This window comes from Acidovorax sp. (genome assembly GCF_034519795.1).
Lineage (GTDB): Bacteria > Pseudomonadota > Gammaproteobacteria > Burkholderiales > Burkholderiaceae_C > Acidovorax.
Genome location: NZ_JAXHOB010000020.1, coordinates 1 through 113,540, shown reverse-complemented (window position 1 = coordinate 113,540; position 113,540 = coordinate 1). Strand labels below are relative to the sequence as shown.

Below are 113,540 nucleotides of genomic sequence, written 5' to 3'. Positions count from 1 at the left end.
GTGCCGTGGCCTTTATGGCGCGCTCGGTGGCGCAGCACTTTGCGGCGCAAGGGCAGGTGGCGGTACTGCCCTTGGCGGTGCCCATCGACCTGCCGCCGGTGGGTTTGATCACCCTGCGCGGCCAGAGGCCCACGCCCGTGACGGAGCAACTGATCGACTGCATACGCCAGGTGGCGGGCAGCCGCAAGAAGCCACGCGCCAAACCCTGAGCCATCAGCCCCAGGTGCGCGCGAGCACCGCAGCAGCAGCCTGCAGCCTTGGCAGCTTCTCCAGCGCCTGGGCCAGAGACATGCGGGCCACGGGCGCCTGCAGTGCCACCGCGCAGCGGATGCTTTTGCCATCGGCTCCGCGCACCGGCACGGCCACGCAGACCAGGCCTTCGACGAACTCCTCGGCATCCACCGCGTAGTCCTCCCGGCGGATGCGCTTGAACTCGGCATCGAGCGCGGCGCGCGTGGTCAGCGTGGTCGCGGTGTGGCGCGTGAGCGCAAGCCCATCCAGCAGCTTGTTGCGCTGGCCTGCGGCCATGTGCGCCAGCAACAGCTTGCCGCTGGCCGAGCAGTGCACGGGCACGCGCGTGCCGGGCCGCAGGTTCATCTGCAGCGGAAAGGCCGACTCGATGCGGTCCAGGTACACCACCTCGGCACCCGACAGGGCCGTGAAGTTGCAGCTCTCGCCCACCTCGGCCACCAGTTGGCGCAGCACCGCGTGGCGCACGCCCTGCTGGGTGCTGCCGGCCAGCGTGGCCTCGGCCAGGCGCAGCAGGCGCGGTGCGGGCGCGTAGCGGCGGCCGTCGGGTTCGCGCGCCAGCAGGCCGCCGGCCTCCAACTGCATGAGCAGGCGGTGCACGCTGGGCTTGGGCCAGCCGCTGGCGGCCACGGCCTCGGCCAGTGTGAGCGGGCGGGCCTCGCGCACCAGCACCTCCAACAGGTCGAACAGGCGCAGGCCGGGTGATACAGCAGTGTTTTCTGTCATGAATCTCTGATTTCGAGACGAATTAGGAAAATATTTCGGGATTTATAAGGCCTGCCCTAAAGTGGGTGCAACCCTTTTTTCTGAAAGCCCTTCTCGCCCATGGCTCCATCCCCTGCACCCTTTCGCAATGCCGTCGTGACCGGAGCCTGTGGCGGCCTTGGTCAGGCCGTGGTGCGCGAACTCCTCGCCCAGGGCACACAGGTGGCGCTGGTGGGCCTGCAGCGCCCGGTGCTCGATGCGCTGGCCGCCACCGCACCCGGCCGCTGCGCGGTGTACACGCCCGATGTGGCCGATGCCGCGGCCATGGCGCAGGTCGCTGCCGACTGGATGGCGCGTGCCGGTCTGCCCGACCTGGTGGTCGCCAACGCGGGCGTGGCGGGCGGCTTCGACACCCGTGAGGCCGGTGACCTGGCCGTGATGCGCCGCATGCTGGAAATCAACCTGCTCGGCCCGGCCACCACCTTCCAGCCCTTTGTGCAGGCGCTGCATGCGCATGCCGTGCAGGGGCCGCGCTGCGCCCTGGTCGGCGTGGCCAGCATCGCGGGCTGGCGCGGCATGCCCGGCAATGGCGCCTACTGCGCGAGCAAGGGCGGGCTGATCCGCTACCTCGAAAGCCTGCGCGCCGAGTGCCGGGGCACGCGCCTTTCCGTGCACACGGTGAGCCCGGGCTACCTGCGCACGGCACTCACCGCCGGCAACCGCTTTGCCATGCCGGGCCTGATGGAGCCCAATGCTGCGGCGCGCGCACTGCTGGCCGGGGTGGCGCGCGGGCGCGAGCACATCGTGCTGCCACGGCACATCGGCTGGCTCTCGCGCCTGCTGGCCTGCCTGCCCGCCACCACCTACGACCGCCTGCTGCGCGGCCAGCCGCGCAAGCCGCGCGTGGGCGAGGCGGGTGCCACCGCCATCCCGGGACTGCCGGGCGCTGCCGATGGCACAACGCCTGCCGAACCCCGTTGACCCCTCACTTTCAAGCCAGGCAACCATGCAAGACGACCTTCGCAACGCACCCGCCGACCTGCAGGCCTGCGTGGACACCACCAGCGCCACCACGCGCGGCTCGATTGCGCTGATCGGTGCCGGCCCTTCGGGCCTGGCCGGTGCGCGCAATCTGCAAAAGCTCGGCATCCCGTTCCAGGGTTTCGAGGCGTACACCGATGTGGGCGGGCTGTGGAACATCGCCAACCCGCGCTCCACGGTCTATGCCTCGGCGCACCTGATCTCGAGCAAGCGCACCACCGAGTTCAGCGAGTTCCCCATGGCCGACAGCGTGGCCGACTACCCCAGCCACCGCGAGCTGTGCCGCTATTTCAGCGATTTTGCCGAGCACTTCGACCTGCGCCGGCACTTTCGTTTCGGCGTGCGCGTGCTCAAGGTGGAGCCTGTCAGCGACAGCGAGGACACGCTGTGGCGCGTGACCATCGCCACGGCGGACGGGGGCACCGAAGCGGCCGAGTACAAGGGCGTGGTGATCGCCAACGGCACGCTGGCCGAGCCCAGCATGCCGCGTTTCGAGGGCCATTTCAGCGGTGAGCTGCTGCACACCTCGGCCTACAAGCACGCCGAGCAGTTCAAGGGCAAGCGCGTGCTCATCGTGGGCGCGGGCAACTCGGGCTGCGACATCGCGGTCGATGCGGTGCACTACGCCGAGAGCGTCGACATCTCGGTGCGGCGCGGCTACTACTTCGTGCCCAAGTACGTGTTCGGCAAGCCCGCCGACACCGTGGGCGGCAAGCGCCCGCTGCCGCCCTGGCTCAAGCAGAAGGTGGACAGCACGGTGCTCAAATGGTTCACGGGCGACCCCACGCGATTCGGCTTCCCCAAGCCCACGTACAAGATGTACGAGTCGCATCCCATCGTGAACTCGCTGATCCTGCACCACCTGGGCCATGGCGACATCCACGTCAAGGCCGACATCGCGCGCTTCGATGGTGCCACCGTGCACTTCAAGGACGGCACCCAGCAGGACTACGACATGGTGCTCGCCGCCACGGGCTACACGCTGCACTATCCCTTCATCGCGCGCGAGCTGCTCAACTGGCAGGGCATGGCACCGCGCCTGCACCTGAACATCTTCGCACCCGGCCGGCGCCGCCTGGCCGTGCTGGGCATGATCGAGGCCAGCGGCATCGGCTGGCAGGGCCGCTACGAGCAGGCCGAGCTGGTGGCACGCTACTTCAAGGCGCTCGATGCCGGCACGCCCGCCGCCAAGGCTTTCACGGCCGCAGTGCAGGGCCCGCCGCCGGACCTGTCGGGTGGCTTCAAGTACCTGCAGCTCGAACGCATGGCGTACTACGTGCACAAGGACACCTACCGCGCCGCCGTGCGCAACGCCGCAGCCGCCCTGGGCTGACCGCACCACAAGAAAAGGGCCACCGAGCCCACCGAGGAGACGAATACCATGCTGCCCGTCGACGAGATCCGCCTGAACTTCAACCCCGCATCGCTGATGCTGCTCAACGGCGTGCTGGCCTTTTTGATGTTCGGCATCGCGCTCGACACGCGGGCGGACGACTTCCGCCGCGTGGCCAAGATGCCCTGGGCCATGGCCGTGGGCATTGCCGCGCAGTTCATCGTGCTGCCGGCCGTGACCTATGTGCTCACGCTGGCGCTCGGCGTGGGGCCGAGCATTGCGCTGGGCATGATCCTCGTGGCCTGCTGCCCGCCGGGCAATGTGTCCAACATCCTCACGCACCGGGCGCGCGGCAACGTCGCGCTGTCGGTGTCCATGACGGCGATCTCCAACGCCATCGCCATCGTGCTCATGCCGCTGAACTTCGCGTTCTGGGGCGGCATGCACCCCACGGCCGCGCCGCTCTTGAAGACCATTGCGCTCGACCCGCTGGAGATGGTGGGCCACATCGTCGCCATCATCGGTGTGCCCTTCGTGCTCGGCCTCTTGTGCGCGCACCACCTGCCGCGCCTCACGCAGCGCGTGAAGAAGGCCGTGCGCATCGCCAGCTTCCTGGCGCTCATCGGCTTCATCCTGGGCGCCATCGCCGGCAACTGGCGCTTCTTCCTCGACTATGTGGGCATGGTGCTGCTGGCCGTGGCCCTGCACGATGCGCTGGCCTTCGGCACCGGCTACCTGTGCGCGCGCTTCACGGGCCTGCAGGACTATGACCGGCGCGCTGTCGCCATCGAGGTCGGCATCCGCAATGCGGGCCTGGGCCTGGTGGTGATCTTCAGCTTCTTTGGCGGCCTGGGTGGGATGGCCGTGGTGGCCGGCGTCTGGGGCTTCTGGGACATCATCGCCGGCCTGGCGCTGGCCAGTTGGTGGGGCCGCAAGGATCCCGTGGGCGCGCCTGCGGCCTTGCAAGGGGAGGGCGCATGAGCGCGCCGGCCCCGCGCGCCCGCAACATCCTCGTCACCGGGGCCGATGGCTTCCTGGGCCGGGGCGTGGTGGCGGCGCTGGCCCGGCGGCCGGGCACCGGCACCGTGGTGGCCCTGGACGTGCGCGAGGTGCCGCCCGAGCGCCGCCAGCCGGGCGTCACCTACCAGGCCCAGGATGTGCGCGACCCGGCCCTGGCCGCCACGCTGCAGCGCCATGCCATCGACACCGTGGTGCACCTGGCCTCCATCGTCACACCGGGCCGCGACTCGAACCGGGCCTTCGAATACGACGTGGACGTGAACGGCACACGCAACGTGCTTGAAGCCTGCGCGGCCCAGGGCGTGCGGCATGTGCTCGTGTCCTCCAGCGGCGCGGCCTATGGCTACCATGCCGACAACGCGCCCTGGCTCACCGAGTCGCACCCGCTGCGCGGCAACGAGAGCTTTGCCTATGCACACCACAAGCGCCTGGTCGAGGAGATGCTGGCCGCCTGGCGCCAGAGCCATCCGCAGCTGGCGCAGACGGTGCTGCGCATCGGCACCATCCTGGGCGAGCGGGTGGACAACCAGATCACCGCGCTGTTCGAAAAGCCGCGCCTGTTGGCCATTCGCGGCAGCGACAGCCCCTTCGTCTTCATCTGGGACGAAGACGTGACCGGCGCGCTGCTGCATGCGCTCGATGGCGCGGCGCCCGGCTGCTACAACCTGGCGGGCGATGGGGCGCTGACCATCCACCAGATCGCGGCGCGCCTGGGCAAGCGCACGCTCGACCTGCCGGCCTGGCTGCTGCAATCGGCCCTGTTCGTGGGCTCGCGCCTGGGTGTGAGCCGCTATGGCCCCGAGCAGCTCGACTTTCTGCGCTACCGGCCGGTGCTGCTCAACACCGCGCTCAAGGAGCAATTGGGCTATGTGCCGCGCAAGACCAGCGCGCAGGCCTTCGATGCCTTCGTGGCGGCGCGCCAGCAGCAGGGGCGGCCCGTGGCCGTGGCCAACGTGCTGGCAGGCGGCCGCGCATGAACACGGCGGCCACGCCGTCGGGGGTGGGTGCGGCACCGCCCCGCACATTGTCGCAAGGCGACCTGGCCTGTGCGCTGGCCGTCATCGTCATCTGGGGCCTGAACTTCGTGGTCATGAAGATGGGCCTGCAGACCCTGAGCCCCATGCTGCTGGGTGCCCTGCGCTTCACCGCGGCCTCGCTGCCCTTCCTGCTGTTCGTGCGCCGCCCGGCACTGCCCTGGCGCTTCGTCGCGGGCTATGGCCTGGCGCAGGGCCTGGGGCAATTCGGCCTGCTGTTCCTCGGCCTGCGCCTGGGCATGACGGCGGGCATGGCCTCGGTGGTCATGCAGACCCAGGCCTTCTTCACGCTGATCCTGGCGGTCACGCTGCTGCACGAGCGCGCGCGGCCTGCGCAGTGGCTGGGCCTGGCGGTGGCGTTCGGGGGGCTGCTGGTGATCGCCAGCGCCCACGGCGAGGGCGCGCTGCAGATGAGCCTGGCGGGCTTCGTGCTCACGCTGGGGGCCGCCTTCATGTGGGCCACCTCGAACCTGGTGGTGCGCTTTGCGGCGCGCGCGGGGGGCGACTACGCGCCGTTCCCGTTCATCGTCTGGAGCAGCACCGTGCCCATCGTGCCGTTCTTCGCGCTGGCGCTGTGGCTCGATGGCCCGGCTGCGGTGGCCGCGCAACTGGCAGGGCTCAACGGCCGCGCGCTGTTTGCCGTGCTCTACCTGGCGCTGCTGGCCACCCTGCTGGCCTACAGCCTGTGGACGCGGCTGCTGCAGCGCCACCCGGCCGGGCGCGTGTCGCCGTTCTCGCTGCTGATCCCGGTGGTGGGCCTGCTGGCCGCCATGCTGGTGCTGGGCGAGCAGCCGACCGCCGCGCAGTGGGCGGGTACGGTGGCAGTGCTGTTGGGCATGTTCATCAACCAGTTCGGCCATCGGGTGTGGAAGCGGGGCTGAAAGCCCCGCACGGCCTCATGCCGTGGCGATGCGCGCGGCGATCGCCTGGCCGAGCTCCGTGGTGCTGGCCTTGCCGCCCAGGTCGGGGGTGAGCGGGCCTTCCTTCAAGGCCGCCTCGATGGCCGCCACGATGGCGTCGTGCGCTGCACGGCCGGCGCCCTGGCCCTGGGTCAGAAAGTCCAGCATCAGCGCGCCCGACCAGACCATGGCGATGGGGTTGGCGATGTTCTTGCCGTAGATGTCCGGTGCCGAGCCGTGCACGGGCTCGAACAGCGAGGGGAAGGTGCGCTCGGGGTTCAGGTTGGCCGAAGGGGCCAGGCCGATGGTGCCGGTGGTCGCGGGGCCCAGGTCCGAGAGGATGTCGCCGAACAGGTTGGTGGCGGCCACCACGTCGAAGCGGCCGGGCTGCAGCACGAAGCGCGCGGTCAGGATGTCGATGTGCTGCTTGTCCAGCGTGATCTCCGGGTAGTCCTTGGCCACCGCGTCGGCACGCTTGTCCCACCAGGGCATGCTGATGGCGATGCCGTTGCTCTTGGTGGCCAGGGTCACGTGCTTGCGCGGGCGGCTCTGCGCCAGGTCGAAGGCGAAGCGCAGCAGGCGGTCCGTGCCCTTGCGCGAATAGACCGATTCCTGGATCACGATCTCGCGCTCCGTGCCCTCGTACATGATGCCGCCCAGCGACGTGTACTCACCCTCGGTGTTCTCGCGCACCACGAAGTAGTCGATGTCGCCGGGCTTCCTGCCGGCCAGCGGGCAGGGCACGCCCTCGAACAGGCGCACCGGGCGCAGGTTGATGTACTGGTCGAACTCGCGGCGGAACTTGAGCAGCGAACCCCACAGCGAGACATGGTCGGGCACCGTGGCGGGCCAGCCCACGGCGCCGAAGAAGATCGCGTCCACGTCCGCGAGCTGCGCCTTCCAGTCGTCGGGCATCATCTGGCCGTGCTCGGCGTAGTAGTCGCAGCTGGCCCAGTCGATGGTGCGGTAGGTGAGGGCGATGCCGAAACGCTCGGCGGCGGCTTTCACGGCGCGCAGGCCTTCGGGCATGACTTCCTTGCCGATGCCGTCGCCGGGGATCACGGCGATCGTGTACTGGGTGGTGTTGCTGCTCATCAGATGTCTTCCTTGGAGGATGGAGGGTGCGTGGCCTGCATTGTTGGACAGCACGGTACAAAATACAATCGGCCGCCTGTGCATCCATTCTTCACACATCGTGCATAAAAGCCCGTCGACCGAAGACCTGCGTGTCTTCACCGTGGTCGTGCGCAAATCGAGCTTTGCGGACGCAGCCACCGAGCTCGGCGCCTCGCCCGCCTACGTGAGCAAGCGCATCCGCCTGCTGGAAGAAGACCTGGCCGTGAAGCTGCTGCACCGCACCACGCGGCGCGTGGCCGTCACGGAGGAGGGCGAGCGCGTGTTCCACTGGGCGCAGCGCATCCTGGACGACGTGGACCAACTGCTGCAGGAGGTGGCGGTCACGCGCCGCGAGCCACGCGGCCTGCTGCGCGTGAGCAGCAGCTTCGGCTTTGGCCGGCGCATCGTGGCGCCTGCGCTGTCGCGCCTGGTGGAGCGGCACCCGGGCCTGCAGGTGCGGCTGGAGGTGTTCGACCGGCTGGTGGACGTGGCCGGTGAGGGCTTTGATCTCGATGTGCGCGTGGGCGATGAGATCGCGCCCCACCTGATCGCGCGGCGCCTGGCCGACAACCACCGCGTGCTGTGTGCCTCGCCGGCCTACCTGGCGCGCCACGGCACACCGCGCGCACTGGCTGAGTTGTCGAGCCACGACTGCCTGGTGATCAAGGAGCGCGACCACCCCTTTGGCGTGTGGCGCCTGCGCAGCGGCGCTGTGGAGGACATGGTCAAAGTGCGCGGCCCGCTGTCGGCCAACAACGGCGAGATGGTGGTGCAATGGGCCGTGGACGGGCGCGGCATTGCGCTGCGCTCGCTGTGGGACGTGCAGCCCCATCTGCAGGCCGGGCACCTGGTGCAGGTGCTGCCCGAATGGCGCCAGGACGCCAATGTCTGGGCCGTCTACCCCACGCGGCTGCACCTGTCGGCCAAGGTGCGCGTGTGCGTGGAGTTTCTGCAGGACCACTTCAAAAGGGAGTGGTCCGGGATCGGCTAGTCCACTGAAACCGAGAAATCGGCTGTGCGCCGGGGTGGCAGCGGGATGCAGCGCAAGGCGCGGGCTGCGGCCAAGGCTGGCCGCCTTGGCAAAGCCCGCAACGCCGCGATGCTCCCGCTGCTACCCCGGCCCGAAGGGTGAGGGTCTGGCAGGGCCGCACTCGTCGTTGCCGTGCTCGCCGGGCGTGCAACCCGGCTGCGCCCGGCGCCTAGATTGCGGCCCTGCCAGACCCTCACGCACAGTCGATTTCTCGGTTTCAGTGGACTAGAGGGGCTCAGCCGCCTGCCAGCGCGGTCTTCACTGCGGCGGAGACCTGGCCCATGTCGGCCTTGCCGGCCAGGCGCGTCTTGACCGCACCCATCACCTTGCCCATGTCGCCAGGGCCCGAGGCGCCCAGTTCGGCCACGATGGCCTTGACGGCGGCCAGGGTTTCCTCGGCCGACATGCGCTCGGGCAGGTAGGCCTGCAGTACCACCAGCTCGGACTTCTCCTTGTCGGCCAGATCCTGGCGCGCGGCCTGCTCGAAGGCGGCGATGGAGTCCTTGCGCTGCTTGATCAGCTTGTCCACGATGGCGATGACGGCCACATCGTCGAGTTCGATGCGCTCGTCAACTTCCTTTTGCTTCAGCGCGGCCAGCAGCAGGCGGATGGTGCCCAGGCGCTCGCTGTCCTTGGCGCGCATGGCGGTCTTCATGTCTTCGGTGATCTGGTCCTTGAGGGACATGGCATTTCTCCTGTGGTCTTGTCGTTGAATCTGCAAAAAGAGGGCGCAAAAAGCAAAAAACCCGCGCCTGGCGTCCCGAGCGCGGGTTGATGTGGCCGGTGAGGGCCAGCGATCAGTACAGCTTCTTGGGCAGCTGCATGCTGCGCACGCGCTTGTAGTGGCGCTTGACGGCGGCAGCCTTCTTGCGCTTGCGCTCGGCCGTTGGCTTTTCGTAGAACTCGCGGGCGCGCAGGTCGGTCAGCAGGCCGAGCTTTTCAATGGTGCGCTTGAAGCGGCGCAGTGCGACGTCAAAGGGTTCGTTTTCTTTTACGCGGATCGTAGTCATTAGCTAATGGTTTCCAAATTTTTTTGCCCGCAGAGGGTCTTGGGGAGATCGGGCCTCAAGACCTTGCGTGGCGGTTGTCCCCGTCTGTAACTAGTATTGGCCGACGGGGCATGCCAGCGAAGCCGGACATTATAGCAGGCAGATTGGAATAAAGGGCAAGGGCTTCGTGCGACCAGCGCAGACATTCTTCGGCGCCCCAAGCTGGTGCGTGTGGCGCGGAAATTGCATGTGTACTTACAGAGTGTTTCGTTCTGCCCGACCGGGGCAGTGCGGTGCACGATCTCACTGCCTGGCGCCGAACCGCCGGGCGCATCCTGCAGGAACGGGAAACTGGTCACCCATGGCAATCATGCACCGCGTATCAGGTTGGCTAGGCCGGCTCAGTGTGGGCCGCAAGCTCATGCTCATCTATCTGCTGGACCTCACGGCGGTGATCTACGTCTCCAGCATCCTGATCCATGAAAAGAACCAGGCCATCGACTTCACGCGCAAGGAGATCGTGGGCACCAGCTACGCCACCGTGGTGCGCGACGGGCTGCTGGGCCGCTTCCTGCAGCCTGGCCAGCCGGGCCTGTCGGTGGCCGACACGCTGGGGCGCCTGGACACCGTGCGTGCCGAGCACGATGAAGCCTTGCACACGCAGGAGGCCGGCCAGCGCTTCAAGGATGCGCTGCAGCGCCTGGGCACCGATGCCGCCGCGCAGGCCGACCCGCAGGCCCTCACGCGCCTGCGCAGCCAGTTGCTGCGCGATGGGCGCGAGCTGCTCACCACGGTGGGCAACCAGTCCAACCTGATCCTCGACCCTGACCTCGACAGCTACTACGAGATGTCGCTGTCGGTGCTGCGCTTTCCCGAGCTGCTGCAGGCCGTGCACGACACCGTGAGCTTCCTGAACTCCCCGCGCACCGCGCGCGGGCCGCAGTGGTCGTCCGAGCTGCTCACGCTGGTGGGGCGGCTCGAAGCCGTGACCCTGGGCGTCGAGTCCGACTACAACCAGGCCTTCATCGCCGGCTCGCCCGAGATGCGTGCGGCGCTGGTGCATGACCGCGAGGCACTCAACGCCACGCTGCTCGAATTCCAGTCGCACCTGCAGGCCATCGCCAGCGGCGAATCGCGCCTGACCATGGCGCAGCTGTCCGAGCAGGAGGCCAAGGTGCTGGGCTCCCTGCAGGCCGCCTGGGGCTCGGGCATCAACGACCTCGACCGCCTGCTGCACCAGCGCGTGGACAGCCTGTACTCGCGCATGTGGCTGCATCTGGGCACGGCGCTGGTGCTGCTGGGCTGCATCCTGTCTTTGGTGACGCTGGTGGCGCGCCAGATCGCCAAGCCGCTGCAGCAACTGGCCCGTGTGGCCGACGAGGTGAGAAAGAGCGGCGACCACACGCTGCGCGCCCACTGGAACAGCAGCGACGAGATCGGCCGCCTGGTCACCGCCTTCAACGGCATGCTGGCCCAGCTCGACCGCGAGCGCCTGCTGCAGCAGGAGCTGGCCGCCAGCGCGCGTGCGGCCGAGGCCCAGCGCGAACTGGTGGAGGCCTTCCCGATCCCCTTGATGGTGACCTCCATCCCCGAGCACGAGGTGCTGCACTCCAACGCGCCGGCCGGGCAGTGGCTCAATGGCCGCACCGTCGACCCCTGGGGGGCGGGGCTGGAGCCGGGCGTGCGCGCGCGCTTCTTCCAGCGCCTGGCCGACCAGGGCTCGGTGGACGAGTTCGAGGTGCGCTGGAAGGGCGGTCCCGAGCCGTCGTGGGCCGTGCTGTCGGCGCGGCGCCTGGTGTTCCAGGGGCGCGACGCGGTGCTCACGGCCTTCACGCCGATCAACGTGCTCAAGGTCATGGAGCAGCGCCTGGAGCTGTGGGCCAAGGTGTTCGAGGCCTCGTCCGAGGGCATCATCATCATGAACGCCGACCAGCAGATCATCAGCGTGAACAAGGCCTTCTGCCGCAGCACGCACTACGACTTCTACGAGGTGATCGGCGAGGGCCTGGGGTTCCTGCAGGAGGACACCGCCGGGCAGGAGCCCCTGTCGGCCCAGATCGCGCGCGCCATGCAGGACAAGGAGTCCTGGCAGGGCGAGGTGCGCTTTCGCCGCCGCTCGGGCGAGACCTACCCGGCCTGGCTCATGGTGTCGGCCGTGCGCGAGGGCAAGGCCGGTGAGGTGGTCAACCACATCGGCATCGCCATCGACATCACCGACCGCAAGCTCAACGAGGAGCGCATCCAGTTCCTGGCGCACCACGACGTGCTCACCGAGCTGCCCAACCGCTCGCTGTGCGTGCAGCGCCTGCAGCTGGCGCTGGCGCACGCCCAGGCCTGCAACGAGCGCGTGGCCGTGCTGTTCATCGACCTGGACCGCTTCAAGGCCATCAACGACACGCTGGGCCACCACATCGGCGATGGCCTGCTGCGCTCGGTGGCGCAGCGCCTGACGCAGGCGGTGCGCAGCCGCGACACCGTGAGCCGCCTGGGCGGCGACGAGTTCGTGGTCATCATGCGCGACGTGGCCGGGCCCGAAGACGTGCAGCAGCTGGTCGAGAACCGGCTGATCCCGCTGATCCGCCAGCCCCATCCGGTGGAAGGGCACGAGCTCAACGTGAGCTGCAGCGTCGGCATCGCGGTTTATCCCGAGGATGGCGCCGACATCGACGAGCTGATGCGCCGGGCCGACGCCGCCATGTACGAGGCCAAGACCACCGGCCGCGACATGGCCCTGTTCTATTCGGCCGAGACCGACCAGCGCGCGCTGGCCCGCCAGTCGATGGAGCAGCACCTGCGCCGGGCCCTGGGGCGCGGCGAGTTCAGCCTGCACTACCAGCCACGCCTGAGCGCCCGGGGAGGGCGCCTGCAGGGTGTGGAGGCGCTGCTGCGCTGGAACAACCCGGTGCTGGGCATGGTGCCGCCCAGCGAGTTCATCCCCATCGCAGAAGAGACCGGCATGATCCGCCCCATCGGCGCCTGGGTGCTGCAGCAGGCCAGCGCGCAGTGGCTGGCCTGGCAGGCGCTGGAGTACGAGGGCCCGCTGGGCCGGGCGCCGCATCCGCTGTCGCAGGTGTCGGTCTCGGTCAACCTCTCGGCGGCGCAACTGGCCGATCCGCAGCTCGTGCCCGACATCGAGGCGCTGCTGGCCAAGAACGGCATGCCGGCCCACCGGCTGGAGCTGGAGATCACCGAGTCGCAGCTCATGGACCATGCCAACGCGGCCGAGCGCCAGCTGGCCGCCCTCAAGGCGCTGGGCGTGCAGCTGTCCATCGACGACTTCGGCACCGGCTACTCAAGCCTGGCGTACCTCAAGCGCTTCGACATCGATCGTCTCAAGGTCGACAAATCCTTCATCCACGACATGCTCACCAACCCGGCGGACATGGCGATCACCCGCGCCATCATCGCGCTGGGGCACACGCTGGGCCTGAAGATCGTCGCCGAAGGGGTGGAGGACCTGGCCACCGCCCAGGTGCTCGATGCGCTCGACTGCGAGGAGCTGCAGGGCTTTCACTTCACCCGGCCGCTGCCCGTGGCGCAATTGCAGGAGTGGGTGCAGCAGCACGCCAGCCGCCCGGCGCTGGGCGATTCGCGCTTCGGCGAGCTGGTCAGCATTCCCTGAGCGATTCTCCGGGGCCTTCGGCAGGTGGACTCACTTCGTCGGCATGCGAAGTGTTCCCGACCTCACGCGGTGCACACTGTGGGCATGAACACCAACCAGATCGCCCACATCGCCGGCCTCGTGGGGGAGCCCGCGCGCACGGCCATGCTGGTGGCGCTGATGGACGGGCGCGCGCTCACCCCGCGCCAGCTGGCCCCCCACCCCACCACCCCACCGCCCCCCCCACCCCACCCCTCCCCCCCCGACTCCGCCCCCCCCCCCCGCCACCCCCACCACAGCCCCCCCCCCCACCCCCCCCCCTCCCCCCCCCCCCCGGCCCCCCTCTCCCGCAACCCCTCCTCCCGCCCCCCCCCCCACCACCCCCCCCCCCACCCCGGCGCCGGGGGGGCGCGCCCCCCCCCCCCCCCCCCCCCGCCCCCCCCCCCCCCCCCCCCCACCCCCCCCCCCCCCCGCGCCCCCACCCCCCCCCACCCCCTCCACGCGCGCGCCCCCCCCCCCCCCACCCCGACGCGCGCCCCCACACCGCGCGGGGCCGGCCCCGGCGCCGCACCGCCTGGGCATCGATGCGGCGGCGGACCCCGGCGCAGGCGGCAAGCGGCCCCATTGCCGCCCCTGCCTGGATTGGAGTGAACGGCGCATGCATGTGGCCGGCCGCCTGGGTGCCGTGATCTGCAGCCACTGCCTGGACCAGGGCTGGCTGCTGCGCCGCAGCGATACCCGGGCGCTGGAGATCACCCCCGGCGGTGCCGTGGCGCTGCGCAACTGGCTAGGCCATGCGCGCTGGGGCCAAGTGGCCGATCAGTGAGCTGTGCTGGCGGGCAGCGCTCCAGCACAGGCATGGGCACTGGCCCAGGCCCACTGGAAGTTGTAGCCGCCCAGCCAGCCCGTGACGTCCACCACCTCGCCGATGAAGTACAGGCCCGGCTGGGTCTTGCATTCCATGGTCTGCTGCGAGAGCACGCGCGTGTCCACGCCGCCCAGCGTCACTTCGGCCTTCTTGTAGCCCTCGGTGCCGGTGGGGGTGAGTTCCCAGCGCGCCAGTTGTTCGGCCAGGCGCGCCAGCGCCTTGTCGGACGCTTCGGCGATGGGGCGCTGCCAGTCTGCCTCGCGCTGGGCCCAGGCGTCGGCCAAACGGCTCGGCACCAGGGTGGCCAACTCATTGGCGATGAGCTTGCGCGAGCGCAGCTTGGCCTGCGCCAGTGCAGCGGGCAGGTCCACCGTGGGCGCGAGGTCGATGGCCAGGGGCGTGCCCTCCTGCCAGTAGCTCGATATCTGCAGCACCGCCGGGCCCGACAGGCCGCGGTGCGTGAACAGCAGGTCTTCGTCGAACACCATGCGCGCCTTCTTGGCACCGGTGCTGATCTGCACCGGCAGCGCCAGGCCCGAGAGCTGCGCATAGGGCGCCCAGGCGTCCCCGTCGAAGGTCATCGGCACCAGGCCCGGGCGCTGCTCGATGAGCGGAACGTCGAACTGCCGCGCCAGCCGGTAGCCAAAGTCGGTGGCGCCGATCTTGGGGATCGACAGCCCGCCGGTGGCCACCACCAGGCTGCGTGCCTGCACGGGGCCGCGGTCGGTGTCCACCAGGTAGCTGCCCTGGCCATCGGTGCCGCCGGCGTCAAAGGCGATCTTCTTGGCGCCGCAGGGCTGCCAGTGCGTGACGCCGCCCTCGGCGCACTCGGCCAGCAGCATGGCGATGAGGTCCTCGGCCGAGCGGTCGGCAAACAGCTGTCCCTTGTGCTTTTCGTGGTGGGGGATGCCGTGCTTGTCCACCAGCGCGATGAAATCCTGCGGCGTGTAGCGCGACAGGGCCGAGCGGCAGAACTGCGGGTTCTGCCCCACGAAATGCTTGTGCGGCGCGGCTGGATCGAGGTCGCGGTTGGTGAAGTTGCAGCGCCCACCGCCCGAGATGCGGATCTTTTCGGCCACCTTCTCGGCATGGTCGATCAGCAGGACCTTGAGGCCGCGCTGGCCCGCCTGGCCCGCGCAGAACAGGCCGGCTGCGCCGGCGCCGATGATGATGGCGTCGAAAGAATTGGAAGCTGTGGGGGAGCTGGGTTATGAGTTTGTGTCGTTATGTGAGTTGGTAGGGATACCCGTCCACTTCCATTTCCAAGAGAGGTTTTCCAGGTCCATTTCAGTCGTGGGATCAGCGAAATTCCTCTATCCCAAACCCCACGGTGGAAGGGCGAAATCCCTCGGGGTGGCGGGGGCCGCCATCGTCGCCGCATGCGATCATGGTCGCCGCTCATCGCCTAATGTGGGCTACGTCCTTGCCGGTACACCCGTTATCAGTATCAGCAAATCCTCAACTCGACTATTTTTACGGAATTATTCCGGGTATTGATCCTATGAAGATATGGTGTATTTTCTTTCGTAATTAAATTTAGGTCGTTTCCCTGTAAATTTTTGTGCCTTCCAGGCTATCGTTTGTGCAGATATTTCATTACGGCAAAGTTCTTTTATTATGATTGGCTAAGGGGCTTACTTTTTTATTCATCTCTTTTAAATTCCAAAAAATTCCGCCTCTTTCTAGGGTTCTCTTTGATTATCTGCCTTACTCTTGTTCATAGGTGACGAGGAACCCGATTGATTCAAATTCTCTAGTCTACATCACTCTCCCCTATTTCAGGGTAAAGCCAGGTCTTTCTTTTTCTCTTTGTATTTCACAACTTATATATTTAGTTTTTGAATGAATCTTTTATTTTTTTTAATCGACTTTCTCTACCATTTGAGGTTTGATTGGTATTAAGTCGTGCAGAAAAATCCCTTTGGATTTTATTGTATTATAATGAGACTAAATGCTGGGTTGAATAATTCCGGGAGCGTTTAAATAGTAGCCTTAGATGAATATTTATAGTCCCATCCTGAATTTCATTAAGTCTCGCTCTCGGATATTTGGTTTTTGATGGAGGGGTTATGTGATTCATTATTTCCCCCCCCCCCAGGGAGATGTTATTTAAAAAATTTTTTTTTATTTTTAGGGATATTTTTATTTTTTAATAATAGAAAATTTAAATTGAATGAAAATTTTTGAAATTTCAACCATTATCAATAGTGTGACTTATAACGCCCGAGCTTACCACGGCGATGTCCACAAAGTTGGAATCACGGTGGGCTTCCGTGCTGAACTTTTTTTTTTTTTATTAAAAACCCATCACCAAGATAACCCCCCCAACATTATGGTAGCGCACATAGGCCACCACGGGCGGCCCAGGACGGAAACCACCCGCAGCGCGGCCTGTGGCGTTTGTGCGGCCATGGCCTTGGCGCGCCTCGGCAGCGTTTTTTCATCCCGTATATCTCATTTTTAATCCTCCAATTTCGCGCCCTTGGGGCTCAGCGCAAACGCCCCCACCCAGGGCGTGCCTTCTTCCAGGAATCCCTCCCCTTTTATATCCGTCACCTTGTTTATATTTTCATACTGGCTTCAATCGCTTTCTCGACACAACGCAGCAGCAGCTTGCCGAATTGTCCTTGTGTCCCTCACCAGCCAAGGCAGTGCCCGAGGTTTGCACCGCCACCAGGTTGCGCGTGATCTTGGTTCATCTCACCTGCCTTTAAGGAACTGGTCACGTGGGTGAGCAAACAAGGGTGTTGCTGCAGCGCACAGCATGTCAGCGGCTGGCTATGCGGTGAAGCCGCTTCTCCATCAAACAAAGACTCTGTACGAAGACCCAAACTCCTGCTGGCGTCGGCCATCACGGCCCTAGGTGCGGCGATGGTAGGAGGGCTGAGGGCCGTGTCCGCAGGGGCGTTTGCCGGGGGCGCGTACCACCGGGCGACTGGCGATTGCCAGCGCTGCATCGACAGCGACCCCTTTTTTTAATTTTTTTTTTTTTTTACGCTACCAGCGCAGAGCCTGGTCCATCAGAACACAGGGCGAACACAACGCGTGCGCTGCCGCTGCTGCAGTTTTTTGGGCCTCGTTCATCTGGTGTTCACGTTTTGCTCACGTTCTGCTCATTCAGCATTCACAGCGCATCCATTCCAACTTGGTGAACTCAAGGTCTCGCAGGCAGCCATCCGGGCGTCAGCGAGATAAACCCATCTCAACCACCGAAAATCATGAAAACAAACACCTGCATTGCCATTGCCACGCTCCTGCTCGGCACGGCCGTTTTGCCGGCTGCGGCCAAGGGCCCGGTGGTCAACCACGCCATCCTCGAAAGCGAAGTGCTGTCTGCCCAGAAAGCCTGGTGCAAGGCCCTGGTCGACATCAGTGCCATCAACACCGCCAGCGGCCCGGTGGCGGCCAAGGCTCTGGCAGAGAAAGTGATCGACAGTGCCTACGGCTACCAGATGGGTGCGGTGCTGTTCAAGCCCACGCTGACCACAGCGCCCCAGACGTTCCGAGTCACGCGTGAAGGCGCGCTGTCGTACTTTGTGGGCGGCAACCCGGCCTTCCCCAAGGACACCGGCTTTGTACTCGAAGGGCTGGACCCAGTGCGAAGTAGCCAACAGCGCCGTTTTCATTGCAGGTGACTCTGCAAGCACCATGGGCAATGTGATGTTTACAGACAAGGCCGGCAAGGTCACATCGGTCGACAAGACCTGGACTTTTGTCAAGGATGACGCGGGCAAACTGCGCATCGTGGTGCACCACTCTTCGTTACCGTTTACCGGCAACTGACGCGTTGACCCACTGCGCGCTACTCTTGAGGGGCGCTTCGATCACGCGTCTGCGCCCCTTCATAATTCAGGCCTTCTTTCGGGGCCTACCGATGTACCGCGCACGACTTTCTCTGGCATTTGCTGCTCTGGTGGCCCTGGTCTGTATTCAGGCCGCGTTTGTGTACTGGGGCGCCAATCGCGTCAATGACTACGCCCAGCACAGCCGGCTGGCCAGCGACATCCAGTCCGAGCTGCTGGACCTGTCGGCCAACAAGCAGCGCCTGAGTGTGTGGGCCATGCAGCGCCTGATGAACACCGATGCCCAGCCCGAGCAGCGCGATCGCCTGGTGGCCGCCATGGTCGCCAGTGCCACCAACCTCGATGACCTGGTGCAACGCGACCTGGCGTTGTGGACCGAGATCGCGCGCCGCGACGGCGTGAGCATGCCAGCCGAGGTGCCTCAGCTGGTGGGTGTGACAGAGCTGCTGCACGACAACATCCAGGCGGTGCAGGCGCGGCTGGCGCAACTGGTGCCGTTGGAGGAGGGCGCTGATTTTCCTGCCCTGTGGGGCGAGCTGACCCAGGTTTTTGACATGGCGCGGGGGCGCGACCTGCGCGAGCTGATCAACGGCGCCATCGCACACCAGCGTGCTGCGGTGCCCGTGGCACGCGCCGCCACCGAGCGCGGCCTGGATGTGCTGCGCGGGCAGGCGATTGGAATGGCCCTCATCACCCTGGCGTTGGCCGCAGTGCTGGCGTTGCACCTGACGCGGCGCCTGCAGCGCCCGCTGGACCGCCTTCTGGAGGGGACGCAGGCCTTGCAGGCCGGTGCGTTGGACCACCGGGTGGCCACAGGCTCTCACGATGAATTCGATCGCGTAGCCCAGCACTTCAACGCCATGGCGGCCGAGCTGCAGCAACACCGCGCCCGGGCCGACGCTGCCCGCCGTGGGCTGGAAGACGCCGTACAGGCCCGCACGCAGGAGCTGAGCGCCGCGCACGACACCTTGCAGCGCCTGGACCAGCGTCGCCGCCAGTTGTTTGCGGACCTGGGGCACGAGTTGCGCACCCCCGCCACTTCCATCCGCGGCGAGGCCGAGATCAGGCCGCGCGGCGGCGACAAGCCGGTGGAGGAATACCGCCAGACATTACGGCGCGCATCGTGGGTGGGGTGGACCAGCTCACCCGCGTGATCCACGACCTGCTGCTGATCGCCAAGGCCGAGGCCGACCAGCTGGTGATGCACCTCGGCCCCGGTGGACCCTTCGCGCTCTCTTTTGGGCGACGCATCCGAGCAGGCTATGGCCCTGGGCGCGCCACAGGGTGTGCAGGTGCAATGGCTTGAGGATCAGCGAGGAGGCGATGGCGTGGAGGCACTGCCCACCGGTTGCGTGGCCGTTTATGCCGATGCTGACCGGCTGCGCCAGGCGCTGATGATCGTGCTGGAGCAGCGCGGTGCATTACTCGGCGCCGGGAACCACCGTGCGCGTGGGGCTGCGCGGCGCACCCGACGGTGTGCAAGTGGTGGTGCGTGACGAGGGCATTGGCATTGATGCGGATGAGCTGCCCCGCGTGTTCGAGCGGTTTGTGCGCGGGCGCCGGGCGCGTGCGCACCGGGCTGATGGAACGGGCATCGGCCTGTCCATCGCCCATGCCATCGTGCAGGCGCACCAAGGCGAAATCGATGTGGAGAGCGCGCCGCTGCAGGGCACGGTGGTGCGCATCACGCTGCGGCGGGTGCACGCATCGCTGCTGCTTGATTCGGGCGATGGCACTGGGCAAGGGCAAAAGGGCAACAAGGGCAACAAGGGCAACGAGGTAGACGGCATGAACAACATCATGGTGGTGGAAGACGATGGGCGTGTGGCCGACTTTCTGGTGCGCGGCCTCAAGGCCGAGGGCTATCGCGTGGAGCTGGCCCGCACCGGCCCCGAAGGCCTGGCCATGGCCCGCGAAGCGGAGCCGGGTGTCCTGTTGATACTGGACCTGATGCTGCCCGGCCTGAGCGGCCTGGAGCTGTGTCAAACCCTGCGCGCAGAAGGCCGCCAGATGCCCATGCTGATCCTGAGCGCGCTGAGCAACACCGAAGACAAGATCAACGGGCTGCGCCTGGGAGCCGACGACTACCTGACCAAGCCCTTTGCGTTTGAAGAGCTGCTGGCTCGCATCGAGGCCCTTCTTCGCCGCGGGCGTGAGCAGCGCGCGCGCGCCAGCACCCTGCAGGTGGCAGACCTGTCGCTGGACCTGGAGCGCATGCAGGCCAGCCGCGCCGGTCAGCCCATCGTGCTCACGGCGCGCGAACTGGCGTTTTTGGAGCTGCTCATGAGCGCGCCGGGCCGCGTGTACAGCCGCGAGCGCATTCTCTCCAACGTCTGGGGCACCAACGAGGACCCATTGACCAACGTGGTCGACGTGTATGTGCGCCGCCTGCGCGCCAAGATCGACGAAGGCCACGGGCTTGCGCTCATCAAGACGGTGCGAGGCTTTGGCTATCGGCTGGATGCCGCGACGGACTAGGCGGTTGGTGGCTGCTGGGCAGAAGTTCGCCCTTCCAACGTGCATCGAATGAAGAGTGCTTGTTAAACCTGTTCGGCGCGGACTCCTCCGCAGGAAAGGGCCCTCCGATGAGCGTCCGGCCCTTGCAGAAGGCATGAAGCAGAGTGCGCGCGGCGCGGTAGCATGCGGCATTCATCTGCCAAGGACTGTTCCATGAATCCCATCCGCTGTGCCGCTTGTAGCTTGTTGCTGGCTTTCGTGGCCCCAGCCTGGGCCATCAATAAATGCACCGACGCCAATGGCAAGGTGTCGTTTCAGGATGCGCCCTGCGTGGGCCAGGGTGAGAAGATCGACGTGCGGCCTGCGATGCAGGGTGCCACGCCCATACCGCCCAGCCCCTCTGCAGCGCAAGAGGGCGCTTTCGGCCCGTCGTGGCAGCGCAAGAATTTTCTGCAGAGCCAGGGCATACCGCAGGCGCGCGCTGCCGTCGAGCGCAATCAGCGGGAATGCGCGGCGGCGCCACAGCAGCAGGAAGGTGTGGCCCAGTCCGGGGCCGCTACGGCGCAGTCTGGGGGCAGGCTCTCAGTTTGCGAAGGAGCGCGCGGACGCTGCCGCCAAGGACAAAGCCGCTTGCGAAGCGCGTACGCAGGAACTGCGCGGGCAGTTGAAATCGCTGGAAGACGAGCTGTCCAATTTGTGACGCAACGACCGGGTCATGCTTGCGCACTTCGGAGCGGCGCAGGCTTTTACCCCTTCCAGGTGAACGGAAACTTGAACTGCTTGATGAACCCGTTGGGCACGTAGTCGCCCAGCACGCCGTAGTGTTCGGGCCAGAGCTTGGTGCTTTTGACGGCGGTGCCAAACAGATAGTCCAGAAACGCGAAGTGCGCGGCGTAGTTCTTGTCCAGCGCCTCATTGTCCTGGCTGTGGTGCCAGTGGTGAAAGTTGGGCGTGACCAGCACGTAGCGCAGCGGGCCCAGGCGCACGCTCACGTTGGCGTGGTTGAACACTGCCTGGAAGCCCACGATGACGATGTAAGCGTCGATCACTTCCTTGGAGAACCCGAACACATAGATGGGCGCCAGCACCAGCGTGCGGGTGATGATGAGCTCCAGAATGTGCTGGCGCGAGCCCGCCATCCAGTCCATGCTTTTGACGCTGTGGTGCACGGCGTGCAGGCGCCACAGCACAGGCACCTCGTGGTACGCGCGGTGTGTCCAGTACTGCACCAGGTCGGCCACCAGCACGATGAGGAACAGCGCCACCCAGAAGTTCAGGCCCTCCACCCAGCCTCGAATGCCGTCATTGGCAGCCCAGCCAAAAAACTTGTGCACCAGCAGGTTGGTGGCCAGCAGTACAAAGCCCACCACCATGTGGTTCACGATGAAGTGGTGAAAGTCGGTTTGCCATTCTTCGCGAAAGATGGGCTGGTCTTTGCGCAGCGCCCACAGCTTTTCGATGAAGATGAAAATCAGCGAGCTGCCCAGCAGGTCGAGGATGAACCAGTCAAGGCCGATGTACAGCGTGTCGTCCGGAAAGTTCGGGTCCACTTCCACCTTGTGGCCGCCCAGTATGGCCGCCAGTGCCACCATGGCAAACGCGAAGGTGGACAACCAGCGCGACCGGTTGAACAGAATGTTGACCAGCGATATGCCACCCGCGATGGCCATGGCCACCAGCATGATGTTGCGGATCACCGCCACGTCGTAGCTCTTGCGCAACTGCGGCGTGGTCAGGTACTCAGGGAAGTGGAATGCCAGCACGCCCAGAAAACACAGGATGGCGAGTGTGAGTGCAATCACCCCGGACACCAGCCCCCGCCCGCGGCGCAGCGCGCCATGGCTTTCCGTGAACTCATTGAGCTTGTCGATTTCGAGCATGTTTCCCTCCGGCATCCCGTGCCTGCGTGCTGTTGAAGCGATTGACCGCGATGGGTGTAATTGGTCTTCTACAAGCCTGAAACGGCTTGTGTGGCGCGAGTGTAGCGGGCCACAGCGCATATGCACTCACCCGCCACCTCGCCCCTAAAATCCGCGCATGAACATCCCTTCCCACCAACTCAGCATGACCGTGCTGATGTCCCCCGACATGGCCAACTTCTCGGGCAATGTCCACGGCGGGGCTATTTTGAAACTGCTGGACCAGGTGGCCTACTCGTGCGCCAGCCGCTATTCGGCCTGTTATGTGGTCACACTTAGCGTGGACCAGGTGATGTTTCTGCAGCCCATCCATGTGGGCGAGCTGGTGACGTTTCTGGCCAGCGTCAATTACACCGGCAGCTCGTCGATGGAAGTCGGCATCAAGGTGGTGGCCGAGGACATCCGCTCGCAGGTGGTGCGGCATGTGAACAGCTGCTTTTTCACGATGGTGGCCGTGGACGAGTCCCGTAAGCCTGTGCAGGTGCCGCCTCTGTCGCCATCCACCCCCGACGAACGCCGCCGCTGGGACGCTGCGCTGCTGCGCAAATCGTTACGCAAAGAGCTGGCAGAACGCTTTCAGCAAGTGCGCGAAACCACTACTACTTAACAACAACGGGGCCTGCGCGGCGAGGCGCGTTACGCTGCGTTGCGGCTTCGCCCCGCCAGCGACACCGCTTGCAGCGACAGGCCATCGATCTCGTTGGTGATGCCCGAGAGCACGTTGGCCACCACCGCAAACTCGCGCCCATGCTGCCCTGCGCGGGCGGCCATCACCTGGGCGTTGAAGCTGACCACCTTGGCCTCGCGCGCCACGGTCTGGATGGACGCCACGATGCCTGCCAGCTCTTTCATCAGTGTTTCGGATTTGGCCTTGGCCACCCGGTCAAACGCCGTGGTGGCCGTGTTCAGCGCGTCCAGCGCGCTGTCCGTAGATTCCACCAGCCGCGCCAGGGCGTCGTCCACCCGCGGGCTCTGGCGTTCAGCCAGGTCCAGCGCTGTGCCCACCTGCTGGGCAAATGCGTCGATGGTGGCACCCACGCCCGCAGAGCCGTGGTAGGCCTTGCGGATGATGTCTCCGCTGGCGCATCCAGATGGCGGGCGGTAACCACCAGCCGGGCCTGGCTGTCGGTGAACAGTGCCAGCGAGCTGCGCGCGGCCTTCATGTGCAGATCGCTGCCACGTGCGGCCAGCACCGTTTGCGGCACCATGCGCTGCGACAGCATGCGCTGGCGTGCTGCCAGGTTGACCAGCGACATGTCGTTGTCGCGACCTGCCACAGGCGCTGCCTTGGGCGGCAGGGAAAGTGCCGAGGAGGGCGTGGTAGGCGTGGAGGAAGTGGCCATGCCGTTGCGGGCGGAGAGGGGAAAGGCTGCCATGGTGTTTATACCTTGTGCTGGTTGCATCCAGATACAAACAGTCAAGCAATACCTGGGCCAGAGACCCCGCGTTGCGATGGTGGGTGGCGCGATGGGAGTGCCACACCATTGATAGCCGCACCACGCGGCGTCGGCATACGCCCTCAGGCGAAGGGTTCAGTACAGCGCCGCAAACCGCTCCACCATGCGCGTGGGGCCTGCCACGATGAGGTGGTCGCCCGGTTTGATTTCGGTTTCTGCCTTGGCGTAGATGAAGTCGAGGTGGCGGCGTTTGATGCCCACCACCGTAATGCCATGGCGTTTGCGCACGTCGGATTGGGACAGCGGTTTGTTGTGCGTCTCCATCGGTGCCCTGGTTTTGGCAATGGCAAAGCCGTCGTCAAACTCGATAAAGTCAATCATCTTGCCGGTGACCAGGTGCGCCACGCGCTCGCCTATCGTCGGCTTCGGGGTAGACCCGAGGTGGGCCCCACGCGCTCGGCAATGCGGCCGTGTTGCGGGTCGATGGCCTTGGCCCAGATGTCCTTGAGCCCCAGCTGGCTCAGCTTCAGGATGGTGAGCACGCTGGCCTCCAGGTTGCCGCCGATGCTCACCACTGCATGCGCAAAATCGGGCACCGGCCAGCTGGCGCAATGTTTCCGGGTCGGTGGCGTCGGCCTGCACCACAGGGGCAGCACGCTGGCCAGCGACTGCACCGTCTCGGCATCATCTCGATGGCCAGCACATCGTGGCCCAGCTCCACCAGCGATTTGGCAACGCCTTGCCAAACCGGCCCAGAGCCAATCACCACCACGCTGCCCGACAGGTTCTTTACGGCTTTATCCAACAATGGGTTTCTCCTCGGGGTAACGGTAGTTGCGGCGCATCTGGTTGGTGGCCAGGGCCACGGCCAGGGTGACCACGCCCACGCGCCCAATGAACATGAGCGCAATGATGATGGCCTGTGCGCCTGGCACCAGGTCAGCCGTGATAGTCGGTAGAACAGGCCGACAGTGCCAAATGCGGAAACCACTTCAAGAACAGCGCTTCCTCCAGCGGCAGCGGCGTCAGCGGCAGTATGAGCAACATGGCCAGGCCCACCACTGCCGAACTGAGCACCAAGATGGTGATGGCCTGGCGTTGCACCGAATCAGCGATGCGACGGCCGCCAAGCTCCACGTCGCGGTGGCCACGGATCTCGTTCCACACCACCAGCACCAGCACGAAGAACGTAGTCACCTTGACGCCCCCGGCCGTGCCCGCGCTGCCCCTGCCGATGAACATGAGGATGTAGTGCAGCGCCAGTGATTCGGTGCTCAGCGCACCGATGTCGAGCACATGAACCCTGCCGTGCGCGCCGACACCGAGGTGAACAGCGAAGCCAGCCCCTTGTGTGCCCAGCCCATAGTCCCAGGGTGCCCGGGTTGCTGGAACTCGGCCAGAAAGATCACCACCGTGCCCAGCACGATCAGCGCCAGCGAGCCCCCACACGATGATGGCGGTATGCATGGACCACAGTGGGCGCTTGCGTCTGCGTTCAGCCAGCAACTCGTGCAGTACCGGAAACCCCAGGCCGCCGATGATGATCGCCAGCATGAGGGGAACAAGCACCAGCGCATCGGACGAAAACCGCATCACGCTGTCGCCCCAGGTCGAAAAGCCCGCGTTGTTGAAGGCAGAGATGGCGTGAAAGACACCTTGCCACGCCGCCTCGCCCCAGGGCATGTCGAAGCCAGTGCAAACCGCAGACACAGGGCCAGCGCCATCAGCAGCTCCACCGCCACGGTCACCTTGAGTACGAGCTTGGCCACGCTTTTCAGTCCACCCAGCGCCAGTAAATGGGTCTCGCCTGCAGCAGCAGCCGGGTGCGGATACGCATTGCCCCACTGTCAGCAGGCCCATCAGCGTGGCCGACGTCATCATCCCGAACCCGCCGATCTGGAACAACCCCATGATCAGGACCTGCCCCGAGCCGCTCCAGAGGTGCCGGTGTCCACTCAACACCAGACCCGGTCACACACACGGCCGATGTGGCCGTGAAAAGTGCCGTGAGAAAAGGTGCGCCTGCCCTTGTGCATGTGCAAGCGGAAGCATGAGCAGCGCAGTGCCCAGTGCGATCACGGCTAAAAACGACAGCACCAGGACAACGGCTGGGTGCGCAAAACGAGTGTTCAAGAAAATTCCTGGGCGGATGGCGATGGCGCGCCTGCAGCGCGTCGATGGGGTAGGGCTGCCCAGAAGACGCGGCTTGTTGCAAGCGCGGCGATGCTATCAGCTTTGGTGTGCAGCCCTGGTGCTGGCTGACCGGGGTGTCGCGGCAAAGTGTTGCGTGCAGCGGCCGCGGCAGGGTCAAAAGGCCAGGCGTGTCCGGGGCGCTGGGGTGGCGTGGTGCCCGGCGTGTTGCTGTGCGGCATCCTGCGATGCCAGCGCTACACCCTGCACCACATCGCCGACGACGATCACCGAGGGGCTCGCCAGTCCCTCGCGGGCGATGGTGGCATGCAGCTCACCCAGGGTGGTCACGGCGTGGCGCTGCTGTGGCAGGCTGGCGTGCTGGATGATGGCCACGGGCGTGGCGGCGGGCAGCCCGGTGAGCAGCTCCTGCTCGATGGTGGCGGCACCGCTCACGCCCATGTAGATCACCAGCGTCAGCCTGGCGTCGCGTGCGGTGGCCGCCAATTGGCGCCAGTCGGTGCCGGCGTCGCCGGGCTTGGCATGGCCGGTGACGAAGACCACGCCGTGGGCATGTTCGCGGTGCGTGAGCGGCGCGCCCAGCGAGGTCAGGCCCGCCAGGCCGGCGGTGATGCCGTTGACCACCGTGACCGGCACGCCTGCAGCGCGCAGGTGCTCCACCTCTTCGCCGCCGCGGCCGAAGATGAAGGGGTCGCCCCCCTTGAGGCGCACCACGTTCTCGCCCTCGTTCACGGCCATCAGCATCAGCTTTTCGATGAAGGCCTGCGGCGTGCTCTTGCAGCCGCCGCGCTTGCCCACATGCACGATGCGCGCCGTAGGGGATGCATAGGCCACGATGGCATCGCTCACCAGATCGTCCACCAGCAGCACCGTGGCCGCCTGGATGGCCTTGAGCGCCTTGAGCGTGAGCAGCTCCGGATCACCGGGGCCCGCGCCCACCAGGGTGCAGGAACCACCGGTGCCCAGGTGTGGGCGCTCGTGCTGGTGCGAGGGTGCGGATGGATTCGTGGGGCGGTTCATGGCTGTGTCTCCGGCATGGCGGCGGTGGCTGTTTGACCGGTGATGTGCAAGATATGTTCCACCTGCCGTGTGAGGGCGGGCGGTGTCGGCAACTCGCCTGCGAGCACGCGGCGCGTGTAGTCGGCCGTGGTGGCCACGTCGATCTCGGTGGGCAGGCCGGGCACCTCGCTCGCGGTGCCGGGCTCCTGCTCCTGCAACACATGGTGCACCCCGCCGACGAAGGCGTCGTAACGGGGTGTGCGGCGCGGGTCGGCCGCCACTTCGCCCTCAAGCCCGCGCGAGAGCAAGGCGTTCATGCCCATGGTGCTGAAGGTGTTTTGCAGCATCTCGAAGTACTCGGGGTGCGTGTAGCTGGTGACCACCACCGCCGCACCGGCGCAGGGGTTCATGAGCTTGACGGCGCTGTGCCCCGCGTTGCGCAGGCCCACGGTCTGGCGCACGGCCAGCAGGCGTGCCAGCCCCGGGTGCAGCAGGCCGGTGGTGATGTGGGCCACCTCGCCATCGGCCACCTTGCGCGGCGCGGTGAGTGCCGGCACCCCCAGCGCTTCGAGCACGTCGGAGGCGAGGATGCGCCGCGCCTCGGTGCGCATGCCGTGCAGCAGCACGGGCAGGCCCTCGCGCGCCAGCAGCAGGGCCAGCAGCGGGGTGAGCACGGGCAGCTTGCGCGCGCCGTTGTAGCTGGGCAGCACCACCAGCGGGCGGTCGCTGGCCGGCAGCAGGGCCATGCGGGCGTGCGTGGCGTCGAGAAATCCGCTCATCTCGTCGGCCGTCTCGCCCTTGATGCGCATGGCCAGGCAGAACGCGCCGATCTCCAGGTCGGTCACCGTGCCGTCCAGCACCTGGCCGAACAGGTCCGTGGCCTGCTCGCGCGTGAGCGGCTTGGCACCGCGCGGGCCGCGGCCGATTTCCTTGATGTACTGGCTGATGCCCATGGTGGGTGAATGGCTCTTTGGAGTGGGGCTGGGTATTTTCTCGCAACCCAGCGAACTTTTGGTTATATGGCGGCGATTGCGATGGCCGCTTTGGCGAGCGGCCCGGTGGCGCGCACCATGCGCTTGAGCTCGGGCAGGCAGGAGCCGCAGTTGGTGCCGCAGCGCAACTGGCCCTGCAGCTGCGCCAGCCGGTCCTCGTCGGTGCCGTGGCACTGCGCCAGCGTGCCGGTGATCGCCACGTCGGTGACGTTGAAGCAGGTGCACACGGTCTTGCCGCGCGACTGCACCGCGACCGGGGCCTTGGCGCTGGGCACCAGCAGCAGGCGACCATAGGTCTGCGCAGGCAGTTCTTCCTGCAGCAGGGTCTTGATCCAGCCCTGGGCGCTGGTGTCGCCGGCGAGCACGATGGCTTCGAGCGTGCTGCTGCCGTCGTCCCGCCGGGCCAGGCGCGCGGCGCGGCGCTGGCCGCGCTTCCTGTCGGCGTAGCGCAGGGTGTCGGCCGTGCCCAGGCCGAGCAGGGCCTCGATGCGCTCGATCAGCGCGTCCGGTGGTGCCTCGTGCCCGGCGGCGCGCAGCAGCACGCCGGTGCGCTCGCGGCCCGGTTCCGACAGCGGGGTGTTGTTGCTGAAGGGCACGCAACTGGCAAACGGGAAGGCCTCCATCAAGGCCGACAGCGACTCGCGTGCCGCAAGTGCCTTGTCGCCCGGCAGCCAGGCCATGGCCAGCAGCGTCCAGGGCATTTCGGCCTTGAGGATCTTCACGGCCGCGTGCTTGAGTTCGGGCTGCTTGGAGGTCGGGCAGTAGGCCGAGGTGGTCAGCGCATTCACGCCCGACAACCGTTCGCCGGTGGACGACTGGCCGCTGAGGTACTCGCTGCCCCAGTGCATGGCCATGAAGGCCTGCGACAGGCCCAGGTTGGCATCGGCCAGCACGGGCACCACGATGGAGCCGCGCTTGCTGGTGACATGCACCAGGTCGCCGCTGTGCAGCTTGCGCTGCGCCATGTCGTCCGGGTGCATCTGCACCGAGGGCTCGGCCACATGGCCGAACAGCCGGCCCAGCGTGCCGGTGCGGCTCATGCCGTGCCACTGGTCGCGCAGGCGGCCGGTGGTCAGGCCGAAGGGGTAGCGCGACTCGCGCGGCTCGGCCACCGGTTGCCAGGCGTGGGCCGCAAAGCGCGCGCGGCCGTCGGGTGTGGGGTAGATGCCGTCTTCGTACAGGCGCACCTTGCCGCTGGCCGCGCCCTCGGGCAGCGGCCACTGCTGCGGGCCGTCGGCTTCGAGCAGGGGCCAGGACAGGCCGGTGATGTCCAGGTCGCGGCCGCGCGTGGTTTCGCGGTGCTCGTTCCACACGGCCTGGGCACCGGCATCGGCATCGTCGGTGGTGTAGGGGAACAGGCTGGGTGCGCCGGGGCGCAGCCGCGCCTCCAGTTGGTGCGCAAACTGCACTGCGATGGCCCAGTCGTGGCGCGTCTGTCCAGGCGCAGGCACCGCAGTGCGCACGCGCGAGATGCGGCGTTCGCTGTTGGTCACGGTGCCGGTCTTCTCGCCCCAGGTGGTGGCGGGCAGCAGCAGGTCGGCGTACTGCGCGGTGGCGGTGGTGGCAAAGGCCTCCTGCAGCACCACGAACTCGGCACGTTCGAGTGCGCGGCGCACCGTGGCCTGGTCGGGCATGCTCTGCGCGGGGTTGGTGCAGGCGATCCACAGCGCGCGGATCTCGCCGTCGGCGGCGGCCTGGAACATCTCCACCGCCGTCTTGCCGGGGCGCGACGGCACATCGGCCACGCCCCACAGCGCCGCCACCTCGGCGCGGTGCGCGGGGTTGGCCAGGTCGCGGTGCGCGCTCAGCAGGTTGGCCAGGCCGCCCACCTCGCGCCCGCCCATGGCATTGGGCTGGCCGGTCAGCGAGAACGGGCCTGCACCCGGCTTGCCGATCTGCGCCGTGGCCAGGTGCAGGTTGATCAGCGCGGCATTCTTGGCCGTGCCGCTGCTGCTCTGGTTCAGGCCCTGGCAGTACAGGCTGAGCGTGGCCTTGGAGGTGGCGAACCATTGCGCGGCCGTGGCCAGGTCGGCCTCTGGGATGCCGCACACCGCGCCCACGCGCTCGGGCGTGCAATCGGCCACCAGCGCCTTGAGCGTCTCGAAGCCGGTGGTGTGTGCGCCGATGTAGTTGGCATCCACCCAGCCCTCGCGCAGCATGAGGTGCAGCATGCCGTTGAACAGCATCACGTCGCTGCCCGGCTGTATCGGCAGAAACAGGTCGGCCATGCCCGCGGTGTCGGTGCGGCGCGGGTCGGCCACGATGACCTTCATGCCCGGGTTGGCCGCGCGCGCGTCCTCGATGCGCCGGAACAGGATGGGGTGCGCCCAGGCGGCGTTGCTGCCCACGAAGAACAGACATTGCGCGTGCTTCACGTCGTCGTAGCAGGCGGGCGGCGCATCGGCCCCCAGCGTGGCCTTGTAGCCGGCCACGGCGCTGCTCATGCACAGGCGCGAGTTGGTGTCGATGTTGTTGGTGCCGATGAGGCCCTTGGCGAGCTTGTTGAAGACGTAGTAGTCCTCGGTGAGCAACTGGCCGCTCACGTAGAAGCCGACGGCGTCGGGGCCGTGCTCTGCGATGGTGTCGGCGAATTTGCCGGCTGCCATGCCGAGTGCTGCATCCCACGTGACGGGCAGGGCCTGCTGGCCGCGCTGGGCGCGGTGCAGGGGGTGCAGCAGGCGGGTTTGCAGGGTGACGGGGCTCGTGGCCGTGAGGTGCAGCGTGGAGCCCTTGGTGCACAGGCGGCCGAAGTTGGCGGGGTGGGTAGGGTCGCCGCGCACGCCGGTGATCTGGGGGCCTTCGGATTCGATGATCACGCCGCAGCCTACGCCGCAGTAGGGGCAGGTGGATTTGGTTTCTGTCATGGGCGTGGTCTTTGTTGTTGTGGTTGCGGTGTGCTTGTATGGCGGGCGGAGGCCGGGGTATGCGCCCGGCGGCGCACCTACTTTCTTTTGCTTCGCCAAAAGAAAGTAGGCAAAGAAAAGGCGACCCTGCTGTCCGTGTCCCCTGCGCTGCGCTCCGGGGCAACCTGCGATGCTCGGCCCTGGGGTGCGCCGAAGAACTCGCTGCGCTGCCTCTGCGAGGCAGCTCCGCTCAAACAGCTTCGGCGAGCCAGACAACGAGGCGCGTGTGTCCTGCGGCACACGCGCTCACCCCAGGCCCTGCGCTTCTCGGCACGTCCAGAAGGGATAGGGGCCCCACACGGGCCATCGCTTCGCTCGGCCTCGTGTGCCTCGCTGCGCTTCGGCCTGTCGGCAGCGCGCAGCGCGTGACCGACTCCCGGCGCAGCTGCGAAAGCAGCAGCCGACCCTGACCCCGCTCCCCACCCCTGCTGGCTGCGCCGAGAAGCGCAGGAGCTGGGGTGGGCGTGTGTGCCGAAGGACACACACGCTTCGTCATCTGACTTGCCGCAGCTGTTTGAGCGGAGTTCGAAGAACGTAGCGAGTTCTGCGGCACCACCCCAGATCCGAGCATCGCAGGTTGCCCCCGTTCGCCCGACAGGGCGAACGGGGGACGCAGACTGGGGGTCGCCTTTTCTTTGCCTTCTTTCTTTTGGCGACGCAAAAGAAAGAAGGTGCGCCGCCGGGCGCACATCCCGGCCTCCGCCTTCAACACCACAAGAGGAGCAGCTACGAACCACCGTATCACCCAGCCAAAGCAGCATAAAGGCCCGTCACCCGATCCATGCTCGACAACAAATTCTCACTCGCCACAAACACCTCCGACACCTGCCGCGCCGTACTCCCCGCAACCCCACCCGCCTGCATCCGCTGCAAGGCCGCATCAAAGAACACCCACTGCCCATCCGCCAGCAGCAACTCCTGCCGGATACGATCGTTGGCTTCAGGCGCCTTGCGCAGCACCTCGGTCGCCGCGATGAACTCGGTGCGCGCCTTGGCAATCTCCGCCGCGGCAACGGCCGCATCCACCGGCAACTGCGCAGCCAGGTAGAACTTGGCCATGCGCTGGCTCAGCATGCGCTGGCGGCCGGCCACATTGACCAGGTGGCCCACGGGCTTGCCCGAGGCCGATTCGTACTGCACCGTGCCCTGGTGCGCCAGGGCCAGCACCCTGGCATCGGCCTGCAGCATCGCGGTGGCGCCGGCCAGTGCGGGCGTGCCGCCCAGCAGCGTGGCCTTGTGTGAAACCCAGGCCGCATCGAGCTGGCCGTAGGTGTCGCGGATGGTGGGATTCGGCGCGTAGGACTTGAGTTCGGCGAGCTGGCGCTCGAACAGCGCCACGGACTGCTCCAGCACCTGGCGCGCCGCAGGCTCCTGCACCTTGTGGGCCAGGGCCAGCCAGGCCTTGCCCATGCGCTGGCTGAGCATGCGCTGGCGCCCGGCCTTGTTGATGGCGTCGTTGAGGTTGGCGACCTGGGCCTGCACAGGCCGCGAGGCGAGGGCCAAGCCCAGGGCACCGGCCACGCTGGCGGCGCCTGCGGCAGCGCCCGCCTTCAAAAGGGCCCTGCGCTGCAGGGGGTGCCGTGCGGCGGTGTTGGTGGTGGTGGTGGTGGTGTGGTGGGTCATGGGTTCGATCACCTTGGTTGGCTTGTTCGTCGTGCAGCAGGGGAGGGCGGGCGCTCAGTCCGTGCTCGCCGGGCCGAACATCAGCTGGTCGCGGATCTCGTCCACCGTGCGGCCTTCGCGCAGCAGCTCGAAGTACCAGCTGCCGTCCACCGTGTCGCCATACAGGCAGGCGCCCACGAGCTTGTCGTCCTTGATCACGAGCTTCTTGTACGAGCCGGCCACGGGGTCGCTCATGACGATCTCCTCGGTGCCTTCGCCGCCCTGAAAGTCGCCGGCGCTGAACAGGTCGATGCCGGTCACCTTGAGCTTGGTGGAGGTGAGCGAGCCCTGGTAGCGGTCGATGCCCAGCTCCGCCAGGTGGTTGGCCAGCACCTTGCCCTGCTCGAACAGCGGCGCCACCAGCCCGTAGGCGATGCCGCGGTGTGCGGCGCACTCCCCCACGGCGTAGATGCGTGCATCGGTGATGGTCTGCAGCGTGTCGCTGACCACGATGCCCCGGTTCACATGCAGGCGCATCTTTTCGGCCAGCGCCGTGTTGGGGCGTATGCCCACGGCCATCACCACCAGGTCGGCGGGGACTTCGCTGCCGTCCTTGAACTTCACGGCCGTCACGCGGCCCTCGGGGCCACCCACCAGTTCAGCGGTCTGGGCATTGAGCAAAAACTGCATGCCGCGCTCCTGCAGCGACTGCTGCAGCATGCCGCCCGCCACCTCGTCGAGCTGGCGCTCCATGAGCGTGTTGCCCACATGCACCACGCTCACCTGCATGCCGCGCTTGACGAGGCCGTTGGCCACCTCCAGCCCCAGCAGGCCACCGCCGATGACCACCGCGTGCCGGTAGGTGGCAGCAGCAGCGATCATGGCCTCGGTGTCGGCGATGTCGCGGTAGGCGAGCACGCCTTGAAGGTCCTTGCCCGGGATGGGCAGGATGAAGGGGTTGGAGCCCGTGGCCAGGATCAGGCGGTCGTACTCGGCGCTGATGGCCTCGCCCGCCGCATTGGTGGCATGCACCACGCGGCGCACGCGGTCCACCTCGGTCACGGTGAAGCCGGTGTGCAGCGTGATCTGGTTCGCTTCGTACCAGGACCAGTCGTTGAGGATGATCTCGTCGATGGTCTGCTCACCCGCGAGCACGGGCGACAGCAGGATGCGGTTGTAGTTGGGGTGCGGCTCGGCACCGAACACCGTGATGTCGTAGAGGTCCGGGGCGATCTTGAGCAGCTCTTCCAGGGTGCGCACACCGGCCATGCCATTGCCCACCATCACCAGCCTGGATTTTTTCATCGCAGCCCCCACGCCCATCGACAACACGAAAACAAAAAAGGCGCCCACACCATGCTGCTTCGAGATCGCTCGAGACCGCATGTGGGGACGCCTTCGTCCTTGCAGGCCGGGGTGCGCCATTGCACCGGGGGCCCGCGGGGCCCTTGCGGGCCGTGCCTCCAACTAAGCAATGCGTGTGCCAAGGCAGCGCCCCGATCCGGGGCATCCCTCCTTTTCCGGATGTTCGGGGGGCGGGCCCTCATGCGGCCCCCTGCGCACCATGTTGCATCGCACCATGATGGGGATTTTGGCGCCCTGTCGCCTGGTCGGAGTGCGTTGATGGTGGTTGTTTGCACCAGCTTGGGCACGAAAGATGCTTGCCCATGGTGCATGAGCTTTGAACTGGATTTCGGCTGCGTCTCGCAGGCCGGCCGCAAGGACGGCAACGAGGACTTTGCCGCCCTGGTCGAGGGCCGGGGGCGCGACCATGCCCGCGGCGCCATTGCCGCTCTGGCCGACGGCGTGAGCGCGGGTGGCAATGGGCGCGAGGCGGCGCAGACCACCGTGCGAACGCTGCTGTCCGACTACTTCGCCACCCCCGAGACCTGGGACACCACGGTGGCCCTGGACCGCATCCTCTGTGCCCACAACGCCTGGCTGGCCGCCATGAACCGGCGGCGCCAGCCCGTCGTGGGGCTGACCACGCTCACGGCCCTCGTGCTGCGCGGCCAGTCCTTCACCGTGGCGCATGTGGGCGATACGCGCGCCTACCTGCTGCGCGGCGGGCGGCTGCAGCAGCTCACGGCCGACCATGTGATCGCCCAGCGCGAGTTCGCCCACCAGCTCACGCGTGCCCTGGGGCTCGACGACCATGTGGTGGTGGACTACAGCCAGGGCGAGCTGCAGACCGGCGACCTGTTCCTGCTGGTGTCCGATGGCGTGCACGGCAGCCTGCCCGAGCGCGAGCTGCGCGGCCTGATGCGCCAGGGCCTGGCGCCGCAGGCGCTTTGCGAGGAACTGGTGCGCACGGCCCTGCGCCGGGGCAGCAGCGACAACGTGACCGCCATGGCCGTGCAGGTGCGTGGCGTGCTCGAGGCCACCTTGCAGGACGAATCGCGGCGCGCGCAGGAACTGCCGGTGCTGCCCCTGCTCAAGGTGGGCGATGCGGTCGATGGCCTGGTGGTCACCGCGCTGGTGGCCGACAGCGGCATCCACCGCATCTACCAGGTGCGCGACCCCGCCACCCAGCGCCTGTATGCGCTCAAGACCCTGAACCCCCAGCGCGCGCACGACGGCGAAGAGCGCGCCACGCTGGCGCACGAGGCCTGGGTGGCGCGGCGCATGCAGTCGGGCAGCGCTGCGCCCCACCTGGCCTGCCTGAACGACTGGCCTGCTGCCGCATCAGGCGCCAGCAGCAGCTTCTTTTACCTGCTGTACGACTGGCACCGGGGCGAGACCCTGGGGCAGCAACTGCGCCGGCGCCAGCCCTTTGGCGTGGCGCGCACGGTGGGCGTGCTCACCCAGGCCGTGCGCGTGCTGGGCCTGCTGCACCGCCAGGGCGTGGTGCACCGGGACATCAAGCCCGACAACCTGCACCTGGGCGACGACGGCGTGCTGCGCGTGCTCGACCTGGGCGTGGCGCTGAGTGGCCGCGAGCCCGAGGCCACGCGCCTGCTGCATGCCGGCACGCCGAGCTACATGAACCCCGAGCAGTGGCCTGGCTACGAGCGCAGTGCCGATGGCGAGACCGGGCAGATGCCCGATGCCGGCAGCGACCTGTTCGCGCTGGGCGTGACCCTGTACCAGTTGCTCAGCCACGGGCGCCTGCCCTATGGCGAGGTGGTGCCCTACCAGATCGGGCGCTACCACCGCGACCCCGTGGCCCCGAGCCGCCACAACCCCGAGGTGCCCATCTGGCTGGACCAGATCGCCTTGAAGGCTGTGGCGCGCAACCGCGCCCAGCGCTTCGAGACCGCCGAGGAACTGCTGCTGGCGCTGGAGCGCGGCGCCTCGCGGCCCCTGAATGCGCATGCGCCGGCGGTGCCGCTGGTGCAGCGCGACGCCACGGCGATCTGGAAGATCGCGCTGGCGGTGAGCGTGCTGGTGAATCTGCTGCTGGTGTATTGGGTGTTGTTCTTGCCGAGATGAGCTTGCGCGCGCGATCACCCTTTTAGCGAAAGTGCTGGCAACGCTACGCGTCGGCTGGCTGGCGCCGGTCATGCGCTGCGCGCACGCCCCCCTTTCTCCGCCCAGGTCCGGGTCCAGCGGATCTGCATCACGCGCAGCAGCACCAGCATGGCGGCGGCGCACACGGCGATGGAGACGAAGCCCCACAGGTAGGTGCCGCTGTACTGGCGCGACAGCCCCATGGCGTTGGGGATCAAGCCGCCGCCCAGGGCGCCGATCTCGCCGATCATGGAGCCGGCCACGGCGGTGGACAGGGGCCAGCGCAGGGGCACCAGCTGGAACAGCGCGCCGTTGCCCGCGCCCAGTGCGGCAAAGCACACCAGGAACAGCAGCATCGTGACCGGCAGCGAGTTCTCGGCCAGCCCGCACAGCACCAGGCTCACCGTGGTGATGGCCAGCACGCCCGTCAGGGTGTTCACGCCGCCCCACAGGTCCGACAGCCAGCCGCCGAACACACGCAGTGCCGCGCCCAGAAAGGCGGCCATCATCGTCAACTGGCCGGCCTGTACCTTGCTCACGCCGAACTGGTCATAGAAGTAGGTGGGCATGAAGGCGATGAGGCCGATGAAGCCGCCGAACGTCACGGCGTAGATCAGGCTGAAGGCCCAGCCGTCCTTCTCGAACAGGCAGGCGATGTGCTCGCGAAAGGACGCGTGGGGCGCCCGGTCCGGCGGCTCCTTGGCATAGATGGCCATCACGAGGGCGGGGATGGCCACGCTCACGGCGGCAAAGCCGTAGACCGACTGCCAGCCGAACTTCTGCGCCAGCACGGGGGCCAGCAGCGCGGACACGGCGGTGCCCACGTTGCCGGCGCCCACGATGCCCATGGCCAGCCCCTTGTAGCGCGGTGGGAAGGACCCCGAGCCCAGCGACAGCGCCACGCCGAAGCTGGCCCCCGCCACGCCTAGCAGCACGCCCATGGCCAGCAGGTCGTTGTAGTCGTTGACGAACAGGTAGCCGTAGGCCATGGCGATGAAGATGCCGGCCATCTCCACCAGCGTGGCGTTCTTGCGCCCGATGTACTGGGCCAGGATGCCCAGCGGAAAGCGCATCAGCGCGCCCGCGAAGATCGGGATGGACAGCATGATCCCCATCTGCGTGGGGGTGAGCTTCAGGCTCTCGGTGATGAAGGGCGCCATCGCACCGTTGATGACCCACACCGCGCACGAAAAGGCGAAATAGAGAAACGCGGACCACAGCGTGGGGGAGTGGCCGGATTTGAAGAAGTCCCGAAATTGAAGCATGGATGTCTCGCGTGGAAAGGGCGTCTGCCTGCATGGCGGCAGGACCGCCTGCAGTGCTGCTCTGTGCCGTGGCTTGCAACGGAAAGGAAAATGGAAAAACAAAAAGGCGTCCGCACGGAGCACGCCGGCCAATGGCCAACGACTCTCCATGGGGACGCCTGCGTCCTGTGCCTGCCGGATGCGCCTTTGCACCGGGCAACACAAACGGCCAACTTTGGCCGTGCTGCATTCCAAGCAAGGCGTGTGCCAATGTTGGTGCGCTCGGTGGTACGGACCGAAACTGCCGGCAAAATGCCGTGCTCAAACAGTCGACTGCTATTGATTTTGATTGTTTCCCCAGCACCAGTGACCCGGCATGGTGCGCGGTGGAAGCCGGTGCGTGCCGGCGTGCACCATGTCCCGCACCAGGCTGGGGATGCCTGCCTTGCGCAAATGTTGTTTGCGCGATGGGCGCATTGCTTCTAGGATGTTTTTACCGCTGCAGGGTCGGATGGCCACAGACAGCGGGGACGGGATGCCATCCTTGGAGGGAATCCAATGCGCGTGAATCTGCCGGTCAGTGCCCAGGAGTACGTTTTTCCCAAAGGCGAAACCCTGGTCTCCACGACCGATCTCAAAGGCCGCATCCTCTACTGCAACCCGATGTTCATCGAGGTCAGTGGTTACGAGAAAGAGGAACTCCTGGGCCAGCCCCACAACATGATCCGCCACCCGGAGATGCCCGAGGAGGCCTTTCGCGACATGTGGGAGACCATCGGTAGCGGCCAGCCGTGGTCGGCAGCGGTCAAGAACCGCCGCAAGGACGGCAGCTTCTATTGGGTGATGGCCAATGTCACGCCGCTGATGCAGGGCGAGCACCCCACGGGCTACATGTCGGTGCGCACCGAGGCCACGCGCGAGCAGATCCAGGCGGCCGAGCAGCTTTACGCCACCATGCGCGCCGAGAAGGAGCGCGGCAGCCTGGTGCATGTGCTGCGCAACGGGCGCCTGGTCAAAAACACCGCCTGGGGCGCCTTGGCGGCCCGGCTCCGGTTCGGCCCCATGGGCAAGATGTGCCTGTGCCTGCTCGTTCTGGTGCTCGCTGCCTGGGGTGCGGCGGAGGTGGGTGGGCATGACTTCTCGTTCGGCTCGGGCCTGGCCTGGGTGGGCGTGCTGGCGCTGGCGCTCGCCATGGCCTGGTACCTGCACCAGGCCACGGTGGCGCCGTTGTCGCAGATGCTCGGCTGGGCCAACCGCATGGCGGCAGGCGACCTGACACAGAAGATCGAGGTCTCGCGCGACGACACCGTGGGCAGCCTGCAGAAGGCGCTGTCGCAGCTCAACGTGAACCTGCTGTCCATCGTGCGCGATGCGCGCCAGGAGAGCGAGCGCATGCAGGTCTCCACGCGCGAGATCGCCCAGGGCAACCAGGACCTGTCCTCGCGCACCGAAACCCAGGCCAGCAACCTGCAGCAGACGGCGGCGTCGATGGAGGAGATCACCGGCACCGTCAAGCACACGGCCGAGTCGGCGCGCCAGGCCACGGTGCTGGCCACGCAGGCGACCTCGGTGGCCGAGCGCAGCAACGAAGCGGTGGATGGCGTGGCCGAGACCATGAAGCAGATCCAGACCGCCTCGGGCCGCATCGGCGAGATCACCCAGCTCATCGACAGCATCGCTTTTCAGACCAACATCCTGGCGCTCAACGCCGCCGTGGAGGCCGCGCGCGCGGGCGACCAGGGGCGGGGCTTCGCGGTGGTGGCGTCCGAGGTGCGCAGCCTCTCGCACCGCACGCTGTCGGCCGCCAAGGAGATCCGCCAGCTCATCGACGATTCGGCCACCAAGGTGGAAGAGGGCCACCACAAGACCGACACCGCGCAAAAGACCATGGGCGAATCGCTGGAGCTGGTGCGCCGGGTACACACGCTGATCGGCGAGATCCACAACGCCTCCAACGAGCAGCTCACCGGCATCTCACAGGTCAACGCTGCGGTGGCCCAGCTCGACACCATCACCCAGCAGAATGCCGCGCTGGTGGAGGAGAACGCGGCCTCGGCCATGGAGCTGCAGGGCCAGGCCCAATCGGTCACCGAAACCGTGGCGGTGTTCCGCCTCGATGCCTCGGCGCCCGCCCAGGCCCAGGACGCGGTGGCCTTGCGCAAGGCCATGAAATCGTCGTCTTCGCAAAGGGCGCTCGCCTCGGCTTGAGCCGTTGGATGCGAATCGTTGCGGTGCTGGCTGCGAAACGGCGCAGCACGATGGCCTGGATTCGTGCTTCGGCTTTGCAAGCCGTCGGAACTCACGCGCATCCACCTGGTCAGAAAGTGAAGCCACCGGGCCCATCAGCGTATTTCGTGCTTTTGGCCTGCAGCGAGGCGGTGGCATCGAACGCACGTTGCAGCTGGCCCGGTGAATCGGAGGCCATGCGGGTATCCTGGCCCGCAGCCACCAGGACCATGTGGAGAATCATGCGCGAATCGTTCTGTGCAACGCCATGGCGAAAGGGCGCGCGGATAGTCGGTGCCAGCCTGCTGGCACTCGCTCTCGCCGGCTGCACCGTGGTGCGGCTGGCCTACAACCAGGCCCCGAACTGGACCACCTTGTGGATCGACAACTACGCCGACCTGGACGACGAGCAGGGCCCCCGCACCCGCGACGCCATCGGCGCCTGGTTCCGCTGGCACCGCAGCACGCAACTGCCGGAGTACGCAGGGATGTTGGCCCGCATGCAGACGCAGGTGATGGACAACACCACCGGCGCCGCGCTGTGCCGCTGGGAGCCCGAACTTCTCCTGCGCACCGAGGCCGCGCTGGCGCAAGCCGTGGTGCCCGCGACCGAGCTGGTGGTGTCGCTGAGGCCACGGCAACTGCGCCACATCGAGAAGCGCTACGAGCGCAGCAACAAGGAGTTCCGCGACGATTACCTGCAGCCCGACCTGGGGGAGCGCCGAGAGGAACGGCACAAGCGTACCGTCGAGCGGCTTGAAACGCTCTATGGCCGGCTGGACGATGCGCAACGAGAGCGCTTGTCCAAGGCGCTGGCCGCGTCGCCCTACGACGCTGAAGTGTGGCAGCAGGAGCGCCTGGCCCGCCAGCGTGACACGCTGCAAACGCTGCGTTCGCTCACCGGCGACGGTCGCGCCTTGGCGGCGCCGGTCGCCCAGGCGCAGGTCAAGGCCTTGATGGGCAACTGGCTGCGCTCGCCGCGTCCGGCGTATGCAGCCTATCAGCGCAAGGTGGTGGAGAACAACTGCGCCTGGCTGGCCGAGCTGCACAACAGCACCACACCCGAGCAGCGCCGCCATGCGCGCGACAAACTGCGCGGCTGGGAGGTCGACGCCAGAGCGCTGGGGGCTGCAACCAGCGTTGCCTCGGCAGGTCCTGAAACTTCGGCATCGCCTTCCACGGGTCGCTGAATGCCACCAGGCTTGTCGACGCAGTCGTCTCATCCATCCCGTGTGTAGAAACTCTGTCCAGGAGGCAGTCGCGCTTGGGGCGTGTCGGCTGCAAAACCGCCGCAGCGGTCCATTTTCACCGTCTTGGGGTCCTTCAGGTGCTCTCGCGCACCGTCAGCTCGAAGCCCAGGTTCACCGAGTTGTGCGCGGGTGCTTCGCCGCGCATCAGCGCCAGCAGCATGCGCGCGCTGGCCTCGCCGATCGACGAGCGTGGCGTGCGCACCGTGGTCAGCGTGGGCAGCATCTGGTCGCTGCCTGCCAGGTCGTTGAAACCCGCCACCGCCACCTGGCCCGGCACGGCAATGCCCAGGCGCTGCGCGGCCAGCAGGCCGCCCTGGGCCAGGTCGTCATTGCAAAAGAAGATGGCGTCCACATCGGGCTGGGTGCGCAGCATCTGCTCGAACAGCTCGGCCCCCAGGCGGATGGAGGAGGGCTGGGCACTGAGCAGTTCCAGGTGCGGGTCGTGCAGGCCGGCTTCCTTGAGGCAGCGGCGGTAGCCTTCGGCGCGCTGCATGGTGCGCGGGTCCAGCTGCGCGGCGACAAAGGCCACGCGCCGGCGGCCGCGTTCGAGCAGGTGGGCCGTGATGCGGTGGCCTGCGTCCTGCTGCGAAAAGCCCACGCAGTACACGCCGGGCGCCGTGGTCATCTCCATCAGGTGCACGCAGGGCACGCCGCTGGCGGCAATCATCTGGCGCGCGGATTCGGTGCGGTCGAAGCCCGTGACCAGCAGCCCTGCCGGGCGGTGCGCCAGGTAGGTGCGCAGCAACTGTTCCTCTTCATCGGGGTCGTAGTGGGTCACGCCGATCAGGGCCTGGTAGCCATGCGGGAACAGGGTGCGGTGCACGGCGTCGAGCACGTCCACGAACAGCGCGTTGGACAGCAGCGGCACCAGCACCGGCACCTGCACGCTGCGCTGCGAGGCCAGGGCGCGGGCCGCAGGGTCGGGCACATAGCCCAGCTGGGTGGCAGCCGCCTTCACGCGCTGCACCAATTCGTCGGCCACGCCGCGCTCGCCGCGCAGTGCGCGCGAGGCGGTGATGGGGCTCACGCCGGCTGTCTCGGCCACGTGGCTGAGCGTGACGCGGCCGCTGGAACGGCGCCTGGATTCGGGTCTGGACAAGGGTTTTCCCTCGGGTGGTTATGGCCTGATGGATTTAGGATAGCGCTGTCCAGAGGCAAGAGCAAGGCCGGCACGCGCAGTAGTGTGGCATTTTTCCTTATGGCACATGAATTTTCCCCTCGTCCCGCCGGGATGTTTTTTTGAAGTTTGTTGGATAGCGCTACCAATATGAGTTCTTTGCCGTCATCGGTGTCGTCGCCGGTCTTTCTGGTGGTCATGGGCGTGGCCGGCTGCGGCAAGTCCAGCCTGGGCGCCGCGGTGGCGCAGGCCCAGGCCTTGCCCCTGATCGAAGGGGACGACCACCACAGCGCCGCCAGCCGCGAGAAGATGCGCCAGGGCATTGCCCTGGCGGACGCCGACCGCGAAGGCTGGCTGGCCACCCTGGGCCAGTTGCTGCAGGGCCACCCAGCAGGCGCGGTGCTCACCTGCTCGGCCCTCAAGAAGGCCTACCGCGAGCGACTGCGCGCGGCCTGCCCCGGCGTGCGCTTTGCCTTCCTCGACATCGACCGGGCCCCTGCCGGCGAGCGCGTGGCAGCCCGGGTGAACACCCACTTCTTTTCCACCACGCTGGTCGACAGCCAGTTCGCCACGCTGGAGTCGCCCGTGGGCGAGCCCGGCGTGCTGCGCCTGGATGCGCTGCAAAGCATCGCCACGCTGCAGGCCCAGGTCATCGCCTGGCTTGCGCCCGCCCACCAGGAAACCACCCCATGAGCGCCAACACCTCCCTTCCCGATCCCGCGCCTGCCACCATTGGCCGCTTCCAGAAGGTGGCCCAGGTGCTGATGGCCAGCTGTCTGGGCGTGATGGCCGTGGCCGTCTTCGTCAACGTGGTGCTGCGCTATGGCTTTGGCAGCGGCATCGCCGCCAGCGAGGAACTGTCGCGCCTGCTGTTCGTCTGGATGGTGTTCATCGGCGCTGCAGCCGCCTACCCCGCGGGTGAGCACATGGCCTTCACCAGCCTGGCCGGGCTGCTGGCCAAGCGGCCGCTGGCCTTCGGCCTGCTCTCTGCCTTCATCCGCCTGCTGGTGATCACCGCCTGCGCCATGCTGGCCTGGGGTGCCTGGCAGCAGGTGGTGGTGGGCCTGGGCAGCCATTCGGTGGTGCTCGGCTACTCGGCCGCGCTGCTGCCGCTGCCGGCCCTGCTGTGTGCGGTGGCCATCGGCGTGATGGCGCTCATCGAATTGATTCAACGCAAGCCGCTGGACCTCGGTCACGGCGCGGAAGTGGAGTGATGGACATGGGTCCCGAAGCGCAGGCTTTTCTGATCTTCTCGCTGGGCATGCTGGTGTTTATTGGCACGGGCATGAACATGGGCCTGGCCCTGGTGCTCACCGGTGCCGGCATGGCCTGGGTGCTCGATTTCTGGGACACGCAATTGCTGGCCCAGAACCTGGTGGCCGGGGTCGACAGCTTTCCGCTGCTGGCCGTGCCCTTCTTCATCCTGGCCGGCGAGCTGATGAACTCCGGCGGCATCAGCCGGCGCATCATCGACATGGCGCAGGCCTGGGTCGGCCATATCCGCGGCGGGCTGGGCTACGTGGCCATCGGCGCAGCGGTGCTCATGGCCAGCATGAGCGGCTCGGCCCTGGCCGACACGGCGGCGCTGGCCACCATCCTGCTGCCCATGATGCGCCAGCAGGGCTACCCGATGAACACCTCGGCCGGGCTCCTCGCCTCGGGAGGCATCATCGCGCCCATCATTCCGCCCTCCATGCCCTTCGTGATCTACGGCGTGACGACCAACACCTCGATCTCGGCGCTGTTCGTCTCGGGCATCGTGCCCGGCCTGATGATGGGCGCGGGACTGATCTTCGCGTGGCGCTGGGTGCTGCGCGGCATCGACCTGCCGCCGAGCCGCGCGCCGCTGCCGCTGCGCGAGCGCCTGCGTGCCACGGCCAAGGCCTTCTGGGCGCTGCTGATGCCGCTGATCATCATCGGCGGCATGAAGTCCGGCGTGTTCACGCCCACCGAGGCGGCGGTGGTCGCGGCCTTCTATGCCCTGGCCGTGGCCCTGTTCGTGCACCGCGAGATGCGCGTGCCCGAGATCTATGGCGTGCTGGTGCGCGCTGCCAAGACCACGGCCATCGTGATGTTCCTGTGCGCCGGCGCCCAGGTGGCCAGCTACATGATCACCCTGGCCGACCTGCCCACGGTGCTGACCGGCTGGCTCGGCCCGCTGGTGGAGAACCCGCGCCTGCTGATGGCGGTGATGATGGTCGTGCTGGTGCTCATCGGCACCGCGCTGGACCTCACGCCCACCATCCTGATCTTCGCGCCCGTGATGCTGCCCATCGCCGTCAAGGCCGGGATCGACCCGGTGTACTTCGGCCTGATGTTCGTGCTCAACGGCGCCATCGGCCTGATCACCCCGCCCGTGGGCACCGTGCTCAACGTCGTGGCCGGCGTGGGCCGCATCTCGATGCACAGCGTCATCAAGGGCGTCAGCCCCTTCCTGTTCACCTATGTGCTGATCCTGGCGCTGCTGGTGGTGTTCCCGCAGATCGTGACGGCACCGGTCCTCTGGATGCGGTGACGGCGTTGCGCCTTTCCTTTTCCGTGCCTTTCTTTTCCTTGCCAATGGAGACAACCATGAAGACTTTCCGCCGTACCCTGCTGGCCGCCCTGTCGGTCGCCGCTGTCGCCGCCTCGTTCCAGGCCGCTGCCCAGGACTTCAAGCCGCGCATCATCCGTTTCGGCTACGGCCTGAACGAAGTGTCCAACCAGGGCCGCGCCACCAAGCTGTTTGCGCAAGAGGTCGAAAAGGCCTCGGGCGGCAAGATGAAGGTGCGCGCCATTGGCGCCGCCGCACTGGGCTCGGACGTGCAGATGCAGCAGGCGCTGATCGGCGGCGCGCAGGAGATGATGGTCGGCTCCACCGCCACGCTGGTGGGCATCACCAAGGAGATGGCGATCTGGGACACGCCCTTCCTGTTCAACAACGCCAAGGAGGCCGACGTGGTGCTCGACGGCCCCGTGGGCCAGAAGGTGATGGACAAGCTGCAGGAAAAAGGCCTCGTGGGCCTGGTGTACTGGGAGAACGGCTTTCGCAACCTGACCAACAGCAAGCGCCCGGTCACCAAGCTCGAAGACATGAACGGCATCAAGCTGCGCGTGATGCAGAACAACGTGTTCCTGGACAGCTTCAAGACCCTGGGCGCGAATGCCGTGCCCCTGCCGTTCTCGGAGCTGTTCACGGCCCTGGAGACCAACACCGTGGACGGCCAGGAGAACCCCTACAACACCATCCTGTCGAGCAAGTTCTACGAGGTGCAGAAGTACCTCACGGTCACCAACCACGTCTACAGCCCCTGGATCGTGTTGGTCAGCAAGAAGTACTGGGACGGTCTCTCCAAGGCCGAGCAAAAGGTGCTGCTCGACGCCGCCAAGAAGAGCCGCGACTTCGAGCGCCAGGACACCCGCGAGGAGGCCAACAAGGCGTTGGCCGACTTGAAGGGCAAGGGCATGCAGGTCAACGAACTGTCGTCCGCCGAAGCCAGCCGCATGCGCGAAAAGCTTGGCGCCGTGAATGCCAGCATCGCCACCAACGTGGGTGAAGACCTGTGGAAGGAGGTGCAGGGCGCCGTGGCGCAGGCGCGCAAGTAAGAGCGGCCAGGAGGCTGTCGGACTTGGAAATCGTCGGGTGCAAATCGGCCGCAGCGGTCCATTCAGCCTCCTAGCAAACCTCTTCTGGCGTCGTTGCCGCGTCTTGTCGTACTACTCGTACTGCCTGCGACGCAGCGCCTGGCCAGAACCGCTTCGCTGAGTTTTGTTGTCCGTTCCAAGCCAGTTCGGCCAACGCGGGAAAAAGCAGGCTGCGCCAATTGCAAAGGCCGGGACCCCTTGCGGGGCCCCGGCCTTTTGCTTGGGTGGCTGCAGTGCGGTCTGCTGCTGCCCTGCCTGGCGGATGGATTACATCGCGCCGATTTCGCCCGAAGGGATCTGGCCCAGGCGCACGGCTTCGGCAGCGGCGGCACGCACGGCAGCACGGTCAGCCGTCGATTGGTAGGTCACGACGCGCGAGCCTGCTGGCTCGATGCTGCGCGTCTTAGCCACGGTGGCGGCTTCGGCAGCCACTTCGGCGCGGGTGCGGTTCGTGTCGAACTTCAGGGCGAACTGCGAGTCATCGGCTTCATCGGCCTGGGCACCGAAAGAAGCGAAAGCGGCAACGGCGGCGATGGAAAGGAAACGTGCGGTGTTGTTCATGGTGATACTCCGGTCAAAAATCAAAAAATGGGGGGTGATTCGGTTCAGGGCTGGGGCGGCTTACAGGGCGCCGGTTTCGCCGAAAGAGATCTGGCCGGTGCGCACGGCATCGGCAGCCTGGGCACGAACCGCAGCGCGATCAGCGGTGGACTTGTAGGTCACCACGCGGGAGCCAGCAGGCTCGATGCTGCGGGTCTGGGCCACGGTAGCTGCTTCAGCGGCCACTTCGGCGCGGGTGCGGCTGGTTTCGAATTGGGTGGCGAATTGCGAAGCATCGGCTTCGTCGGCCTGGGCACCGAAAGAAGCGAAAGCGGCAACAGCGGCGATGGAGAGGAAACGTGCGGTCGTGTTCATGGTGATGTCCTTTGAATGAAAAAGCGTCTCAAAAAAACCGGAACGGCTGCGATACGAACAAGCTGCTGAACCGGGTTCGGTGAGTCGCCTTGCGGGTTCGGCTCATCGATGGGTTGAACTGTACGCCTGGAGCGTTCATTGAAAAACTACTCAGTCGCAAATTAACTATTCCGGTATCAGAAACAATCCACAGAGTTCCTGCGGTGTCCACCAGGCTTGTTCCCGAGAGAGTCAGCGCGTTGAACATGGGTGTATCGTGCCGGGTTAACCCCTAATCGGGGTCTCGAAGCGGTTTCGTTTCTTTTCGATTTGTTTCGGCCGCAGGCCAATGCAACAGCGCAGAAACATCAGCATGGGACGCTACCGGTTGCGCTCGGCAGGCAGATGGGCTGAAATGGTCCCGTGCCCCGAATTCACGTCTCTCAGAGGGAGGTTTCCATGACCGTCGTAGCCAAGATTCTCCAGTCCAAGCCTGACACCACCGTGCACACCATCCGGCCCACCGATTCCGTGCTGGCGGCCCTGCAACTCATGGCCGACAAGGGCATCGGTGCCCTGGTGGTCACCGAGGACGACGCCATCGTGGGCATCTTCACCGAGCGCGACTATGCGCGAAAGATCGCGCTCCTGGGCCGTACCTCGGCCGCCACGCTGGCGCGCGACGTGATGACCACGGCCGTGCGCTTTGTGCGGCCCGACCAGACCAGCGAGCAGTGCATGCAGATCATGAGCACCGGACGCCTGCGCCACCTGCCGGTGGTGGACGACGGCAAGCTCGTGGGCATGATCTCCATCGGTGACCTGGTCAAGGACATCATCTCCGAGCAGAAATTCATCATCGAGCAGCTGGAGCAATACATCACAGGGACGCACTGAGCATGAAAAAAGGCGCTGGCCTTTCGGCCAGCGCCTTCGCGCACCTCCCGCGCCGGCTGTCCGGCGCGGTCGCTCAGGCCGCCTTTTCCACGTGCCCCTGGCGCGTGTAGAGGAAGTCGATCACCGCCTTGCGGTAGTGCACGTACTGGGGGTCCTCGGCCAGCTCCACGCGCTTGCGCGGGCGGGCCAGGTCGACCCGCAGCACCTCGCCGATGGTGGCGGCCGGGCCGTTGGTCATCATCACGATCTTGTCGGACAGCAGCACGGCCTCGTCCACGTCGTGCGTGACCATGACCACGGTGCTGTGCGTGCGCGCCACGATCTCCAGCAGCTCGTCCTGCAGCTTGGCGCGGGTCAGGGCATCCAGAGCGCCGAAGGGCTCGTCCATCAACAGCACCTGGGGCTCCATCGACAGGGCGCGGGCAATGCCCACGCGCTGCTTCATGCCGCCCGATATCTCGCCGGGGCGCTTCTGGCCGGCGTGCGTCAGGCCCACCAGGGCCAGCGCCGCATCGGTGCGGGCCTTGAGCTCGGCCTTGCTTTCGCGGGCGCTGAACACGCGCTCCACCGCCAGGTAGACGTTGTCGAAGCAGGTCAGCCAGGGCAGCAGCGAGTGGTTCTGGAACACCACCGCGCGCTCGGGGCCGGGGCCCCTGATTTCCTTGTTGGCGCACAGCAGGGCGCCGGCCGTGGGCGTGGTCAGCCCGGCGATCAGGTTCAGCAGCGTGGACTTGCCGCAGCCCGAGTGGCCGATCAGGGCCACGAATTCGCCCTTGGCGATGGTGAGGTTGATGTCCCGCAGGGCAGGGAACAGGCCCTTGGCGGTCTTGAAGGTCTGCTCGACCCCCTGCACCTCGATGAACTTGGCGCCGTGGGATGCGTGTGCCGTGGTGGCGGTGTTCATGCTTTCACCTCTTCGAATGTGAATGCGGTGGCCAGTTTGATGAGCGCGAACTCCAGCGCCAGCCCCACGATGCCGATCACGAAGATCGCGATGATGATGTTCTTGACGTTCAGGTTGTTCCACTCGTCCCAGACCCAGAAGCCGATGCCCACGCCGCCGGTCAGCATCTCGGCGGCCACGATCACCAGCCAGGCCGTACCCACCGCCAGGCGCACGCCGGTCAACATGTAGGGCAGCACCGCGGGGAACAGGATCTTGGTGGCGATCTTCCACTCCGACAGGTTGAGCACACGGGCCACGTTCATGTAGTCCTGCGGCACGCGCTGCACGCCCACGGCGGTGTTGATGACCATGGGCCAGATGGAGCAGATGAAGATGGTCCAGATCGCAGCCGGGTTGGCGCCCTTGAACACCAGCAGGCCGATGGGCAACCAGGCCAGTGGCGACACCGGGCGCAGCAGGCTGATCAGCGGATTGAACATGCGCGACAGGAAGTTGAAGCGCCCGATCACGAAGCCCGCCGGGATGCCCACGAGCGCCGCCAGGCCGAAGCCCACGGCCACGCGCTCCAGCGACATCAGCACGTTCCAGCCCACGCCCTGGTCATTGGGGCCATTGCGGTAGAAAGGGTTGCTGAAGATCTCCAGCGCCTGTGCCCAGGTTTCCAGCGGCGTCGGGATGCTCTTGCCGGTGGCGGCAGACACCAGCGACCAGGTCCCGATCAGCAGGCCCAGGCCGCACAGCGGCGGCAGCACGGCCATCCAGAAGTTGCGCGACACCGCCGCCCAGTCGCGCGGCGGGCGCTTGGCGGCTGGTGGTTCGGCTGCGGCCTGCGTGCGCACTTCGGCAGGGGCAACGCCCCCCGCCGCATGGCGTGCAGGCGTGGCGCCGGGCTCGGCCGGCAGCGCGGCGGGAGGGGAGTGGAAAACGGCACTGACCATGGTGGATCTCCTGTGCGGGTGGGAACGTGGGACGAACGGGGGCCTGGTGCTGACGGCTCTCAGGCCTTGATCTTGAATCCGTCGGCGTACTTGGCGGGATCCTTGCCGTCCCAGACGACGCCATCCATGAGCTTGCTGGTCCGCATGGGGTCCTTGGGTACGTTGATCTTCATGGCGCTGGCCACCGACCTGTACAGATCCACCTGGTTGATCTGCTTGGCGACGGCCAGGTAGTCAGGGTGGCTCTTGATCAGGCCCCAGCGCTTGTGCTGGGTCAGGAACCACATGCCGTCCGACAGGTAGGGGAAGTTCACCGCACCATCGTTGAAGAACTTCATGTGGTTGGGGTCGTCCCAGGTCTTGCCCATGCCGTTCTGGTAGCGGCCCAGGATGCGCTGATTGATCGCGTCCACGCTGGTGTTGATGTAGGCTTTTTGCGCAACCGTCTCCGCCATCTTCATCTTGTTGGACAGGCTGGCGTCGATCCATTGGCTGGCTTCCAGAATCGCCATCATCACGGCGCGCGTGGTGTTGGGGTTCTTCTTCACGAACTCGGCAGTGGTGCCGAGCACCTTCTCGGGGTGGTCCTTCCAGAGGTCCTGCGTGGTGTTGGCCGTCACGCCGATGCCATCCATGATGGCCCGGTGGTTCCAGGGCTCGCCCACGCAGAACCCATCCATGTTGCCCACGCGCATGTTGGCCACCATCTGCGGTGGCGGCACGGTGATCAGCTTGGCGCCCGACAGCGGGTTGATGCCTGCGGCGGCCAGCCAGTAATGCATCCACATCGCGTGCGTGCCCGTGGGGAAGGTGCCGGCAAAGGTGTACTCGCGCTTTTCCTTTTCCATCAGCTTGGCCAGGGAGGGGCCGTCCACGGCGCCCTTGTCCGCGATCGCCTTGGACAGCGAGATGGCCTGCCCGTTGTTGTTCAGGCTCATCAGCACGGCCATGTCCTTCTTGGGGCCGGCGGTGCCCAGGTGCACGCCGTAGACCAGGCCATACAGCACGTGGGCGAAGTCGAGTTCGCCGTTGACCAGCTTGTCGCGCACGCCGGCCCAGCTCGCTTCCTTGGTGGGGATGATGGTCACGCCGTACTTCTTGTCGAAGCCCAGCACCGAGGCCATCACCACGCTGGCGCAATCGGTCAGCGGGATGAAACCGATCTTCACTTCCTTCTTCTCGGGCGCGTCGGAGCCCTGTGCGTGGACGAGGGCGCGCAGCGCCGGGCTCACACCCACGGCGCCCACGGTGGCGGCCTGCAGCACGGTGCGGCGGTTGAGACTGGTTTTGAGCAGATCGGTCATGGGGCTCCCCTGGTGGCGTGAAAAACAAAAAAGGCGTCCCCCCGGCGCCTGGGCTGCTGCAACTTCACAAAGAAAGTCACGCAGCGCCGAGCGCGGGTGGGACGCCTGTGTCCGGTGGCGAGTGGTACCTGCCCGCCATTGGGTGGGTACCGCTCATCGAAGACCTTCGTTGGTCTTGTCCAGGTAATGCAAGCCCTGTGCCAGGCCCTTGGCATTTCAGTTTGCTGCCGTTTTCATAGCGCTGCACCGATGTGCAATGCGCAATTCAGCCCTGCTCTCCGAAAAATGGCCCAGGCCATGCACCGTGTTCGACTGCACAGGTGTTGTGCGGTGCACCATCGCGGAACGTGGTGCCGGAGTGCCGAGGGTGAGTGTGGTGCAGTGCCTGCGCAGGCGGGCCGTCGACGGGCCACTCGCGGGTCAGAGCGCGCGCATGCAGCGCCGCCGCCTCGCCTGGTCAGCCCAGCAGATCGGCCACGTCGAGCATGCGCTGCGCGACGTCGACCAGCTTGAGGCCCTTGTCCATGGCCGTCTTGCGCAGCTTTTCATAGGCGGCCTGCTCGGTCAGGCCCTGGCGCTCCATCAGCAGGCCCTTGGCGCGGTCGATGGTCTTGCGGTCCTTGAGCTCGGTCTTGGCATCGGCCAGCTCGGCGCGCAGCGCCTGCTCGTGCTGAAAGCGCGCCATCGCCACATCCAGGATGGGGCGGATGCGCTGGGGCGCCAGGCCCGCCACGATGTAGGCCGACACGCCGGCGGCCACGGCCGCCTTCACGTGCGAGGTGTCCTCGTCGTTGGTGAACATGACGATGGGGCGGCGCTCGTCGCGCGTGGCCATCACCACATGCTCCAGGGCATCGCGTGCCTCGCTTTCGGCGTCCACGATGATGAGGTCCGGCTGCAGCTGGGCCAGGCGCTCGCTCAGGAACACATCGGCCGGCAGCGTGGCCACCAGGTTGAAGTTGTTTTCCAGCAGGCCGATGCGCAGCGCCCGCGAGCGCTCTGCCTGCAGCAGGGCATGCTCGTCGTCGGAGTCGGCAACCGCCAGATCGGGGGCGACCACCACAATGCGCAAGGCCTCATTCATGCCGTCAGCATAGCAAGATTTACGCCACAACTTGGTGCGCCGGACTGGTGCGGACAGGGGTCTACCCTGGTTTTTGGCGCCCGGCGGCTGTGGGGGCCTGAAACTTGCTAATAGAGTGTGTATTGGGAGGGCATACCCGATAGCGCCTCTTCGCGGCGTCGCATATACATCCGGTCACATTGACATACTGATATGGAGCTTCCTGCATGAACCTGCCCATCGACCGGCGCCGATTTTCGGCCAGCCTGGCCTTTACCGCTGTGGCCGCCACCGCCCTGTTGGCGGGGTGCGGCAAAGTGCCCGACACCATCAAGATCGGGGTGGCCCAGCCCCTGAGCGGCCCCCTGGCCGCCCTGGGGCAGGACCTGCTCAACGGGGTGAACCTGGCCGTGGCCGAACTCAACAAGGGCGGCTATACCGTGGACGGCAAGCGCGTGACCCTGGAGGTGGTCTCCGTCGACGACAAGGCCGACGCCGCCACTGGCAAGACCGTCGCCCAGCAACTGGTGGATGCCGGCGTGGTGGCGGTCATCGGCCACCTGAACTCGGGGGTGAGCATCGAGACCGCGCCCATCTACGCCGCCAAGGACATCCCGCAGATCGCCATCTCCACCAACCCCAAGTTCACGCAACTGGGCTTTTCCACCACCTTCCGCATGGTGGCCAACGACACCTTGCAGGCACGCGCCATCGGCTCGTTCGCCGCCACGCAGCTGGGCGCCAGCCGCTACGCGGCGCTGGACGACGGCACCCCCTACGGCAAGGGCCTGGCCGACGGCGCGGCCGAGCAGCTCAAGGCCGAGAAGAAGGAAGTCGTGGTGCGCAAGTCCTTCGACGACAAGACCACCGCCTTCGATGCCCTGGCCGGAGAGCTCAAGGCCGCCCGGGTCGAGGTGATCGTCTCCACCCTCAACGACTTCCAGGCCATCGCCCTGCTGGAGGCGCTCAAGAAGGTCGACCACACCAAGGTGCGCCTTTTGGGTGGCGACACCATCAAGACCACCGACATGGCCAAGGGTGCCGGCATCGTGGAAGGCATCTACGCCACCTCTCCGGTGCTGGAGGCCAGGGAGTTCACCACCGGCAAGCCCTTCCTCGAGAAGTACGTGGCCGAGTTCAAGAAGCCGCCGGCCTACGGCGGACACTACAGCTACGACAGCACCTACGTGCTGTCTGCCGCGATCCAGAAGGCCAAGTCCGCTGCACCCAAGGACATCACCAAGGCCATGCACGCCATCAACGGCTATGCGCCGGTGATCGGCACCATGACCTGGGACGACAAGGGCGAGCAGCGCTACGGCGCCGTGGGCGTGTACGAGCTGCGCGGCGGCGGGTGGGAGCTGCGCATGCGCTCGGACCGCTGGTAAGAACCCAGGCCAGGGAGACACCTGCTCTTTTGGGGGTGCTGGACGGTGCCGTGGCTGGCATAGTAGGAGGTGAACCATTTCCTGACCTACCCAGCCCGGAGCCCTGTTTGAACCCCCTCGTCTACTGGATCACCGGCCTGCCCGCCGCAGGCAAGACCACCCTGGCCACCGCGCTGGCCCAGGCCCTCAACCAGGCCGGCGGCCGGGCCTGCGTGCTCGATGGCGACGAGCTGCGCAAGGGCCTGTGCTCCGACCTGGGGCTGTCTGCCGCCGACCGGGCCGAGAACATCCGGCGCGCAGGCGAGGTGGCGCGCCTCATGGTCCACAACGGCCTGACCGTGGTGTGCGCCTTTGTTTCCCCCTTCGAGGCCGACCGCCAGCGGGTGCGCGCCCTGTTCGCACCCGGGGAGTTCCATGAGATCCACCTGAGCACCTCGGTGCAGGAGTGCGCCCGGCGCGATCCCAAGGGCCTGTACGCGCGCGCCAGGGCGGGGCAGATCACGGGGCTCACCGGTTGGGACAGTGCCTATGAGGCGCCGCTCGCCCCCGAGTCGCAATACGACACCCAGACCACCCCGGTGGTGGCCATGGTGCAGCAACTGCTGAACGCGCGCGCGGCGCTGCGCTGACCCACAGCGTTGAGCCGCTCGCCCGGCCCGGGCCCTGCCTGCGGTACGAATCTTTACAGGAACTTCGCTGGGCATTGCCCCTCAGAGCCTCGCCACGTGCGTGTGGTGGGACAGGGCTGCGTCTTCGTGTGCGGCATGTCCTACGCGGTCTTGGTGGCTGAAAGTTATTTTATATAACTGAATGGGTGGGCGCCCGAGGGGCGCTTTTTTGCTGGCTATTGGGTGTTGTCTGGAGTGGTGTCGATGCGGTTTCTGGTTGCCTTGTGTCTTTCTGCGGTGGTGTCTCTGGCCCAAGCTGCCAATTTCGTTTCGCTTCACCAGTCGCCGCTGCGCATCGCGCTGCCCCCTGCCACCGGCACCTACGACTACACCTTCAATACCAAGGTCGGCTTCCAGCAACAGTACGCGCCTGAAGGCGTCACGGGCTGCGCCATTGGCTACGCCACGGGGGGCTGTGCATTCCCGGGCGGTGGCTCGCTGGCCTTGCCCGAGTTCACGGGCTACCAGCTGCAGTACAAGGAATTCAAGATCTACATCCCCGCGGGCACCCGTTCGTTCATGTTCTCGGGCTATGCGCCCCAGCGCACCGAATCCGCCTTTGCCCTGCGCTACGGCTCGGCACCGGTGCGTGAGGGGGCCCTGAGCGCTGCCGAGTACGCCAACGTCCAGGCCACCGAGCACATCGACACCACGTTCTCGCGGCTGGTCAACGAGCCCGCTGCCGACCACTTCGTGGTGCACGATGGCGGTGGCACGGTGCGCTTCGTGGGCGGCCAACTCGACGCCAGCAAGGGCAGCACCAGCCAGGGCAATTGGCTCTACATCCGCCAGATCAACGGGAGCCCGCTGTACGACGTGCAGGGCGCCATCGACGTGGACATGGCCAGGTACGCTGCCGGGTACACAGCGATCAGCTGGACCGCCACGACCTACCCCGATCCAGTGGAGGGCCCGAGCCCGGCCGTGGGCACCGTCAGCTCCGCCGATCAGCAGGCGGCGGCCGCCACGGTGGCGACTGCAACGGTTTCCACTGCGGTGCTGTCCACCGCCGGTCAGCCGCTGCAACTGGGCATCACCCTGGCGCAGACGGCAGCCGATGTGGCTGCCAATCCGAAGATCAGCGCCTGGGTGGCGGCGCGCATCCCGGCCGAGGGTTCTGCCCCGGACCTGTGGTTCTTCCGCAAGGCTGATGGCAGCTGGACCAGCCAGGTGCCGGCAGACGCCGAGGGCATTGCCTTCGCGAGCCAGGTGACCAACGCCGCCACGCTGCAGTTCAAGCCGTCGCTGGACTTCACCGAAGCGGAGATGCGGGCAGCGAATGCCGAGGTCTACTTCGGCTACCGTGCTGGCAGCGGCGCCTTTGTGAACCAGGGCAAGGTCTGGCCGCAGCAGTGAGCCCCTTGGGCTAAGGGGCCGGTTCGAAAGCGCGGTCCACGCGCTCGAACTCCTCGCGCTTGCGCCCCACAGGCCAGTCGATGCGGGCCAGGTGCTCCACGCGCAAGGGCAGGTCGGCCAGGCCATTGGCGGCGAACACCGCGCGCACGGCGGCGTGCTCGTGGGCCGTGAGCACGCGCGGCGCCTCGATCTGCAGCTGCAGCGTGCCATCCGCATACTGGCGCATGCGGAAGGCGCGGATGGGTTCGATGCGGCCCAGCTCATCGCCAAGAAAGGGCATGGGCAACAGGCCCTGGCCGGTCTGCACCTGGTGCCGCGTGCGGCCCCCCATGCGCGCGATCACGGGCAGGGCCATGCCGCAGCTGCACGGCCCACCCCACTCGGCGATGTCGCCCAGCTCGTAGCGGATGATGGGCATGGCAAAGCTGTGCAGGCTGGTCACCAGCACCCGGCCCGGCACGCCCACGGGGCAGGGCCGGCCTTCACCATCCACGATCTCCATCAGCGTGGTGGCGCCCAGCAGGTGCAGGTGGTCGTGCTCGGGGCACTGCAGCGCGATCCAGCCGGTTTCCTCACACGAGTAGCGGTCGATGATCCTGGCGCCAAAGGCCTGCAGGCACAGCGCGCGCTGGCCGGGCGTGACCCGCTCGGACTGCGAGATCACCTGCCGGATGGGCAACTGCACGCCGCGTGCCAGCGCCAGGCGCGCCAGCTCGGCGGCAGCCAACGGGCTGCATTTGAGGTAGTCGGGCCGGTGCTCCAGCAGCCAGTCCAGGTGCGAATCCATGCCGTGCTGCGTGATGTTGCGCACCACGCACGGGCCGCGCAGGCCCAGGGCGGTGTACATGTCGCCCCAGCTGTCGCGCACCCCATCGGTGATGCCGGTGCCCAGCACGGCGATCTTGCGCGCCGCATCGCGCTGGTGCCACTGGGCCTCCATCCACGAGATCGCGGCATACAGCGGCGAGTACATCGCCGCGACTTTTTCCACGCGCACGGGTTCACCGGTGGAGCCCGAGGTGACGGACGTGGCGATGCCGGCCTCCTCCAGGCCGGGCCAGCGCGCGCGCACATCGACAAAGTGCGTTTGCAGGTCCGCGCGGGTGAGCAGCGGCAGGCGTTCGAGCACCGCCCCGGGTGAGGTCTCGGCGGGCCAGCCGGCCGCCTCCAGGCGCTGGCGCCAGAAGGGCGAATGCTGGTGCGCGTGGCGCATCAGCGTCTGCAGCTGGCGCTGCTGCAGCGCCTGGTACTCAGCAGGTGCCACGCGCTCCCAGGCGCGCACCTGCTGGGCCAGGAGCAGCATCTGCGCCGCCTGGGGGGCGTGGAAGTGGAGGGTGTCGGCCATGGAGGGCTGGAATGCAGATGTGGGGCGTGCACGGCGTGGGGTTGTCCGATTGTCGCGCCTCGCGGGGGGCGCCGGCCCTCTACACTCGGGGCCATGACGTTGTTGATACTGGGCATTGAGTCTTCCTGCGATGAAACCGGCGTGGCCCTGGTGGAAACGCGCGTGGCAGGCCAGGTGCCCGCACTGCTTTCCCACGCCCTGCACAGCCAGATCGAAATGCACCAGGCCTATGGCGGCGTGGTGCCCGAGCTGGCCAGCCGCGACCACATCCGCCGTGTGCTGCCCCTCGCCAGCCAGGTGCTGGCCGAGTCCGGCAAGAGCCTGGCCGATGTGGACGTGGTGGCCTACACCCGCGGCCCGGGCCTGGCCGGTGCGCTGCTGGTGGGCGCAGGCGTGGCCTGTGCCCTGGGCGCAGCACTGGGCAAGCCCGTGCTGGGCGTGCACCATCTTGAGGGACACCTGCTCTCGCCCTTCCTGAGCGCCGACCCACCCGAATTCCCTTTCGTCGCACTGCTGGTGTCCGGCGGCCACACCCAGCTCATGCGCGTGGACGGCGTGGGCCGCTACGAGATCCTGGGCGAAACCATCGACGACGCGGCTGGCGAGGCCTTCGACAAGTCGGCCAAGCTCATGGGCCTGGGCTACCCCGGCGGCCCCGCGCTGTCGCGCCTGGCCGAGCAGGGCGATCCTGCGGCCTTCAAACTGCCGCGCCCGCTGCTGCACAGCGGCGACCTCGATTTCTCGTTCGCAGGCCTCAAGACCGCCGTGCTCACCCAGGCGAAGAAGCTCGGCGACGAACTCGAACCCCGCAAGGCCGACCTGGCCGCCAGCACCGAGGCCGCCATCGTCGAGGTGCTGGTGAAAAAGACCCTGGCCGCTCTGAAACAGACGGGCTTGAAGCGCGTGGTGGTGGCCGGCGGCGTGGGCGCCAACCGCCACCTGCGCAAGCAGCTCAACGAAGCCTGCGCCAAAAACAAGGTGCGCGTGCACTACCCCGAGCTGCACCTGTGCACCGACAACGGCGCCATGATCGCGATGGCGGCTGCCATGCGCCTCGAATCGGGGCAGCAGCAGGCCTCGGCCGAGTACGCGTTTGACGTGAAGCCGCGCTGGCCGCTGGACTTGATCACAGCCGCAGCCTGAAGGGCTGTCCGGCGAATGCCTGCCTGGCGGCCCCTCGGCAACGATGCGTTTCCGAGGGGGCGCTGCATGCCGTCCCAAAGGCGCGAGTACGGTTCCACCCTGCGTTTCAAAATGTTTTCATGTGACGGCTGACACACTGGGTGGTCGGGCATGCCACTACGCTTTGCGCATCTTCCATTGTGCTGGAGTATGCGATGCCCAAGACTTCCATTTGGCCCATAAATTACACGGTCCTGATCTTGCACCGTGCATTCAACAACCAATCTCCTTCGAATGCGTCGTTCCTTAGCCAGGAGGCTGATGCCGGCACGACCCCTGAAAGCAACGCGGCTTTTGCATTCCAGTTCGGTGCCCGCTTTGCCAGCCTGAAGGAGGACGAGCTCTCCACCAAGATCCTGGGCAATATGGGCGTGCTGCCCAATGCGGGGCTGCAAACGGCGGTCAAGGACTACCTGGTTGCCGTGGGCAAGGCCAACGTCGGTATCGTCGCACTGCAATTGGGGCAGATCCTCTCGGACCTGGAGAATGCAACCGGCGACCAGGCCATCTACAGCGCGGCCGCCGTGGCGTGGAACAACGAGCTGGTGGCCTCGTACAACTACTCCACGAACCCCGCCAACATCGAGCCCTCGCCGGTCGGCCCTATCGGCATGCCGGGGCTGACTGTTTTGCTCACTTCCGGCGATGACACCGTATCCGCTGCACAGACCAGCGACCATAACGACACCATCCTGGCCAGCACGGCGGGCATGCTGTCCAGCGCCGACGTGGTCGATGGCGGGCGCGGCACAGATACCCTGAGGGCGACCCTGGCGGCTGCAATGGTGGTGTCGCCCACCCTGACCAGCGTCGACAACGCATTCATCAAGGCGGGGGCAGGGGCCGAATTCAGCGCCTCTGGCGCGATCGGTCTGATCGACCTGCGGGTCGATGCAGCCGCAGGCCCTGCCACGTTCTCGGATGTGAACCTGGCCACCACCATCGGCATACAGAACTCCGGCGCAGGCGGCGCCCTGAGCGTGAAGTTTGCGAACGCTTCGGGGGCGGCCGACTCGGCGAGCCTGGTGTTTGCCGACGCCACGGGCAACGACGAAATCATCGTGGCGGATATCGAAACCCTGAACGTTCTCAGCACCGCGGGCCTGTTGGCGGGGACCAGCACCAACCAGGCCCGGATCACTGCCGCCCAGGCGGAAAGGATCACCTTCTCTGGCGGTCAGGCCCTGACCACCACCGTGGCAGCCGCCAAGCTGTCCGTGATCGACGCATCGGGCCTCAGGGCTGGCCTGGATCTGACGCTGGACGGTACCGCAGGGATTTCCATTGCACTCAATGCCTTGGTGGCACACGCTGTTGCCCTGGGGGATGGGGCCGACACCGTGCTCATCACTGGCATGGCAGGCATGGCGGCCCAGAACATGGACCTCAGCACGGAAGCCACGCTGGCCGCTTCAGCCATCCGGCTGAGCGGCTTCATGAGCGGTACCGATGTGCTCAAGCTGGTCAGCGCCAACCCGACCACCAAGGCCACGCTGGGCAGCGGCGAGCTGGCCAGCATCTCGGCGGCGTCCTCGCTGCTGGCCGCCGCGACCTTGGCTGCGACTACGGGAGGCGCCAACAAGGCCATCGCCTTCCGCTACGGTGTCGACACCTACATCCTGGTGAACGACGGCGCCGCTGCACTGGGGGAAAACGACAGCCTGGTCAAGCTGGCCGGCGTGACCGCGCTGTCCGATGCCTCGTGGACTGTTGTCTGAAGCGCCAGTAGCGCATCCCGCATGCCCTCCCTTCTTCAGTTCAACACGGAACCCAAGATGCCCGCACAAGTTTCTGGTGCCTACGCAGACGTCACCATGCTGAACCGCGTGTTCAATGACACATCGCCTTCCAATGCCACCTATATGAATCAGGTGGCGGCTGCCGATTCGAGTGGCGCTCTCCCCTTCGCTCTGCGGTATGGCGCGGGATACACGAATCTTGACGAAGCCCGGTTGTCCGCCCTGCTCCTTGGAAATCTCGGCCTGCAGCCCAATGCCGGCCTGCAAACGGCGTTGAAGGACTATCTTGTGTCCGTAGGCAAGGCCAACGTGGGCATCGTCGCGCTGCAGCTGGGGCAGATCCTCTCGGGGCTGGAGAGCGCCACGGGCGATCAGGCCCTCTACGGAGCAGCAGCGGCCCGATGGAACAGGGAGGTGGCCAAGTCGCACTACAAATCCAGCATTCCGTCGAATACGGTCCCGTCGAGCCCGGAGCCTTCTTTTCCAGTGACTATCGGTGTCACGCTGCCATTAACGGACGGCGAAGACTTTCTGCCAGGCACCGGGCATGGCGATCTCTTTCTGGCAGACCGTCCTGGGCAGTTGGGATCAACTGACGTCATTGGTGGTGGCGGTCGCGGTCGGACGGGGGATGTGTTGAAGGCTGCGCTGGCGGCGGGCGCAATGGTTGCCCCAGTGCTGCGAGACATCGACAAGGTTTTCATCGCAGCCACAGGCGGGGCCGAGTTCTATGCTGGGCGCTCCACGGGCATCTTCCAATTGTGGAGAGAAGCCGCCGCTGGCTCCTTGGCATTCGATGGTGTGAACCTCGCGACGACGGTGGGCATCAAGGACTCCCTTGCAGGCGGACCGCTGAGCGTGGGTTTCGCCGAGGTGGGCGGTGCGTTCGACTCCGCCAACATCCTGCTGGCCGATGCCACCGGGGCCGATGAGGTCATCGTGACCGGCGTCGAATATCTCGATGTCACGAGCGAGGCAGGCACCGTGGCATCCACCACCGTGAACCAGGCCAACATCACCGCAGACTCGGCCGAGGAGATCGTGATCACCGGAAGTCAGGGGCTGAAGACCACCGTGACCGGCACCCACCTCGCCACGATCGACGCTTCCGGGCTCGCGGGCTCACTGGAGCTGGCCTTCTCCACCTCTGGCACCGGCTTTGTGGGGTTTTTCGGGGGCCGGTCGGGTGACCAGATTCGCATCGACGATGCCTCCGGCGCAAGGTTGGTCCTCGTCGCTGGCGATGGGGCCGACACGGTCACCATCGGCGCATACAACGCTCACATTTTCACCCTGGGCAGCGGTGCCGACACGCTCCACATCGGCGGGCTGGCGGGCGCCGCAGCCCGGGATATGGACACCAGCACCTCACAGGCGCTCGGCTGGTCGGCCATCTGGGTGACCGACTTCGAGAACGGTGTCGACACGCTCCGTTTGACCGCTGCCGGCACCACGGTCAAGGCGGCCCTCGGTGAAGCGCAACTGGCCAGCATCGCGGCATCGGCATCCTTGCTGGATGCAGCGGCCCTGGCTGCCACCACGGCCGGGGCTCACAAGGCCGTCGCCTTCCGGTACGGTGCCGACACCTACATCCTGGTGAACGATGGCGCCGCGACACTGGGTGCCAATGACAGCCTCGTCAAGCTCAGTGGTGTCACAACGCTTGCCGATGCCTCGTGGACGGTGGCCTGATGCGCGCCTGGAGCGCTTCCTGCCCTGCCGTTCGCCCATTTTCTGAACCGAGAGGTTGATATGCCGCTACAAGTTTCGGGCGTCCCCGCAGGCATCACGATGCTGAGCCGGGCGTTCAATGATACATCGCACTCCTACGCCGCCTACACCAACATGGTTACGGCCGCCGGTTCGTATGGAATTACCCACTTCGCGCTGCTGTATGGCGAGGGCTACACGGGCATGACCGAAACGCAGTTGTCCACCCTGCTCCTGAGGAATATGGGCCTGCTGCCCAATGCAGGCCTGCAAACGGTGTTGACGGACTACCTGGTCTCCGTAGGCAAGGCCAATGTGGGCATCGTTGCACTTCAGCTGGGGCAGATCCTGTCGTGGCTGGAGGGCGCCACGGGTGACCTTGCCATCTACGGGGCGGCTGCGGCCATGTGGAACCTGGAGGTGGACACTTCGCACGCCTACACCAGCAACCCGGCCAACCAGGGCCTCACGCAGTCACCTGGATGGTCGGTGGGTACGGGTGTCACCCTGTCACTGACGAACGGAGAAGATGCGTTGGAAGGTACCATCTATGGCGACGTTTTCCTCGCCGCCACACCAGGCATGCTGGGATCGTTCGATGTGGTCAATGGCGGAGGCTCGGGCTCGGACTGGACAAATGCCGATGCGCTGAAAGCCTTGCTGGGCGGCGGAGAATCGGTTGTTCCCATACTGAAGAATGTTGAGAACGTCTTCATCACGCGGGGGATGCATCCCATTTCAGCGCCGACCGATCCACCGGCATCCAGCAGCTGTGGCGGGAGGCTGCAGCGGGCTCCGCGACCTTCACTGGCGTGCACTTGGCGACCAAGGTGGGCATCCAGAACTCCCTTGCCGGCGGCGCACTGAACATCGGTTTCGCGGGGGCATCCGGTGCCTTCGACTCCGCCAGCATCGTGCTGGCCGATGCCGCAGGAGCCGATGCCATCACCGTGAACGCCATCGAGACCCTGACCATCGACAGCAAGGCGGGCACCGTGGCGTCCACCACGGTGAACCATGCCCGGATCGCTGCCGATGCCGCCCAACTGATTGTGATCCGTGGTGGCCAGGGTCTCACCACCACGGTGACAGGGGAACACATCGGCACGATCGATGCGTCGGCCCTCTCGGGCGCCCTGAACCTGGGGTTTGCCACCACCGGCACCGGTACTGTGGGGATCATGGGCGGTACGGCAGGCGACACCTTGATCATCGACGATGCCTCTGGCGCGCGATTGGTCTTCAATTCGGGTGATGGCGATGATGTGGTCACCATCGGTGCCAGCAATGCGCACATCGTGACCCTGGGCCGTGGCGCCGACACGCTCCACATCGGTGGGCTTGCGGGCGCCGCAGCGCGGGACCTGGACACCAGCACCTCACAGGCGCTCGGCTGGTCGGCCATCTGGGTGACCGACTTCGAGAACGGCGTCAACACGGTCCGTCTGACCGCTGCCGGAACCACGGTCAAGGCGGCCCTCGGTGAAGCGCAACTGGCCAGCATCGCGGCATCGGCATCCTTGCTGGATGCAGCGGCCCTGGCCGCCACCACGGCCGGGGCCCACAAGGCCGTCGCCTTCCGGTACGGTGCCGACACCTACATCCTGGTCAACGATGCTGCCACTGCCCTGGGCGCCAATGACAGCCTCATCAAGCTCAGCGGTGTGGTGGCGCTGGCCGATGCTTCGTGGGCCGTGGCCTGAGGAGGGCGGTTGTCTGGCCCTGGGTCTTGCGCGATCTTCCCTTGTGATGACGGTGTTCCATGCTGCCGCCGTGGCGTGGAACAGGGAGCTGGTGGATTCGCACGCTATTCCAGCGATCCCGATGCTTTGGTTGCCTTTCCCGCCGGGAGCAGCGATTTCATGGGTGTCAGCTTGGTAGGGGGGCTTGCTGGCGGTGGGGGATAGCGTGTTGCCGGTTTGTTGTCTGTGGTTGCTGCTTGCCTTGGTTGAGGGCGGGAGCCGGGATGTGCGCCCGGCGGCGCAGTAACTTTCTCTTGGGCCGCCAAGAGAAAGTCACCAAAGAGAAGGCGGCCCCCAGTCTGCGTCCCCCATCGCCCTGCCGGGCGATGGGGGCAACCTGCGATGCTCGGAACTGGGGTGGTGCCGATGAACTCGCTGCGTTCTTCGAACTCCGCTCAGACAGCATCGGCAAGCTAGAGCACGAAGTGCGTGTGTCCTTCGGCACACGCACCCACCCCAGCCCCTGCGCTTCTCGGCGCAGCCAGCAGGGGTGAGGGCGGGTACCGCACGGCTGCTGCCTTCGCAGCTGCGCCTGGGGTCGGGGACGCGCGCGGTGCGCGCTGCCGACGCGCTGAGCGCGATCGCCCCGCCCAGGCCGAGCGAAGCAATGGCCCGAGTGGAGCCCGCTCCCACCCCCTTCTGACCGTGCCGAGAAGCGCAGGGCCTGGGGTGAGCGCGTGCCGAAGGACACGCGCCTCGTCATCTGGCTCGCCGAAGCTGTTTGACCGCAGCTGCCTCGCAGAGGCAGCGCAGGGAGTTCTTCGGCGTCACCCCAGGACCGAGCATCGCAGGCTGCCCCCAGCGCCCGACAGGGCGATGGGGGACACGGGCAGCGGGGTCGCCTTTTCTTGGCCTACCTTCTTTTGGCGACGCAAAAGAAGGTAGGTGCGCCGCCGGGCGCACATCCCGGCTCCCGCCCTTAACACAGGCACGCCGCACCCATGTAGAAGGCTCAGAACGGATAGTGCCGCGCCGTAGTCTGCACCGTAATCCACCGCAGCTCCGTAAACTCCCGCACCCCCGCCATCCCCCCAAACCGCCCCCACCCCGAATTTTTCACCCCGCCAAACGGCATCTGCCCCTCGTCATGCACGGTAGGCCCGTTGACATGGCAGATGCCCGATTCGATGCGCGCAGCCACGTTCCAGGCGCGTGCAATGTCGCGGCCGAACACGGCGGCGGACAGGCCGAACTCGTTGTCGTTGGCGCAGGCAATCGCTTCCTCCACGCCGTTCACGCGCACGATGGGCTTGAGCGGGCCGAAGGATTCCTCGCGGTAGATGTCCATCTCGGGCGTCACGTGGTCGATGATGGTGGCGGCCATCAGCGTGTTCTCGCTCTTGCCGCCGCACACCAGCTTGGCGCCCTTGGCCAGGGCGTCGTCGATCAGGGCGTTGCAGCGCTGCACGGTGGCCATGTCCACCACCGAGCCGAGCACCACCGGGCCCTTGCGCGGGTCGCCCAGCGGCAGGGCCTGGGCGCGCGCCGCGAAGCGGGCAACGAAGTCGTTGGCGATGGAGGCATCCACCACGATGCGCTCGGTGGACATGCAGATCTGGCCCGAGTTGGCGAAAGAGCCGAACACGGCGGCGTCCACCGCAGCGTCCACGTCCGCGTCGTCCAGCACCACCAGCGGCGCCTTGCCGCCGAGCTCCAGCACCGTGGGCTTGAGGTACTTGGCGCAGGTCTGCGCGACGATGCGCCCGACCTTGGTGGAGCCCGTGAAGTTCACGCGGCGCACGGCCGGGTGGGCCACGATGGCCTCGACGACCGCACCCGCGTCGGCCGGTGCATTGGTCACGAAGTTCACCACGCCCGGGGGCAGGCCGGCCTCCTGCAGCGCTTCGATGATCAGGCCGTGCGTGGCGGGGCTCAGCTCCGAGCCCTTCAAGATCACGGTGTTGCCGCAGGCCAGCGGCGTGGCGATGGCGCGCACGCCGAGGATGATGGGCGCATTCCACGGCGCGATGCCCAGCACCACGCCTGCGGCCTGGCGCACGCCCATGGCCAGGCTGCCGGGCACGTCGGACGGGATCACCTCGCCCGCGATCTGTGTGGTCAGGGCCGCCGCCTCCTGCAGCAGGCCGGCCGCCAGGTGCACGTTGAAGCCGGCCCACAGGCCCGAGGCGCCGGTCTCTGCGGCCATGGCGGCGGCGAATGCCTCGCCCTTGGCTTCGAGCGCATGCGCGGCCTTGAGCAGCAGCGCGCGGCGCGCGTTGGGCCCCAGCGCGGACCAGGCGGGGAAGGCCTTGGCAGCTGCGTCTGCGGCGGCCTTGGCATCGGCCACGGTAGCGGCGGGCGCGGTGGTGGCCACGGAGCCGTCGAGCGGGTTGCGGCGCTCGAAGGTGGCGCCGCCGGCGGCCTGCACGCGCTCGCCGTTGATCAGCATGGAAATGGCAGTCATGGATATCTCCTGAACGACAAGGAAAGAAAGTCGGATAAGAAAGAGTGAAAAAGATTCAGGCCACGCCGAGATAGGCTTGGCGCACCGCGTCGGACTGCAGCAGCGTGGCGGCATCGCCCGAGGCGACGATGCGCCCGCGCTCCAGCACATAGCCGCGCTGCGCCACCTGCAGCGCCTTGCGCACGTTCTGCTCCACCATGAGCACGGTGACGCCCTGCGCCGCGATGCGCTGCACGATGGCGAGCAGCTCATCCACCATGCGCGGTGCCAGGCCCAGCGAGGGCTCGTCCAGCATCAAGAGGCGCGGGCCGCTCATCATGGCGCGGGCTACGGCCACCATCTGCTGCTCGCCGCCGCTCATGGTGCCGGCCAACTGCTGGGCACGCTCCTTGAGGCGCGGAAAATCCTCGAAGGCCTGGGCAAGGCGCTCGGCGCGCACGCGCGAGGGCACGAGCCAGCCGCCGAGTTCCAGGTTCTCGGTCACCGTCATCTGCGGAAACAGCTGGCGGCCCTCGGCCACCAGGGCCAGGCCGCGCTGCACGCAGGCCGTGGCATTCATCGCGGGCACCGGCTGGCCGTCGAGCAGCACCGTGCCCTGGCGTGGCAGCAGTCCGGCCAGCGCCTTGAGCAGCGTGGTCTTGCCCGCGCCGTTGGGGCCCACGATCACGGTGATGCCGGGCTGGGCCTGGAGCGACAGGTCCTGCAGCACCTGAAAGCCTGCGTAGCCTGTGGTCAGCCCCTGCACCGAAAGCTGTGCGCCGCTCATGCCGTGGCTCCTTCAGGCGTTGCCGGTGTGGCCATTTCATCTCCCAGATAGGCTTCGATCACCTGCGGGTCGCGCACCACCTCGGCCGGCGTGCCGTCGGCGATCTTGCGGCCCTGGTGCAGCACCAGCACGCGCTCCACGTACTTGAGCAGGGTGGTCACCGCATGCTCGATCCACACCACGGTCAGCCCCCAGTCGTCGCGCAGGCGGCGGATGCGCTGGGCCATGGCGTCGACCTCGGCCTCGGTCAGGCCGGCGGCCACTTCGTCGAGCAGCAAGAGGCGCGGGCGCGTGCCCAGGGCCATGCCGATCTCCAGCAGGCGCTGCTGCGAGGGCGTCACGTCGGCGGCAGGGCGATCGGCCAGGGCCGACAGGCCCAGCATGGCCAGGATCTCGTCCTCATTGCGCAGGCCCACGGGGCCCTGGCGGTGGCGCCCCGCGAACTGCATTCCGAAGCGCACGTTGTCGCGCACCGTCATGTCCGGGAACACACGCGGCGTCTGGAAGGTGCGCGCAATGCCGTGCGCCGCATAGTGGTGTGGGCCCTTGCCGGTCAGGTCGTCGCCCCCGCAGTGCAATGTGCCCGAGGTGGGGGGCTGCACCCCCGAGATGGCGTTGAAGAAGGTGGTCTTGCCCGCGCCGTTGGGCCCGATGATGCCGATGAGCTCGCCCGCATGCAGCGTGGCGCTCACACCGTCCACCGCGGTCAGGCCGCCAAAGCGCACGGTCACGGCGTCGATGGTCAACAATGCCTCAGACATGGCCGGCCTCCGCTGCAGGCTTGGCCGCCCGCTTGCGCTGCCACAGCGTGGCCAGCCCGTTGGGCAGGTACATCACGCACAGGATGAGCAGCAGGCCCAGCACCATCATGTAGCCATAGGGCAGCTGCAGGCGCAGTGTCTCGGCCAGCAGGCTGAAGACGATGGCCGCCAGCACCGGGCCGCCGATGCTGGCCGCGCCGCCGATCAGCGCGATCAGCACCGTCTGGAAGCCGATGAAGGGGCTGAACACGGCCGCCGGCTCGATGTAGGTCCAGCGCACGGCCATGGCCGCACCCACGGCGCCCGCAAAGGCGGCTGTGATGCCGAAGCCCGCGATCTTGGCCAGCCGCGTATCCACCCCCAGCGTCTGGGCGCGCTGCTCGTCGGCGCCGATGCCCGAGAGCGCCAGGCCGAAGCGGCTGCGCTTTACCGCAATCGACGTGGCAATGGCGGCCGCCGCGATCAGCAGCACCGTGAGGTACACCGTCTCGTTGCTGGGCACCACCGTGAGCACGCGGCCCACCGTGCCCGAGACCTGCTTTTCGACAAAGGTCACGGCGTGGCGGATCAGCTCCGTCATGCCGAAGGTGAGCACCGCGAAGTAGGTGCCGCGCAGGTGCAGCACGGCCGCACCCATCACGATGGCCACCACCGCCGCGATCAGCGCGCCCGCCAGTATCACCAGCGGCCAGGGCAGCACGTTGAGCAGCGTGGCGCTGGCATAGGCCCCGATGCCGAAGAAGGCCGAAGTCGCCAGCGACAGGTAGCGCGTGGCGCCGCAGAACAGCGACCAGCTGGTGGCCAGCGCGATGTACATCAGGCAACTGAGCAGCACCGAGGCCATGAACTCGGACACCAGCCAGGGCAGGGTGCCGACCACGGCCACGCCCACTGCGAGTGCGAGCCAGGGCTTGTTGGAATGGAAGGTCATTTTTTGCTAAAGAGCCCGTTGGGGCGCCAGATGAGGACACCGATGAACACCGCATAGCTCAGCAGCATCTTGAGAGACGGGCTGCTGAAATGCATGCCCAGGGCTTCGACCACACCCAGCAGCAGGCCGCCGGCCAGGCTGCCCGCCAGGCTGCCGAAGCCGCCCAGCGTGATCACGATCAGCGCCGTCACGGTGTAGGGCTCGCCCATCGATGGCGAGATCTCGTAGGTCATCGACAGCAGGGCCCCCGCCACGCCCGACAGGCCCAGGCCAATGCCGAACATCATCGGGTGCAGCCGCCGGGTGTTGATGCCCACCAGCTGCGCCCCGGTGGGCGACTGCATGAGCGCCCGCACGGCCTTGCCCAGCAAGGTGAGCTTGAGCAAGGCGATCAGCGCGGCCGACAGCGCCAGCGCCACGCCGAACAGCACCAGCTTGTTCTCGGTGAAGCGCATGCCTGCGATCTGCACCGGGTCGGCCAGGTATTCGTAGCCGCGCAGGTCACCGCCCCAGATCAGGAGCGCGGTGTTCTGCACCAGGAACATCAGGCCAAAGCCCACCATCAGGCTGCGTGCCTCGAACACGTCGACGTTCGGCGCGCGCGCCGCCAGGCGCTTGAAGCACAGCGCATGCACCGCCACACCCAGCACGAACAGCGCGATGAAGGCCAGCGGCATCAGTAGCAGGGGCGACCAGCCCCATGCGGTGTGCGCCCACCAGGTCAGAAAGGCGCCGAGCATCAGGAACTCGCCATGCGAGATGTTCATGATGCGCATCAGCCCGTATTGCAGGTTCAGGCCCATGGCCACCAGCGCATAGATGCCGCCGGTAATCAGGCCACTGGCGACCAGTTCGGCCCAGGAAGTCAGAGACACTTTGTTATTTCCAGGCTGGTTTTGCTGTGTTCAATTGCGCGGTGGCACGGTCCTTGGGCCACACCACCTCGAAATCGCTGCCCTGCCACTGGCTCACGGTGCCGGGGATGGAGGCGTTCTCGCTGCCCGCAAAGCGGATGCCACCCAGAATGGTCTTGAATTCGTTCTTGGCGATGTGCTCGCGCAGCGCCTTGCGGTCCAGGCCCGCCTTCTCCACGGCCTGCTGCAGGATCTGCAGGCCCGCCCAGGCGTGGCCGCTGGCCCAGCGGTCGGGCTCCTTGTTGAACTTCTTCACATGGGCGTCGAAGTAGGCCTTGGCCTCGGGGCTGGTCTTCACGCTCCAAGAGCCCATGCCGATCACGCCCTCGGTGTTGGCCTGCATCACGTTCTTGTACAGCTGGAAGGCCGTGCCGACGGAGGCATAGAAGAACTTGGGGTTCAGCCCCACCTCGCGCGCCTGGCGGCTGGCCAGGATGGTGTCGGGCGGGTAGGTGATGCCGATGAAGGCATCGGGGTTCAGGTCCTTGATGCCGCGCAGCACGGGCGCCAGGTCCTTCACGCCCAGGGGGTAGCTCTTGCGCTCCACCACCTGGATGCTGGTCTTCTTGAGCGCGCTGTTCAGCGCCGCGAAATTCTCCAGGCCGAACAGATCGTCCATGTAGACGATGGCGATCGATTTGACGCCGTTGGCCACCAGCATGTCCACCAGCGCACCCATCATCTTGTCGGGCTGTTGCAGCAGCGAGAAGAAGTAGGGCAGGTTCATGTCGATCAGCTTGCGCGACAGCGCCGTGGGCGCCAGCAGCGGGTAGCCAAAGCGGTTGGCCAGCGGTGCGATGGCGAAGTTGGCGCCCGAGCCCCAGGGCGGCAGGATCAGGTCCACCTTGTCGCTGCCCATGAGCTTCTCGAAGGTGCGCACGCAGGTTTCGGTCTCGCTGCGGTCGTCGTAGCCGATGAGCTCGATGGGGCGCTTGGCGCCCTTGATGCTCAGGCCGCCTGCCGCGTTCACCTGCTCGGCCCAGAGCAGGTAGTTGGGCTCCTGGCTGACCTGGGCGCCCGCTGCCCAGGGGCCTGTGCGGGCGATGGCGTAGCCCACGCGCACGGGGCCGGACTGGGCCAGCAGGTGCGGGGCGACCGACATGGCGCCCACAGTGGCGGCCACGCCCTTGATCCATTGGCGTTTGGATTGTTGAACCATTTTTGTGTCTCCTGGGATAGGCGGCACGCGTGGTGCGGGCCGTTGACCGATCGTAGGCAGGAGGGCTTCGGGGCGCTGCGCTGAGCGTGCACAAAACGCTGGTCCCAGCGTGCACGGCGCAGCGGGTTTACCCGGATTTCCGCGCTGCGCCGGGGAATAGGCCGCCGCCGGATAATCCGGGGCATACCGGCGGCGCCAGCCGTTGCACTGGAGACACCATGGCCCACCCCCTGACCGAGGTATCCACCGATACCGTGGCACCGCGCGACCGCCTGCACCTGTGGGGCGACGCAGTGTGGCGGCTCATTGGTGGGCTGGAGTCGGATGCCTTCGGCGACGAGGCCTTTGCCGGCCACATCACCTCGGGCCAGGCCGGCTATGTCAACCTGTGCCAGCTCGACGTGAGCCGCCACCGCGTGGTGCGCACCCCCAGCCTGATCCGCGGCAGCGACCGGGCCTACATCAAGGTGGTGGCGCAGCTCGAAGGGCGCGCCTGCTTCGAGCAGAACGGCCGCCAGGTGTGGCTGTCGCCCGGTGAGTGGAGCGTGTACGACACCACCCGCGCCTACGCCGTGAGCAACCACGAGGCCGTGCGCCAGATGGTGCTGATGATCCCCAAGGAGCAACTGCCCGAGCGCAAGCTCAAGCTCGACGACCTCATGGTGCAGCGCTTTTCGGGCACCAGCGGTGTCTCCCGCCTGGCCTGGGACACCATGCGCGCCGCCTTCACCGAGCTGCCCCGCATGTCCGATGCGGCTGCCGACGGCGTGGCCGATGTGATCACGCACCTGGTGCAGCTGTCGCTGCTCGAACGCAACGGCCAGCACAGCGCCGTGTCGCAGCGCGAGGCCCTGCGCGACCGCATCGGCCAGTACATCGACCGCCACCTGGCGGACCCCGAACTCACCATTGACCGCATCGCGCAGGCGCTCAACTGCAGCCGGCGCCACCTGTACAACGCCATGGCAGACGATGGCGACACCCTGGCCGCCACCATCCAGCAGCGCCGCCTGGAAGCCTGCCTGCGCGAGCTGCGCCACCCGGCGCACGCCCACCGCTCGGTGACGGACATCGCCATCTCCTGGGGCTTTCGCAACAGCGGCCACTTCAGCCGCGTGTTCAAGGCCCACACGGGCTACAGCCCGAGCGAGTACCGCGGGCGGGCATCGCTGCCTGCGCCTGAACTGCAATCGCATTGAGGTGAGCCTTCCCTGCATGGTGCAGGGGCATCTTGCACTGCAGCAATTCTTTACATGGGGTTGACGCGTTGGCTATTTTTGCGAAGGGTGGGGTCTGCACAATGGGCCGAACAACCCGAAGCGAATACTTTCCATGCGTCTTTTCTCACCGCGTACCCCCGGTCGTCAGCAAGCCCGCCGCCATGCATCCCGCTGGCCGCTGCTGGCCGTGTCGGCTGCCCTCTTCGGCTGCGCCAGCATGGCCCCGCAGGACACCCGCCTGCCCGACACGCCCGTGCCCACGGCATGGGCCGCCGGCACAACGGCGGCCCCTGGCAACACGGCCACTTCGCTCGCGCAGTGGTGGCAGCGCCTGGGTGACCCGCAACTGACCGCGCTGGTCGAGCAGGCCCTCATGGCCAACACCAGCGTGCGCACGGCCCAGGCTGCGCTGCGGCAGGCGCGCGCCCAGGTGGACGTGCAGGCCGCAGGCCTGTCGCCCCAGGTGGGCGCCTCGGCCTCCGCGCAGCGCAGCCGCTCGGGCAACAGCGGCACCGGCAACAACTTCCAGGTGGGCTTCGATGCGAGCTGGGAGCCCGATGTGTTCGGCCGCGTGCGCGCCGGGGTCAACGCCAGCGAGGCCGATGCCCGCGCAGCCGAGGCCAGCCTGGCCGACGTGCAGGTGTCGCTGGCGGCCGAGGTGGCGGTGAACTACATCGAGCTGCGCGGCCTGCAGCAGCGGCTGGTGATCGCGCGCAGCAACCTGGCCAGCCAGAGCGAGACCTTGCAGATCACGCAGTGGCGCCTGCAGGCGGGGCTGACCACCTCGCTCGTGGCCGAGCAGGCGCGTGCGGCGTCGGAGCAGACCGCCGCGCAGATCCCCGCGCTCGAAGCCAGCCTGGCCCAGTCGCGCCACAGCCTGGCCGTGCTGACGGGCCAGGCGCCGGCCGCGCTCGATGCGCAACTGGCCGCCAGCGTGGCCGTGCCCCAGCCCGGCGATGAACTGGCCATGGCGATCCCTGCCGAAACCCTGCGCCAGCGGCCCGACGTGCGCGCCGCCGAGCAGCGCATCACCGCCGCGCTGGCCCGCGTCTCGCAGGCCGATGCGGCGCGCTACCCGGACTTCGGCATCAGCGGCTCGCTGGGCCTGCGCGCCCTCACGCTGGGGGCCTTGAGCGGCGGCAGTGCCGTGGCCGCCTCGCTGCTGGGCAGCATCTCGGTACCGCTGCTCGATGGCGGCGCCGCGCGCGCCCAGGTGCGGGCGCAGGAGGCCAGCCTGGAGCAGGCGCGCATCGCCTACCAGGCGGCCGTGCTCACGGCGCTCAAGGACGTCGAAGATGCACTGGTGTCCCTTCGCGGCAACCGCGAGCGCCTGGTGCGCCTGCGCTTGGCCGCCGACGCCGCCGGCAACGCCGAGTTGCTGGCGCGCCAGCGCTACAGCAGCGGGTTGATCGACTTCCAGTCGGTGCTGGAGACCCAGCGCACGCTGCTGTCCACGCAGGAGGGCGTGGCCACCACGGTGGCCAACCTGTCTGCCGACCATGTGCGACTGTACAAGGCGCTGGGCGGCGGCTGGCAGGCGCCTTAGCCCTGCGCCGTTTCATTTCCTGCAGCCCCATGGGGGGTCCTGCGCACACGGCGCATGGACACCCGACGGCCCCTTCTTTCCAGCCTTCACCCGAGCCGATTGCCATGACCGACAACACCAAGGAATCGCAGCCCCGTGCTGCCACCACCGGGGCCAGTGCCCCGGCCGACCTGCAGGCCCTGCTGGGCGGGGATGCACCGCGCCGCTGGTACCGGCGCACCTCGCTGTGGCTGGGCGTCGCGGCGCTGGCGCTGGCGGGGGCCGGCATCTACGCCTGGCAGGTGCAAAAGCGGGCCAGCGAAGCACCGGTCTATGTGGCGGAAGAGGTCAGGAAGGGCAACCTCACGCTGTCCGTGTCGGCCAACGGCACGCTGCAGCCCACGCGGCTGGTGACCATCGGCAGCGAGCTGTCGGGCACGGTGCGCCAGGTGATGGTGGACGTGAACGACAAGGTCAAAAAGGGCCAGGTGCTGGTGGAGCTCGATACCGCCAAGCTCGATGCGCAGGTGCTGCGCTCGCGCGCCTCGCTGGCCTCCGCGCAGGCGCGGCAGGCACAGGCCGCGGCCACCACCAAGGAGGCGCTGGCAAGCCTGGGCCGCCTCGAAGAAGTGGCGCGCCTGTCGGGCGGCAAGGTGCCTTCGGCCGCCGAACTGGACACGGGCCGTGCCACGCTGGAGCGCGCGCGCGCCGACGAGGCCAGCGCCCGCGCCACGGTGGACGATGCCCGTGCAGCCCTGTCCACCGATGAGACCAGCCTGTCCAAGGCCTCCATTCGCTCGCCCATCGACGGCGTGGTGCTCACCCGCACGGTGGAGCCCGGCAACGCCGTGGCCGCGTCGCTGCAGGCCGTGACCTTGTTCACCGTGGCTGAGGACCTTACCCGGCTGCGCCTGGACGTGAGCGTGGACGAGGCCGACGTGGGCTCGCTGCAGGTCGGGCAGAAGGCCAGCTTCACCGTCAGCGCCTACCCCTCGCGGCGCTACCCGGCCACGGTCACGCGCGTGTCCTTCGGCTCCACCAAGACGGACAACGTGGTCACCTACATCACCTGGCTGGAGGTGAACAACACCGACATGAGCCTGCGCCCCGGCATGACGGCGGCGGCCACCATCACCTCCACCGAACGCAACGATGTGCTGCTGGTGCCCAACACGGCGCTGCGCTTCACGCCGGCGCAGGCGGCCCCGGCGGCGGGCGCCGCCGCAGGCGCTCCCCCAGCGGCGGGGGCCAAGCCCGCGTCGGCACAGGGGGGGGGCATCCTGGGGCAGCTCATGCCGCGCATGCCCCGCCAGGGGGGCAATCGCCGAGCGGGCGCGGGCGCGGGCGGGCCGTCCGGTGAGGACGCGGCAGCGAAGATGCGCCAGGTGTGGGTGCTCAAGGACGGCACGGCCCAGCCGCTGCAGGTGCGCGTGGGCATCAGCGACGGCCGCATGACCGAGGTGACCGGCGAGGGCATCGCGCCCGGCATGGCCGTGATCACCGACCAGCGCAGCAACGGGGCGGCGCGATGACGGCCGCAGGCAGCACTGGCAGCGCAGGCGGTACAGGCGGCATGCCGCTGATACGCCTGCGTGGCGTCACCAAGGTGTATGGTGAGGGCGCGCTGGCCTTTCAGGCGCTCAAGGGCGTGGACCTGGACATCGCCCAGGGCGATTTCGTGGCCATCATGGGGCCCAGCGGCTCGGGCAAGTCCACGGCCATGAACACCCTCGGTTGCCTGGACCGGCCCACCACGGGCGACTACCTGTTCAAGGGCGTGCATGTGGAGGCGCTTCAGCGCGACGAGCGCGCGCGGCTGCGCCGACGCTATTTCGGCTTCGTGTTCCAGGGCTTCAACCTGCTGGCGCGCACCTCGGCGCAGGAGAACGTGGAGCTGCCCCTGCTGTACCGGGGCGAGCCCGCGGCGTCGCGCCGCGTGGCGGCGGCCCGGGCGCTGGCCGCAGTGGGCCTCAAGGGCTGGGAACACCACACGCCGGCCGAGCTGTCGGGCGGGCAGCAGCAGCGCGTGGCGATCGCCCGCGCCATCGTCACCGAGCCGGCCGTGCTGCTCGCCGACGAGCCCACCGGCAACCTGGATACGCAGCGCAGCCACGAGATCATGGAGCTGCTGTGGCGCCTGAACGCGGACCAGGGCATCACCGTGCTGATGGTCACGCACGAGAGCGACATGGCCGAGTACGCGCGGCGCATCGTGCGCTTCGTCGATGGCGTGGTGGACAGCGATGTCCCCAACCCGCACCCGCGCGGCCTGCTGCGTGAGCAGGCCGCGCCCGGCGCGGCGCTGCCGCTGGTGGAGGTGCGCTGATGTTCCTGAGCACCATTCTCCTGGCGCTGCGCTCCATACGGCGCAACCTCATGCGCTCGTTCCTGACCATCCTGGGCATCGTGATCGGCGTGAGCGCGGTGATCACCATGGTCACGCTGGGCAACGGAGCCACGCTGGCCATCCAGAACCAGATCTCGGGCCTGGGCACCAACCTGCTGCAGGTGCGCCCCGGCCAGCGCATGGGGCCGGGCGGCGGCGCGGGCGGGGCCGCCTTCAAGGACACCGATGCCGATGCCATCGCGCAGCAGATCGGCGGCGTTCTGGCCGTGGCGCCCGAGTCGCGCGCGGCAGCCACCGTGGTGGCGGGCGGGCGCAACTGGGCCACCAGCATCATCGGCAGCACCAATGCCTGGCTGCAGACCGGCAACTGGACCTTGCGCATCGGCCGCGAGTTCACCGACGACGAGCTGCGCGCGGGCGCCGCGGTCTGCGTGATCGGTGAGACCGTGCGCCGCGAGCTGTACGGCACGCGCGACGCGGTGGGCGAGCAACTGCGCGTGAAGGCGTTCTCGTGCGAGGTGGTCGGGGTGCTGGCCTCCAAGGGGCAGGGCGCCTTCGGCAACGACCAGGACGATACCGTGCTGGTGCCCCTGCGCACGCTGCAGCGCCGTGTGACCGGCAATACCCGGGTCAACACCCTCTTGGTGTCGATGAAGGACGGCAGCGAACCCGAGCGCGTGAAGGCCAGCCTGACCCAACTGCTGCGCGAGCTGCGCAAGCTCTCGGACTCGGACGAGGACAATTTCAACGTGCTCGACACCAAGCAGCTGGGCGAGACGCTCTCGGGCACCACCAAGGTACTGACCACGCTGCTCGGTGCGGTGGCGGCCGTGAGCCTGCTGGTGGGCGGCATCGGCATCATGAACATCATGCTGGTGAGCGTGACCGAGCGCACGCGCGAGATCGGGCTGCGCCTGGCCATCGGCGCGCTCGAGCGCGAGGTGCTGCTGCAGTTCCTGATCGAGGCCGTGGTGCTGGCCGCGCTGGGCGGGCTCATCGGCATCGTGCTGGCCACGGCGGCCTCGCTGGGGCTGTCGGTGCTGATGGGCGTGCCCTACCTGTTCAACCCGGGGGTGAACCTGCTGTCCTTCGTGTTCTCGGCCGGCATCGGCGTGGTGTTCGGCTACTTCCCTGCGCGCCGGGCAGCGCGCATGGACCCCATCGACGCCCTGCGCCACGAGTGATGTGCCTCCCCGGTGCCCAGGCACCGGGGCAGGGCGAAGGCTTGCCCCATCCTCGCCCCAAGTTGGTGACATGCTGCACCGCAGCGAGGCGCCTGGCGGCGGTGCCCCTTGGGCTGGGGCAGGGTCCGCACGCAAAAGAGTCGGCACGCTTATTGCTGAGAACAGGCCGTACGCCGGTAAAGCTGCCCGCGCACTGATAACAACCCCTCCGCTAATGATGGCGGAACACCCGAGCGAGCCGCGGCTTCCGTAGCTGGCTGCTTGGTAGTTCCAACCCACGCCCGTGGTTCCGCGGAGGGTGCGTTGTGCCGCAAGGCATGGCACATCCTGCACCCCTCGATATGTTCCCCGGGTCCTTGCAGGATGAGCAAGCATGAAAATCGTTCTCATTGGCCACGGCATGGTCGGCCACAAGTTCCTCGAAAGCCTGGCCGAGACCGGCATGACCGGCGTCGAAGTCACCGTGCTCTGCGAGGAGCCACGCCCTGCCTACGACCGGGTGCACCTCTCCGCCTTCTTCAGCGGCACGTCGGCCGATGAGCTCTCGCTGGTCGAGCCCGGCTTCTTCGAGCGCACCGGCTTCACGCTGCGCCTGGCCGCTCGGGCCGCCTCGGTGGACCGCCGCACCCGCACCGTGACCACGGCCGAGGGCGAGGTGCTGCCCTACGACAAGCTGGTGCTGGCCACCGGCTCCAACCCCTTCGTGCCCCAGGTGCCGGGGCGCGACCGCGAGCACTGCTTCGTCTACCGCACCATCGAGGACCTGGAGGCCATGCAGGCCTCGGGTGCCAAATCCAAGACCGGCGTGGTCGTGGGCGGTGGCCTGCTGGGCCTGGAATGCGCCAAGGCGCTGCGCGACATGGGCCTGGAGACCCATGTGGTCGAGTTCGCCCCGCGGCTCATGGCCGTGCAGGTCGACGAAGGCGGCGGCCGCGTGCTGCGCGCCAAGATCGAGGAGCTGGGCGTGCAGGTGCACACTGGCCGCAACACCCAGGAGATCACCGATGGCGCCCGCGCGCGCCACCGCATGGTGTTCGCCGACGGAACCTGGCTGGAGACCGACATGATCGTCTTCTCCGCCGGCATCCGCCCGCGCGACGACCTGGCGCGCCAGAGCCTGCTGGCCGTCGGTCCGCGCGGCGGCGTGGCCATCGACAGTGCCTGCCGTACCAGCGACCACGACGTCTACGCCATCGGCGAATGCGCGTCGTGGAACGAGCAGACCTTCGGCCTGGTGGCGCCCGGTTACGACATGGCGCGTGTGGCGGCCCGCCATATCGCAGGCGACGCCGACGCCGCCTTCGTGGGCGCGGACATGAGCACCAAGCTCAAGCTCATGGGCGTGGACGTGGCCAGCATCGGCGACGCGCACGCGAAAACGCCGCACAGCCGCACCTGCCAGTACGTGGACGAGCGCCGCCAGGTCTACAAGAAGATCGTCATCAGCGAGGACGGCAAGCAACTGCTGGGCGCCGTGCTGATCGGCGACGCCACCGAATACGGCACCCTGCTGCAGATGGCGCTCAACGGCATCGCGCTGCCCGAGGACCCCGAGTTCCTGATCTTCCCGTCCAGCGACGGCAAGGCCAAACCCGGCCTGGGCGTGGACGCGCTGCCCGACACGGCGCAGATCTGCTCGTGCAACAACGTCACCAAGGGCGGCATCTGCGAAGCCGTGGGCAATGGCGCCTGCACCATCGCCGAGATGAAGGCCTGCACCAAGGCCGGCGCCACCTGCGGCGGCTGCGTGCCCCTGGTCACCCAGGTCATGAAGGCCGAGATGGCGCGCCGCGGCATGGCGGTGAACAACCACATCTGCGAGCACTTCGCGTACTCGCGCCAGGAGATCTACCACCTGGTGCGCGTGGGCAACATCAAGAGCTTCGGCGACCTGCTCGCCCAGCACGGCAAGGGCATGGGCTGCGACATCTGCAAACCCGTGGCGGCCAGCGTGTTCGCCTCGTGCTGGAACGAGTTCGTGCTCAAGAAAGAGCTCGCCGGCCTGCAGGACAGCAACGACTACTACCTGGGCAACATCCAGAAGGACGGCACCTACTCGGTGGTGCCGCGCATGCCCGGCGGCGAGGTCACGCCCGACGGCCTGATCGCCGTGGGCCAGGTGGCCAAGAAGTACGGCCTGTACACCAAGGTCACCGGCGGTGCGCGGGTCGACATGTTCGGTGCGCGCCTGGAGCAACTGCCCCTGATCTGGGAGGAACTGATCACCGCCGGTTTCGAGTCCGGCCACGCCTATGGCAAGTCGCTGCGCACGGTCAAGAGCTGCGTGGGCTCGACCTGGTGCCGCTATGGCGTGGGCGACAGCGTGGGCCTGGCCGTGGAGCTGGAGAACCGCTACAAGGGCCTGCGCGCCCCGCACAAGATCAAGTTCGGCGTCTCGGGCTGCACGCGCGAATGCGCCGAGGCGCAGGGCAAGGACATCGGCATCATCGCCACCGACAAGGGCTGGAACCTCTACATCTGCGGCAACGGCGGCATGAAGCCACGCCATGCCGAGCTGTTCGCGTCCGACCTGTCGAAAGAAGAACTGGTGCGCATGATCGACCGGGTGCTGATGTTCTATGTGCGCACGGCCGACCGGCTGCAGCGCACCAGCACCTGGCGCGAGAACCTGGAGGGCGGCCTCGACTACCTCAAGGATGTTTTGCAAAAGGACAGCCTGGGCCTGTGCGCCGAGCTCGAAACCCAGATGCAGCACGTGGTGAGCACCTACCAGTGCGAGTGGAAGACCGCCGTGACCGACCCCGAGACGCGCAAGCGCTTCCGCTCGTTCGTCAACAGCGACAAGGCCGACGAGAACGTGCTCTTCGTCGAGGAGCGTGGCCAGATCCGCCCGGCGCGCGCTGAGGAGCGTGGAACCGGCCCTGCCAAGGTCATCCCCATCCGCCAGGCAGCTTGACATGAAGCACCCCCTGAGTCGCTTCGCGCCTTCACCCCTCTCTCGACTCGCTACGCGATTCGGGAGGGGGACGCCCCCAGCGCGGCGGGGCGGCCCTTGCGCGGGGGCACTGATGTCGGCTGCGCCAGTTGCTCGCGCTGCGGGCAACTTGTAGCGCAATGAATCAATAACGGAGAACTCCCATGAGCGCACTTCCCATGAACAGCAGCACCGACTCCCTTGCCTGGACCGACATCTGCGCGGTCGACGACATCCTGCCCAGCACCGGCATCTGCGCGCTGGTGGCCGATCGCCACGTGGCCGTGTTCCGCACCGGCAGCGACCAGTTCTTCGCCATCGACAACGTGGACCCGAAGTCGGGTGCCAGCGTGCTGTCGCGCGGGCTGATCGGCAACCTGGGCGAGCGCGTCGTGGTTGCCTCGCCGCTGTACAAGAACCATTTCGACCTGCGCACCGGCGAATGCCTGGAGGCGCCCGAGCATTCGGTGCAGGCGCACGGCGTGCGCGCCGAGGGCGGGCGCATCAGCGTGGCAGTCGCTTGAACGCTTTGGGAGGCGTCTGGCGGGGTTAGCATCTGCGTATCCTGAATCCCGGAGTCACCGCATGCCCGACCTGGCCGCCGCGCCCCTGTCCGTTTCCAGCCTCGTGCTGCGCTCGCGCCAACTCGAGATCGATGCGGTGCACCACCTGGCCAGCCGGGCCGCGCTGGTGGATGTGGTCGGCCAGCTGATCGAGGGCCTGCAGCGCGAGCGCGGTGCATCGGGCGTGTACCTGGCGTCCAAGGCTCAGCGCTTTGCCGACCTGCGCGGTCGCATCGTGCAGGAGGTGGTGTTGCTGGAGGCCAAGCTGCGCGCGGAGTTTGCCCAGCATGTCGAGCCCGCGCAGGGCGCGACGGCCAAGGCCTTGTCGCTGATGGCCTGGGCACTGCTGGGGCTCGATTCGCTGCCCGCGCTGCGCAGCCAGATCGACAAGCAGGCGATGGCGGCGCACGACTCGATTGCCGCGTTCAGCCACCTGATCGCGGGGCTGATCGAATTGGTCTTCCACGTGGCCGATGCGGCCGCTCTGCCCAGCGTCTCGCGCCAGCTCGTGGCCCTGCTGCACCTGGTGCAGGCGCAGGAAGAGGCGGGGCAGGAGCGTGCCATGGGTGCGTTGCTCTTTGCTTCAGGCCTGGGCAGCGATGCGCACCAGCAGCGCGTGCTGCACCTGATCGATGCGCAGGAGCGCAGCCTGCGCGTGTTTTCCGAATTTGCCGACCCGGCCCTGCGCACGCGCTGGGAGCAGCAGCAACTGGCCCCGGGCATGGCCCAGCTGGAGCGCCTGCGGCGCACGCTGTGCGTGGCCCGCCCCGGCGCCGCGCTGGACAGCAACCTGAGCGACGCCTGGTTCGACGTGTCCACCGAGCGCATCAACGCGCTGTGGCTGCTGCAGGTCGAGCTGGTGCAGCGCCTGCGCGAGGACTGCGCGGCCCGCATCCTCGAAGCCCAGCAGGACCTGCAGGACTCCAGGGGCCTGCTGCGCGGCCTGCGCGACAACCCGCCGCAGCGCACGCACGCGGTGGACCGCTTCTTCGACATCGCCATCGCACCCGAGGCCGTGCCCGAGCAGGCCGCCAGCGCGCATGCGGGTGAATCGGCATCGTTGCTGGAGCTGCTGCAGGCCCAGTCGGCGCGCATGGCCAGCATGGAGGCCGAGCTCGAGGCGGCGCGCCGCACGCTCAACGAGCGCAAGGTGATCGAGCGCGCCAAGGGCGTGCTCATGGCCCGCCTGGGCATGAACGAGGAAGTGGCCTTCCGCGTGCTGCAAAAGACCTCGATGGACCAGAACCGCCGCCTGCTCGATGTGGCCGAGGCCACGCTGTCCCTGCCGGACCTGGCGTTCGCCCACCCCGAGCGCAAGGGCGATAAACCTGTTTGATCCGAGGCACACAGACGCCAGGAGGCGGTGTCCGAGTTCCTGTACGACCTGCAATCGCCCGGCGTGCAGTTCCATCGTCTGCGTGCGCCACTGCTGGTGGAGCGCAATCCGGTGCGGTTCTGGCAGACCGTGTCATGCCTGCTGGGGCTGGCGGTGGTGGTGCTGTTGGGAATGCGCGCGTACGGAAATTGAAGGAACCCTTGCGGTTCGGCGCGTGAGAGAACGGGGGCAAAGCCCTGATGCAGCAAGGCCTTTGACGGGCAGGGCCCATGGCATGGACGGGTGAAGCGCGGCCGCCAGGCCGCGCTCCACTGCGCCGTGTACTGACTTACTGGATGCTCAGCGTGGTGGCCTTGCTGACGGGCTCCACACGCACCAGGGTGAGCGTGAGCACACCGTTTTCGAGCTTGGCGCTGCTGGCTGCGGCATCGATGTCGGTGGCCAGCTCCCAGGCGCGCTGCACCTGGCGCGGGGCGCCTTCCACGCTGGACAGGCGCACCACATTGCCTTCGATGGCGATCTGCAACTGCTCACGGGCCAGGCCGGGCACATCGAGCTGCAAGGTGGTGGCCTTGTCGTCCTGCGTGACGGTCACGCCGGCAGAGCGGGCCGGGGCTGCATTGGCAAAGCTGCCGAGCAGAAAACGCTGCAGGGCCAGATCGGCGGAACGGGGGGTGTTGTTGAAGGCGGAACGGCGGGCGACGGGGGCGAAGATCATGGAAAAGGACTCCTATACACTGCGCGGCTCTCGACGTGGTCGCCGCATGGACAGAACTTGTGTACGGCCGCGCGGGTTTTCAAGGGGAAAAAGAGCATGAATAAATTGCGGTTCGCGGGCTTGAAATCAGGCACTGCGGCATTACGTCGTTCCGGTTTGGCCGTTGCCGCCACACTCGCCTGCACGCTGGCGCCCGCCTCCAGCAGCTGGGCGCAGGCTGCCGCCACAGCACCCGCCAAGCCCGTGAAGATGGCGCTGATCGAAAGCCTCTCGGGCTCCTTCGCCAACACCGGCGAGGCCGTCTACCGCAACATCTACTGGGCCATGGAGCGCGTCAACGCGCGCGGTGGCGTGGCTCTGCCGGCCAGTGCCGGCGGCCCGCGTCCGCTGGCGCTGGAGCGCTACGACAGCAAGGGCCAGAACGAGGAGGCCCTGTCGGCCTTGCGCGCGGCCATCGACGATGGCGCTCAGGTCGTGCTGCAGGGCAACTCCTCGGCCACGGCCGCAGTGCTGATCGAGGCCATCAACAAGCACAACGAGCGCGAGCCGAACAAGCGCGTGATCTTCCTGAACTACTCGGCGGTGGACCCCATCCTGACCAACGAGAAATGCAGCTTCTGGCACTTCCGCTTCGACGCCCATGCCGACATGCGCATGGCCGCGCTCATGGAGGTGATGCGCGACGACAAGGCCTTGAAAAGCGTCTACCTGATCGGCCAGGACTACAGCTTCGGCCAAGCCGTGCTGCGCGAGGCGAAAAAGCAGCTGGCGGCCCAGCGCCCCGATGTGTCCGTGGTCGGCGAAGAGCTGCACCCCGTGGGCCGCGTGAAGGACTTCGCGCCCTATGCCGTGAAGATCAAGACCAGCGGCGCGCAGGCCGTGGTCACGGGCAACTGGGGCAACGACCTCACGCTGCTGGTCAAGGCCGCGCGCGAGGTGGGCTACGACGGCAGTTTCTACACCTTCTACGGCAATGCGCTGGGGGCTCCGGCGGCCATCGGCGATGCCGGCATCGGCAAGGTGGTGGCCGTGGCCGACTGGCTGCCCAACGTGCCGGGTGCGCAGAGCGAGGCCTTCTACCAGTCCTTTCGCGAGCGCTTTCCCAAGCCCCAGGACGACTACGTGCACATGCGCATGCAGCTCATGGTGGAGGCACTCGCGCAGTCCATCGAGCGCGCGGGCAGCACCGATCCGGTGGCCGTGGCGCGCCAGATGGAAAAGGCCAGCGTGCAGCTCTCGGGCCAGGGCGGCAGCATGCGCGCGGCGGACCACCAGTTCCAGCAGGCGCTGGTGGTGGGCGTGATGGACAAGAAGGGCGCACCGGGCGTCAAGTTCGACGTCGAAGGCTCGGGCTACGGCTTTCGCGTGGTGCGCCAGATCGCCCCTGCCAAGGCCCAGCAGCCGCACGGCTGCACGATGCAAAGACCGTGAGTTGAGGTTCCCCCTGCTCCCCCTGCCTAGCGCCCTCCTTGCGTGCAGCCCTGGTCTGCTGGAGCGTGGCCGTGGCAGGGCCGGCGGCCTCAGGGCCTCCTGGTTTCGCCGCTGGCGGGCGCCACTGTGGTTTCGGCACGCGCCATGGCCGCCAGCAGTTCGGGGAAGATCTCGGTGCGGATCTTCTCCTGCAGGCGGGCGCTGAGGGCGTCGCTGGCGGCCAGGGCCTTGGCCCGCTGGGCCTTGCGCTCGGGGCTGCGTTCGCTGCCGAGCAGCACGTGCAGCTCTTCTGGCGCCAGGTGTGCCCGCAGGGCCTGCACGATCAGGGGCAGCACGGTTTCGAAGCGGATGTCCGCCCGCATGCGCTGCGAGATGTTGGCAAACCACTGCCGCTGTTGCTTGCTGAGGGCCTCGGATTGCACCATCCCCATTTGCGCGCGCATGGCCGATTCCAGGCGCTGCATGCGCGCGTTGAACTCGTTTTGCATCAGCAGCCGGGTCAGGTCGGCCGCCAGGGCATCGTGGGCATCAGCAGCGGTCCAGGCCGCCGGCCTGGGCGGCCGAGGGCCCTTGGCGCGGCCCTGGTCGTCGCTGGACTCGAAAAGGGCGTCCACCCGCTCGTCCATGAATTTTGCGAGTGCGAGGGTGGCCTCGATCATGGCCGGCTGCAGCTTGTTCAGGTGCAGCAGGCCCGGCGCCGTGCCGTAAAAGGCCAGCAGGGCCCGCGCATCGGCCTCGGTGTACTGCGTCTGGTACACCCCGGTGACCAGGGGGCGCAGCGTTTCCCACGCAAAGTGCTGCTGCAGCACCGGCTGCGCCGTGGCATAGGCCTTGCGCTTGCGCTCGCGCTCCGCCGGTTCGGCCATGCCCTCGATGGCATCGAGCTGCGCCTGGTTCACGGCCTGCTGTATCTCGCGCATGCGTTCGGGCATCTGCTCGGCGTCGAAGAGGGCGTGCAGTGTGGCCTCGCTCACTGCGGTCACCGGGATGGTGGCCGGGGGCGCGGCATGGGCGGTGCCCGCACCGCCTGCAGGCGGCACCAGGGTGGTCAGGGTGATGAGCAGCGCCGCGGCCAGATGGGGCGCGCGTGCGGCGCGGGAATGGTGGGACGGCGGGGCCATGGCGTGCATCGGGTGGGGTCCGTTGGCGAAGCCGCCATGGTAAGGGCCTTCCTACCGCGCCGCCGCCACCTCGCGGCCCAGCTCGATCACGGCCATGGCGTAGTAGCTCGACCAGTTGTAGCGCGTGATGGCGTAGAAGTTCTCCGTGCCCGCCACATAGGTCGGGGTGTCGCCGCCGTTCTGCAGCTCCACCAGCGCCATGGGGCCCACGTGCTGGGCCCCTGCGGCGTCGAGCAGCGCGCCCTTGGCCTGCATGCTGGCGGCGCTGAAGGTGGGCAGGATGTCCGGGGCCAGCAGGGTGTCGAGCTGCAGCCGCGCGGTGTCGAACTGCACGCCAAAGTGCGTGGGCATGCCCGTGGTCCAGTTGTGGCCCTTGAAGTAGTTGGCCACCGAGCCGATGGCATCCACCGGGCTGCGGAACAGGTCGATGCGGCCGTCGCCATCGAAATCGACGGCGTAGCGCACCCAGCTCGAGGGCATGAACTGCCCCAGGCCCATCGCGCCCGCATAGCTGCCGCGCGGCTCGAAGGGGTCGATGTTGCTGCGGTTGGAGAGGCTCAGGAACTGTTCGAGCTCGCGCTGGAAGAACTCGCGGCGCTCCTTGGCGCGCGGGTGGGCGTTGGGAAAGTCGAAGGCCAGCGTGGCCAGCGCGTCCATCACGCGGAAGTTGCCCATCTGCTGGCCGTAGATGGTCTCCACGCCGATGATGCCGACGATGATCTCCACCGGCACGCCGTACTCGGCCTCGGCGCGTTCCAGCGCTTCGCGGTGCTCCTGCCAGAAGCGCACGCCGGCGCGGATGCGCACCGGGTCGATGAAGCGGCTGCGGTAGACGCGCCAGTTCTTGGGCGTGCCCACGGGCGGCGGCAGCATGAGGCGCGGCACCTGGGACAACATGCGCGCCTGGCCGATGGCCTGGCGCACCCACTCGCGGTCCAGGCCGCGCCGGGCGGCCAGGTCGTCGGCAAAGGCCATGGCATCTGGGCGGTTGGCGTAGGGCACGCCGCCCTGCACGGTGGAATTCGCGGCGGCTTTTTTGGCGGGCTTGGAGGGGCTGGCGAGGGCGGGCAGGGCACAGGCCACCGCCATGCAGGCGATGGCAACGGATTTCAGAAGGCGCATGTCGTTCGGGTCATCGGCCCCGTGCGGACGGGGGCCAGGGCAGGGTGTTGAATTCGCGGCGCAGGGCGCCGAACTGCTGGGCGGGCTCGGGGGCATAGCGTACCTGCTCCAGCCGCAGCAGCCAGGCGGCCAGGCCGCTGGCGCTGTCACCGAAGTGGGCGGTCACCTGCTGGGCCATGGAGCGCGGCGGCAAGGTGTCGGGCAGCACCAGGCCGGCCTTGGCCAGGCGCTGGCGCACGCGGGCCAGCAGGCGCAGCCAGGGATCGTGCTGGCTGCGTTCCCACAGCGTCCACAGCCCGCCGCCGCTGGCGGCCAGCACGATGAGCACGCCCAGCACGGTGGTCAGGTCCTGCCAGCTTGGCGACTCGAAGCCCAGGGCCTTGAGCAGGTCGAACTGGCGGCTCTGGCTGTAGTTGAGCACCCATTGGCTCCAGCCGTTGTTCACGGCCTCCCATATGGCGCGCAGATTCTGCACCATGCCCGGGCTGATGGTGCCCATGGCGCTGGCAAATGCGCCTTCGGGGGCCCGCAGGCGCTGGAACTGGCCCACCCGGCCTGGCGACACTGCGCCCGTGGGATCCACGCGCACCCAGCCGCGCCCCTCCATCCAGACCTCGGCCCAGGCGTGGGCGTCGGCGTTGCGCACGGTCCAGTAGCCGTCCACGGGGTTGCGCTCGCCCCCCTGGTAGCCGGTGACGATGCGGGCGGGTATGTCCAGCGCGCGCATCAGGATCACGAAGGCCGAGGAAATGTGCTCGCAGAAGCCTTCCTTGCGGTCGAACCAGAACTCGTCGGCGGTATGCTCACCGAAGACGCCGGGCTCCAGCGAATAGCCGTAGCCCCCCGTGCGCAGGCGCTGCAGCACGGCATTGACCAGCACCTGGGTGCTGGCCCCGGCCAGCGCGGGGTCGGCGCGCATCTCAGCCGCCAGTGCCAGGGTGCGCGGGTTGAAGCCGGGTGGCAGTTCGGTGTACACGCGCAACTGGCGTATGGACTCCTGCGGGCCGTGGCGAAAATCGGGGTAGCTCACGGCCTGGTAGCGCAGCACGTCGGTGATGGGGCGCGTGGTCATCCACTGCAGGTCCTGCGTCATGTAGGCCTGCATGTTGGGCACCTGGGGGGCCTCGGGGGTGGCCTCCAGCACCATCAGCCAGGGCTGGCGCTGGGGTTCCAGCGTCACTTCGTAGCGCACGGCGGGCCCGCGGGTCTGCAGGTTGGCGGGCACCGCCACGCGCGCCGCCCAGGCACTGTCTTCGCGGAACGGCTCGGCCTGCCACTGCCGCCCGTCGAAAGCGGCCATGACCGGCCCGCGGAAATACAGCATGGACTGCTGGGGGATGTCGGTGGGCGCACCTTCGAAGCGCAGGCGGATCGCCACCCGCTCATCGAGCGCGATCTCGGCCATGTCGCCGATCTTCATGGTGCCCGACAGGCCACTGCGCCCCGTGAGGTTGTCGCCGGGCATGCCCCACAGCGGCGACATGCGCGGAAACAGCATGAACAGCGCCACCATGATGGGCGCGCCCAGCAGGGCCATGGTGCCTGCGATGCGAAAGGTCTGCGCCAGCGGCGGGCGCCCCACCGGCATGTGGGCGTTGACCAGGGCCGTGAGCAGGCCCAGCAAGGCCACGAGCATGGCGGCGGCCGTGAGCAGCGACTGCGAGAAGAAGAAGTTGCTGAGCATCGTGAAGAAGCCCAGGAAGAAGATCACCATGGCGTCGCGCCGCGCACGCAGCTCCAGGGTCTTGAAGGCCAGCATCATCACCATGAGGGTGACGCCGGCATCGCGCCCGAGGATGGTGCGGTGCGTGAGCAGCGTGCCCCCCACGGCCACGATGACCAGCACCGTGAGCAGCCAGCGCCCGGGCAGTGGCCGGCCCGACCAGGCCATCCAGCCGCGCCACAGCAGCATGCCGAAGGCCATGGCACTGGCCCAGGCGGGCAGGTTGGCCACCTGGGGGGCGATCACCCAGGCCGTGGCGAACAGCAGGAACAGCGTGTCCCGCGTGTCGCGTGGCAGGGTGGCGAGGGTCTGGCGCAGGCTCATGGAGCGTCGGGTTTCCGATGAAAAGGGTGCAGGGGGCAATGCGTTTGGATGGCGGGTCACCGGCAGAAGTTCAGCACAGCGCCAGCGCTTCCAGGCAGCGGCGGCGGTGGGCGGTGCCGGTGTCGGGCGCGATCTCCACGCCGGGCAGGCGCAGGCCATAGTCCAGGCCCAGGCGGTCGGCCTGCAGCACCCAGGCGGCCAGGCGCGAGATGCGGGCCTCGGGGTCGGGCAGGGCGGCCTGGGACGGGTCGAGCCACAGCTCGTGGCGCTGGGCCTGCTGCGAATCGCGGCTCACCAGGTCGTCGGTGCCGGTGCCCAGCGTCTTGGCCGCCTTCTTCCAGACCACGAGCTTGAGCGGGTCGCCACGCCGGTAGGCGCGCACCCCATCGAACTCGCCGATGCCCTGCGAGGGCGCGCTGCCCGTGCCCGCACCGCGCGGCTCGCCCGGTGGCAGCGGCGGCGGGGGCAGCTCGGGCGCCGGGTACACCAGCACCTGGGCGGCCGGGCGCCAGTAGGTCCACACGCGGAAGGTGCCCAGGGGAAACCGGGTTTCGGCCGTGAGCACGGGCACGCGGTGCAGGCCCCGGCGCGGGGGCGCAAAGGCCACATGCACGGTGGAGCGTCCCTGCGCCGGCACATCGGTCCAGGCCCAGTGGTGCGCCTCGCCGCCGCTGCCATGCACGGCCAGGCCGATGCCGTAGCGCGGCGTCTTGCGTTCGCTGGACACCTGGACCTCGATGGTGGCGCTGGTTCCCATGAAGTGCGGCTCGGGCTCCTTGAGGTGCAGCGTGATGCCGCGCAGCGTGGCGTGGCAGATGTGCATGCCGATCACCGCGCTGCCTGCCAGCAGAAAGGTCAGCAGGTAGCCCAGGTTGAGCTGGTAGTTGATGGACGCCACCAGCAGGATCAGCAAGGTGAGCGCCAGCATCCATCCCGCGCCCGTGGGCAGGATGTAGACATTGCGCTGGGTCAGCGTGAGCGTGTCGCTCAGCGGCCGGCGCACCATCCACCAGGCCTCGAAGCGCTTGCGCAGCGGTGTGAGCGGGTTGAGCGCTGCCAGGGCGGCGCGCAGCCGGCCGGGCGATGGCGTGGGCGATGTGGCGGTTGCCATGTCCCTCGGGCTCAAGGCAGGGGCACGGACTCGACCATGGCGCGCACCTGCTCCACAGCACCCCGGCCCGCATCGCCCACGGGCACCAGGCGGTGGGCAATGGTCTGGGGCAGCACGGCCTGCACGTCGTCGGGCGCCACATAGTCGCGCCCGCTGATCAGCGCCTGCGCCTTGGCCGCGCGCACCAGCGCGATGCCCGCACGCGGCGACAGCCCCTGCAGGAACCAGCGGCCCGAGCGCGTGGCCGCGATCAGGTCCTGCACGTAGTTGAGCAGCGGATCGGCCGTGTGCACGGCCAGCACCTGGCGCTGCAGCTCGGCCAGTTCTTCATCCGACAACTGGGGCAGCATGGAGTCCACCATGTCGCGCCGGTCGGCGCCGGCCAGCAGCACGCGCTCGGCCGCCCGGTCGGGGTAGCCGATGGAGATGCGCATCAGAAAGCGGTCCAGCTGCGACTCGGGCAGCGCAAAGGTGCCGAGCTGGTCGTGCGGGTTCTGCGTGGCGATCACGAAGAAGGGGTGGGGCAGGGCGCGCGTCTCGCCTTCCACCGACACCTGCTTTTCTTCCATGGCTTCGAGCAGCGCGCTCTGTGTCTTGGGGCTGGCGCGGTTGATTTCATCGGCCAGCAGCACCTGGGCGAACACCGGGCCGGGGTGGAACACGAAGGACTCCTTGCCGCGTTCGTACACCGAAACCCCGGTGAGGTCGCTGGGCATCAGGTCGGCTGTGAACTGCACGCGCGAGAACTGCAGCCCGAAGGTGCGCGACAGGGCGTGGGCCAGGGTGGTCTTGCCCACCCCCGGAACATCCTCGATCAGCAGGTGGCCGCCGGCCAGCAGGCAGGCCACGCAGTCCTGTACCTGGGCCTGTTTGCCTACGATCACCGTGTTAAGCTGGTCCAGAAGCGATTTGATTTTGTGCTGGGCATTCATGGTCATGGCGCGACGTTATCCGAAAAAGACGAGACACGGGGATTGACTGTGAGCAAAACGGGCTATTTCACCCACCGCGACTGCTGGAAGCACGAAATGGGCCCCGGGCACCCCGAGTGCCCCGAGCGGCTCGATGCCATCGAAGACCGGCTGCTGATCACCGGCGTGGGCGATGCGCTGGACCGCCGCGAGGCGCCCGAGGCGTCCCTGGCAGACATCGAGCTGGCCCACGACCGCCTGCACGTGGCCGCCATGCGCGGCCTGTCCGACCGGCTCAACGAAGAGATCCTGGCCGGCGGCCCGAGCTACTCGCAGCTCGACCCCGACACCTCCATCAACGCCCACACCTGGAACGCCTCGCTGCGCGCCGCCGGGGCCGCCCTGGCCGCCACCGATGCGGTGATGGCCGGCGAGGTGGAAAACGCCTTTTGCGCCGTGCGCCCGCCAGGCCACCATGCCACGCGCAGCAAGGCCATGGGCTTCTGCTTCTTCAACAACGTGGCGGTGGCCGCCAAGTACGCGTTGCAGCGCTACAACCTGCAGCGCGTGGCGGTGGTCGATTTCGATGTGCACCACGGCAACGGCACCGAGGACATCCTGACCAATGACCCGCGGGCGCTGATGGTCAGCATTTTTCAGCACCCGTTCTACCCTTACAGCGGCGACCAGGATCCCGCGCCCAACATGGTCAACGTGCCGGTGCCCGCCTACACGCGCGGCATGGACATCCGCGAGATCATCGAGATGATGTGGATCCCGCGCCTGGAGGCCTTCAAGCCCGAGATGATTTTCGTGAGCGCCGGCTTCGACGGCCACCGCGAGGACGACATGGGGCAACTGGGCCTGACCGAATCCGACTACGCCTGGATCACCCAGCGCGTGAAGGACATCGCGCAGCGCTATTCCAAGGGGCGCATCGTCTCCTGCCTGGAGGGCGGGTATGTGATGGGGCCCCTGGCACGCAGTGTGGAGGCCCATCTGCGCGTGCTGGCCGACCTGTGATTTTGGGATTGCAATGACATGACGGAATCCGAACAACATCCCCTCCTGCGTGTTGCGCGCGACGCGCGCGGCGTGGTGACCCTGACCCTGAACGACCCTGCGCGCTTCAATGCCCTGGGCTCGGAAATGCTGACTGCGCTGCAGCAGGCGCTCGATGCTGTGGCGCGCGACGACACTGCGCGCGTGGTGGTGCTGGCGGCCGAAGGCAAGGCTTTTTGCGCCGGCCACAACCTCAAGGACATGGCGGCCCACCCGGACCTGGCCTGGTACCAGCAGCTGTTCGCCCAGTGCAGCCGCATGATGCTGGCCATCCACAAGCTGCCGGTGCCGGTGATCGCGCGGGTGCAGGGCATGGCCACGGCGGCTGGGTGCCAGCTGGTGGCGCAGTGCGATCTGGCGGTGGCTGTCGACAGCGCGACGTTTGCGACCAGTGGGATCAACTACGGCCTGTTCTGCGCTACGCCCAGTGTGCCGCTGGTGCGCAATGTTTCTTCCAAGCGTGCGATGGAAATGCTGTTGACTGGTGATTTCATCGATGCTTCTACGGCTCTGGAGCAGGGGCTCGTGAATCGCGTAGTGCCTGTAGGCGAACTCGATGCGGAGGTGGAGAAGCTCGTGCAGTCGATTTTGCAGAAGCCTCGGGTTGCTGTGGCCATGGGCAAGGCCCTGGTTTACCAGCAGCGGGAGTTGGGGGTGGAGGCGGCATACCAGTTGGCTGGGCAGGCCATGGCGGTGAACATGATGGATGGGGCTGCACAGGAAGGGGCTCGGGCTTTTGTTGAGAAGCGAGCGCCTGCGTGGAAATGATTTTTGAGTGATATGGGTGGTGGTTGCTTCTTCTCTTTTACTGAGGGCGGAGGCCGGGTCTCGGCCCGGCGGCCGAGGTACTTGTTCTTTGCTTCGCCAAAGAAAAGTACCCAAAAGAAAGGCGACCCCGCTGCCCGTGTCCCCATTCGCCCGGTGGGCGAGTGGGGCAGCCTGCGATGCTCGAAGCTGGGGTGCGCCTCGGAACTCGCTGCGTTCTTCGAACTCCGCTCAGACATCTGCGGCGAGTCAGATGACGAAGCGCGTGTGTCCTTCGGCACACGCGCCACCCCAGCTTCTGCGCTTCTCGGCACGGTCAGAAGGGGGTGGGAACGGGCTCCACACGGGCCATTGCTTCGCTCGGCCCCGTGGTCCTTCGCTGCGCTCGGCTCGCCAGGGCGATCGAGCCCACGCGTCGGCAGCGCGCATCGCGACCCGACCCCCGGCGCAGCTGCGAAGCAGCAGCCGTCTTTGTCCCCGCTCCCCACCCCTGCTGGCTGCGCCGAGAAGCGCAGGGCCTGGGGTGGGTGCGTGTGCCGAAGGACACACGCACTTCGTGATCTGGCTTGCCGCAGCTGTTTGAACGGAGTTCGCCCGCAGGGGGAACGCAGTGAGTTCTGCGGCACCACCCCAGGACCGAGCATCGCAGGTTGCCCCCGTTCGCCCGCAAGGGCGAACGGGGGACGCAGACTGGGGGCCGCCTTCTCTTTGGTGACTTTCTCTTGGCGGCCCAAGAGAAAGTTACTGCGCCGCCGGGCGCACATCCCGGCCTCCGCCTTACACCCAAGCAAACAGTCACTATCGGCAAAGAATAGCCCGGCGTGATACAGACCCCAACCGCATGGAAATCCTCGACAAACTCCTCGCCGACTTCAACCACTCCAGCGTCTGGCTGGAACTCGGCGTCCTCGCCGCCGCCATCGCCATCGCCCTGTTCGCCGCCAGACTGATCGGCCGCAACCAACCCCCCGACTCCGTCTGGATCGGCCGCAACACCATCGACGGCCTGCTCTTCCCCCTGATCGCCCTGGTCCTCACCTTCGCGGGCAGACTTGCAGTGGAGCACTACCACCCCGTGTTCGTGCTGCGCATCGCAGTCCCCATGCTGGTCTCGCTCGCGCTGATCCGCTTCATCGCCCGCGTGCTGCGCGTCGCCTTCCCGGCATCGGCGCTCGTGCGCCTGCTCGAAGGGCTGTTCTCCTGGGTCATCTGGGGCGCGGCCGTGCTGTGGATCGTGGGGCTGCTGCCTGCGGTGCGCAGTGAGCTCGACAGCATCACGCTCAACTTCGGCAAGTCCACCGTCAGCGTCGCCACGCTGATCGAGGGCGCGCTGTCGGCCAGCCTGGTGCTGGTCGCGGCGCTGTGGATCTCGGCCACCTTCGAGCGGCGGGTGCTCGCCACGGCCGTGACCGATCTGTCGATGCGCAAGGTCGCCGGCAACGCCGTGCGCGCCGTGCTGCTGCTCGTCGGCATGCTGTTCGCGCTGTCGGCCGTGGGGGTAGACCTCACGGCGCTGTCGGTGCTGGGCGGGGCGGTCGGCGTGGGCCTGGGCTTTGGCCTGCAAAAGCTCGCCTCCAACTACGTGAGCGGCTTCGTGATCCTGCTGGAGCGCTCGCTGCGCATCGGCGACAACGTGCGCGTCGATGGTTTCGAGGGCCGTATTACCGACATCAAGACCCGCTACACCCTGATCCGCGCCGGCAACGGGCGCGAGTCCATCGTGCCCAACGAGACGCTGATCACCCAGCGCGTGGAGAACCTGTCGGACGCCGACCGCAAGTTCAACGTCACCACCAACATCATCGTCGGCTACGACAGCGACGTGGGCCAGGTGCAGGCCATTCTGTGCGCTGCCGCCGCTGCGCAGCCGCGCGTGCTCACGGAGCCCGAGCCCGTGGCCTTTCTCATCAATTTCGCGCCCGATGGGTTGGAGTTCAGCCTCAACTTCTGGATCAGCGACCCCTCGGCCGGCTCGCTCAACCTGCGCTCGGCCATCAACATCGCCATCCTCGAAGGCCTGCGCGCCGCGAACATCGACATCCCTTACCCGCAGCGCGTGGTGCAGTTCAAGGACGGTGCCGTCCCTGCCGGCCTGTCTGCGGGTGCTGCCGTGACCGGTGCCTCCGGCGAGACATCGGGCGGTCTGCCAAGTGCCCTATAATCACCAAAAAGCACGATCGTTCTTTTTTATGCCCCTGCAGCCGATGGGGCGCCGGCCTGCACCCTTTTGGGTGCACTGCGGCATAGAATGTTCCAGTTTACGTAAACGTCAATTCAACCAACTCTAGGAGCCGCAGCAATGAAGGTCTTGGTCCCTGTCAAGCGCGTGGTGGACTACAACGTCAAAGTCCGAGTCAAGTCGGACCAAACGGGTGTGGACATCGCCAACGTGAAGATGAGCATGAACCCCTTTGACGAAATCGCCGTCGAAGAGGCCGTGCGCCTGAAAGAAAAAGGCCTGGTGACCGAAGTCATCGCCGTCTCCTGCGGCGTGGCCCAGTGCCAGGAAACCCTGCGCACCGCCATGGCCATCGGCGCCGACCGCGCCATCCTGGTGGAAACCGACGTCGAACTGCAACCCCTGGCCGTGGCCAAGATCCTCAAAGCCCTGGTCGACAAAGAGCAGCCCGGCCTCGTGATCCTGGGCAAGCAGGCCATCGACGACGACGCCAACCAGACCGGCCAGATGCTCGCCGCCCTGGCCGACCTGCCCCAGGCCACCTTCGCCAGCAAAGTCGAACTCTCCGCCGACAAGGTCAGCGTGACCCGCGAAGTCGACGGCGGCCTGGAAACCCTGGCCCTGACCCTGCCCGCAGTCATCACCACCGACCTGCGCCTGAACGAGCCGCGCTACGTCACCTTGCCCAACATCATGAAGGCCAAGAAAAAGCAGCTCGATACCGTCAAGCCCGAAGACCTGGGCGTGGATGTCACTCCGCGCCTGAAGACCCTCAAGGTCACCGAACCCGCCAAGCGCGGCGCCGGCGTCAAGGTGGCCGATGTCGCCGCCCTGGTCGAGAAACTCAAGAACGAAGCGAAGGTGATCTGAATGTCGGTACTCGTTATTGCTGAACACGACAACGCAAGCGTCAAGGGCGCAACGCTCAACACCGTGACCGCCGCAGTGGCCTGCGGTGGCGACGTCCATGTGCTGATCGCCGGCCACAATGCCGGTGCTGCAGCCACGGCCGCCGGCCAGATCGCCGGTGTGGCCAAGGTGATCCACGCCGACGCCCCGGGCCTGGAACACGGCCTGGCCGAGAACGTGGCCTCCCAAGTGCTCGCCATTGCTGCCAACTACAGCCACATCCTGTTCCCCGCGACCGCCAGCGGCAAGAACGTGGCCCCCCGCGTGGCCGCCAAGCTCGATGTCGCCCAGATCAGCGACATCACCAAGGTCGTCTCCCCGGACACCTTCGAGCGCCCCATCTACGCCGGCAACGCCATTGCCACCGTGCAGAGCGGTGACGCCACCAAGGTCATCACCGTGCGCACCACGGGGTTTGACCCGGCAGCAGCATCCGGTGGCAGCGCAGCGACGGAAACCGCAGCAGCGACCACCGACACCGGCAAGAGCACCTTTGTGGGCAGCGAGATCGCCAAGAGCGACCGCCCCGAACTCACCGCCGCCAAGATCATCGTCTCCGGTGGCCGGGCCCTGGGCAGCAAGGAAAAGTTCGACGAAGTGATGACCCCGCTGGCCGACAAGCTCGGGGCCGCCCTGGGCGCCAGCCGCGCTGCGGTGGATGCGGGCTACGCCCCGAACGACTGGCAAGTGGGCCAGACGGGCAAGATCGTGGCGCCGCAGCTGTACATCGCGGCGGGTATCTCGGGGGCCATCCAGCATCTGGCGGGCATGAAGGACTCCAAGGTGATCGTGGCGATCAACAAGGATGCCGAGGCGCCGATCTTCAGTGTGGCGGACTATGGGCTGGAGGCGGACTTGTTTACCGCTGTGCCGGAGCTGGTCAAGGCGCTGTAAGGCGGCCTGACGGCACCAACTGCCACAGAAGGGCATCGCTTGCGGTGCCTTTTTTTTGAGTTTTTTCTGATATCTCGGAGACATCCATGAGCTACACCGCCCCCGTCAAGGACATGCTGTTCGACATCGAGCACCTGGCCAACATTGAACAGATCGCACAGATTCCCGGCTTCGAAGACGCGGGCCTCGACACCGCCCAGGCCGTGCTCGAAGAATGCGCCAAGTTCAACGAGGGCGTGCTGGCTCCGCTGAACTTCGAGGGTGACAAGAACCCCTCGAGCTGGAAAGACGGCGTGGTCACCACCACCCCCGGCTTCAAGGACGCCTTCCGCCAGTACGGCGAAGGCGGCTGGCAGGGTCTGCAGCACCCGGCCGATTTTGGTGGCCAGGGCCTGCCCAAGACCATCGGCGCGGCCTGCATCGAGATGTGCAACAGCGCCAACATGAGCTTCGCGCTGTGCCCGCTGCTGACCGATGGCGCCATCGAGGCGCTGCTCACGGCCGGCAGCGACGAGCTCAAGGCCAGCTACCTCGAAAAGCTGGTGACCGGCGAGTGGACCGGCACCATGAACCTGACCGAGCCCCAGGCCGGCTCCGACCTGGCCCTGGTGCGCACGCGCGCCGAGCCCCAGCCGGACGGCAGCTACAAGGTCTTCGGCACCAAGATCTTCATCACCTATGGCGAGCACGACATGGCCGCCAACATCGTGCACCTGGTGCTGGCCCGGGTGCAGGGCGCGCCCGAGGGCGTCAAGGGCATCAGCCTGTTCGTCGTGCCCAAGTTCATGGTCAACGCCGACGGCAGCCTGGGCGCGCGCAACGACGCGCACTGCGTGAGCATCGAGCACAAGCTCGGCATCAAGGCCAGCCCCACGGCCGTGCTGCAGTTCGGCGACCACGGCGGTGCCGTGGGCTACCTCGTGGGCCAGGAGAACCGCGGCCTCGAATACATGTTCATCATGATGAACGCCGCGCGCTACGCCGTGGGCGTGCAGGGCATCGCGATTGCCGAGCGCGCCTACCAGAAGGCCGTGGGCTATGCCCGGGACCGCGTGCAAAGCCGCCCCGTGGACGGCTCCATTGCCGCCAGCGCGCCCATCATCCACCACCCCGACGTGCGCCGCATGCTCATGACCATGCGCGCCTACACCGAGGGCTGCCGCGCCATGGCCACCGTGGCCGCAGCCGCCTACGACGCCGCGCACCACCACCCCGACGCCGATGCGCGCAAGCAGAATGCCGCGTTCTACGAATTCATGGTGCCGCTGGTCAAGGGCTACAGCACCGAGATGAGCATCGAAGTCACCAGCCTCGGTGTGCAGGTGCACGGCGGCATGGGCTTCATCGAGGAAACGGGCGCCGCGCAGTACTACCGCGACGCCAAGATCCTCACCATCTACGAAGGCACCACGGCCATCCAGGCCAACGACCTCGTGGGCCGCAAGACCGCGCGCGACGGGGGCCAGACCGCCAAGGGCATTGCCGCGCAGATCGAGAAGACCGAGGCCGAGCTGCTGGCCAACGGGACCCCTGCCGCCAAGGCCGTGGCGCGCCGCCTCACGGCCGCACGCCAGGCCTTCCTCGATGTGGTGGACTTCGTCGCTGGTGGCACCAAGACCTCGCCCAACGCCGTGTTCGCCGGCAGCGTGCCCTACCTCATGCTGGCGGGCAACCTGGTGGCCGGCTGGCAACTGGCGCGCAGCCTGCTGGCGGCCCAGGAGCTGTTGCACAAGGGACAGGATGCCGCCTTCATGCAGGCAAAAATCACCACGGCGCAGTTCTATGCCGAGCACATCCTGGTCAAGGCACCGGGCCTGCGCGACAGCATCGTCGAAGGCGCCGACAGCGTGACGGAGCTGGCGCTCGACTCCTTCTGAGCGCACGGGGGAGACATGCGGGGCCGGCGCGCTGTGCGCGGGCCCTGTACCCCACAAGAACCTGATCCATTCATCCATCCTTCAAACTGGAACGAACCCGCCATGTCCAAGCTGCCTCCCGCATTGCAGAACCTGTCCCTGCCCGTCATCGGCTCGCCGCTGTTCATCATCAGCAACCCCAAGCTCGTGATCGAGCAGTGCAAGGCCGGCGTGGTGGGTTCCATGCCGTCGCTCAACGCGCGCCCTGCCGAGCTGCTCGACGAATGGCTGGCCGAGATCACCGAGACGCTGGCGGCCTACAACCAGGCCAACCCCGACAAGCCGGCTGCGCCCTTTGCCATCAACCAGATCGTGCACAAGAGCAATGACCGCCTGGAGCACGACATGCAGGTCTGCGCCAAGTACAAGGTGCCGATCATCATCACCAGCCTGGGCGCGCGCGAGGACGTGAACCAGGCCGTGCATGCCTGGGGCGGCATCGTGCTGCACGACATCATCAACAACAAGTTCGCGCACAAGGCCATCGAGAAGGGCGCCGACGGCCTGATCGCCGTGGCCGCCGGTGCCGGCGGCCATGCGGGCGTGAAGAGCCCCTTCGCGCTGATCCAGGAAATCCGCCAATGGTTCGACGGCCCCATCGCGCTCAGCGGCTCCATCGCCAGCGGCGATGCGGTGCTGGCCGCACAGGCCATGGGCGCCGACTTCGGCTACATCGGCTCGGCCTTCATCGCCACGCACGAAGCGCGCGCCAGCGACGAGTACAAGCAGGCCATCGTGGCCGGCAGCTCCGACGACATCGTCTACAGCAACCTGTTCACCGGCGTGCATGGCAACTACCTGGCGCCCTCGATCCGCGCCGCCGGCATGGACCCCGACAACCTGCCCGAGTCCGACCCCAGCAAGATGAACTTCGGTGGCGACGCCAAGAAGGCCTGGAAGGACATCTGGGGCTGCGGCCAGGGCATCGGCGCCATCGACGCCGTGACCAGCACCGCCGAGCTCGTGGCGCGCCTGCGCAGCGAATACCAGGCCGCGCGCGCGCGCCTGGCACTCTGAACAGTGGCTGGCTCCCCCGCGCTCTGCGGTGGAAGGGCTAACCCCTAGGGCATGGGTCGCGGGCCTGCAGATAATGATGATCAATAACCAAATGGACCGCAGGGCAGTGGTCCTGGTCGATCATCATTGGCAAGCTGGGGGACGACATGCTTCGGATACTTGTGTTGCTGGCCGCGCTGGGCGCGGCCGGGCTGTGCCATGCCCGCAATGAGGGCGTGACGCCGGACGAGATACGGCTTGGTGCCTCGGCCGTGCTCTCGGGCCCGCTCGGCCCCCAGACCGCGCAGTACGGCGAAGGCTCGCGGCTGCTGTTCGACGCCATCAATGCCCAGGGCGGCGTGCACGGCCGCATGATCCGCTACACCACGCTCGACGATGCCTTCGATGCGCAAAAGGCGGTGGAGAACACGCGCCGGCTGCTTGAGAACGACAAGGTCTTCATGGTCTTCAACAGCACCGGCACCGCGCAGACGGCCGCCATCCTGCCGCTGATCCAGGAGCACCGCACCCTGCTGTTCGGCCCGGTCACGGGCGCCTCGGTGTTCCGCGAGAACTTCAACCCCCACGTGTTCCACGTGCGCGCAGGCTACGCCAGCGAGGCGCAGAAGATCGTCTCGCAGTTGCGCCAGCAGGGCATGGACCGGGTAGCGGTGTTCTACCAGGACGACGGCCTGGGCAAGACGCTGCTGGCAGAGCTCAAGAAGGCCTCCGCGCAGGAAAAGCTGCCTTTCGTGGCCGAGATCAAGGTCGATCCGAAGCAGCCCGATTTCGCCGCCGCCGGCCAGGCCACCGAAAAGGCCCAGCCGCAGGCCGTGATCGTGGCCACGGCGGGCACCACCTTCACCCACTACATCAAGGGTGTGCAGGCCACCTCGGCGCGGCCCACGTACTACGGCTTTTCGGTGGCCAGCATGGACGTGATCCAGCGCGAGCTCAAGGAGAAGTCGCGCGGCATCATCCTCGCGCAAATCATGCCCTCGCTGCGCAGCACCACCGTGCCGGTGGTGGCCGAGTACCTGGCCCTGCTGCGTGCCAAATCCCCTGGCGCGCAGCCCTCGGCCTCGCAGTTCGAGGGCTTCGTGCATGCGCGCCTGCTGGTCGAGGGCCTGCGCCGCGCCGGGCGCAACCTGAGCACCGAATCCTTCACCCGCGCCATGGAGGAGGCCGGCGAGATCTCGTTCGGGCGCTTCAACGTGAAATACTCGCCCAAGAACCACAACGGCTCGACCTATGTGGAGCTTGCCATCGTGGATGCCGAGGGCAGCCTGAGGTACTGATACGGATTTGCCTTCAACCGTCTAACGTCGTTGGTTCGCCTTGCCGTGCTACAGCACTGTCTGCGGCTCCCGCCTAGTCATACGATTGAATGCAAATCCGTATGAAGCGAGCGGCTTGAGGCGTCGGAATTCGCGGCAGCGGACATGCCGCTGGCATGCACGACAGCGCAACTTCTGTAACAAGCGACAATAGGCGGTTGCCCGCACTGGCGGGAGTGTCAATCGCCGTTTCCGTCCTGCACCGCATGTCTTCCGCAACCTTCCGCACCCCCCTGATCGACATGATCAAGGGGCTGGCGTGCGCCGCCATCGTCTGCCACCACCTGGCTTTCTACGGCCCGATGTCCGACATCGCCGCGCCGCTGGCGCCGTGGCTGATGGCCTGGCTGTACGACTACGGGCGCATGGCGGTGCAGGTGTTCCTGGTGCTGGGTGGCTACCTGGCGGTGGCCAGCCTGGCGCCCCAGGGCGTGGCCCGCTTCGACAGCGCGCTGACGGCGGTCGCCAAACGCTTCGTGCGCCTGATCGTGCCCTGCGCCGTGGCCCTGCTGCTGGCGGTGCTGGTGGCCGCGCTGGTGCGCTCCTGGATGAGCCACGACTCCGTGCCCGACGAGCCCACGCTGGCGCAACTGCTGGCCAATGCGCTGCTGCTGCAGGACATCGTGGGCGAAGACGCGCTCTCGGCCGGCGTCTGGTACGTGGCCATCGACTTCCAGCTGTTCACGCTCAGCGTGCTGGTCTGGGCCGCCGTGCGGGCGCTGCCTGGCGCCTGGGCGCGGCGCCATGGGTCCATGCTGGCCCAGGGCCTGCTGGTGGCGCTCACGGCGGCATCGCTGCTGGTGTTCAACCTCGACAGCGGCCAGGACATGTGGGCCTGGTACTTCTTTGGTGCCTATGGCCTGGGCATGATGGCCTACTGGGCCGTGCAGGCGCCGCGCGCCACCGATTGGCTTGCGCTGATCGTGCTGCTCGGCGGTGCCGCGCTGGCGCTGGAATACCGCGGCCGCATCGCCGTCGCGCTGGTGACCGCCGTGCTGCTGGTGGCTGCCCTGCGCTCGGTGCGCCTGCGCCAGTGGCAGGGCCTGGTGCCGCTGGTGCGGCTGGGCCAGATGTCGTACTCGGTGTTCCTCGTGCACTTTGCCGTGTGCCTGCTGGTCAACGCCGTGGTGGGGCATTTGTTCCCTGAATCTCCCGTGCTCAACGCCTTGGGCATGGCGTTGGCCTTTGCCCTGTCGCTGCTGGCAGGGCGCGAACTCTACCAGCGGGTGGAGCGCCACGTGCCCACCTGGTCCATGGCGCTGCGCTGGCAGGCCGGGTTGGTGGGAGCGGGCATGCTGGTGGCCCTCGGCAGCAACTGGGCGTGACTCGCCGGAGGCGCGTGGGGTACTACCCCGAAGCAGGCTTTGGGTTGCCTGCGGGCCGTCAGACAGGCGGCCGGTCCTCACGCCGCTTGCGCTGCTTGTCCAGGAACCAGGCCATGAAGGGCAGCAGCAGCATCGAGCCGGGGATCACCCAGATGAACAGGTAGGGGCTGACCGACGAGGCCGAGCGCATCACGTCGCGCAACTGCTCCCGCTCCTCGGCAGTCCAGTTGCCCTGGCGGCGCTGCTTCATCAGCCAGGCCACCGATCCCTTCATGGTGGCCATCTCGCGCTTCAGGCGGCTCTTCTCGCGGATGTTGCCGGCCAAAAAGGAGCAGAACCATTCCGGGGCCCGCTCCATGCGCTGCTGGAAGGCGGTGGTCGAGTCCGGGTCGAACGCAGGCGCAGCCGCCAGCGCCGTTGCCGGGGCGTTCGGTTCGTCGGGCAAGTGCGGGGGCGCTGTCATGGCCCCCGATTGTCGCAGCAGGGCATGACAACGCAACACCTGTTGTGAATATGCTCCCCCTGAGCCGCTTCGCGTCATCCCCCTGAGGGGGACGCCCCCAGCGCGGCGGGGCGGCCCTTGCGCGGGGGCGCTGGCTCGGCGTGCGCCAGTTTCATGGGCTGCAGGCGTTGCGCAGCGCAATGGAAACTGAAAGTGAGGCTTGGAATCAGCGGTGCAGCTCACCTGCCGCTTCCGGCTGGTACAGGATGGCCTTCACCCGCACCGTCATGGGCTTGCCGCCCGGGCCGGGCCACACCAACGCGTCGCCCACCGCCAGGCCCAGCAGCGCGCTGCCCACGGGCGCGAAGATCGACAGGCGGTCCGCACTGCCGTCCATGTCGCGCGGGTAGACCAGCGTCAGGCAGAACTCCTTGCCCGTCTCCTCGATGGCGAATTGCACCGTGGAGTTCATCGTCACCACATGCGGCGGGATGTCTTCGGGCGCCACCACGTCGGCGCGGTCGATCTCGGCCTGCAGATCGGCCTTGCCGGGGAAGACGCTCGCGGGAATGGCGGCCAGCAGGGCTTCGATGCGGTCGACGTCCAGGGACGACAGGATGATCTGGGGCTTGCGCGCCATGGGGTACCTCGCAGGGGATTGTTGCAAAGGGCGGGACTATAGGCCGGGACGCATCGCTTGCCGGCAATCTCGCACCGCACCGTGCGGGCTTTAGTCCCCTGTGATGTTGCGCGCCTTGATCAGCGCACCAAAGCGCTTGCTATCGCTCATCGCCCGGTCGTGGAACTCCTTGGGCGCCATGGGCGCGGGCTCGCCGCCCAGCGCGGCAATGCGCTCCTGCACGGGGGCCGTGGCCAGGATCTTGTTGATCTCGCGGTTGAGTTTCGTCACCACCTCGGCGGGCGTGCCGGCAGGCGCATAGAAGCCGAACAGGGTGTCGGCGTCAAAGCCCTTCAACCCCACCTCGTCCAGCGTGGGCACATCGGGAAACAGGGGCGAGCGCTTGGCGCTGCCCACGGCCAGCAGGCGCAGCTTGTTGGCCTTCACATGCTGCAGGCCGATGCCCGGGTCGAACATGAAATCCACCTGCCCGCCCAGCAGGTCCTGCATGGCGGGTGCCGCGCCCCGGTACGGCACATGCACCGCGAACACATTGGCCTGGCTCTTGAGCATCTCGGCCGCCAGGTGGGGCGAGCTGCCGTTGCCCGGCGTGCCGAAGGTCAGCTTGCCCGGGTTGGCCTTGAGGTAGGCCAGAAACTCCTGCACGGTGTTCACCGGCAGCGTGGGCCGCACCTCCAGAAACACCAGCACGCGCGCCGCAGCAGCCACAGGCACCAGGTCCTTCACCGGGTCGAACGGCATCTTGGGGTAGATGTGGGGGTTCACCGAGACCATGCCGCCCGAGCTCATGAGCAGCGTGTAGCCGTCAGCCGGCGACTTGGCCACCGCCTCGCCGCCAATGTTGCCGCCCGCGCCGCCCCGGTTTTCCACCACCACGGGCTGGCCCAGCGCCGCCTGCAGCGGCACCGTCACAGCGCGCGCAATCTGGTCGGCCGCCCCGCCCGCCGGGAAGTTCACCACCACCTTGATGGGCTTGGCGGGATAGGCCTGCGCCAGGGCGCCCGCCGGCAGCAAGGCGGCGCCTGCAAGCGCCGCCAGGGCGAGGGCGCCAGCCAAGCGGCGGCGAAGGAAGGGATGCTGGAATGCGTTCTGGTGCGTCATGGTCATGTCTCCGTAAACTGGGTGCCCGGTCGTCCGGGTCTGTTGGGTTGGCTTGCTGCGATGAGAGGGGGCTTGCTCAGGCCACATCCACCTCCACCAGCATGGCCCGGGGGTGCGCCAGCGCATCGCGCAGCACCTGGTGCAGTTGCGCCGGGTCGCTCACCTGCACCGCATCGCAGCCCTGGCCGCGTGCCAGCGCCAGAAAGTCGAGGTCCGGCAGGTCCGTGCCTTCGAGCTTGTCCTCGGGCCCGAAGCCGAAGGTCGGCGCAAACTCCTGCAGCGCGGCATAGCGCCGGTTCTTCAGGATGATGAAGGTGATGGGCAGGCGCAGCTGCGCCGCGCTCCACAGTGCCTGGATGGAGTACATCGCCGAGCCGTCGCCCAGCAGGCCGATGACCTTGCTGCCCGGCTTGGCCAGCGCCACGCCCACGGCGGCCGGCATGGCATAGCCCAGCCCACCGCTGCACATGGTGTAGAAAGTCTCGCTGTGCAGGATGGGCAGGTAGGCATGCATGGCGGCGCGCGAGCTGGGCGCCTCTTCCACCACGATGGAATGCGCGTCGCGCACCTCGGCCAGGGTCTGCATCACGTACTGCACGCTCATCAGCGCCGAGGGCTCGGCACGCGGGCGCACCGCGCGCAGCGGCGGGGCAGGGCGCTTGCGGGGTGCCGGGCGGGCCAGCAGGTCCTGCACGCCCAGGCGCACGCCGCCCACGGCCGAGGTGCCCTCGGGCGTCCAGGCCGCCGTGCCCGGGTCTTCGATCAGCTGCACCAGTTGCGCGCCGGGCGGCACATGCGGGCCGTGGCCCTCCACATGGTAGGTGAAGGCCGCTGCGCCCAGCGCAAACACCAGGTCGTGCCCGCCCAGCAGCGCCACAATTTTCTCGCGCATGGCGGGCAGCACGCCCATGAACAGCCGGTGGTCCTGCGGAAAGCCGCAGCGCCCCGACATGGGGGCGATCCACACCGCAGCGTTGTGCCGCTCGGCCAGTGCCAGCACGTCGTCCCATGCGCCATCGCGGTCCACCGCCGCACCGACCACAAAGGCCGGGCGCTCTGCCGCATCGAGCGCGTCGCCGATGGCGCCCAGCACGCGCGGCTCGGGCCGGGTCTCGGTACTCACTGTGCGTGCTGCCAGCGGCTCACAGGGCTTGTCCCAGTCGTCCGCAGGAATGGACACCAGCACCGGCCCGCGCGGCTGCTGCATGGCGATGTAATAGGCGCGGGCAATGGCCAGCGGCACGTCCTCGGCGCGCGCCGGTTCGATGCTCCACTTCACATAGGGCTTGGGCAGCTCCGTGGCCTGGCCCGAGAACAGGAAGGGGTCGAACGGCAATATGGAGCGCGCCTGCTGCCCGGCCGTGATCACCATCGGCGTGCGGTTCTTGTGCGCCGTGAAGATATTGCCCATGGCATGGCCCACCCCGGCCGCCGAGTGCAGGTTCACAAAGGCCGCGTTGTGCGTGGCCTGGGCATAGCCATCGGCCATGCCCACCACCACCGCCTCCTGCAGGCCCAGGATGTAGCGAAAGTCCTTCGGGAAGTCGAGGAACAGCGGCAGCTCGGTCGAGCCCGGGTTGCCGAAGATGGTGTTGATGCCGAAGCCGCGCAGCAGGTCGAGCACCACCTCGCGCACGGTAGGGCGCAGGTCGGTGGCGGGGGCGGCGCCGGCAGCACGGGAATCAAGGGCCTGGAGCATGGGGCAGGGTGGATAGCAAAAGGAAGCACCGATCTTCGGCCCCCGCCGCACATCCATCAATACAATGAAGCGACTAAGCAGTATTCGCCCAATGCATATCAAGGACATCGACCTCAACCTGCTGCGCCTGTTCGATGCGGTCTACCGCACACGCAGCGTGAGCCGCGCGGCCGAGCTCATGGACCTGACGCAGCCCGCAGCCAGCCAGGCGCTCACGCGGCTGCGCCTGCTGATCAAGGACCCGCTGTTCGTGCGCGCGGGCGGCGGCGTGCAGCCCACGCCCAAGGCCGACCGTCTGGCCGACGCCGTGCGCAGCGCGCTGGGTACGCTCGAAGAAGCGCTCAACGAATCCGCGCTGTTCGACCCCCTGCAGTCGCGCAAGGTGTTCCGCATCCACATGAGCGACATCGGCGAGGGCCGGTTTTTGCCCGACCTCATGCTCGCGCTGCGCCAGCAGGCCCCCGGCGTGCGGCTCGAAACCCTGCCCGTGCCGGGCGACCAGATAGCGCCCCTGCTCGACAGCGGCCGCATCGACTTCGCCTTCGGCTTTCTGCCCGCCGTGAAGGACACGCAGCGCGTGCAGTTGCTGGGTGACCGCTACATCGTGCTGCTGCGCGAAGGCCACCCCTTCGCCAAACGCCGGCGCAACGCCACGGCATTGCTCGACGACCTGCGCCAGCTCGAATTCGTCGCCGTGCGCTCGCACTCGGACACGCTGCGCATCCTGGCCCTGCTGCAGCTCGAAGACCGGCTGCGCCTGACCACCGAGCACTTCATGGTGCTGCCCTCCATCGTGCGCGGCACGGATCTCGCCGTGGTCATGCCGCGCAACATCGCACGCGGCTTTGCGGCGCAGGGCGGCTACACCATCATCGAGCCTGCGCTACCGCTGCGCGACTTCACCGTGTCGCTGCACTGGAGCAAACGCTTCGAGGCCGACCCGGGCAACCAGTGGCTGCGCGCGGTGATCGAGGGGCTGTTCAAGGAGTAGTGCCGCCAAGGCGGGCGTTAGACTGGCATGCGCATTCGGAGTACATGGTGACGACAACCCTTCCCCCACGAACCTTCGGCCTGGCCGCCCACCGCCTGCACCGCTCCACCGCCGATGGCGGTCTGGCCCAATGGGCCGCAGCGTCGCGGCCGGCCCTGGCCGAACTCCAGCTCGGCATCGCCGCCGTGGGCGGCTGCGCCGACGCCATCGAGCAACATGCCCTGGCCAAGCACTTCCCCCACCTCATGCGCCTGCCCTACGGGCGCGAGGGCGGGGTGATGCGCGTGGTCTCGCGCATTGCGGGCGGCGTACACCCTGAGCAGGAACTGGCCGGCGCCATCTACCTGCTCGACCCGCTCGACCCCTCGTCCCTCTACCCCGAGGCGCAGGCCCTCAAGCGCCAGTGCATCTCGCATGGCAAGCCGCTGCTGCTCACGGTGGCCGCCGCCGTCGAATGGGTGGCGGTGGAAGCGGCGCTGCAGGCCGGGGTCTCGCTGCGCGAGCGCCAGCCGGCGATGGTGCCCGCCATCGACAAGCAATCCGTCGCGCTGATCGCCCACGATGCCTTGAAGTCGGCCATGGTGGACTTCGCCTTCCGCCACTTCGACCTGCTCTCGCAGACGCGGGAGCGCTTTGCCACCGGCACCACGGGCGGCCGGCTCAACGAGATGGCCTGGTCGCGCGGTTGGCCGCGCGACCTGCCGTGGGTGCAGCCTCTGCGCAGCGGCCCGCTGGGCGGTGACGCGCAGATCGCCGAGCTGGTGCTGGACCAGCGCTGCGACAAGGTGCTCTTCTTCGAGGACGTGCATGTGGCGCGCCAGCACGAGGCGGACATCCAGTTGCTGGAGCGCGCCGTCTGCACCAAGAGCTTCGAGGCCGCCTGCTACCACACGCCTGCCATGGCAGACGCCTGGGCAAGGGCCTGGGCATAGAACGAGAGGGCTCTGCGCCAGCGGCGCGAGGTTTGTAAGCGGCAAGACACGCCAGGGGCAATCGGGTACGATAGCTGTGTAAAAACACAGTATTCGACGACGCTTCCTTGAAGCCCACCCGGTTTCCCCTCCATGCCCGCCTCGACCCGACCACCCGACGACAACGCCCCCCAGGTGATGCAGGAGGTCCGCATCCCCCTCGCAGCCATCCGCGGCCGGGGCGCGGCCACGGCGCTGGCGCACCGCTTCGTGCGCGACACGCGCGAGGTGGTGGACGACGGCTGGGACGCGTATGTGGAAGAGGGCGACGAACAACCCGCGCCACTTGCCACCCAGGTGCACCTGGAAACGGCCAAGAGCGCCATCTGCGCCAACGATTCGCCGGACATCTTCTTCGAGCTCTCGGTCAACCCCTACCGGGGCTGCGAGCATGGCTGCGTCTACTGCTACGCGCGGCCCACGCACAGCTACCTCAATATGTCGCCGGGGCTTGATTTCGAAACCCAGATCATCGCCAAGCACAACATCGCCGCACTGCTGCGCGATGAGCTGGGCCGGGCCAGCCATGTGCCGCGCCTCATCAACATCGGCTCAGCCACCGACTGCTACCAGCCCGTGGAGCGCGAGCTGCAACTCACGCGCGGCCTGATCGAGGTGATGCGCGACATGCGCCACCCGTTCTCGCTGATCACCAAGTCCGCCGGGGTGGAGCGCGACCTCGACCTGCTCGCCCCGCTGGCCGCGCAGCGCCTGACCGCCGTGTACGTCACCATCACCACGCTCGACGCCGCCCTGGCGCGCCGCATGGAGCCGCGCGCCGCCGCGCCCCACCGGCGCCTGCGCACCATCCGCACGCTGGCCGAGGCGGGCATCCCCGTGGGCGTGAGCGTCGCACCGCAGATCCCGTTCATCACCGAAGACATGGAGCTGGTGCTGCAGGCCGCGCACGAGGCCGGGGCGACCAGTGCCTTCTACACCGTGCTGCGCCTGCCGTGGGAGCTGGACCCCCTGTTCCGCGAGTGGCTGGAGCTGCACTACCCGCAGCGCGCGGCGCGGGTGATGGCGCGGGTGCAGGATCTGCATGCGCTGGACCCTGCGCAGCGCGATGCGGGCAAGGTCTACGCCAGTGACTTTGCCACGCGGATGAAGGGGACGGGGTTGTGGGCCGATATGTTGCGACAGCGCTTTGGGGCCACTTGCCGCAAGTTGGGGCTCAACCGGGTGCGGACGGAGTTGGATTTGACGCAGTACCGGGCCGGGTTTGCGAAGAATCAGGGGTGTTTGTTTTGAGCATTTTGTTTTGTTGGTGAAGGGGTTTTGTTGGTGGTTGCTGCATGCTTTGATGACGGGCGGAGGCCGGGATGTGCGCCCGGCGGCGCAGTAACTTTCTCTTGGGCCGCCAAGAGAAAGTCACCAAAGAGAAGGCGGCCCCCAGTCTGCGTCCCCCGTTCGCCCTGTCGGGCGAACGGGGGCAACCTGCGATGCTCGGATCTGAGGTGGGCGTCGATGAACTCGCTGCGTTCTTCGAACTCCGCTCAGACAGCATCGACGAGCTAGAGGACGAAGTGCGTGTGTCCTTCGGCACACGCACCCACCCCAGCCCCTGCGCTTCTCGGCGCAGCCAGCAGGGGTGGGGAGCGGGTACCACCCGGCTGCTGCTTCGCAGCTGCGCCTGGGGTCGGGGACGCGCGCGCTGCGCGCTGCCGACGGCTGGGGCGCAGCCGCCCTGCCCAGGCCAAGCGCAGCGAGGCAGTTGGGGCCGAGCGAAGCAATGGCCCGTATGGAGCCCGCTCCCACCCCCTTCTGACCGTGCCGAGAAGCGCAGAAGCTGGGGTGGCGCGTGTGCCGAAGGACACACGCGCTTCGTCATCTGACTCGCCGCAGCTGTTTGAACGGAGTTCGCCCGCAGGGGGAACGCAGTGAGTTCTGCGGCGCACCCCAGCTTCGAGCATCGCAGGCTGCCCCACTCGCCCACCGGGCGAGTGGGGACACGGGCAGCGGGGTCGCCTTCTCTTTGGTGACTTTCTCTTGGCGACTCAAGAGAAAGTTACTGCGCCGCCGGGCGCACATCCCGGCCTCCGCCTTCAACCAAAGCACGCCATCAAAACAGCCACATCGCCGTATGCACATCCTGTGCACGCCATGGAAAAGATCGCTTGCTCAGGACTTGCGCGGCGCCGCCCCCGCCCCATCGGCCTTCGCCTGCGCCGCCCCCGCATCCCGGCACGGCGTAAACATGTCCTGCTCCGGCTGGTAAGCCCCCGTCTGCACATCCATCAGCCCCAGCACCGAATGAAAATAATGGTCGTGCGTGATGCGCCGCGTGGCCAGGTCCTTTTGCAGGCAACCCGTGCTGGCCCCGATGCGCGCCTGCATGGCGGGCGAGAGCCAGGTGATCCAGGGCACGTGCTTTTGCACGTCGGGCGCAATCGAATAGGGCAGGCCGTGCAGGTAGAGGTTGTTCTCACCCAGCGACTCGCCATGGTCGGCCACGTACACCATGGCCGTCTGGGCCGTGGCGTCCTGCCGGCCCAGCCATTGCAGCACGCCATCGAGAAAGCGGTCCGTCTCCACCACGCTGTTGTCGTAGGCGTTCACCACCTGCTGGCGGTCGCACTCTTGCAGCGCGGCGGATGCGCATTCGGGTGCAAACTTCTTGGCATCGGGCGCCGAGCGCTTGAAGTACGCCGGCCCATGGCTGCCCAGCTGGTGCATCACCACCACCGTGCCGCGCTGGCGCTGCTCGGCCGGCAGGGCAGCGATGCGCGCGTCCAGGTCTTTCAGCATGATGCGGTCCAGGCACTCGCCCTTGTGGGCGCACAGCTCGGGGTCTTTCAGGTTGGCGGTGTTGGTGTCGCCCAGGCGGTCACACACGCCCTTGCAGCCCGACTGGTTGTCGAGCCACAGCACGGCCAGGCCGGCGTGGTGCAGCACGTCGACCAGGCTCTCGAAGTTGGCCGATCGGCCCTCGTAGCCGCTCTTGCCCAGGTGCGAGAACATGCACGGCACCGATGCCGCCGTGCTGGTGCCGCACGACCAGGCATTGCCCGCGCTCACCAGCTCCTTGCGGCGCGCCGACAGCAGGGGCGTGGTGTCGCGTGCATAGCCGTTGATGCCGAAATTGCCGCTGCGCCCGGTCTCGCCCAGCACCAGCACCAGCAGCGGCGGCTTGGCCTGGCCCGCATAGCTGGCGCCCAGGTGGGCGTCGCGGCCCACGGGGATCAGCGTGTGGTTGTCCATGCGCAGCGGTCGGGTTGCCACGTTGCCCAGGGCGTACACGCTGTTGAGCGGGTTGATCAAATAGCGCAGCTTGGTGTGGTTGCGCATGGTGGACGAAAAGTCCTGAAACACCATCAGCAGGCTGGCCACGATGACCACGATGGAGCCCGCCAGCAGCAAGCCGTTGTGCGCCACCTGTTTGAGCGGCGACAGGCGCCGCACCGGCGTGCGCGCCAGCCACAGCAGCGGCGGTGCAGCCAGCGCAGCCACGGTGAGCAGCATGCGCAGGCCCAGCAGGTCGCCCGCCTCGTGCACATCGGTCTGCAACACGTTGGTGAGCATGCTCGCGTCGATGGCAATGCCATAGGCCAGCATGAAATACGCGCCAAAGGCGGCCATCACCACCAGCAGGGCGGCTGCGGGCTTGAGCGTCCAGCGCCAGGCCAGCAGGGCCAGCAGCCCGGCGTTGCCCGCCGTGACGATGGCCCCAAAGGCCAGCGCAAAGCCCCAGCCGCGCAGGCTGCCGTGGCCCGGCAGCGTGGCCACCTCGCGCCACAGCGGCACATTGCACACCGTGGCCAGCCACAGGCTGATCAGCAGCACCACCCAGGCCGGGTGCAGTTCCTCCCGCGGCGGTACCGTGGGGTCGGGGCTGGTGGCATGCGAGGTGGAAGAAGAGGGCGGAAGGGGCCGCAGCTGCGGCAGGGTCTGGTGCATGGCGGGAGTCTCCCGCCGCAGGCTTAAGTGGCCATTAATGCCAACTTAGCGTTTGATTAGCGCCCGCAGGGCTGGCTTGGCGCCAGCCGGATTTCACACGCCGGGTTGGCCGCCCAACTGCCCCGCATGGTGCACCAGGTGGTCCGCCATGAAGCTCTGGATGAAGTAGTACCCATGGTCATACCCCTCGTGCCGGCGCAGCGTGAGCGGCTGGCCAATGGCTTTGCACGCCGCCTCGAACAGCTCCGGGTGCAACTGCGTGGGCAAGAACTTGTCGGCCAGCCCCTGGTCGATCAGGATGCCCGCCGGGTAGGGCGCAATAGGGTGGTTCTGCATCAGCACCGTGGCATCGTGCTCGATCCAGCCCGTGCGGTCCGCACCCAGGTAGCCGGTGAAGGCCTTCTCGCCCCAGGGGCACTGCGTGGGCGCGCAGATGGGCGCAAATGCCGACACACTCTTGAACCGCCCCGGGTGGCGCAGCGCCAGTGTCAGCGCACCGTGCCCGCCCATCGAGTGGCCAGAGATGCCCAGGCGCTCGCCGTCCACCGGCAACTGCGCCAGCACCTGCGGCAGCAGCTCCTTCACCAGGTAGCTTTCCATGCGCCAGTGCCGCGCCCAGGGCCCGGCCGTGGCGTCCAGGTAAAAGCCCGCACCCACGCCAAAGTCCCAGCTTTCCGCCTCGCCCGGCACGTTGGCGCCACGCGGGCTGGTGTCGGGCGCAATCAGCGCCAGCCCCAGCTCGGCCGCCAGGCGCTGCGCCCCGGCCTTGACCATGAAGGTCTCTTCGGTGCAGGTCAGCCCCGCCAGGTACAGCAGGGCCGGCACGGGCCCCTGCTGCGCCGCTGGCGGCAGAAAGACCGAGAACTTCATCGGCAGCCCGATCTCGGTGGAGGCATGCTGGTAGAAGCGCTGCACGCCGCCAAAGCAGGCGTGTTCGCTGAGCAGTTCGAAGGGTGTGGATGTGTTCGACATGTTTCGGTTCGCAAGGCTTTCGTGATCGACGCTTATGCCGTGTCCTACGGATTTGGATTCAGCCGGATGAAGGGCCTGTCAACACTATTCTCGGGGATCGCGTTGCCCGGCCTGGGGGCTGGATGTTAGGCGCCCGTGCGCAGCAAGGTGTGCACCTTGCAAGCGCGGGCAACGCCGCAGACGGCCCCCAGGCCGGGCAACCCGAAGGGAAGGCCCCTTGCCGGCCCGCCACTCGTCGTTGCGCTCCTTGCGTGTGCAAGGGCACACGCGGCGTCGCGCGCCTAGATTTGCACGCCGGCAAAGGCCTTCGCGACCCCGCGAATAGTGTTGGCAGGCCCTCGGCGGGGAGCCGCAGACAGTGCTTTTGCACGGCAAGGCTCCCCAACGACGTTAGCCGGTTGAAGGCAAATTCGTTCAGGCGGCGTACTTGACGACGGAGCGGATCGACTTGCCTTCATGCATCAGGTCAAACGCCTCGTTGATGTCCTTGAGCCCCATGGTGTGCGTCACAAACGGCTCCAGCTGGATCTTGCCGGCCATGGCGTCTTCCACCATGCCGGGCAGCTCGCTGCGGCCCTTTACGCCGCCAAAGGCCGTGCCCATCCACTTGCGGCCCGTGACCAGCTGGAAGGGGCGGGTGGAGATCTCCTGGCCGGCCCCGGCCACGCCGATGATGACCGACTGGCCCCAACCGCGGTGCGCGCATTCCAGCGCCGCACGCATCACGTTCACATTGCCGATGCACTCGAAGCTGTGGTCCACGCCCCAGGTCGTCATCTCCACGATCACCTGCTGAATCGGCTTGTCATGGTCCTTGGGGTTCACGCAGTCGGTCGCGCCAAAGGTGCGGGCCAGGTCGAACTTGCTGGGGTTGGTGTCCACGGCGATGATGCGCCCGGCCTTGGCCAGCTTGGCGCCCTGGATCACCGCCAGCCCAATGCCGCCCAGGCCAAACACCGCCACCGTGTCGCCCTCCTGCACCTTGGCCGTGTTCTTCACCGCGCCCAGGCCCGTCGTCACGCCGCAGCCCAGCAGGCACACCTGCTCGGGGTTGGCGTCGGGGTGGATCTTGGCCAGCGACACCTCGGCCACCACCGTGTACTCGCTGAAGGTCGAGCAGCCCATGTAGTGGTAGATCGGCTGGCCGTTGTAGCTGAAACGCGTTGTGCCATCGGGCATCACGCCCTTGCCCTGCGTGGCGCGCACTGCTACGCACAGGTTGGTCTTGCCGCTCTTGCAGAACAGGCACTCGCCGCACTCTGCGGTGTACAGCGGGATCACATGGTCGCCCGGCTTCACGCTGGTCACGCCTTCGCCCACCTCCACCACAATGCCCGCGCCTTCATGGCCCAGCACCACGGGGAACAGGCCCTCGGGGTCGTCGCCGCTCAGGGTGAACGCATCCGTGTGGCACACACCCGTATCGGTGATGCGGATCAGCACCTCGCCCTTTTGGGGCGGCGCCACGTCGATCTCGACGATCTGCAGGGGTTCTCCGGCCTTGAAGGCCACGGCGGCTTTGGATTTGATGGTCATGGTGTTGGGGTGATTGGTTGGTAATGGGGGAGGGCGATGGGGCTCTGCGGCCCGCATCGCGCGTGTTGACTTCGTGACTGTAGGCCATGTGCAGGGCTATCCAAAACCCATGGCCGCAGACCTTGGGGGTATGGCCGAATTCAACGGTACACAGCCTTGGCGGACATCGGCCCCCGTATAGTCCATCGCTCTTTCCCCGCATTTGCGCGCCCATGGACCACCCACACCACCACCACCCCGCCGGCCAGCCCCACCGCATCGACCTCGTCGTCTACCCCGGCTTCAAGGCGCTCGAAGCCGTGGGCCCCATGTCCGTGTTCGACTACGCCAACGTCCACCTGCGCCAGCACGGCCGGCCCGACGGCTACGCCGTGCGCGTGGTCGCAGCCCAGGCCGGGGCCGTGCAGTCCGACACCCTGATGGCCCTGACCGCCACCCACACCCTGGCCGAGCTGGAGCAGCACCAAGGGAAAGAAGGCGGCACAGGCTGCACCGTGGTGCTCGTCGGCTCGCGCAACATCGAGCAGGTGCTGGCCGCCTCGCCCGACCTGGTCGCCTGGGCCGCCCGCGTGGCCCCGCGCGTGGACCGCATGATCGCCCTGTGCTCCGGCAGCTTCTTCCTGGCCGCCGCCGGTTTGCTCGACGGCCGCCGCGCCGCCACCCACTGGAGCGTGGCCGCCCTGCTGCGCCAGCGCTACCCCGCCATCGACGTGGACCCCGACGCCATCTACGTGCGCGACGGCCCGCTGTGGACGTCTGCAGGCGTCACCGCCGGCATCGACCTGGCGCTGGCCCTGGTGGAAGAAGATTTTGGCCACGCCCTCGCGCTGGAGGTGGCGCGCGATCTGGTCATGTATCTCAAGCGCCCGGGCGGGCAATCCCAGTTCAGCGTGCAACTGGCCAGCCAGGGCACCGCCCACCGCGACATCCAGGCTGTGCAGACCTGGGTGCTGGAGAATCTGCAGGAGCCCATGCCCCTGGCCGCACTGGCCGCGCGTGCGGCCATGAGTGAGCGGCACTTTCGCCGAGTGTTCGTGCAGGAGACGGGGCAGACGCCGTCGGCGTTTGTCGATGCGGCGCGGCTGGAAGGGGCGAGGCGGTTGCTGGAGTCAACCTCTCAGCCACAGGCCGCTCTGCCGCTGAAGACCGTGGCCGCGCGCGTGGGCATGGGGTCGGAGCAGGCGTTGAGGCAGTTGTTTGTGCGGCAGTTGGGGGTTACACCGCAGGCGTATCGGGAGAGGTTTGGGGGG

Annotated in this window: 97 protein-coding genes and 4 pseudogenes (1 of these 101 running past the window's edge); 55 read left to right on the top strand and 46 right to left on the bottom strand. The window is 67.3% G+C overall.

Translation table 11 applies throughout. The features are described 5' to 3' along the window. On the top strand, positions 1–209 hold the end of the coding sequence (locus U5N23_RS21815; protein WP_322594828.1) for a LysR substrate-binding domain-containing protein. Its footprint begins 745 nt before the window's first position; 209 of the gene's 954 nt are visible here — the last part of the coding sequence; its start codon lies beyond the left edge, outside the window; its stop codon occupies positions 207–209. Positions 210–213: 4 nt separating this feature from the next. Here U5N23_RS21815 and U5N23_RS21810 read toward each other — a convergent pair whose 3' ends face one another. Beyond that, entirely contained in the window at positions 214–975 is a 762-nt protein-coding gene (locus U5N23_RS21810) for an IclR family transcriptional regulator (RefSeq protein WP_322594827.1), read from the bottom strand. 99 nt (positions 976–1,074) lie between these two features. Here U5N23_RS21810 and U5N23_RS21805 point away from each other — a divergent pair, with 99 nt between their 5' ends. Genes U5N23_RS21805 through U5N23_RS21785 form a run of 5 tightly spaced genes read left to right on the top strand, consistent with a single transcriptional unit; the run spans position 1,075 to position 6,263 of the window. Continuing rightward, positions 1,075–1,935, top strand: coding sequence for an SDR family oxidoreductase (locus U5N23_RS21805; protein WP_322594826.1), 861 nt, complete (start codon positions 1,075–1,077; stop codon positions 1,933–1,935). Positions 1,936–1,960: 25 nt separating this feature from the next. Beyond that, positions 1,961–3,328: a flavin-containing monooxygenase gene (locus tag U5N23_RS21800; protein WP_322594825.1), complete on the top strand. Its 1,368-nt coding sequence runs from the start codon at positions 1,961–1,963 to the stop codon at positions 3,326–3,328. A gap of 48 nt (positions 3,329–3,376) precedes the next feature. Then, positions 3,377–4,309: a bile acid:sodium symporter family protein gene (locus tag U5N23_RS21795; protein ID WP_322594824.1), complete on the top strand. Its 933-nt coding sequence runs from the start codon at positions 3,377–3,379 to the stop codon at positions 4,307–4,309. Next, positions 4,306–5,325, top strand: a complete 1,020-nt coding sequence (locus tag U5N23_RS21790) for an SDR family oxidoreductase (protein ID WP_322594823.1) — start codon at positions 4,306–4,308, stop codon at positions 5,323–5,325. The genes U5N23_RS21795 and U5N23_RS21790 overlap by 4 nt, the downstream gene beginning before the upstream one ends. Continuing rightward, on the top strand, positions 5,322–6,263 hold the full coding sequence (locus tag U5N23_RS21785) for an EamA family transporter (RefSeq protein ID WP_322594822.1): 942 nt from the start codon (positions 5,322–5,324) through the stop codon (positions 6,261–6,263). Before U5N23_RS21790 ends, U5N23_RS21785 begins: the two co-directional genes overlap by 4 nt. A gap of 15 nt (positions 6,264–6,278) precedes the next feature. Here U5N23_RS21785 and U5N23_RS21780 read toward each other — a convergent pair whose 3' ends face one another. After that, entirely contained in the window at positions 6,279–7,376 is a 1,098-nt protein-coding gene (locus tag U5N23_RS21780) for a tartrate dehydrogenase (protein WP_322594821.1), read from the bottom strand. Positions 7,377–7,476: 100 nt separating this feature from the next. On the opposite strand from U5N23_RS21780, the gene U5N23_RS21775 reads away from it, so the two are divergent. Continuing rightward, positions 7,477–8,388, top strand: a complete 912-nt coding sequence (locus U5N23_RS21775) for a LysR substrate-binding domain-containing protein (RefSeq protein ID WP_322594820.1) — start codon at positions 7,477–7,479, stop codon at positions 8,386–8,388. 274 nt (positions 8,389–8,662) lie between these two features. Here the strand turns inward: U5N23_RS21775 and U5N23_RS21770 are convergent, their stop codons facing one another. After that, on the bottom strand, positions 8,663–9,112 hold the full coding sequence (locus U5N23_RS21770; RefSeq protein WP_057266017.1) for a GatB/YqeY domain-containing protein: 450 nt from the start codon (positions 9,110–9,112) through the stop codon (positions 8,663–8,665). 112 nt (positions 9,113–9,224) lie between these two features. Continuing rightward, on the bottom strand, positions 9,225–9,437 hold the full coding sequence (gene rpsU / locus U5N23_RS21765) for a 30S ribosomal protein S21 (protein WP_007833691.1): 213 nt from the start codon (positions 9,435–9,437) through the stop codon (positions 9,225–9,227). A gap of 340 nt (positions 9,438–9,777) precedes the next feature. Between rpsU and U5N23_RS21760 the strand changes: the two genes are divergently transcribed. The 3 genes and pseudogenes from U5N23_RS21760 (at position 9,778) to U5N23_RS21750 (ending at position 13,843) form a co-directional block, all read left to right on the top strand. After that, a complete protein-coding gene (locus tag U5N23_RS21760; RefSeq protein ID WP_322594819.1) occupies positions 9,778–13,038 on the top strand; it encodes an EAL domain-containing protein in 3,261 nt (1,086 codons plus the stop codon). An 84-nt stretch (positions 13,039–13,122) separates the two neighbouring features. After that, positions 13,123–13,233: pseudogene (locus U5N23_RS21755) on the top strand (transcriptional regulator); the annotation flags it as partial. 442 nt (positions 13,234–13,675) lie between these two features. Then, complete coding sequence (locus U5N23_RS21750; protein ID WP_416208648.1) at positions 13,676–13,843, top strand: hypothetical protein; 168 nt, start codon at positions 13,676–13,678, stop codon at positions 13,841–13,843. Here the strand turns inward: U5N23_RS21750 and U5N23_RS21745 are convergent. Next, on the bottom strand, positions 13,837–15,057 hold the full coding sequence (locus U5N23_RS21745) for an NAD(P)/FAD-dependent oxidoreductase (RefSeq protein WP_322595545.1): 1,221 nt from the start codon (positions 15,055–15,057) through the stop codon (positions 13,837–13,839). The genes U5N23_RS21750 and U5N23_RS21745 overlap by 7 nt on opposite strands. Before the next feature lie 1,001 nt (positions 15,058–16,058). Between U5N23_RS21745 and U5N23_RS21740 the strand changes: the two genes are divergently transcribed. From U5N23_RS21740 to U5N23_RS21715, 5 genes and pseudogenes are all read left to right on the top strand, one after another. After that, positions 16,059–16,349: a hypothetical protein gene (locus U5N23_RS21740; protein ID WP_322594818.1), complete on the top strand. Its 291-nt coding sequence runs from the start codon at positions 16,059–16,061 to the stop codon at positions 16,347–16,349. 754 nt (positions 16,350–17,103) lie between these two features. Further along, positions 17,104–17,668, top strand: a pseudogene (locus U5N23_RS21735) (hypothetical protein). Between the two features lie 91 nt (positions 17,669–17,759). After that, positions 17,760–19,389: pseudogene (locus tag U5N23_RS21725) on the top strand (ATP-binding protein); the annotation flags it as partial. Positions 19,390–19,476: 87 nt separating this feature from the next. Then, complete coding sequence (locus U5N23_RS21720) at positions 19,477–20,166, top strand: response regulator transcription factor (RefSeq protein WP_322595544.1); 690 nt, start codon at positions 19,477–19,479, stop codon at positions 20,164–20,166. Positions 20,167–20,328: 162 nt separating this feature from the next. Further along, positions 20,329–20,949, top strand: a complete 621-nt coding sequence (locus U5N23_RS21715) for a DUF4124 domain-containing protein (protein WP_322594815.1) — start codon at positions 20,329–20,331, stop codon at positions 20,947–20,949. Here the strand turns inward: U5N23_RS21715 and U5N23_RS21710 are convergent. Continuing rightward, on the bottom strand, positions 20,892–22,025 hold the full coding sequence (locus tag U5N23_RS21710; protein WP_322594814.1) for a sterol desaturase family protein: 1,134 nt from the start codon (positions 22,023–22,025) through the stop codon (positions 20,892–20,894). The two genes, U5N23_RS21715 and U5N23_RS21710, sit on opposite strands and share 58 nt — an antisense overlap. A gap of 157 nt (positions 22,026–22,182) precedes the next feature. On the opposite strand from U5N23_RS21710, the gene U5N23_RS21705 reads away from it, so the two are divergent. Then, a complete protein-coding gene (locus U5N23_RS21705) occupies positions 22,183–22,671 on the top strand; it encodes an acyl-CoA thioesterase (RefSeq protein ID WP_322594813.1) in 489 nt (162 codons plus the stop codon). Between the two features lie 29 nt (positions 22,672–22,700). On the opposite strand, the gene U5N23_RS21700 is transcribed toward U5N23_RS21705, so the two are convergent. The 11 genes and pseudogenes from U5N23_RS21700 to U5N23_RS21650 all read right to left on the bottom strand — a co-directional run. Continuing rightward, positions 22,701–23,003, bottom strand: a complete 303-nt coding sequence (locus U5N23_RS21700; protein ID WP_322594812.1) for a methyl-accepting chemotaxis protein — start codon at positions 23,001–23,003, stop codon at positions 22,701–22,703. Further along, the gene (locus tag U5N23_RS21695) at positions 22,970–23,440 is read right to left on the bottom strand and encodes a hypothetical protein (protein WP_322594811.1); all 471 of its coding nucleotides are present in this window, start codon (positions 23,438–23,440) and stop codon (positions 22,970–22,972) included. Before U5N23_RS21695 ends, U5N23_RS21700 begins: the two co-directional genes overlap by 34 nt. Before the next feature lie 156 nt (positions 23,441–23,596). After that, entirely contained in the window at positions 23,597–23,866 is a 270-nt protein-coding gene (locus U5N23_RS21690; RefSeq protein ID WP_322594810.1) for a TrkA C-terminal domain-containing protein, read from the bottom strand. Between the two features lie 8 nt (positions 23,867–23,874). Next, positions 23,875–24,057 carry a hypothetical protein gene (locus U5N23_RS21685; protein WP_322594809.1) on the bottom strand — a complete coding sequence of 61 codons (183 nt, stop codon included), beginning with the start codon at positions 24,055–24,057 and terminating at the stop codon, positions 23,875–23,877. Positions 24,058–24,258: 201 nt separating this feature from the next. Beyond that, positions 24,259–24,396: a hypothetical protein gene (locus U5N23_RS21680; RefSeq protein ID WP_322594808.1), complete on the bottom strand. Its 138-nt coding sequence runs from the start codon at positions 24,394–24,396 to the stop codon at positions 24,259–24,261. A gap of 4 nt (positions 24,397–24,400) precedes the next feature. After that, the gene (locus U5N23_RS21675; protein WP_322594807.1) at positions 24,401–25,144 is read right to left on the bottom strand and encodes a potassium transporter TrkG; all 744 of its coding nucleotides are present in this window, start codon (positions 25,142–25,144) and stop codon (positions 24,401–24,403) included. A gap of 624 nt (positions 25,145–25,768) precedes the next feature. Further along, a complete protein-coding gene (gene cobA / locus U5N23_RS21670) occupies positions 25,769–26,632 on the bottom strand; it encodes a uroporphyrinogen-III C-methyltransferase (RefSeq protein WP_322594806.1) in 864 nt (287 codons plus the stop codon). Next, positions 26,629–27,564 (bottom strand): DNA-binding protein YbiB, encoded by a 936-nt coding sequence (gene ybiB, locus U5N23_RS21665; protein WP_322594805.1) that lies wholly within the window; start codon positions 27,562–27,564, stop codon positions 26,629–26,631. Before ybiB ends, cobA begins: the two co-directional genes overlap by 4 nt. A 62-nt stretch (positions 27,565–27,626) precedes the next feature. Then, complete coding sequence (locus tag U5N23_RS21660; protein ID WP_322594804.1) at positions 27,627–30,467, bottom strand: molybdopterin-dependent oxidoreductase; 2,841 nt, start codon at positions 30,465–30,467, stop codon at positions 27,627–27,629. Positions 30,468–31,247: 780 nt separating this feature from the next. Then, positions 31,248–32,129 (bottom strand): type IV pili methyl-accepting chemotaxis transducer N-terminal domain-containing protein, encoded by an 882-nt coding sequence (locus tag U5N23_RS21655; protein ID WP_322594803.1) that lies wholly within the window; start codon positions 32,127–32,129, stop codon positions 31,248–31,250. A 63-nt stretch (positions 32,130–32,192) separates the two neighbouring features. Next, a pseudogene (locus U5N23_RS21650) lies at positions 32,193–33,413 on the bottom strand (NAD(P)/FAD-dependent oxidoreductase); the annotation flags it as partial. A gap of 369 nt (positions 33,414–33,782) precedes the next feature. On the opposite strand from U5N23_RS21650, the gene U5N23_RS21645 reads away from it, so the two are divergent. Further along, the gene (locus tag U5N23_RS21645; protein WP_322594802.1) at positions 33,783–35,540 is read left to right on the top strand and encodes a bifunctional protein-serine/threonine kinase/phosphatase; all 1,758 of its coding nucleotides are present in this window, start codon (positions 33,783–33,785) and stop codon (positions 35,538–35,540) included. Between the two features lie 68 nt (positions 35,541–35,608). Here the strand turns inward: U5N23_RS21645 and U5N23_RS21640 are convergent, their stop codons facing one another. Continuing rightward, on the bottom strand, positions 35,609–36,823 hold the full coding sequence (locus tag U5N23_RS21640; RefSeq protein ID WP_322594801.1) for an MFS transporter: 1,215 nt from the start codon (positions 36,821–36,823) through the stop codon (positions 35,609–35,611). 537 nt (positions 36,824–37,360) lie between these two features. Here U5N23_RS21640 and U5N23_RS21635 point away from each other — a divergent pair. Further along, positions 37,361–39,010: a methyl-accepting chemotaxis protein gene (locus U5N23_RS21635; RefSeq protein WP_322594800.1), complete on the top strand. Its 1,650-nt coding sequence runs from the start codon at positions 37,361–37,363 to the stop codon at positions 39,008–39,010. Positions 39,011–39,119: 109 nt separating this feature from the next. Here U5N23_RS21635 and U5N23_RS21630 read toward each other — a convergent pair whose 3' ends face one another. Then, the gene (locus tag U5N23_RS21630) at positions 39,120–39,272 is read right to left on the bottom strand and encodes a hypothetical protein (RefSeq protein ID WP_322594799.1); all 153 of its coding nucleotides are present in this window, start codon (positions 39,270–39,272) and stop codon (positions 39,120–39,122) included. Between U5N23_RS21630 and U5N23_RS21625 the strand changes: the two genes are divergently transcribed. Beyond that, the gene (locus tag U5N23_RS21625) at positions 39,271–40,218 is read left to right on the top strand and encodes a DUF6279 family lipoprotein (RefSeq protein WP_322594798.1); all 948 of its coding nucleotides are present in this window, start codon (positions 39,271–39,273) and stop codon (positions 40,216–40,218) included. The two genes, U5N23_RS21630 and U5N23_RS21625, sit on opposite strands and share 2 nt — an antisense overlap. 133 nt (positions 40,219–40,351) lie before the next feature. On the opposite strand, the gene U5N23_RS21620 is transcribed toward U5N23_RS21625, so the two are convergent. Further along, positions 40,352–41,377: a LacI family DNA-binding transcriptional regulator gene (locus tag U5N23_RS21620; RefSeq protein ID WP_322594797.1), complete on the bottom strand. Its 1,026-nt coding sequence runs from the start codon at positions 41,375–41,377 to the stop codon at positions 40,352–40,354. Positions 41,378–41,545: 168 nt separating this feature from the next. Between U5N23_RS21620 and U5N23_RS21615 the strand changes: the two genes are divergently transcribed. From U5N23_RS21615 to U5N23_RS21600, 4 genes are read left to right on the top strand one after another with little or no spacing between them, the layout of a single operon-like run. Then, positions 41,546–42,088, top strand: coding sequence for a gluconokinase (locus tag U5N23_RS21615; protein WP_416208647.1), 543 nt, complete (start codon positions 41,546–41,548; stop codon positions 42,086–42,088). Then, positions 42,085–42,609, top strand: a complete 525-nt coding sequence (locus U5N23_RS21610; protein WP_322594796.1) for a TRAP transporter small permease — start codon at positions 42,085–42,087, stop codon at positions 42,607–42,609. The genes U5N23_RS21615 and U5N23_RS21610 overlap by 4 nt, the downstream gene beginning before the upstream one ends. Before the next feature lie 5 nt (positions 42,610–42,614). Continuing rightward, the gene (locus U5N23_RS21605; RefSeq protein ID WP_322595542.1) at positions 42,615–43,910 is read left to right on the top strand and encodes a TRAP transporter large permease subunit; all 1,296 of its coding nucleotides are present in this window, start codon (positions 42,615–42,617) and stop codon (positions 43,908–43,910) included. A 56-nt stretch (positions 43,911–43,966) separates the two neighbouring features. Further along, positions 43,967–44,980: a TRAP transporter substrate-binding protein gene (locus tag U5N23_RS21600; RefSeq protein ID WP_322594795.1), complete on the top strand. Its 1,014-nt coding sequence runs from the start codon at positions 43,967–43,969 to the stop codon at positions 44,978–44,980. 306 nt (positions 44,981–45,286) lie between these two features. On the opposite strand, the gene U5N23_RS21595 is transcribed toward U5N23_RS21600, so the two are convergent. Continuing rightward, complete coding sequence (locus tag U5N23_RS21595; protein WP_322594794.1) at positions 45,287–45,580, bottom strand: DUF4148 domain-containing protein; 294 nt, start codon at positions 45,578–45,580, stop codon at positions 45,287–45,289. Between the two features lie 60 nt (positions 45,581–45,640). Beyond that, the gene (locus tag U5N23_RS21590; RefSeq protein WP_322594793.1) at positions 45,641–45,934 is read right to left on the bottom strand and encodes a DUF4148 domain-containing protein; all 294 of its coding nucleotides are present in this window, start codon (positions 45,932–45,934) and stop codon (positions 45,641–45,643) included. A 438-nt stretch (positions 45,935–46,372) separates the two neighbouring features. Between U5N23_RS21590 and U5N23_RS21585 the strand changes: the two genes are divergently transcribed. Further along, positions 46,373–46,810 carry a CBS domain-containing protein gene (locus tag U5N23_RS21585; RefSeq protein ID WP_322594792.1) on the top strand — a complete coding sequence of 146 codons (438 nt, stop codon included), beginning with the start codon at positions 46,373–46,375 and terminating at the stop codon, positions 46,808–46,810. Between the two features lie 73 nt (positions 46,811–46,883). Here U5N23_RS21585 and U5N23_RS21580 read toward each other — a convergent pair whose 3' ends face one another. The 4 genes from U5N23_RS21580 to U5N23_RS21565 form a co-directional block, all read right to left on the bottom strand. Beyond that, complete coding sequence (locus U5N23_RS21580) at positions 46,884–47,714, bottom strand: ABC transporter ATP-binding protein (RefSeq protein ID WP_322594791.1); 831 nt, start codon at positions 47,712–47,714, stop codon at positions 46,884–46,886. Continuing rightward, complete coding sequence (gene ntrB / locus U5N23_RS21575; RefSeq protein WP_322594790.1) at positions 47,711–48,655, bottom strand: nitrate ABC transporter permease; 945 nt, start codon at positions 48,653–48,655, stop codon at positions 47,711–47,713. The genes U5N23_RS21580 and ntrB overlap by 4 nt, the downstream gene beginning before the upstream one ends. A gap of 59 nt (positions 48,656–48,714) precedes the next feature. Further along, positions 48,715–49,959, bottom strand: coding sequence for a CmpA/NrtA family ABC transporter substrate-binding protein (locus U5N23_RS21570; protein ID WP_322594789.1), 1,245 nt, complete (start codon positions 49,957–49,959; stop codon positions 48,715–48,717). A gap of 457 nt (positions 49,960–50,416) precedes the next feature. Next, the gene (locus tag U5N23_RS21565; protein WP_322594788.1) at positions 50,417–51,043 is read right to left on the bottom strand and encodes an ANTAR domain-containing response regulator; all 627 of its coding nucleotides are present in this window, start codon (positions 51,041–51,043) and stop codon (positions 50,417–50,419) included. A gap of 206 nt (positions 51,044–51,249) precedes the next feature. On the opposite strand from U5N23_RS21565, the gene U5N23_RS21560 reads away from it, so the two are divergent. The 3 genes from U5N23_RS21560 to U5N23_RS21550 all read left to right on the top strand — a co-directional run bounded on the left by U5N23_RS21560 (position 51,250) and on the right by U5N23_RS21550 (position 54,434). Beyond that, the gene (locus tag U5N23_RS21560; protein ID WP_322594787.1) at positions 51,250–52,410 is read left to right on the top strand and encodes a branched-chain amino acid ABC transporter substrate-binding protein; all 1,161 of its coding nucleotides are present in this window, start codon (positions 51,250–51,252) and stop codon (positions 52,408–52,410) included. A 107-nt stretch (positions 52,411–52,517) separates the two neighbouring features. Next, positions 52,518–53,039 carry an adenylyl-sulfate kinase gene (gene cysC / locus U5N23_RS21555; RefSeq protein ID WP_322594786.1) on the top strand — a complete coding sequence of 174 codons (522 nt, stop codon included), beginning with the start codon at positions 52,518–52,520 and terminating at the stop codon, positions 53,037–53,039. A 279-nt stretch (positions 53,040–53,318) separates the two neighbouring features. Next, positions 53,319–54,434: a hypothetical protein gene (locus tag U5N23_RS21550; RefSeq protein WP_322594785.1), complete on the top strand. Its 1,116-nt coding sequence runs from the start codon at positions 53,319–53,321 to the stop codon at positions 54,432–54,434. 10 nt (positions 54,435–54,444) lie between these two features. Here the strand turns inward: U5N23_RS21550 and U5N23_RS21545 are convergent, their stop codons facing one another. Continuing rightward, positions 54,445–55,779: a hypothetical protein gene (locus tag U5N23_RS21545; protein ID WP_322594784.1), complete on the bottom strand. Its 1,335-nt coding sequence runs from the start codon at positions 55,777–55,779 to the stop codon at positions 54,445–54,447. A 93-nt stretch (positions 55,780–55,872) separates the two neighbouring features. On the opposite strand from U5N23_RS21545, the gene tsaD reads away from it, so the two are divergent. The 5 genes from tsaD (at position 55,873) to U5N23_RS21520 (ending at position 62,113) form a co-directional block, all read left to right on the top strand. Further along, positions 55,873–56,922: a tRNA (adenosine(37)-N6)-threonylcarbamoyltransferase complex transferase subunit TsaD gene (tsaD, locus tag U5N23_RS21540; RefSeq protein WP_322594783.1), complete on the top strand. Its 1,050-nt coding sequence runs from the start codon at positions 55,873–55,875 to the stop codon at positions 56,920–56,922. A 239-nt stretch (positions 56,923–57,161) separates the two neighbouring features. Further along, a complete protein-coding gene (locus U5N23_RS21535) occupies positions 57,162–58,679 on the top strand; it encodes a bluetail domain-containing putative surface protein (RefSeq protein ID WP_322594782.1) in 1,518 nt (505 codons plus the stop codon). Positions 58,680–58,736: 57 nt separating this feature from the next. Continuing rightward, complete coding sequence (locus tag U5N23_RS21530; protein WP_322594781.1) at positions 58,737–60,392, top strand: bluetail domain-containing putative surface protein; 1,656 nt, start codon at positions 58,737–58,739, stop codon at positions 60,390–60,392. Between the two features lie 60 nt (positions 60,393–60,452). Beyond that, on the top strand, positions 60,453–61,277 hold the full coding sequence (locus U5N23_RS21525; RefSeq protein WP_322594780.1) for a hypothetical protein: 825 nt from the start codon (positions 60,453–60,455) through the stop codon (positions 61,275–61,277). Further along, positions 61,223–62,113 (top strand): bluetail domain-containing putative surface protein, encoded by an 891-nt coding sequence (locus tag U5N23_RS21520; RefSeq protein ID WP_322594779.1) that lies wholly within the window; start codon positions 61,223–61,225, stop codon positions 62,111–62,113. Before U5N23_RS21525 ends, U5N23_RS21520 begins: the two co-directional genes overlap by 55 nt. A gap of 991 nt (positions 62,114–63,104) precedes the next feature. Here the strand turns inward: U5N23_RS21520 and U5N23_RS21515 are convergent. Genes U5N23_RS21515 through U5N23_RS21490 form a run of 6 tightly spaced genes read right to left on the bottom strand, consistent with a single transcriptional unit; the run spans position 63,105 to position 69,087 of the window. Beyond that, positions 63,105–64,556, bottom strand: a complete 1,452-nt coding sequence (locus U5N23_RS21515; RefSeq protein WP_179684053.1) for an aldehyde dehydrogenase — start codon at positions 64,554–64,556, stop codon at positions 63,105–63,107. Between the two features lie 55 nt (positions 64,557–64,611). Beyond that, positions 64,612–65,322, bottom strand: a complete 711-nt coding sequence (locus U5N23_RS21510; protein WP_322594778.1) for an ABC transporter ATP-binding protein — start codon at positions 65,320–65,322, stop codon at positions 64,612–64,614. Next, the gene (locus U5N23_RS21505) at positions 65,319–66,083 is read right to left on the bottom strand and encodes an ABC transporter ATP-binding protein (RefSeq protein WP_322594777.1); all 765 of its coding nucleotides are present in this window, start codon (positions 66,081–66,083) and stop codon (positions 65,319–65,321) included. The genes U5N23_RS21510 and U5N23_RS21505 overlap by 4 nt, the downstream gene beginning before the upstream one ends. After that, entirely contained in the window at positions 66,076–67,014 is a 939-nt protein-coding gene (locus tag U5N23_RS21500) for a branched-chain amino acid ABC transporter permease (RefSeq protein WP_322594776.1), read from the bottom strand. The genes U5N23_RS21505 and U5N23_RS21500 overlap by 8 nt, the downstream gene beginning before the upstream one ends. Beyond that, a complete protein-coding gene (locus U5N23_RS21495; RefSeq protein WP_322594775.1) occupies positions 67,011–67,889 on the bottom strand; it encodes a branched-chain amino acid ABC transporter permease in 879 nt (292 codons plus the stop codon). Before U5N23_RS21495 ends, U5N23_RS21500 begins: the two co-directional genes overlap by 4 nt. 4 nt (positions 67,890–67,893) lie before the next feature. Beyond that, positions 67,894–69,087 carry an amino acid ABC transporter substrate-binding protein gene (locus U5N23_RS21490; RefSeq protein ID WP_322594774.1) on the bottom strand — a complete coding sequence of 398 codons (1,194 nt, stop codon included), beginning with the start codon at positions 69,085–69,087 and terminating at the stop codon, positions 67,894–67,896. A gap of 218 nt (positions 69,088–69,305) precedes the next feature. Between U5N23_RS21490 and U5N23_RS21485 the strand changes: the two genes are divergently transcribed. The 9 genes from U5N23_RS21485 (at position 69,306) to U5N23_RS21445 (ending at position 80,389) form a co-directional block, all read left to right on the top strand. Then, positions 69,306–70,286 (top strand): helix-turn-helix domain-containing protein, encoded by a 981-nt coding sequence (locus tag U5N23_RS21485; protein ID WP_322594773.1) that lies wholly within the window; start codon positions 69,306–69,308, stop codon positions 70,284–70,286. Between the two features lie 133 nt (positions 70,287–70,419). Next, a complete protein-coding gene (locus U5N23_RS21480) occupies positions 70,420–71,853 on the top strand; it encodes an efflux transporter outer membrane subunit (RefSeq protein WP_322594772.1) in 1,434 nt (477 codons plus the stop codon). Between the two features lie 104 nt (positions 71,854–71,957). After that, positions 71,958–73,364, top strand: coding sequence for an efflux RND transporter periplasmic adaptor subunit (locus U5N23_RS21475; RefSeq protein WP_322594771.1), 1,407 nt, complete (start codon positions 71,958–71,960; stop codon positions 73,362–73,364). Between the two features lie 41 nt (positions 73,365–73,405). Beyond that, positions 73,406–74,158, top strand: coding sequence for an ABC transporter ATP-binding protein (locus U5N23_RS21470; protein WP_322594770.1), 753 nt, complete (start codon positions 73,406–73,408; stop codon positions 74,156–74,158). Beyond that, a complete protein-coding gene (locus U5N23_RS21465) occupies positions 74,158–75,363 on the top strand; it encodes an ABC transporter permease (RefSeq protein ID WP_322594769.1) in 1,206 nt (401 codons plus the stop codon). The genes U5N23_RS21470 and U5N23_RS21465 overlap by 1 nt, the downstream gene beginning before the upstream one ends. A 373-nt stretch (positions 75,364–75,736) precedes the next feature. Continuing rightward, positions 75,737–78,280 carry a nitrite reductase large subunit NirB gene (gene nirB, locus U5N23_RS21460; RefSeq protein WP_322594768.1) on the top strand — a complete coding sequence of 848 codons (2,544 nt, stop codon included), beginning with the start codon at positions 75,737–75,739 and terminating at the stop codon, positions 78,278–78,280. A 182-nt stretch (positions 78,281–78,462) separates the two neighbouring features. Continuing rightward, entirely contained in the window at positions 78,463–78,822 is a 360-nt protein-coding gene (gene nirD, locus U5N23_RS21455; RefSeq protein ID WP_322594767.1) for a nitrite reductase small subunit NirD, read from the top strand. 61 nt (positions 78,823–78,883) lie between these two features. Continuing rightward, positions 78,884–80,197, top strand: a complete 1,314-nt coding sequence (locus U5N23_RS21450; RefSeq protein ID WP_322594766.1) for a nitrate- and nitrite sensing domain-containing protein — start codon at positions 78,884–78,886, stop codon at positions 80,195–80,197. 27 nt (positions 80,198–80,224) lie between these two features. Next, positions 80,225–80,389 carry a hypothetical protein gene (locus U5N23_RS21445; RefSeq protein WP_322594765.1) on the top strand — a complete coding sequence of 55 codons (165 nt, stop codon included), beginning with the start codon at positions 80,225–80,227 and terminating at the stop codon, positions 80,387–80,389. A gap of 136 nt (positions 80,390–80,525) precedes the next feature. Here the strand turns inward: U5N23_RS21445 and U5N23_RS21440 are convergent, their stop codons facing one another. Beyond that, positions 80,526–80,915, bottom strand: a complete 390-nt coding sequence (locus tag U5N23_RS21440; protein WP_322594764.1) for an Hsp20/alpha crystallin family protein — start codon at positions 80,913–80,915, stop codon at positions 80,526–80,528. Positions 80,916–81,011: 96 nt separating this feature from the next. Between U5N23_RS21440 and U5N23_RS21435 the strand changes: the two genes are divergently transcribed. Then, positions 81,012–82,346: a branched-chain amino acid ABC transporter substrate-binding protein gene (locus U5N23_RS21435; RefSeq protein ID WP_322594763.1), complete on the top strand. Its 1,335-nt coding sequence runs from the start codon at positions 81,012–81,014 to the stop codon at positions 82,344–82,346. 89 nt (positions 82,347–82,435) lie between these two features. On the opposite strand, the gene U5N23_RS21430 is transcribed toward U5N23_RS21435, so the two are convergent. The 5 genes from U5N23_RS21430 to U5N23_RS21410 all read right to left on the bottom strand — a co-directional run bounded on the left by U5N23_RS21430 (position 82,436) and on the right by U5N23_RS21410 (position 88,679). Next, positions 82,436–83,467, bottom strand: a complete 1,032-nt coding sequence (locus U5N23_RS21430; protein WP_322594762.1) for a hypothetical protein — start codon at positions 83,465–83,467, stop codon at positions 82,436–82,438. A 51-nt stretch (positions 83,468–83,518) separates the two neighbouring features. Then, positions 83,519–84,589: a lytic murein transglycosylase B gene (gene mltB, locus U5N23_RS21425; RefSeq protein ID WP_322594761.1), complete on the bottom strand. Its 1,071-nt coding sequence runs from the start codon at positions 84,587–84,589 to the stop codon at positions 83,519–83,521. Positions 84,590–84,599: 10 nt separating this feature from the next. Continuing rightward, positions 84,600–86,636 carry a DUF3488 and transglutaminase-like domain-containing protein gene (locus U5N23_RS21420; protein WP_322594760.1) on the bottom strand — a complete coding sequence of 679 codons (2,037 nt, stop codon included), beginning with the start codon at positions 86,634–86,636 and terminating at the stop codon, positions 84,600–84,602. Between the two features lie 70 nt (positions 86,637–86,706). After that, positions 86,707–87,747: a DUF58 domain-containing protein gene (locus tag U5N23_RS21415; RefSeq protein WP_322594759.1), complete on the bottom strand. Its 1,041-nt coding sequence runs from the start codon at positions 87,745–87,747 to the stop codon at positions 86,707–86,709. Between the two features lie 11 nt (positions 87,748–87,758). After that, positions 87,759–88,679, bottom strand: a complete 921-nt coding sequence (locus U5N23_RS21410) for a MoxR family ATPase (protein ID WP_322595541.1) — start codon at positions 88,677–88,679, stop codon at positions 87,759–87,761. 48 nt (positions 88,680–88,727) lie between these two features. On the opposite strand from U5N23_RS21410, the gene U5N23_RS21405 reads away from it, so the two are divergent. From U5N23_RS21405 to U5N23_RS21365, 9 genes are all read left to right on the top strand, one after another. Beyond that, positions 88,728–89,681: a histone deacetylase family protein gene (locus U5N23_RS21405; protein ID WP_322594758.1), complete on the top strand. Its 954-nt coding sequence runs from the start codon at positions 88,728–88,730 to the stop codon at positions 89,679–89,681. An 18-nt stretch (positions 89,682–89,699) separates the two neighbouring features. After that, positions 89,700–90,488: an enoyl-CoA hydratase gene (locus U5N23_RS21400; protein WP_322594757.1), complete on the top strand. Its 789-nt coding sequence runs from the start codon at positions 89,700–89,702 to the stop codon at positions 90,486–90,488. Between the two features lie 838 nt (positions 90,489–91,326). Next, positions 91,327–92,646: a mechanosensitive ion channel family protein gene (locus tag U5N23_RS21395; protein ID WP_322594756.1), complete on the top strand. Its 1,320-nt coding sequence runs from the start codon at positions 91,327–91,329 to the stop codon at positions 92,644–92,646. A 138-nt stretch (positions 92,647–92,784) separates the two neighbouring features. Continuing rightward, the gene (locus U5N23_RS21390) at positions 92,785–93,534 is read left to right on the top strand and encodes an electron transfer flavoprotein subunit beta/FixA family protein (RefSeq protein WP_322594755.1); all 750 of its coding nucleotides are present in this window, start codon (positions 92,785–92,787) and stop codon (positions 93,532–93,534) included. Then, positions 93,535–94,467 carry an electron transfer flavoprotein subunit alpha/FixB family protein gene (locus tag U5N23_RS21385; RefSeq protein WP_322594754.1) on the top strand — a complete coding sequence of 311 codons (933 nt, stop codon included), beginning with the start codon at positions 93,535–93,537 and terminating at the stop codon, positions 94,465–94,467. Positions 94,468–94,553: 86 nt separating this feature from the next. Continuing rightward, complete coding sequence (locus U5N23_RS21380) at positions 94,554–96,344, top strand: acyl-CoA dehydrogenase C-terminal domain-containing protein (protein WP_322594753.1); 1,791 nt, start codon at positions 94,554–94,556, stop codon at positions 96,342–96,344. 102 nt (positions 96,345–96,446) lie between these two features. After that, entirely contained in the window at positions 96,447–97,400 is a 954-nt protein-coding gene (locus tag U5N23_RS21375) for a nitronate monooxygenase family protein (protein ID WP_322594752.1), read from the top strand. Between the two features lie 146 nt (positions 97,401–97,546). Continuing rightward, on the top strand, positions 97,547–98,677 hold the full coding sequence (locus U5N23_RS21370) for an ABC transporter substrate-binding protein (protein ID WP_322594751.1): 1,131 nt from the start codon (positions 97,547–97,549) through the stop codon (positions 98,675–98,677). 245 nt (positions 98,678–98,922) lie between these two features. Then, a complete protein-coding gene (locus U5N23_RS21365) occupies positions 98,923–100,041 on the top strand; it encodes an acyltransferase (RefSeq protein ID WP_322594750.1) in 1,119 nt (372 codons plus the stop codon). A 58-nt stretch (positions 100,042–100,099) separates the two neighbouring features. Here U5N23_RS21365 and U5N23_RS21360 read toward each other — a convergent pair whose 3' ends face one another. The 4 genes from U5N23_RS21360 to mdlC all read right to left on the bottom strand — a co-directional run bounded on the left by U5N23_RS21360 (position 100,100) and on the right by mdlC (position 103,923). Further along, positions 100,100–100,504, bottom strand: a complete 405-nt coding sequence (locus U5N23_RS21360) for a hypothetical protein (RefSeq protein WP_322594749.1) — start codon at positions 100,502–100,504, stop codon at positions 100,100–100,102. 205 nt (positions 100,505–100,709) lie between these two features. Continuing rightward, a complete protein-coding gene (gene rnk, locus U5N23_RS21355) occupies positions 100,710–101,123 on the bottom strand; it encodes a nucleoside diphosphate kinase regulator (protein ID WP_057199729.1) in 414 nt (137 codons plus the stop codon). Positions 101,124–101,213: 90 nt separating this feature from the next. Further along, complete coding sequence (locus U5N23_RS21350) at positions 101,214–102,224, bottom strand: tripartite tricarboxylate transporter substrate binding protein (protein ID WP_322594748.1); 1,011 nt, start codon at positions 102,222–102,224, stop codon at positions 101,214–101,216. Between the two features lie 76 nt (positions 102,225–102,300). After that, on the bottom strand, positions 102,301–103,923 hold the full coding sequence (mdlC, locus tag U5N23_RS21345) for a benzoylformate decarboxylase (RefSeq protein ID WP_322594747.1): 1,623 nt from the start codon (positions 103,921–103,923) through the stop codon (positions 102,301–102,303). A gap of 91 nt (positions 103,924–104,014) precedes the next feature. Between mdlC and U5N23_RS21340 the strand changes: the two genes are divergently transcribed. From U5N23_RS21340 to U5N23_RS21330, 3 genes are all read left to right on the top strand, one after another. Then, a complete protein-coding gene (locus tag U5N23_RS21340; RefSeq protein WP_322594746.1) occupies positions 104,015–104,914 on the top strand; it encodes a LysR family transcriptional regulator in 900 nt (299 codons plus the stop codon). A gap of 47 nt (positions 104,915–104,961) precedes the next feature. Further along, a complete protein-coding gene (locus U5N23_RS21335; RefSeq protein WP_322594745.1) occupies positions 104,962–105,846 on the top strand; it encodes a methylglyoxal synthase in 885 nt (294 codons plus the stop codon). A gap of 177 nt (positions 105,847–106,023) precedes the next feature. Then, positions 106,024–107,136, top strand: coding sequence for a PA0069 family radical SAM protein (locus tag U5N23_RS21330; RefSeq protein WP_322595540.1), 1,113 nt, complete (start codon positions 106,024–106,026; stop codon positions 107,134–107,136). Positions 107,137–108,006: 870 nt separating this feature from the next. Here U5N23_RS21330 and U5N23_RS21325 read toward each other — a convergent pair. From U5N23_RS21325 to U5N23_RS21315, 3 genes are all read right to left on the bottom strand, one after another. Next, positions 108,007–109,782 (bottom strand): phosphoethanolamine--lipid A transferase, encoded by a 1,776-nt coding sequence (locus tag U5N23_RS21325; RefSeq protein WP_322594744.1) that lies wholly within the window; start codon positions 109,780–109,782, stop codon positions 108,007–108,009. 93 nt (positions 109,783–109,875) lie between these two features. Then, positions 109,876–110,754: an S-formylglutathione hydrolase gene (fghA, locus tag U5N23_RS21320; protein ID WP_322594743.1), complete on the bottom strand. Its 879-nt coding sequence runs from the start codon at positions 110,752–110,754 to the stop codon at positions 109,876–109,878. A gap of 414 nt (positions 110,755–111,168) precedes the next feature. Beyond that, positions 111,169–112,284, bottom strand: a complete 1,116-nt coding sequence (locus U5N23_RS21315) for an S-(hydroxymethyl)glutathione dehydrogenase/class III alcohol dehydrogenase (protein WP_322595539.1) — start codon at positions 112,282–112,284, stop codon at positions 111,169–111,171. A gap of 218 nt (positions 112,285–112,502) precedes the next feature. On the opposite strand from U5N23_RS21315, the gene U5N23_RS21310 reads away from it, so the two are divergent. Next, positions 112,503–113,540: GlxA family transcriptional regulator (locus U5N23_RS21310; protein WP_322594742.1), on the top strand; the 1,038-nt coding region annotated here is incomplete at its 3' end.

What these genes read in the sequence shown, in the direction of transcription:
- U5N23_RS21590 (WP_322594793.1), bottom strand. Translation starts at nt 45,934, where the DNA reads ATGAACACGACCGCACGTTTCCTCTCCATCGCCGCTGTTGCCGCTTTC.
- U5N23_RS21675 (WP_322594807.1), bottom strand. Translation starts at nt 25,144, where the DNA reads ATGCCCTGGGGCGAGGCGGCGTGGCAAGGTGTCTTTCACGCCATCTCT.
- U5N23_RS21480 (WP_322594772.1), top strand. Translation starts at nt 70,420, where the DNA reads ATGCGTCTTTTCTCACCGCGTACCCCCGGTCGTCAGCAAGCCCGCCGC.
- U5N23_RS21600 (WP_322594795.1), top strand. Translation starts at nt 43,967, where the DNA reads ATGAAGACTTTCCGCCGTACCCTGCTGGCCGCCCTGTCGGTCGCCGCT.
- U5N23_RS21805 (WP_322594826.1), top strand. Translation starts at nt 1,075, where the DNA reads ATGGCTCCATCCCCTGCACCCTTTCGCAATGCCGTCGTGACCGGAGCC.
- U5N23_RS21515 (WP_179684053.1), bottom strand. Translation starts at nt 64,556, where the DNA reads ATGACTGCCATTTCCATGCTGATCAACGGCGAGCGCGTGCAGGCCGCC.
- U5N23_RS21545 (WP_322594784.1), bottom strand. Translation starts at nt 55,779, where the DNA reads ATGGCCGACACCCTCCACTTCCACGCCCCCCAGGCGGCGCAGATGCTG.
- U5N23_RS21565 (WP_322594788.1), bottom strand. Translation starts at nt 51,043, where the DNA reads ATGAATGAGGCCTTGCGCATTGTGGTGGTCGCCCCCGATCTGGCGGTT.
- U5N23_RS21395 (WP_322594756.1), top strand. Translation starts at nt 91,327, where the DNA reads ATGGAAATCCTCGACAAACTCCTCGCCGACTTCAACCACTCCAGCGTC.
- U5N23_RS21655 (WP_322594803.1), bottom strand. Translation starts at nt 32,129, where the DNA reads ATGACCCACCACACCACCACCACCACCACCAACACCGCCGCACGGCAC.
- U5N23_RS21525 (WP_322594780.1), top strand. Translation starts at nt 60,453, where the DNA reads ATGCCGCTACAAGTTTCGGGCGTCCCCGCAGGCATCACGATGCTGAGC.
- cobA (WP_322594806.1), bottom strand. Translation starts at nt 26,632, where the DNA reads ATGAACCGCCCCACGAATCCATCCGCACCCTCGCACCAGCACGAGCGC.
- U5N23_RS21715 (WP_322594815.1), top strand. Translation starts at nt 20,329, where the DNA reads ATGCGGCATTCATCTGCCAAGGACTGTTCCATGAATCCCATCCGCTGT.
- U5N23_RS21750 (WP_416208648.1), top strand. Translation starts at nt 13,676, where the DNA reads ATGCATGTGGCCGGCCGCCTGGGTGCCGTGATCTGCAGCCACTGCCTG.
- U5N23_RS21465 (WP_322594769.1), top strand. Translation starts at nt 74,158, where the DNA reads ATGTTCCTGAGCACCATTCTCCTGGCGCTGCGCTCCATACGGCGCAAC.
- U5N23_RS21795 (WP_322594824.1), top strand. Translation starts at nt 3,377, where the DNA reads ATGCTGCCCGTCGACGAGATCCGCCTGAACTTCAACCCCGCATCGCTG.
- U5N23_RS21760 (WP_322594819.1), top strand. Translation starts at nt 9,778, where the DNA reads ATGGCAATCATGCACCGCGTATCAGGTTGGCTAGGCCGGCTCAGTGTG.
- U5N23_RS21780 (WP_322594821.1), bottom strand. Translation starts at nt 7,376, where the DNA reads ATGAGCAGCAACACCACCCAGTACACGATCGCCGTGATCCCCGGCGAC.
- U5N23_RS21740 (WP_322594818.1), top strand. Translation starts at nt 16,059, where the DNA reads ATGAAAATTTTTGAAATTTCAACCATTATCAATAGTGTGACTTATAAC.
- U5N23_RS21505 (WP_322594777.1), bottom strand. Translation starts at nt 66,083, where the DNA reads ATGTCTGAGGCATTGTTGACCATCGACGCCGTGACCGTGCGCTTTGGC.
- U5N23_RS21340 (WP_322594746.1), top strand. Translation starts at nt 104,015, where the DNA reads ATGCATATCAAGGACATCGACCTCAACCTGCTGCGCCTGTTCGATGCG.
- U5N23_RS21800 (WP_322594825.1), top strand. Translation starts at nt 1,961, where the DNA reads ATGCAAGACGACCTTCGCAACGCACCCGCCGACCTGCAGGCCTGCGTG.
- U5N23_RS21785 (WP_322594822.1), top strand. Translation starts at nt 5,322, where the DNA reads ATGAACACGGCGGCCACGCCGTCGGGGGTGGGTGCGGCACCGCCCCGC.
- U5N23_RS21605 (WP_322595542.1), top strand. Translation starts at nt 42,615, where the DNA reads ATGGGTCCCGAAGCGCAGGCTTTTCTGATCTTCTCGCTGGGCATGCTG.
- U5N23_RS21390 (WP_322594755.1), top strand. Translation starts at nt 92,785, where the DNA reads ATGAAGGTCTTGGTCCCTGTCAAGCGCGTGGTGGACTACAACGTCAAA.
- U5N23_RS21720 (WP_322595544.1), top strand. Translation starts at nt 19,477, where the DNA reads ATGAACAACATCATGGTGGTGGAAGACGATGGGCGTGTGGCCGACTTT.
- U5N23_RS21450 (WP_322594766.1), top strand. Translation starts at nt 78,884, where the DNA reads ATGCCCGACCTGGCCGCCGCGCCCCTGTCCGTTTCCAGCCTCGTGCTG.
- U5N23_RS21770 (WP_057266017.1), bottom strand. Translation starts at nt 9,112, where the DNA reads ATGTCCCTCAAGGACCAGATCACCGAAGACATGAAGACCGCCATGCGC.
- U5N23_RS21500 (WP_322594776.1), bottom strand. Translation starts at nt 67,014, where the DNA reads ATGACCTTCCATTCCAACAAGCCCTGGCTCGCACTCGCAGTGGGCGTG.
- mdlC (WP_322594747.1), bottom strand. Translation starts at nt 103,923, where the DNA reads ATGCTCCAGGCCCTTGATTCCCGTGCTGCCGGCGCCGCCCCCGCCACC.
- U5N23_RS21580 (WP_322594791.1), bottom strand. Translation starts at nt 47,714, where the DNA reads ATGAACACCGCCACCACGGCACACGCATCCCACGGCGCCAAGTTCATC.
- U5N23_RS21470 (WP_322594770.1), top strand. Translation starts at nt 73,406, where the DNA reads ATGCCGCTGATACGCCTGCGTGGCGTCACCAAGGTGTATGGTGAGGGC.
- U5N23_RS21630 (WP_322594799.1), bottom strand. Translation starts at nt 39,272, where the DNA reads ATGATTCTCCACATGGTCCTGGTGGCTGCGGGCCAGGATACCCGCATG.
- U5N23_RS21585 (WP_322594792.1), top strand. Translation starts at nt 46,373, where the DNA reads ATGACCGTCGTAGCCAAGATTCTCCAGTCCAAGCCTGACACCACCGTG.
- U5N23_RS21375 (WP_322594752.1), top strand. Translation starts at nt 96,447, where the DNA reads ATGTCCAAGCTGCCTCCCGCATTGCAGAACCTGTCCCTGCCCGTCATC.
- U5N23_RS21360 (WP_322594749.1), bottom strand. Translation starts at nt 100,504, where the DNA reads ATGACAGCGCCCCCGCACTTGCCCGACGAACCGAACGCCCCGGCAACG.
- U5N23_RS21415 (WP_322594759.1), bottom strand. Translation starts at nt 87,747, where the DNA reads ATGGCAACCGCCACATCGCCCACGCCATCGCCCGGCCGGCTGCGCGCC.
- U5N23_RS21420 (WP_322594760.1), bottom strand. Translation starts at nt 86,636, where the DNA reads ATGAGCCTGCGCCAGACCCTCGCCACCCTGCCACGCGACACGCGGGAC.
- U5N23_RS21560 (WP_322594787.1), top strand. Translation starts at nt 51,250, where the DNA reads ATGAACCTGCCCATCGACCGGCGCCGATTTTCGGCCAGCCTGGCCTTT.
- rnk (WP_057199729.1), bottom strand. Translation starts at nt 101,123, where the DNA reads ATGGCGCGCAAGCCCCAGATCATCCTGTCGTCCCTGGACGTCGACCGC.
- nirB (WP_322594768.1), top strand. Translation starts at nt 75,737, where the DNA reads ATGAAAATCGTTCTCATTGGCCACGGCATGGTCGGCCACAAGTTCCTC.
- tsaD (WP_322594783.1), top strand. Translation starts at nt 55,873, where the DNA reads ATGACGTTGTTGATACTGGGCATTGAGTCTTCCTGCGATGAAACCGGC.
- U5N23_RS21370 (WP_322594751.1), top strand. Translation starts at nt 97,547, where the DNA reads ATGCTTCGGATACTTGTGTTGCTGGCCGCGCTGGGCGCGGCCGGGCTG.
- nirD (WP_322594767.1), top strand. Translation starts at nt 78,463, where the DNA reads ATGAGCGCACTTCCCATGAACAGCAGCACCGACTCCCTTGCCTGGACC.
- U5N23_RS21430 (WP_322594762.1), bottom strand. Translation starts at nt 83,467, where the DNA reads ATGGCCCCGCCGTCCCACCATTCCCGCGCCGCACGCGCGCCCCATCTG.
- U5N23_RS21490 (WP_322594774.1), bottom strand. Translation starts at nt 69,087, where the DNA reads ATGGTTCAACAATCCAAACGCCAATGGATCAAGGGCGTGGCCGCCACT.
- U5N23_RS21625 (WP_322594798.1), top strand. Translation starts at nt 39,271, where the DNA reads ATGCGCGAATCGTTCTGTGCAACGCCATGGCGAAAGGGCGCGCGGATA.
- U5N23_RS21570 (WP_322594789.1), bottom strand. Translation starts at nt 49,959, where the DNA reads ATGACCGATCTGCTCAAAACCAGTCTCAACCGCCGCACCGTGCTGCAG.
- U5N23_RS21400 (WP_322594757.1), top strand. Translation starts at nt 89,700, where the DNA reads ATGACGGAATCCGAACAACATCCCCTCCTGCGTGTTGCGCGCGACGCG.
- U5N23_RS21410 (WP_322595541.1), bottom strand. Translation starts at nt 88,679, where the DNA reads ATGAATGCCCAGCACAAAATCAAATCGCTTCTGGACCAGCTTAACACG.
- U5N23_RS21810 (WP_322594827.1), bottom strand. Translation starts at nt 975, where the DNA reads ATGACAGAAAACACTGCTGTATCACCCGGCCTGCGCCTGTTCGACCTG.
- U5N23_RS21435 (WP_322594763.1), top strand. Translation starts at nt 81,012, where the DNA reads ATGAATAAATTGCGGTTCGCGGGCTTGAAATCAGGCACTGCGGCATTA.
- U5N23_RS21485 (WP_322594773.1), top strand. Translation starts at nt 69,306, where the DNA reads ATGGCCCACCCCCTGACCGAGGTATCCACCGATACCGTGGCACCGCGC.
- U5N23_RS21645 (WP_322594802.1), top strand. Translation starts at nt 33,783, where the DNA reads ATGAGCTTTGAACTGGATTTCGGCTGCGTCTCGCAGGCCGGCCGCAAG.
- U5N23_RS21475 (WP_322594771.1), top strand. Translation starts at nt 71,958, where the DNA reads ATGACCGACAACACCAAGGAATCGCAGCCCCGTGCTGCCACCACCGGG.
- U5N23_RS21640 (WP_322594801.1), bottom strand. Translation starts at nt 36,823, where the DNA reads ATGCTTCAATTTCGGGACTTCTTCAAATCCGGCCACTCCCCCACGCTG.
- U5N23_RS21380 (WP_322594753.1), top strand. Translation starts at nt 94,554, where the DNA reads ATGAGCTACACCGCCCCCGTCAAGGACATGCTGTTCGACATCGAGCAC.
- U5N23_RS21705 (WP_322594813.1), top strand. Translation starts at nt 22,183, where the DNA reads ATGAACATCCCTTCCCACCAACTCAGCATGACCGTGCTGATGTCCCCC.
- fghA (WP_322594743.1), bottom strand. Translation starts at nt 110,754, where the DNA reads ATGTCGAACACATCCACACCCTTCGAACTGCTCAGCGAACACGCCTGC.
- U5N23_RS21660 (WP_322594804.1), bottom strand. Translation starts at nt 30,467, where the DNA reads ATGACAGAAACCAAATCCACCTGCCCCTACTGCGGCGTAGGCTGCGGC.
- U5N23_RS21595 (WP_322594794.1), bottom strand. Translation starts at nt 45,580, where the DNA reads ATGAACAACACCGCACGTTTCCTTTCCATCGCCGCCGTTGCCGCTTTC.
- U5N23_RS21510 (WP_322594778.1), bottom strand. Translation starts at nt 65,322, where the DNA reads ATGAGCGGCGCACAGCTTTCGGTGCAGGGGCTGACCACAGGCTACGCA.
- U5N23_RS21635 (WP_322594800.1), top strand. Translation starts at nt 37,361, where the DNA reads ATGCGCGTGAATCTGCCGGTCAGTGCCCAGGAGTACGTTTTTCCCAAA.
- U5N23_RS21385 (WP_322594754.1), top strand. Translation starts at nt 93,535, where the DNA reads ATGTCGGTACTCGTTATTGCTGAACACGACAACGCAAGCGTCAAGGGC.
- U5N23_RS21530 (WP_322594781.1), top strand. Translation starts at nt 58,737, where the DNA reads ATGCCCGCACAAGTTTCTGGTGCCTACGCAGACGTCACCATGCTGAAC.
- mltB (WP_322594761.1), bottom strand. Translation starts at nt 84,589, where the DNA reads ATGCGCCTTCTGAAATCCGTTGCCATCGCCTGCATGGCGGTGGCCTGT.
- ntrB (WP_322594790.1), bottom strand. Translation starts at nt 48,655, where the DNA reads ATGGTCAGTGCCGTTTTCCACTCCCCTCCCGCCGCGCTGCCGGCCGAG.
- U5N23_RS21350 (WP_322594748.1), bottom strand. Translation starts at nt 102,224, where the DNA reads ATGACGCACCAGAACGCATTCCAGCATCCCTTCCTTCGCCGCCGCTTG.
- U5N23_RS21325 (WP_322594744.1), bottom strand. Translation starts at nt 109,782, where the DNA reads ATGCACCAGACCCTGCCGCAGCTGCGGCCCCTTCCGCCCTCTTCTTCC.
- U5N23_RS21695 (WP_322594811.1), bottom strand. Translation starts at nt 23,440, where the DNA reads ATGGCAGCCTTTCCCCTCTCCGCCCGCAACGGCATGGCCACTTCCTCC.
- U5N23_RS21615 (WP_416208647.1), top strand. Translation starts at nt 41,546, where the DNA reads ATGAGTTCTTTGCCGTCATCGGTGTCGTCGCCGGTCTTTCTGGTGGTC.
- U5N23_RS21365 (WP_322594750.1), top strand. Translation starts at nt 98,923, where the DNA reads ATGTCTTCCGCAACCTTCCGCACCCCCCTGATCGACATGATCAAGGGG.
- ybiB (WP_322594805.1), bottom strand. Translation starts at nt 27,564, where the DNA reads ATGGGCATCAGCCAGTACATCAAGGAAATCGGCCGCGGCCCGCGCGGT.
- U5N23_RS21440 (WP_322594764.1), bottom strand. Translation starts at nt 80,915, where the DNA reads ATGATCTTCGCCCCCGTCGCCCGCCGTTCCGCCTTCAACAACACCCCC.
- U5N23_RS21610 (WP_322594796.1), top strand. Translation starts at nt 42,085, where the DNA reads ATGAGCGCCAACACCTCCCTTCCCGATCCCGCGCCTGCCACCATTGGC.
- rpsU (WP_007833691.1), bottom strand. Translation starts at nt 9,437, where the DNA reads ATGACTACGATCCGCGTAAAAGAAAACGAACCCTTTGACGTCGCACTG.
- U5N23_RS21710 (WP_322594814.1), bottom strand. Translation starts at nt 22,025, where the DNA reads ATGCTCGAAATCGACAAGCTCAATGAGTTCACGGAAAGCCATGGCGCG.
- U5N23_RS21790 (WP_322594823.1), top strand. Translation starts at nt 4,306, where the DNA reads ATGAGCGCGCCGGCCCCGCGCGCCCGCAACATCCTCGTCACCGGGGCC.
- U5N23_RS21330 (WP_322595540.1), top strand. Translation starts at nt 106,024, where the DNA reads ATGCAGGAGGTCCGCATCCCCCTCGCAGCCATCCGCGGCCGGGGCGCG.